At 48.2% G+C, this 110116-nt stretch carries 105 protein-coding genes (1 of these 105 only partly in view); 102 read left to right on the forward strand and 3 right to left on the reverse strand.

Annotation, left to right across the window (positions count from 1 at the left end):
• A protein-coding gene (locus tag WH37_RS11535) for a YifB family Mg chelatase-like AAA ATPase (RefSeq protein WP_046230699.1) crosses the window boundary here: on the reverse strand, window positions 1–1558 show its 5' portion. Its footprint begins 14 nt before the window's first position; only the first 1558 of its 1572 coding nucleotides appear in the window; its start codon is at window positions 1556–1558; its stop codon lies beyond the left edge, outside the window.
• A gap of 367 nt (window positions 1559–1925) precedes the next feature.
• Between WH37_RS11535 and sucC the strand changes: the two genes are divergently transcribed.
• The 76 genes from sucC (at window position 1926) to WH37_RS11915 (ending at window position 78501) form a co-directional block, all read left to right on the forward strand.
• Window positions 1926–3086 (forward strand): ADP-forming succinate--CoA ligase subunit beta, encoded by a 1161-nt coding sequence (gene sucC / locus WH37_RS11540; protein ID WP_046230700.1) that lies wholly within the window; start codon window positions 1926–1928, stop codon window positions 3084–3086.
• Between the two features lie 38 nt (window positions 3087–3124).
• A complete protein-coding gene (sucD, locus tag WH37_RS11545; RefSeq protein WP_046230701.1) occupies window positions 3125–4060 on the forward strand; it encodes a succinate--CoA ligase subunit alpha in 936 nt (311 codons plus the stop codon).
• Window positions 4061–4222: 162 nt separating this feature from the next.
• Entirely contained in the window at window positions 4223–5344 is a 1122-nt protein-coding gene (gene dprA / locus WH37_RS11550) for a DNA-processing protein DprA (protein WP_046230702.1), read from the forward strand.
• A gap of 27 nt (window positions 5345–5371) precedes the next feature.
• Window positions 5372–7471 carry a type I DNA topoisomerase gene (gene topA / locus WH37_RS11555; protein ID WP_046230703.1) on the forward strand — a complete coding sequence of 700 codons (2100 nt, stop codon included), beginning with the start codon at window positions 5372–5374 and terminating at the stop codon, window positions 7469–7471.
• 163 nt (window positions 7472–7634) lie between these two features.
• On the forward strand, window positions 7635–8975 hold the full coding sequence (trmFO, locus tag WH37_RS11560) for an FADH(2)-oxidizing methylenetetrahydrofolate--tRNA-(uracil(54)-C(5))-methyltransferase TrmFO (protein WP_046230704.1): 1341 nt from the start codon (window positions 7635–7637) through the stop codon (window positions 8973–8975).
• A gap of 68 nt (window positions 8976–9043) precedes the next feature.
• Complete coding sequence (gene hslV / locus WH37_RS11565) at window positions 9044–9592, forward strand: ATP-dependent protease subunit HslV (RefSeq protein WP_046230705.1); 549 nt, start codon at window positions 9044–9046, stop codon at window positions 9590–9592.
• Window positions 9593–9607: 15 nt separating this feature from the next.
• Window positions 9608–11011, forward strand: coding sequence for an ATP-dependent protease ATPase subunit HslU (gene hslU, locus WH37_RS11570; protein WP_046230706.1), 1404 nt, complete (start codon window positions 9608–9610; stop codon window positions 11009–11011).
• A gap of 27 nt (window positions 11012–11038) precedes the next feature.
• Window positions 11039–11809 (forward strand): GTP-sensing pleiotropic transcriptional regulator CodY, encoded by a 771-nt coding sequence (gene codY, locus WH37_RS11575; RefSeq protein WP_046230707.1) that lies wholly within the window; start codon window positions 11039–11041, stop codon window positions 11807–11809.
• 224 nt (window positions 11810–12033) lie between these two features.
• Complete coding sequence (gene flgB, locus WH37_RS11580) at window positions 12034–12441, forward strand: flagellar basal body rod protein FlgB (protein WP_046230708.1); 408 nt, start codon at window positions 12034–12036, stop codon at window positions 12439–12441.
• Window positions 12442–12444: 3 nt separating this feature from the next.
• Entirely contained in the window at window positions 12445–12894 is a 450-nt protein-coding gene (gene flgC / locus WH37_RS11585; RefSeq protein WP_046230709.1) for a flagellar basal body rod protein FlgC, read from the forward strand.
• A gap of 35 nt (window positions 12895–12929) precedes the next feature.
• Window positions 12930–13235 carry a flagellar hook-basal body complex protein FliE gene (gene fliE / locus WH37_RS11590; RefSeq protein ID WP_046230710.1) on the forward strand — a complete coding sequence of 102 codons (306 nt, stop codon included), beginning with the start codon at window positions 12930–12932 and terminating at the stop codon, window positions 13233–13235.
• A 44-nt stretch (window positions 13236–13279) separates the two neighbouring features.
• Window positions 13280–14863 (forward strand): flagellar basal-body MS-ring/collar protein FliF, encoded by a 1584-nt coding sequence (gene fliF / locus WH37_RS11595; RefSeq protein ID WP_046230711.1) that lies wholly within the window; start codon window positions 13280–13282, stop codon window positions 14861–14863.
• Between the two features lie 11 nt (window positions 14864–14874).
• Window positions 14875–15888: a flagellar motor switch protein FliG gene (fliG, locus tag WH37_RS11600; RefSeq protein ID WP_046230712.1), complete on the forward strand. Its 1014-nt coding sequence runs from the start codon at window positions 14875–14877 to the stop codon at window positions 15886–15888.
• Window positions 15872–16717, forward strand: a complete 846-nt coding sequence (locus tag WH37_RS11605; RefSeq protein ID WP_414811833.1) for a FliH/SctL family protein — start codon at window positions 15872–15874, stop codon at window positions 16715–16717. The genes fliG and WH37_RS11605 overlap by 17 nt, the downstream gene beginning before the upstream one ends.
• Window positions 16707–18032, forward strand: coding sequence for a flagellar protein export ATPase FliI (gene fliI, locus WH37_RS11610; RefSeq protein ID WP_046230714.1), 1326 nt, complete (start codon window positions 16707–16709; stop codon window positions 18030–18032). Before WH37_RS11605 ends, fliI begins: the two co-directional genes overlap by 11 nt.
• An 8-nt stretch (window positions 18033–18040) precedes the next feature.
• The gene (fliJ, locus tag WH37_RS11615) at window positions 18041–18487 is read left to right on the forward strand and encodes a flagellar export protein FliJ (protein ID WP_046230715.1); all 447 of its coding nucleotides are present in this window, start codon (window positions 18041–18043) and stop codon (window positions 18485–18487) included.
• A gap of 39 nt (window positions 18488–18526) precedes the next feature.
• Window positions 18527–19438, forward strand: a complete 912-nt coding sequence (locus WH37_RS11620; protein WP_046230716.1) for a MotE family protein — start codon at window positions 18527–18529, stop codon at window positions 19436–19438.
• A gap of 17 nt (window positions 19439–19455) precedes the next feature.
• Window positions 19456–20856, forward strand: a complete 1401-nt coding sequence (locus WH37_RS33520; protein ID WP_052736929.1) for a flagellar hook-length control protein FliK — start codon at window positions 19456–19458, stop codon at window positions 20854–20856.
• Between the two features lie 49 nt (window positions 20857–20905).
• Window positions 20906–21454, forward strand: a complete 549-nt coding sequence (locus WH37_RS11630) for a flagellar hook capping FlgD N-terminal domain-containing protein (RefSeq protein WP_231594196.1) — start codon at window positions 20906–20908, stop codon at window positions 21452–21454.
• Window positions 21451–21828, forward strand: coding sequence for a TIGR02530 family flagellar biosynthesis protein (locus WH37_RS11635; RefSeq protein ID WP_046230718.1), 378 nt, complete (start codon window positions 21451–21453; stop codon window positions 21826–21828). The genes WH37_RS11630 and WH37_RS11635 overlap by 4 nt, the downstream gene beginning before the upstream one ends.
• Window positions 21829–21922: 94 nt before the next feature.
• Entirely contained in the window at window positions 21923–22741 is an 819-nt protein-coding gene (gene flgG, locus WH37_RS11640; protein WP_046230719.1) for a flagellar basal body rod protein FlgG, read from the forward strand.
• 62 nt (window positions 22742–22803) lie between these two features.
• Window positions 22804–23025 (forward strand): flagellar FlbD family protein, encoded by a 222-nt coding sequence (locus tag WH37_RS11645; protein ID WP_046230720.1) that lies wholly within the window; start codon window positions 22804–22806, stop codon window positions 23023–23025.
• Window positions 23026–23027: 2 nt separating this feature from the next.
• A complete protein-coding gene (locus WH37_RS11650; RefSeq protein ID WP_046230721.1) occupies window positions 23028–23492 on the forward strand; it encodes a flagellar basal body-associated FliL family protein in 465 nt (154 codons plus the stop codon).
• A gap of 38 nt (window positions 23493–23530) precedes the next feature.
• Window positions 23531–24532 carry a flagellar motor switch protein FliM gene (gene fliM / locus WH37_RS11655; protein WP_046230722.1) on the forward strand — a complete coding sequence of 334 codons (1002 nt, stop codon included), beginning with the start codon at window positions 23531–23533 and terminating at the stop codon, window positions 24530–24532.
• Window positions 24522–25742 (forward strand): flagellar motor switch phosphatase FliY, encoded by a 1221-nt coding sequence (gene fliY, locus WH37_RS11660; RefSeq protein WP_046230723.1) that lies wholly within the window; start codon window positions 24522–24524, stop codon window positions 25740–25742. Before fliM ends, fliY begins: the two co-directional genes overlap by 11 nt.
• A 22-nt stretch (window positions 25743–25764) precedes the next feature.
• Window positions 25765–26127: a response regulator gene (locus WH37_RS11665; protein WP_046230724.1), complete on the forward strand. Its 363-nt coding sequence runs from the start codon at window positions 25765–25767 to the stop codon at window positions 26125–26127.
• A gap of 12 nt (window positions 26128–26139) precedes the next feature.
• A complete protein-coding gene (locus tag WH37_RS11670) occupies window positions 26140–26772 on the forward strand; it encodes a flagellar biosynthetic protein FliO (RefSeq protein WP_052736930.1) in 633 nt (210 codons plus the stop codon).
• Complete coding sequence (gene fliP, locus WH37_RS11675) at window positions 26762–27517, forward strand: flagellar type III secretion system pore protein FliP (RefSeq protein WP_046230725.1); 756 nt, start codon at window positions 26762–26764, stop codon at window positions 27515–27517. The genes WH37_RS11670 and fliP overlap by 11 nt, the downstream gene beginning before the upstream one ends.
• Before the next feature lie 23 nt (window positions 27518–27540).
• Complete coding sequence (fliQ, locus tag WH37_RS11680) at window positions 27541–27810, forward strand: flagellar biosynthesis protein FliQ (RefSeq protein WP_046230726.1); 270 nt, start codon at window positions 27541–27543, stop codon at window positions 27808–27810.
• Window positions 27811–27825: 15 nt separating this feature from the next.
• Entirely contained in the window at window positions 27826–28614 is a 789-nt protein-coding gene (gene fliR, locus WH37_RS11685; protein ID WP_046230727.1) for a flagellar biosynthetic protein FliR, read from the forward strand.
• Window positions 28615–28634: 20 nt separating this feature from the next.
• Window positions 28635–29726, forward strand: a complete 1092-nt coding sequence (flhB, locus tag WH37_RS11690) for a flagellar biosynthesis protein FlhB (RefSeq protein WP_046230844.1) — start codon at window positions 28635–28637, stop codon at window positions 29724–29726.
• Window positions 29727–29747: 21 nt separating this feature from the next.
• The gene (gene flhA / locus WH37_RS11695) at window positions 29748–31781 is read left to right on the forward strand and encodes a flagellar biosynthesis protein FlhA (RefSeq protein ID WP_046230728.1); all 2034 of its coding nucleotides are present in this window, start codon (window positions 29748–29750) and stop codon (window positions 31779–31781) included.
• Entirely contained in the window at window positions 31778–33004 is a 1227-nt protein-coding gene (gene flhF / locus WH37_RS11700) for a flagellar biosynthesis GTPase FlhF (RefSeq protein ID WP_046230729.1), read from the forward strand. Before flhA ends, flhF begins: the two co-directional genes overlap by 4 nt.
• Window positions 32997–33869, forward strand: coding sequence for a MinD/ParA family protein (locus WH37_RS11705; protein WP_046230730.1), 873 nt, complete (start codon window positions 32997–32999; stop codon window positions 33867–33869). The genes flhF and WH37_RS11705 overlap by 8 nt, the downstream gene beginning before the upstream one ends.
• 25 nt (window positions 33870–33894) lie before the next feature.
• Window positions 33895–35184 carry a protein-glutamate methylesterase/protein-glutamine glutaminase gene (locus WH37_RS11710; RefSeq protein ID WP_046230731.1) on the forward strand — a complete coding sequence of 430 codons (1290 nt, stop codon included), beginning with the start codon at window positions 33895–33897 and terminating at the stop codon, window positions 35182–35184.
• 40 nt (window positions 35185–35224) lie between these two features.
• Entirely contained in the window at window positions 35225–37321 is a 2097-nt protein-coding gene (locus tag WH37_RS11715; protein ID WP_046230732.1) for a chemotaxis protein CheA, read from the forward strand.
• Between the two features lie 12 nt (window positions 37322–37333).
• Window positions 37334–37795 (forward strand): chemotaxis protein CheW, encoded by a 462-nt coding sequence (locus WH37_RS11720; protein WP_046230733.1) that lies wholly within the window; start codon window positions 37334–37336, stop codon window positions 37793–37795.
• A 2-nt stretch (window positions 37796–37797) separates the two neighbouring features.
• Window positions 37798–38418, forward strand: coding sequence for a chemotaxis protein CheC (locus tag WH37_RS11725; RefSeq protein WP_046230734.1), 621 nt, complete (start codon window positions 37798–37800; stop codon window positions 38416–38418).
• On the forward strand, window positions 38415–38909 hold the full coding sequence (locus WH37_RS11730; RefSeq protein ID WP_046230735.1) for a chemotaxis protein CheD: 495 nt from the start codon (window positions 38415–38417) through the stop codon (window positions 38907–38909). Before WH37_RS11725 ends, WH37_RS11730 begins: the two co-directional genes overlap by 4 nt.
• Before the next feature lie 6 nt (window positions 38910–38915).
• On the forward strand, window positions 38916–39362 hold the full coding sequence (locus tag WH37_RS11735; protein ID WP_046230736.1) for a hypothetical protein: 447 nt from the start codon (window positions 38916–38918) through the stop codon (window positions 39360–39362).
• Between the two features lie 5 nt (window positions 39363–39367).
• Window positions 39368–40138 carry a FliA/WhiG family RNA polymerase sigma factor gene (locus tag WH37_RS11740; protein WP_046230737.1) on the forward strand — a complete coding sequence of 257 codons (771 nt, stop codon included), beginning with the start codon at window positions 39368–39370 and terminating at the stop codon, window positions 40136–40138.
• A 14-nt stretch (window positions 40139–40152) separates the two neighbouring features.
• Window positions 40153–41559 carry a DUF342 domain-containing protein gene (locus WH37_RS11745; protein WP_046230738.1) on the forward strand — a complete coding sequence of 469 codons (1407 nt, stop codon included), beginning with the start codon at window positions 40153–40155 and terminating at the stop codon, window positions 41557–41559.
• Between the two features lie 38 nt (window positions 41560–41597).
• A complete protein-coding gene (locus WH37_RS11750) occupies window positions 41598–41921 on the forward strand; it encodes a hypothetical protein (RefSeq protein WP_046230739.1) in 324 nt (107 codons plus the stop codon).
• An 18-nt stretch (window positions 41922–41939) separates the two neighbouring features.
• The gene (locus tag WH37_RS11755) at window positions 41940–42497 is read left to right on the forward strand and encodes a hypothetical protein (protein ID WP_046230740.1); all 558 of its coding nucleotides are present in this window, start codon (window positions 41940–41942) and stop codon (window positions 42495–42497) included.
• The gene (locus WH37_RS11760; protein ID WP_046230741.1) at window positions 42490–43095 is read left to right on the forward strand and encodes a hypothetical protein; all 606 of its coding nucleotides are present in this window, start codon (window positions 42490–42492) and stop codon (window positions 43093–43095) included. The genes WH37_RS11755 and WH37_RS11760 overlap by 8 nt, the downstream gene beginning before the upstream one ends.
• A 194-nt stretch (window positions 43096–43289) precedes the next feature.
• Window positions 43290–43988 (forward strand): 30S ribosomal protein S2, encoded by a 699-nt coding sequence (gene rpsB, locus WH37_RS11765; RefSeq protein WP_046230742.1) that lies wholly within the window; start codon window positions 43290–43292, stop codon window positions 43986–43988.
• A gap of 120 nt (window positions 43989–44108) precedes the next feature.
• Window positions 44109–44759 (forward strand): translation elongation factor Ts, encoded by a 651-nt coding sequence (gene tsf, locus WH37_RS11770; RefSeq protein ID WP_046230743.1) that lies wholly within the window; start codon window positions 44109–44111, stop codon window positions 44757–44759.
• A 121-nt stretch (window positions 44760–44880) separates the two neighbouring features.
• Window positions 44881–45609 (forward strand): UMP kinase, encoded by a 729-nt coding sequence (gene pyrH / locus WH37_RS11775; RefSeq protein WP_046230744.1) that lies wholly within the window; start codon window positions 44881–44883, stop codon window positions 45607–45609.
• On the forward strand, window positions 45609–46163 hold the full coding sequence (gene frr / locus WH37_RS11780; protein WP_046230745.1) for a ribosome recycling factor: 555 nt from the start codon (window positions 45609–45611) through the stop codon (window positions 46161–46163). Before pyrH ends, frr begins: the two co-directional genes overlap by 1 nt.
• 156 nt (window positions 46164–46319) lie before the next feature.
• Window positions 46320–47084 (forward strand): isoprenyl transferase, encoded by a 765-nt coding sequence (locus WH37_RS11785; RefSeq protein WP_046230746.1) that lies wholly within the window; start codon window positions 46320–46322, stop codon window positions 47082–47084.
• 28 nt (window positions 47085–47112) lie between these two features.
• Complete coding sequence (locus WH37_RS11790) at window positions 47113–47907, forward strand: phosphatidate cytidylyltransferase (RefSeq protein ID WP_046230747.1); 795 nt, start codon at window positions 47113–47115, stop codon at window positions 47905–47907.
• 54 nt (window positions 47908–47961) lie between these two features.
• On the forward strand, window positions 47962–49101 hold the full coding sequence (locus WH37_RS11795; protein ID WP_046230748.1) for a 1-deoxy-D-xylulose-5-phosphate reductoisomerase: 1140 nt from the start codon (window positions 47962–47964) through the stop codon (window positions 49099–49101).
• Window positions 49102–49187: 86 nt separating this feature from the next.
• Window positions 49188–50453 (forward strand): RIP metalloprotease RseP, encoded by a 1266-nt coding sequence (rseP, locus tag WH37_RS11800; protein WP_046230749.1) that lies wholly within the window; start codon window positions 49188–49190, stop codon window positions 50451–50453.
• Window positions 50454–50459: 6 nt separating this feature from the next.
• Entirely contained in the window at window positions 50460–51908 is a 1449-nt protein-coding gene (gene proS / locus WH37_RS11805) for a proline--tRNA ligase (RefSeq protein WP_046230750.1), read from the forward strand.
• A 506-nt stretch (window positions 51909–52414) separates the two neighbouring features.
• On the forward strand, window positions 52415–56725 hold the full coding sequence (locus tag WH37_RS11810; protein ID WP_046230751.1) for a PolC-type DNA polymerase III: 4311 nt from the start codon (window positions 52415–52417) through the stop codon (window positions 56723–56725).
• Between the two features lie 212 nt (window positions 56726–56937).
• Window positions 56938–57399: a ribosome maturation factor RimP gene (rimP, locus tag WH37_RS11815; RefSeq protein ID WP_046230752.1), complete on the forward strand. Its 462-nt coding sequence runs from the start codon at window positions 56938–56940 to the stop codon at window positions 57397–57399.
• A gap of 338 nt (window positions 57400–57737) precedes the next feature.
• Window positions 57738–58841, forward strand: coding sequence for a transcription termination factor NusA (nusA, locus tag WH37_RS11820; protein ID WP_046230753.1), 1104 nt, complete (start codon window positions 57738–57740; stop codon window positions 58839–58841).
• Window positions 58842–58887: 46 nt separating this feature from the next.
• Complete coding sequence (rnpM, locus tag WH37_RS11825) at window positions 58888–59202, forward strand: RNase P modulator RnpM (RefSeq protein WP_046230754.1); 315 nt, start codon at window positions 58888–58890, stop codon at window positions 59200–59202.
• The gene (locus tag WH37_RS11830) at window positions 59195–59542 is read left to right on the forward strand and encodes a L7Ae/L30e/S12e/Gadd45 family ribosomal protein (RefSeq protein WP_046230845.1); all 348 of its coding nucleotides are present in this window, start codon (window positions 59195–59197) and stop codon (window positions 59540–59542) included. Before rnpM ends, WH37_RS11830 begins: the two co-directional genes overlap by 8 nt.
• Window positions 59543–59582: 40 nt before the next feature.
• On the forward strand, window positions 59583–62147 hold the full coding sequence (gene infB / locus WH37_RS11835) for a translation initiation factor IF-2 (RefSeq protein WP_231594202.1): 2565 nt from the start codon (window positions 59583–59585) through the stop codon (window positions 62145–62147).
• A gap of 7 nt (window positions 62148–62154) precedes the next feature.
• A complete protein-coding gene (rbfA, locus tag WH37_RS11840) occupies window positions 62155–62511 on the forward strand; it encodes a 30S ribosome-binding factor RbfA (RefSeq protein ID WP_046230756.1) in 357 nt (118 codons plus the stop codon).
• The gene (locus WH37_RS11845; protein ID WP_046230757.1) at window positions 62508–63497 is read left to right on the forward strand and encodes a DHH family phosphoesterase; all 990 of its coding nucleotides are present in this window, start codon (window positions 62508–62510) and stop codon (window positions 63495–63497) included. Before rbfA ends, WH37_RS11845 begins: the two co-directional genes overlap by 4 nt.
• 3 nt (window positions 63498–63500) lie before the next feature.
• Window positions 63501–64400 carry a tRNA pseudouridine(55) synthase TruB gene (gene truB / locus WH37_RS11850; protein ID WP_046230758.1) on the forward strand — a complete coding sequence of 300 codons (900 nt, stop codon included), beginning with the start codon at window positions 63501–63503 and terminating at the stop codon, window positions 64398–64400.
• A gap of 61 nt (window positions 64401–64461) precedes the next feature.
• Window positions 64462–65403, forward strand: a complete 942-nt coding sequence (locus WH37_RS11855; RefSeq protein ID WP_231594203.1) for a bifunctional riboflavin kinase/FAD synthetase — start codon at window positions 64462–64464, stop codon at window positions 65401–65403.
• Window positions 65404–65580: 177 nt separating this feature from the next.
• A complete protein-coding gene (gene rpsO, locus WH37_RS11860; RefSeq protein WP_046230760.1) occupies window positions 65581–65850 on the forward strand; it encodes a 30S ribosomal protein S15 in 270 nt (89 codons plus the stop codon).
• 188 nt (window positions 65851–66038) lie between these two features.
• Window positions 66039–68120 carry a polyribonucleotide nucleotidyltransferase gene (gene pnp, locus WH37_RS11865; RefSeq protein WP_046230846.1) on the forward strand — a complete coding sequence of 694 codons (2082 nt, stop codon included), beginning with the start codon at window positions 66039–66041 and terminating at the stop codon, window positions 68118–68120.
• A 330-nt stretch (window positions 68121–68450) separates the two neighbouring features.
• Window positions 68451–69416: a polysaccharide deacetylase family protein gene (locus tag WH37_RS11870; RefSeq protein WP_046230761.1), complete on the forward strand. Its 966-nt coding sequence runs from the start codon at window positions 68451–68453 to the stop codon at window positions 69414–69416.
• Between the two features lie 43 nt (window positions 69417–69459).
• The gene (locus WH37_RS11875) at window positions 69460–70725 is read left to right on the forward strand and encodes a M16 family metallopeptidase (RefSeq protein ID WP_046230762.1); all 1266 of its coding nucleotides are present in this window, start codon (window positions 69460–69462) and stop codon (window positions 70723–70725) included.
• Window positions 70706–71149, forward strand: coding sequence for a dUTP diphosphatase (gene dut, locus WH37_RS11880; RefSeq protein WP_046230763.1), 444 nt, complete (start codon window positions 70706–70708; stop codon window positions 71147–71149). The genes WH37_RS11875 and dut overlap by 20 nt, the downstream gene beginning before the upstream one ends.
• A 107-nt stretch (window positions 71150–71256) precedes the next feature.
• Window positions 71257–72156 (forward strand): dipicolinate synthase subunit DpsA, encoded by a 900-nt coding sequence (gene dpsA, locus WH37_RS11885; RefSeq protein WP_046230764.1) that lies wholly within the window; start codon window positions 71257–71259, stop codon window positions 72154–72156.
• Complete coding sequence (locus WH37_RS11890) at window positions 72153–72746, forward strand: dipicolinate synthase subunit B (RefSeq protein ID WP_046230765.1); 594 nt, start codon at window positions 72153–72155, stop codon at window positions 72744–72746. The genes dpsA and WH37_RS11890 overlap by 4 nt, the downstream gene beginning before the upstream one ends.
• 47 nt (window positions 72747–72793) lie before the next feature.
• A complete protein-coding gene (locus tag WH37_RS11895; RefSeq protein ID WP_046230766.1) occupies window positions 72794–73828 on the forward strand; it encodes an aspartate-semialdehyde dehydrogenase in 1035 nt (344 codons plus the stop codon).
• Window positions 73829–73895: 67 nt separating this feature from the next.
• On the forward strand, window positions 73896–75107 hold the full coding sequence (gene dapG / locus WH37_RS11900) for an aspartate kinase (protein ID WP_046230767.1): 1212 nt from the start codon (window positions 73896–73898) through the stop codon (window positions 75105–75107).
• A 101-nt stretch (window positions 75108–75208) separates the two neighbouring features.
• Window positions 75209–75403: a hypothetical protein gene (locus WH37_RS11905; protein ID WP_156182303.1), complete on the forward strand. Its 195-nt coding sequence runs from the start codon at window positions 75209–75211 to the stop codon at window positions 75401–75403.
• An 11-nt stretch (window positions 75404–75414) separates the two neighbouring features.
• Window positions 75415–76305, forward strand: coding sequence for a 4-hydroxy-tetrahydrodipicolinate synthase (dapA, locus tag WH37_RS11910; RefSeq protein ID WP_046230769.1), 891 nt, complete (start codon window positions 75415–75417; stop codon window positions 76303–76305).
• A gap of 516 nt (window positions 76306–76821) precedes the next feature.
• A complete protein-coding gene (locus WH37_RS11915; RefSeq protein ID WP_046230770.1) occupies window positions 76822–78501 on the forward strand; it encodes a ribonuclease J in 1680 nt (559 codons plus the stop codon).
• Window positions 78502–78594: 93 nt separating this feature from the next.
• Here the strand turns inward: WH37_RS11915 and WH37_RS11920 are convergent, their stop codons facing one another.
• Complete coding sequence (locus tag WH37_RS11920; RefSeq protein ID WP_046230771.1) at window positions 78595–79830, reverse strand: nitrate/nitrite transporter; 1236 nt, start codon at window positions 79828–79830, stop codon at window positions 78595–78597.
• Window positions 79831–80293: 463 nt separating this feature from the next.
• Between WH37_RS11920 and WH37_RS11925 the strand changes: the two genes are divergently transcribed.
• From WH37_RS11925 to WH37_RS12040, 24 genes are all read left to right on the forward strand, one after another.
• Window positions 80294–81604 carry a molybdopterin molybdotransferase MoeA gene (locus WH37_RS11925; RefSeq protein ID WP_046230772.1) on the forward strand — a complete coding sequence of 437 codons (1311 nt, stop codon included), beginning with the start codon at window positions 80294–80296 and terminating at the stop codon, window positions 81602–81604.
• Between the two features lie 53 nt (window positions 81605–81657).
• Window positions 81658–83802, forward strand: coding sequence for an FAD-dependent oxidoreductase (locus WH37_RS11930; RefSeq protein WP_046230773.1), 2145 nt, complete (start codon window positions 81658–81660; stop codon window positions 83800–83802).
• A 13-nt stretch (window positions 83803–83815) separates the two neighbouring features.
• The gene (nasC, locus tag WH37_RS11935) at window positions 83816–85963 is read left to right on the forward strand and encodes an assimilatory nitrate reductase catalytic subunit NasC (protein ID WP_082110755.1); all 2148 of its coding nucleotides are present in this window, start codon (window positions 83816–83818) and stop codon (window positions 85961–85963) included.
• Window positions 85964–86042: 79 nt separating this feature from the next.
• Entirely contained in the window at window positions 86043–86789 is a 747-nt protein-coding gene (locus tag WH37_RS11940) for a ClpP family protease (protein WP_046230775.1), read from the forward strand.
• A complete protein-coding gene (locus WH37_RS11945; RefSeq protein ID WP_046230776.1) occupies window positions 86789–87007 on the forward strand; it encodes a YlzJ-like family protein in 219 nt (72 codons plus the stop codon). The genes WH37_RS11940 and WH37_RS11945 overlap by 1 nt, the downstream gene beginning before the upstream one ends.
• An 87-nt stretch (window positions 87008–87094) precedes the next feature.
• Entirely contained in the window at window positions 87095–89917 is a 2823-nt protein-coding gene (locus WH37_RS11950) for an FtsK/SpoIIIE family DNA translocase (protein WP_046230777.1), read from the forward strand.
• A 110-nt stretch (window positions 89918–90027) separates the two neighbouring features.
• Window positions 90028–90810, forward strand: coding sequence for a spore cortex-lytic enzyme (gene sleB / locus WH37_RS11955; protein WP_046230778.1), 783 nt, complete (start codon window positions 90028–90030; stop codon window positions 90808–90810).
• A 166-nt stretch (window positions 90811–90976) separates the two neighbouring features.
• Entirely contained in the window at window positions 90977–92251 is a 1275-nt protein-coding gene (gene yfmF, locus WH37_RS11960; protein ID WP_046230779.1) for an EF-P 5-aminopentanol modification-associated protein YfmF, read from the forward strand.
• Between the two features lie 5 nt (window positions 92252–92256).
• Window positions 92257–93543 (forward strand): EF-P 5-aminopentanol modification-associated protein YfmH, encoded by a 1287-nt coding sequence (gene yfmH / locus WH37_RS11965; RefSeq protein WP_046230780.1) that lies wholly within the window; start codon window positions 92257–92259, stop codon window positions 93541–93543.
• Window positions 93544–93557: 14 nt separating this feature from the next.
• Window positions 93558–94286 carry an elongation factor P 5-aminopentanone reductase gene (ymfI, locus tag WH37_RS11970; protein ID WP_046230847.1) on the forward strand — a complete coding sequence of 243 codons (729 nt, stop codon included), beginning with the start codon at window positions 93558–93560 and terminating at the stop codon, window positions 94284–94286.
• 107 nt (window positions 94287–94393) lie between these two features.
• On the forward strand, window positions 94394–94645 hold the full coding sequence (locus WH37_RS11975; protein ID WP_046230781.1) for a DUF3243 domain-containing protein: 252 nt from the start codon (window positions 94394–94396) through the stop codon (window positions 94643–94645).
• Between the two features lie 197 nt (window positions 94646–94842).
• The gene (locus tag WH37_RS11980) at window positions 94843–95610 is read left to right on the forward strand and encodes a DUF3388 domain-containing protein (RefSeq protein WP_046230848.1); all 768 of its coding nucleotides are present in this window, start codon (window positions 94843–94845) and stop codon (window positions 95608–95610) included.
• Between the two features lie 20 nt (window positions 95611–95630).
• Window positions 95631–96530, forward strand: a complete 900-nt coding sequence (locus tag WH37_RS11985) for a helix-turn-helix domain-containing protein (RefSeq protein ID WP_046230782.1) — start codon at window positions 95631–95633, stop codon at window positions 96528–96530.
• Window positions 96531–96567: 37 nt separating this feature from the next.
• Complete coding sequence (locus WH37_RS11990; RefSeq protein ID WP_046230783.1) at window positions 96568–97059, forward strand: YajQ family cyclic di-GMP-binding protein; 492 nt, start codon at window positions 96568–96570, stop codon at window positions 97057–97059.
• A 221-nt stretch (window positions 97060–97280) separates the two neighbouring features.
• The gene (pgsA, locus tag WH37_RS11995) at window positions 97281–97856 is read left to right on the forward strand and encodes a CDP-diacylglycerol--glycerol-3-phosphate 3-phosphatidyltransferase (RefSeq protein ID WP_046230784.1); all 576 of its coding nucleotides are present in this window, start codon (window positions 97281–97283) and stop codon (window positions 97854–97856) included.
• A gap of 110 nt (window positions 97857–97966) precedes the next feature.
• Entirely contained in the window at window positions 97967–99214 is a 1248-nt protein-coding gene (locus WH37_RS12000) for a competence/damage-inducible protein A (RefSeq protein ID WP_046230785.1), read from the forward strand.
• Between the two features lie 257 nt (window positions 99215–99471).
• Window positions 99472–100533 carry a recombinase RecA gene (gene recA, locus WH37_RS12005; RefSeq protein WP_046230786.1) on the forward strand — a complete coding sequence of 354 codons (1062 nt, stop codon included), beginning with the start codon at window positions 99472–99474 and terminating at the stop codon, window positions 100531–100533.
• Window positions 100534–100651: 118 nt separating this feature from the next.
• Window positions 100652–101281: a RecX family transcriptional regulator gene (locus tag WH37_RS12010; RefSeq protein WP_046230787.1), complete on the forward strand. Its 630-nt coding sequence runs from the start codon at window positions 100652–100654 to the stop codon at window positions 101279–101281.
• Between the two features lie 231 nt (window positions 101282–101512).
• Window positions 101513–103054, forward strand: a complete 1542-nt coding sequence (gene rny, locus WH37_RS12015) for a ribonuclease Y (RefSeq protein ID WP_046230788.1) — start codon at window positions 101513–101515, stop codon at window positions 103052–103054.
• Window positions 103055–103131: 77 nt separating this feature from the next.
• The gene (locus WH37_RS12020; protein WP_046230789.1) at window positions 103132–103926 is read left to right on the forward strand and encodes a TIGR00282 family metallophosphoesterase; all 795 of its coding nucleotides are present in this window, start codon (window positions 103132–103134) and stop codon (window positions 103924–103926) included.
• Window positions 103927–104065: 139 nt separating this feature from the next.
• Entirely contained in the window at window positions 104066–104326 is a 261-nt protein-coding gene (locus WH37_RS12025; RefSeq protein WP_025335291.1) for a stage V sporulation protein S, read from the forward strand.
• Window positions 104327–104546: 220 nt separating this feature from the next.
• A complete protein-coding gene (locus tag WH37_RS12030) occupies window positions 104547–105122 on the forward strand; it encodes a phosphate propanoyltransferase (RefSeq protein ID WP_046230790.1) in 576 nt (191 codons plus the stop codon).
• A gap of 254 nt (window positions 105123–105376) precedes the next feature.
• Window positions 105377–106966 carry a tRNA (N6-isopentenyl adenosine(37)-C2)-methylthiotransferase MiaB gene (miaB, locus tag WH37_RS12035; protein ID WP_046230791.1) on the forward strand — a complete coding sequence of 530 codons (1590 nt, stop codon included), beginning with the start codon at window positions 105377–105379 and terminating at the stop codon, window positions 106964–106966.
• A 67-nt stretch (window positions 106967–107033) separates the two neighbouring features.
• Window positions 107034–107525, forward strand: coding sequence for a YlbF/YmcA family competence regulator (locus tag WH37_RS12040; protein WP_046230792.1), 492 nt, complete (start codon window positions 107034–107036; stop codon window positions 107523–107525).
• A gap of 140 nt (window positions 107526–107665) precedes the next feature.
• Here the strand turns inward: WH37_RS12040 and WH37_RS12045 are convergent, their stop codons facing one another.
• Entirely contained in the window at window positions 107666–108295 is a 630-nt protein-coding gene (locus WH37_RS12045; protein WP_231594199.1) for a biotin transporter BioY, read from the reverse strand.
• 124 nt (window positions 108296–108419) lie between these two features.
• Here WH37_RS12045 and WH37_RS12050 point away from each other — a divergent pair, with 124 nt between their 5' ends.
• Both WH37_RS12050 and WH37_RS12055 read left to right on the forward strand, forming a co-directional pair.
• Entirely contained in the window at window positions 108420–109289 is an 870-nt protein-coding gene (locus tag WH37_RS12050; protein WP_052736931.1) for an energy-coupling factor ABC transporter ATP-binding protein, read from the forward strand.
• Window positions 109286–110116: ABC transporter ATP-binding protein (locus WH37_RS12055; RefSeq protein ID WP_156182305.1), on the forward strand; the 831-nt coding region annotated here is incomplete at its 3' end. The genes WH37_RS12050 and WH37_RS12055, both read left to right, overlap by 4 nt.

Consider the following 110116-nt stretch of genomic DNA (forward strand, 5'->3'; position numbering starts at 1 on the left):
TGCGATATTGGATAGCTTCTGCTACATGCTCGACCTCAATATATGAGCTGCCTTCAACATCAGCTACAGTTCGCGAAAGGCGCATAATGCGGTCATGGGCACGCATACTAATATGGAGCGTTTGGAGGGCGTGTCCTAGCAGCTCCGCAGCATCCTGACGAATCAGCATCGCCCGGTGAAGGGCTGCGCCGGACAAGCTTATATCCGTCGTAATTTTCAGCTTTGCATAACGTGCTTTCTGCCGTTCTCGTGCCGTTTCAACCTGACGGCGCATCGCTTCAGAAGACAGACTATTTCGGCTGTTATCCGTTATAGAGCTGCCAAGATCAATGGGCTGCGGAACCTCAAGCTGGATATCGATTCGATCGAGAAGCGGGCCGGACAGCTTGGATTTATAGCGGGCAATTAGAGCGTCTGTGCAGGTACATCGTTTATCTAAGGTTTCATGCCCTGAAAATCCGCAAGGGCACGGATTAAAGGACACGGCTAAAATCATTCGCGCTGGAAAATGAAAAACGGCTCTAGAACGGGCAATCGTCACGATTCCGTCTTCCAACGGCTGCCTTAGCACCTCAAGAGTTTGCCGGGAAAACTCAGGCAATTCGTCCAAATACAGCACCCCATGGTGGGCGAGTGTCACTTCGCCGGGCTTTGGCACAGAGCCGCCGCCTACAAGCCCGCCCGCAGAAATCGTATGATGCGGGGCGCGGAAAGGAGCGGCAGCGATCAGCCCTTGATTGTCAGTGGACAGCTTACCGGCAGCGCTATATATTTTGGTCACTTCAATCGCTTCCTGCTCGGATAGAGGCGGGAGAATGCTTGGCAGCCTGCGAATCATCATCGTTTTCCCAGTGCCTGGAGGGCCTGAAAACAGCACATTATGCCGACCAGCAGCAGCAATAACAAGCGCACGCTTGGCTAACTGCTGTCCAATAACATCGCTGTAGTCGCCATAGCCAGACGCAAGCATAGGTTTATTTTCACCCAACAGCCCTGAATAGCTCTTGCTGCCATTCTGTTGTGCGGGGATATAGCGAATCGCCTCCAGTCCCTCGCTATCCTGTGGACGCAGATCCATTAAATGCGTGATCCCGAAAAGCTCCATACCCGCTATCCAGGCGGCCTCTGGAGCATTGGCGAGCGGCAGCAGCACGCGGCTGATGCCTGATTTTTTGGCCTGCTCGATCATCGCAAGCACACCAGTAACTGGCCTAATAGAGCCGTTAAGCGACAGCTCGCCAAGCATCATCGTGTTATGAAAGGGGGCGGCATTTAATTGTCCGCTAGCCGCCAAAATACCAGCAGCTATTGCAAGGTCAAACGCCGTGCCTTCCTTACGCAAATCGGCTGGGGCGAGGTTAACGGTAATACGCTCCATCGGGAATGTGAAGCCGCTATTTTTAATAGCAGCCCGTACCCGTTCGACGGATTCCCGCACAGCGGGATCGGGCAGCCCGACTACCGCAATTTGCGGCAGGCCGCTTGCGATATCGACCTCAACTGCAATTTCTTTGCCTTCGACGCCATAAACGGTCGCGCTCTGCATTAAGCTGAACATAACAAAAAGCACCTCCAAATAGTGGGATGAAGGTGCTTCCTTACGTCCTGTATGTCACGGTTATGATTTTAAATGAAATGCCATATTAAATGCACTTATGGAGTAGCAAACGTCTGCTTGGTACAAACTAATCATAATGGGCGCTGTCCATTTTTGTCAAATATTGAATGAAAGGGCGGTGGAGACGAGCAAAAGTCCGTAAATTAGCGGATTGTGGCGTTTAATCTCAAATTGAGATTGAATCCATATCAAAAAAGCCGAAGTATTCTTGCACGAATATAAGGTAACACCAGAGGAAAAATGCTATGATAATAGATGTTTGTGTACATACGACTGATTTCGGTCTATGAAATGGAGGATTTCAACAATGAATATCCATGAGTATCAAGGCAAAGCGTTATTGAAACAGTATGGTGTAGTTGTGCCTGAGGGCAAAGTTGCGTTCACCGTTGATGAAGCGGTTGCAGCAGCAGAAGAGCTTGGTACGAAAGTTGTTGTTGTAAAAGCACAAATCCATGCGGGAGGCCGCGGTAAGGCTGGCGGCGTTAAAGTCGCAAAAAGCTTGGATGAAGTTCGCGCATATGCAGGAGAAATCCTTGGTAAAGTGCTCGTTACGCATCAAACAGGTCCAGAAGGCAAAGAAGTTAAGCGCCTTCTTATTGAGCAGGGCTGTGACATCAAGAAAGAATATTATATCGGTGCTGTTCTTGACCGTGGTACAGGCCGCGTCGTCATTATGGCTTCAGAGGAAGGCGGCACGGAAATTGAAGAAGTAGCCGAGCATTCCCCTGAGAAAATTTTCAAGGAAATCGTTGATCCGGCTGTGGGCCTGCAAGTGTTCCAGGCGCGTAAGCTTGCTTATGCAATCAACATTCCAACTGAGCTCGTTAACAAGGCGGTTAAGTTCATGATTTCCTTGTACACAGCTTTCGTAGAAAAAGATTGTTCTATTGCCGAGATCAATCCGCTTGTCGTAACGGGCGATGGTGAAGTAATGGCACTGGATGCGAAGCTGAATTTTGACTCCAATGCGCTATACCGCCACAAGGATATTGTCGCATTGCGCGATCTGGAAGAGGAAGATGCGAAAGAAATCGAAGCTTCCAAATACGATCTCAGCTACATTGCTCTGGACGGCAACATCGGCTGCATGGTTAATGGTGCAGGCCTTGCTATGGCGACAATGGACATTATCAAATATTATGGCGGCGACCCTGCGAACTTCCTGGACGTAGGCGGCGGTGCAACGAAAGAGAAAGTAACAGAAGCGTTCAAAATCATTTTGTCCGATGAAAATGTTAAAGGTATTTTCGTTAATATTTTTGGGGGCATTATGCGTTGTGACGTTATTGCGGATGGCGTTATTTCAGCAGCGAAGGAAATTGGCCTCGATCGTCCGCTTGTCGTAAGATTGGAAGGCACAAATGTTGATTTGGGTAAAAAAATGCTGAACGAGTCGGGACTGAACATCGTAGCAGCGGACTCTATGTCAGACGGCGCACAAAAAATTGTCGCTCTCGTGAAATAAATACGCGTATGAATTCATGGACGGGGATGTGAGATTCGATGAGCATTTTGGTAAACAAAGATACTAAAGTTATTACGCAGGGGATTACAGGCGCAACAGGCTTGTTCCATGCTAAAGGCGCACTCGATTACGGTACGCAAATGGTAGGCGGAGTAACGCCGGGTAAAGGCGGAACTAACGTTGACATTACTCTTGAAAACGGTTCAACGGTATCGCTTCCAGTGTTTAACACAGTTGAACAGGCGGTAAAAGCGACAGGCGCTACAGCTTCGGTTATTTATGTGCCGCCGGCATTTGCTGCTGATTCCATTCTTGAAGCGGTTGACGCTGGCCTTGATCTTGTAATTTGTATTACGGAAGGTATTCCGGTACTGGACATGGTCAAAGTTAAGCGCTACATGGAAGGCAGCAAAACGACGTTGATCGGACCTAACTGCCCAGGTGTTATTACACCAGACGAATGTAAAATCGGCATTATGCCAGGCTATATTCACACTAAAGGCCATGTAGGCGTTGTTTCCCGCTCGGGAACATTGACTTACGAAGCGGTTCACCAACTGACGACTCGCGGCATTGGACAGTCCTCTGCAGTCGGTATTGGTGGCGACCCAGTGAAAGGCTCCGAGTTTATCGACATTTTGAGCCGTTTCAATGACGACCCTGATACTTACGCGGTTATTATGATCGGTGAAATCGGCGGTACAGCAGAAGAAGAAGCGGCAGAATGGGTTAAAGCCAATATGAAAAAGCCAGTCGTTGGCTTTATTGGCGGCGCAACAGCACCTCCAGGCAAACGGATGGGCCATGCTGGTGCGATCATTTCCGGAGGCAAAGGAACGGCTGCTGAAAAAATCGCTACGCTTGAAGCATGCGGAATTAAAGTAGCACCTACACCTTCGGATATGGGTTCCACGCTTGTATCGGTGCTTGAAGAGCAAGGCCTGTTAGAAAAATGTAAAACTGTTGCAAAATAATAAAGTTTAAAAAAGGTAAGCAACCTTTCGATTCCCGTTCACGGGAGCTGAAAGGTTGCTTTTTTTTATGAAGATGAGAGGGCGACTTGCATTCTTCAGCCATGTAACGCACAATAGGAAGGAATGTAAGGGCGTGCCTCATTATAATGGAGGCCGAATGATATGGAACGTGATCATGACGAATGCAGGCAAATCATAATTATGCTGAGCGAAGTGCCAGGCATTGGCTGGCGCACGATTCAGAAGGCAGTAGCGAGCGGCGCGTGGCGAGAGAGCAGTGGTCAGGATGAAGCAGCCTATGTTAAGGCCGGCTTTAGCATCGAGCAGGCACGATCGGCCGTAAAGCGAATAGGGCAAGGACTTGTTGCTCCAGGCTCTTCCTATGAAAAGGCGGCTGAGCTTGGAGCAGCAGTGATTACACCGCTTGATGCGGCCTATCCAAAATATTTGCTGCAAATTCCGCAGCCGCCATGGGTGTTGTATGCTCTTGGCCGTCTGGAGCTGTTGAAGCGTCCAATTGTAGCAGTCGTCGGAACGCGCAATCCTACTGCATATGGCCGCCATACTGCTTCTATGCTCACTGAGCAGCTTTCGGCAGGCGGGATGACTATTGCGAGCGGTTTAGCTCGTGGAATCGATAGTAAAGCGCATGAAGCGGCTCTGCGTGGGGCTGGAAGTACGATAGCCGTGCTTGCATGCGCCGTAGATTGTTGTTATCCTTCAGAGAATAGAACTTTGTACCGCGATATAGCGGAAAAGGGGCTATTGCTGTCGGAAACGCCGATCGGTACGCCGCTGCATCCTGGAATGTTTCCGCTGCGCAACCGGATTATTGCAGGGCTTTCACTTGGTACTCTCGTTATAGAGGGTGCGATTGGTAGCGGTTCTTTGATTACAGCTGCGCAAGCGCTGGATATGAACCGTGATTTATTCGCTGTGCCGGGCCCGATTTCTTCTCCTAAAAGCGAAGGGCCTAATTCGCTTATTCGCCAAGGCGCAAAGCTGGTTAGCGCGGCCGAGCATATTTTCGAAGAATACACATGGCTTGGCGATGAATTGCTTAAACATTCGCATTCTTCTGCCTTTTCACAGCGCCAATCGGACAAGGAATTGTCCGCTGATGAACGAAAAATTATCGCACTGCTGCGAGAGCGTCCATTATCCATCAATGAATTACACCAGCTGATTGCCGTTCCTTTTGGACATTTAAGCGCTCTTCTGATAAATTTATGTATAAAACGTAGGATCGAGCAGCAGTCTGGATCGCTATATATAGCATTGTAGTAAGCAGTAGAGAGGGGGGCGCCTAACGTGGCAGACTCATTAGTTATCGTCGAATCACCAGCCAAAGCGAAAACAATAGGGAAGTATTTAGGCAGCAAATATATTGTTAAGGCTTCCATGGGCCATATTCGCGATTTGCCGAAAAGTCAGATTGGCGTCGAAGTTGAAAATGATTTCAATCCAAAATATATTACGATTCGCGGCAAAGGCAGCGTACTGAAAGAACTCAAAAGCGCCAGCAAAAAAGTGAAGCATGTTTATCTGGCGGCTGACCCGGATCGCGAAGGGGAAGCTATTGCCTGGCATTTGGCACATTATTTGGAGCTGGATGCCTCGGATACATGCCGCGTTGTATTTAATGAAATAACAAAGCAAGCGGTTAAGGATGCTTTTAAGACGCCGCGCAAAATCAATATGGATTTGGTTAATGCGCAGCAGGCCAGACGTATTCTGGACCGGCTTGTCGGCTACAAAATTAGTCCGCTCTTGTGGAAAAAGGTCAAGAAGGGCCTTTCCGCTGGACGCGTGCAATCTGTATGCGTCAAGCTGATTATTGACCGCGAGAACGAAATTGATGAATTTGTGCCGGAAGAATATTGGTCGATTACCGCAAAGGTATCGCAAAACGGTGTTCCATTTGAGGCCAAATACCATTCTATCGGCGGCGAGAAGCGCGAGCTCGGCAACGAGCAGGAAATGCAAGCTGTGCTGGATGCGATGGAAAGCGGCTCCGATTTTAAAGTGGCGGAAGTGAAAGAAAAGGAGCGTTTGCGCAATCCTGCACCTCCTTTCATAACGAGCTCCCTGCAGCAGGAAGCTGCCCGGAAGCTTGGTTTCAGGGCGTCTAAGACGATGTCGGTTGCCCAGCAGCTTTATGAAGGTGTAGAGCTAGGCAAGGAAGGCACGGTCGGTCTAATTACATATATGAGAACGGACTCCACTCGTATATCTCCGATTGCGCAGGAAGAAGCGAAGGAATATATTACGGAACGCTACGGTGCTCCTTATATGCCGGAGCAGCTTCGCATTTATGCGAAAAAGAACAGCAATGCCCAGGATGCGCATGAAGCGATCAGGCCGACGGCTATCATGCGTGATCCGGATACGATGAAGCCGTTCCTCAGCCGTGATCAATTCCGGTTGTATAAATTGGTATGGGAACGTTTCGTATCCAGCCAAATGTCTTCGGCTGTTCTCGATACGATGACCGTTGATATGATATCTGGCGATGTGAAGTTCCGTGCGAATGGATCGAAGGTCAAGTTTGCCGGATTCATGAAAGTATATGTGGAAGGCAATGATGATGGGGCAGAGGAAGAGCATAAATTCCTCCCGCCCATTGAAGTGGGAGATATGATCCCTGCGGAAGCCATTGAGCCTAAACAGCATTTTACCCAGCCGCCGCCGCGTTTTACGGAGGCCAGACTCGTGAAAACGCTTGAGGAGCTCGGCATAGGGCGCCCAAGTACGTATGCGCCAACGCTGGAAACGATTCAGAAGCGCGGATATGTGGCGATAGAAGAGAAGAAATTTATGCCGACCGAGCTTGGCGACCTTGTTATTCAGCTGATGGAAGAGTTTTTCCCGGAAATTCTCAATGCTGAATTTACAGCCAACATGGAAGGGAATCTCGACCATGTTGAGGAAGGCACGCAGGATTGGGTCAAAGTGCTCGCGACCTTCTACGACTCATTCGAGAAGCGTCTGGAAGTAGCGGAAGAGGAAATGAAGGAAATTGAAATTCAAGATGAGGTTTCTGATGAAATTTGCGAAAAATGCGGCCGTCATTTGGTTTATAAAATGGGACGCTTCGGCAAATTCCTCGCATGTTCCGGCTTTCCGGATTGTCGCAATACGAAGCCGATCGTTAAGGACATCGGCGTGCCTTGTCCGAAATGTGAAGAAGGCAAAATTATTGAACGGCGCAGTAAAAAAGGCCGGATTTTCTACGGCTGTGATACGTATCCAGCTTGCGATTATGTTTCGTGGGATAAGCCTTCAGGCAAACCATGTCCGAAATGCGAAAGCATGCTCGTAGAAAAACGCAATCGCAGCGGAGCAAAGCTGCAATGCCCTTCATGCGATTATTCAGAAGAGCTGCAGGATGAAGAACAGGAAGAAGCATAGAGCAGCATCTACGATGCTGTGCACAGCTCCACGTGTTAGTGGACCCGGTCCTCCCTGCATAGGGAGGACAGCTGTGTTTTATCCGTCCTGTATAAGCTCAAACATTTAAAAAAAATGATATTTATTTGCGCGAAGCGCGTATTATGATTTGGAGGTAAGTTCATTGTCATCATCAACCTATCCAAAAGTCACTGTTATCGGAGCTGGCCTGGCCGGCAGCGAAGCTGCTTGGCAAATCGCATCCCAAGGCGTTCCGGTCGTACTCTATGAAATGCGTCCTGAGACGAAAACGCCAGCCCATCATACGAACCAGTTTGCTGAGCTGGTATGCAGCAACAGCTTGCGTGCCAATGGACTCGCAAATGCCGTAGGCGTGTTGAAAGAGGAAATGCGCCAGCTGGATTCGCTCATTCTTGGCTGCGCTGATCGTCATGCGGTTCCAGCAGGCGGAGCGCTTGCTGTTGACCGGGATGGTTTTTCCGGCGAAGTAACGCGCCTTCTGCATGAGCATCCGCTCGTTGAAGTGCGCAATGAGGAAGTCACGGAAATTCCAACGGACGGAATCGTCATTATTGCGACAGGCCCGCTCACAGCTCCAGCCTTGTCCGCGCAAGTCCGCGAGCTGCTGGGCGAGGAATATTTCTATTTCTATGATGCTGCTGCACCGATTGTGGAGAAGGATTCTATCGATATGAGCAAAGTGTATCTCGCTTCCCGCTATGATAAAGGCGAAGCCGCTTATTTGAACTGCCCAATGACGGAAGAGGAGTTCGAAATTTTCCATGATGCGCTTGTTAATGCCGAGAAAGCGGAAATAAAAGATTTTGAAAAGGAAGTTTATTTTGAAGGCTGCATGCCAATTGAAGTTATTGCAAGCCGCGGCAAGCAAACGGTGCTGTTTGGGCCGATGAAGCCAGTTGGACTGGTGAACCCGCATACGGGCAAGCTGCCTCATGCCGTTATTCAATTGCGTCAGGACAATGCTGCTGGTACACTGTATAACCTGGTTGGGTTTCAAACGCATTTGAAATGGGGCGAGCAGAAGCGGGTGTTCTCACTTATTCCAGGACTTGAAAATGCTGAGTTCGTTCGTTTTGGTGTCATGCACCGCAATACGTTCATCAATTCGCCACGTTTGCTGGAGCCAACCTATCAGCTTAAAAATCGCCCTACATTATTTTTTGCTGGTCAGATGACAGGTGTTGAAGGTTATGTGGAATCAGCAGCTTCCGGATTAATCGCCGGATTCAACGCGGCTCGTCTCGCACGCGATCTCGAGCCGCTCGTGCTTCCTGGAGACACAACGCTTGGCAGTATGGCGCAGTATATTACGACGGCGGATTTCAAACATTTTCAGCCCATGAATGCGAATTTCGGGCTATTCCCGCCGCTTGAGAAACGATTGAAGAGCAAGAAGGAAAAGAATGAAGCGATCGCAAACCGTGCGCTTGCTGGCATTGAGCAATTTAAGCAAGAGCATTTCACGCATTTGGTAAACAACTAATCGTGCGATACAGCCATTTTTGAAAGCTTGGATGAGAACAGGCACATTTGCCTAGAGGAGGCGAAGAGATGGAAATGGAATTTCATGCAACGACGATTTGCGCTGTCCGTCACGAGGGAAAAGGCGCGATTGCAGGGGATGGTCAAGTTACGTTCGGCAACAGCATGGTGATGAAAAATAAAGCGAAAAAGGTACGCCGTTTGTATCGCGGGCAAGTCGTCGCAGGTTTTGCTGGCTCGGTTGCTGATGCAATTACGCTTTTCGAGAAATTCGAGGCGAAGCTTGAGGAGCATCATGGCAATTTGCAGCGCTCGGCTGTAGAGCTGGCAAAAGAATGGCGCTCGGATCGTGTGCTGCGTAAATTGGAAGCGATGATGCTGGTCATGGATCAGACGGGACTTTTACTGATTTCAGGAAACGGCGAAATTATAGAGCCGGATGATGGCATTTTGGCCATTGGCTCGGGCGGCAGCTTTGCCTTGTCGGCAGCTAGAGCACTCAAGCGTCATGCCACTCATCTGGATGCGAAGGAAATGGCGCGTTCGGCGCTGGAAATCGCAGCAGATATTTGCGTTTACACGAATCACAATATTATTGTCGAAGAAATCGGCTCTTAAGCGGAGGAGATTAATATGGCAAATGCAGCGTTAACACCAAGAGAGATCGTAGCGGAGCTGGATAAGTATATTGTCGGTCAAAAGCCTGCGAAACGTTCGGTCGCAATCGCCTTGCGCAATCGTTATCGCAGAAGTCAGCTTGATGAATCGTTGCGTGATGAGGTCGTGCCGAAAAATATTTTAATGATTGGCCCTACAGGCGTTGGTAAAACAGAAATTGCCCGCAGATTGGCAAAGCTTGTTAAAGCGCCTTTCGTAAAGCTGGAAGCAACTAAATTCACCGAGGTAGGTTATGTAGGTCGTGACGTTGAATCAATGGTTCGTGATTTGGTCGAAACAGCGATCCGCATGGTGAAGTCGGAAAAAACCGAGCAGGTAAAAGATAAAGCGGAGAAGCTGGCAAACGAACTGCTTGTCACGCTGCTTGTCCCTTCGAAGGTTAAGGAAAAGACGCAAAAAAATCCGTTCGAGATGTTGTTTGGCAACCAGCAAAACGATAATCTGCAAGCTGAAGAGCCGGAGCAGGATCAGACGATTGTGCAAAGGCGGGCTCAGGTGCAGGCAGATCTTGCTGCTGGCAAGCTTGAAAATGAAATGGTTGAGGTTGAAGTTGAAGATGCTGCGCCGAATATGCTGGACATGCTCGCAGGTGGCCAAGGCCCCGAAGGCATGGGCATGAATATGCAGGAGCTGTTCGGACAGCTGATGCCAAAAAAAACGAAGCGGCGCAAGCTGCCGGTTAAGGAAGCGCGTAAAGTGCTTATTCAGGAAGAAGCAAACAAGCTGATCAATATGGATGATGTTATTTCGGAATCGGTTACACGTGCTGAACAGTCAGGCATTATTTTTATCGATGAAATTGACAAAATTGCGAGTTCCTCGCGTGGCAATGGCCCAGACGTTTCGCGTGAAGGCGTGCAGCGTGATATTTTGCCAATCGTAGAGGGCTCGACGGTTATGACAAAATATGGTCCAGTAAAAACGGATTATGTGCTCTTTATTGCGGCAGGTGCTTTCCATATCGCGAAACCATCCGATTTGATTCCCGAGCTGCAAGGCCGTTTTCCGATTCGGGTGGAGCTAACATCGCTTACGCTTGACGATTTTGTGAGCATTTTGAAGGAGCCAAAAAACGCGCTGACTAAGCAGTACACAGCATTGCTGCAAACCGAAGGCATTGAAATCGAATTTTCGGATGAGGCTATTCATGAGCTGGCATCTATTGCCGCAGAAGTGAATCGGAATACCGAAAATATTGGAGCGAGAAGGCTGCATACGATTTTGGAAAAGCTGCTGGAGGATCTATCCTTCGAAGCGCCTGATATTACGCTGGAACATATGCTGATCACACCGGAATATGTTCGTGAAAAGCTGGGAAGCATTGCGCAAAATAAAGATTTGAGTCAATATATATTGTAGTTGGTATGAGTTTTAGGAGGCAATGGCATGACGCTATTAACAAAAACAAGGACGCTAAACCGCCTGCTGCAGCGGGCGGCTGGCAAGCCGCTTATTTTCAGAGAAATGGCGGAAGTGCTGACGAGCACAATTCAAACGAGTGTATTTGTCGTAAGCCGCAAGGGAAAGGTGCTTGGTTGTGCGGCTGTGAACCCGCATGATCATGACTCGCTGCGTTCTATGTCGGCGGAAGAGCTGCGTTTCCCGCAGGAAAGCAACGAGCAATTTCTTGAGATGACAGAATCGGTTACGAATGTGGCGCCGGATGCTGGTGTTTATGAGACTTTCCCTTCGCTGGGGCAGCAGGAAATTATGACGGTTGTACCGATAACAGGTGGCGGTGATCGCTTAGGTACGTTGATTTTGACCCGGCATCAAGGTGCTTTCGATGATGATGACCTAGTGCTTGCAGAATATGGATCTACCATCGTCGGCATGGAGATTTTGCGTGAGCGTTCGGTAGAAATTGAGCATGAGGCGCGCAGTCGTGCAGTCGTGTCAGTTGCTATTGGTTCCTTATCGTTCAGCGAGCTTGAGGCAGTCGAGCATATTTTTGAGCAGCTGGAAGGCAAAGAGGGGCTGCTTGTAGCCTCCAAAATTGCTGACAGGGTCGGAATTACTAGGTCTGTAATCGTAAATGCCCTAAGAAAATTAGAAAGTGCGGGGGTCATTGAGACTAGATCACTCGGAATGAAGGGTACTTACATTAAGATATTAAATCACCAACTTCTTCAAGAGTTGGAAAATATTAAATCGTAAAATATGAGTCTAAACGACTAAAAAAGCCCTATCTTTTTTTAAAGATAGGGCTTTTTTCTTATTGTAATAATTTGGAGAATTGTTGAATATAAACATGTCGGCAAATATCGACAGCGTGATCTCATTTTTTTAATAATTTAATGTCGAACGAAGCAGGAATGCTACGAAGTGTGTTGAATACCTTATATTAGGATCTTTTAATTATCGAAAGTGGTGATAATAAAGTGAACTTATTAAGCGGATCTTCATTCCAAAGGCTAGAGGGGGCAGTTCATGCAGCAGAAATGCGGCAAAATGTCATTTCGAATAACATAGCCAATGGGGAGACCCCGCACTTTAAACGGTCAGAGGTTGAATTCGAGCAGCTTTTGGAACAACAAATGGGTAATAGCTCACCTAAGCTGAAAGGAAAGCTCACGAATGCAAGGCATATTCCTATAGGTGGGTCGGTCAATCCTACGCCTCAAGTCATAAGCGATAATGAAACCGCCATGAACAATAATGAGAATAATGTGGATATTGATCGGGAAATGTCGTTACTTGCGAAAAATCAGCTGAGCTATAACGCTTATGTGCAGCAAGTCAATCATGAAATCAAAATGATGCGAACAGCAATAGAAGGGAGAGGCTAAAGAGTGAAAATTTCCAGCGGATTTGACGCGAGCGCCTCTGCTCTAACCGCACAGCGCTTACGGATGGATGTTATTTCTTCAAATATTGCGAATGCGGAAACGACGCGAGCCGGTTATGAGAACGGACAATTCGTTCCTTATAAACGGAAAATGGTCGTTTTGGAGCCGTTGAAACCAAGCTTTTCCAATGCGTTGAATGCCAAAATGGGAAAAAGTACAACTACTGGTGGGGTAAAGGTTGCAAAAATCATTGATGACACAGCCCCAACGAAGCTTGTATATAATCCTACCCATCCTGATGCCGATTCAAACGGCTATGTAAATATGCCGAATGTAGACGTCGCGAAGGAGATGGTTGATATGATTTCGGCATCGCGCTCTTATGAAGCCAATGTCACAGCCATTAATTCTTCTAAAGCGATGTTTGTAAAAGCATTGGAAATTGGGAAATAGCAACAACCATTAAACAATAGCCGAGGAGGAATATAGTGATTCAAGCCATTTCAATGAACCAGGTGCAGCCTTTAAAGACGATGTCAGCTGCACCTGCTGAGCAAGCTACTCCGGCAGAACTTACAAAAACATTTAGCCAGTTTTTAAATAACGCAATTGAGGGTGTAAGTGCCCAGGAACAAAATGTACATACGCTTAACGATAAGTTTTTAATTGGTGAAGTTGATGTTTCTCAGGTCATGATTGCTGGCGAAAGAGCGCAGCTTAGTCTTCAACTAACCTCACAAATCCGCAACAAGGTTGTAGAGGCATATCAAGAAATTATGCGGATGCAGGTGTAATGAATTATAAAAAACCTGGCAAAGAATTTGGGTGAGGTGACAAGGTGAACGAGAAAATCGCCCAATTTAGACTGAGAATTTCGCGATTCTGGAGTCAAATGGGAAAAAAACAGAAAATAGGCTTGGGGGCTTCTGTAGGCGTACTGTTGTTATCAATCGTTCTTTTAACTTTTATTTTTACGAGAACGGATTATGAATTGGCTTTTCAAAATCTGGATACGACAGACTCAGCAGCCATTATGAACTACCTGGATAGCAATGGTATCCCTTATGAGCTAGGGAGTGGTGGAACTAGTATTTCAGTACCAAGCGCTGTAGCGGAACGCACTAAGGTAACGATCGGATCTCTTGGTCTTGTGCAAAACGGTTCAATCGGCTTTGAAGCTTTTACACAGAGCTCCTCGACCTTCGGCACAACAGAAAATGAATTTAATGTAAAATATTTAAGTGCCTTAAATGGCGAAATTCAACAATTGCTGAATCGCATGCAAGGCGTGAAAAGTTCTAAAGTGCTTGTGAATTTGCCAGAAGAAAGCGTGTTTCTAACTCCCGAAGAAAAGGATAAAGCATCGGCTTCCATCTCCATGGAGTTTATGGCTGGCTATCGTCCAACTCAAAAGGAAATTGACGGTTATTACAATCTAGTAAAAACGGCAATTCCAGGAACGACAGTGGATAGCATCACCATCTCTGGTCCGCAGGGCGAGCTTTTATCCTCCGAAGCGGGGGGCACGATTGCAGGCACAGCGGAAGCAGTTGACAGCCAATTCCAAATCCAACGCAAATACGAAGCAGAATTGAAAAAGAATATTCAACAGTTTCTGGGACCGATTGTAGGTTCTGAAAATCTAGTCATTAGCATCGGAAGCAGCTTGAACTTCGATAATAAGAAGACAGAAGAACAGCAGGTTGTGCCACTGGCTGACAATAATAATAACGGAATTATTGTAAGTCAGACTGAACAAACCAGTTCTTCTACAGGTGGCTCCAGTGCAGGCGGTGTAGCAGGAACGGGAGAAACGGATGTGCCAGGCTATACAGCAACGGATGGCTCTGGAAATTCTACCTCGGAAGAAAGTTCTTCTACTGTTAATTACGATTTTGGAAAAATCAATCGTACCACGATTTCAGGGCCTTTCGTAATTAAAGATCTATCGATTAGCATCGGTGTTGAAGCAAGTCGTCTCACTCCAGAATCTCGTACAGAGATTACGACATTTTTGACAGGTTTGGTTCGTGCACAGCTTGCCGATTCAGGTCAAGATGTAAATAATGACGATTTGATCAACAAAAAGGTTTCACTTATTGGGCAAACATTTGCTGAAAGCACCGCTACAAACACGATTGGCGGCTTATCAATGGGATGGGCAATCGGAATTGGAGCAGCAGCACTTGCGATTATTGCCGGTTTGATCATTTTGCTCGTTCGCAGACGCAGACAGCAAGCGGCAGAAGCAGCAGCTGAAGCACAGGAAGCTGTTGTAGCATCAACGGCTGTAGAATATCCTACCCTTGATTTTGATAGCTTAAGCAATGACAGCCAAGCACGTAAAAATCTTGAGACACTCGCCAAACGCAAGCCGGATGAATTTGTTAATTTACTTCGGACTTGGCTTGTCGATGAATAGAGGTCGTTTGCATGAGTAAATCCATGAATGGGCTAACCGGAAGGCAAAAAGCGGCAATATTGCTGATTACACTTGGTCCCGAAGTGTCAGCTCAAATTTTTAAACATTTAAGAGAAGATGAAATTGAGCAGTTAACTCTTGAAATTGCGAATGTACGCAAAGTAGACAGCTCAGAGCGTGAAACGATTTTAGGAGAGTTCAATCAAATCTGTGTAGCTCAGGAATATATTTCGCAAGGTGGTATTACGTACGCCAGAGATATTTTGGAGAAGGCGCTGGGCGAGAGCAAAGCGGCGGAAGTCATAAATCGGTTGACTGCTACTTTGCAGGTGCGGCCGTTCGATTTTGCCCGCAAAGCAGAGCCGATGCAAATACTCAATTTTATTCAAAACGAGAACTCCCAAACGATTGCGCTCGTGTTGTCCTATCTCCAATCTGAGCAATCATCACACATTTTGTCCTCTCTCCCACAAGAGAAGCAGGCCGAAGTTGCGAGAAGGATTGCGCTTATGGACAGCACTTCACCGGAAGTTATTTCTCAGGTGGAGCGCGTGCTGGAGCAGAAGCTTTCAGCTACCGTTACTCAGGATTACACGAATGCAGGCGGTATCGACTCTATCGTTCAAATTTTGAATGGTGTTGACCGCGGTACGGAACGTACCATTCTCGATTCTCTGGAAATTCAAGATCCTGAACTTGCAGAAGAAATCAAGAAACGGATGTTCGTCTTCGAAGATATCGTCAATATCGACAATCGTTCGATTCAGCGGATTATCCGCGATATCGAAAATGCCGATTTGCAGCTTGCGCTTAAAGTCGCTAGTGAAGAAGTGCGAGATGCCATTTTCCAAAATATGTCGAAACGTATGGCGGAAACATTCAAGGAAGAGATGGAGTTTATGGGTCCTGTCCGATTGCGTGATGTAGAGGAGGCGCAGACCCGTATTGTCGCAACGATTCGCAGGTTAGAGGAATCAGGTGAAATCATTATCGCCCGTGGCGGAGGAGATGATATCATTGTCTAATTTGATTAAATCCACAAGTGTTGTTTCTATCGATCAACTAAGGGAGCTTTACTGGAAGAACAAGCATGCTGCACTCGTAGATGAGAATGGCGAAGCTGAAGCTCCAGAGGAAGAACAGCCTGATGAAGAAACGATTACGCTGCGGGATCAAATTATTGCTGATGCCCAACAGTTTGCAGAAGAACGATTGCGGGAGACGGGAGCTCAATGCGAGCAAATGCTGACCGAGGCCGAAACGAATGTGGAAGCCTGGTGGCTGGAAAAAAGGCTCGAAGATGAAGCGACGAAAGAAGCTGCCCGCAGCGAAGGCTATGAACGTGGTTTTGCGGAAGGTATCGAGCAAGCGAATATGCTGGCCAAGCAGGAATGGGAGCAAAAGCTGTTCGAAGCGAACGCGATTTTATCTTCCGCTTACACGATGCGTGAGCAGATTATTCAGGAAGCAGAACCATTTCTGGTCGAGTTAAGCTGTGCAGTAGCGGAAAAGGTAATCGGTCAGCAGCTTGAGCAAGCTCCGGAAATGGTCATTGAGCTGATTAAAAAATCGCTTGCAAGAAGACGCGAGCAGGGCGTTATTACGCTGTGCGTCGCACCTGGTCAGTTAGCTTTCGTTCAGGCCGCGCAAGAAGAGCTGAATTTGGCGGTCGACTCTCAAGCCGAATTGCAAATTTTGCCGGATGCGACAGTTAAAGATTTTGGCTGCGTTATTCGTTCCGCATACGGAAGCATCGATGCTCGCATCGATACACAGCTGTCAGAATTAAAACGCGAGCTGGTCCAGTTCGCTCATCAATCAAGAGACGAGCGAGGACAGGACGATGAGCAATAGTTCATTACAGGCAGGCAAATATGTCGAACATTTGCAGGCAATTGATCCAATAAGAGTGAATGGAAAGGTCACCCAGGTCATCGGACTAACCGTTGAATCGGAAGGGCCTGATGCAAGTATCGGTGATGTGTGCTACATCTATCCGAATAAAGCGGCAAAGCCGATTAAGGCTGAGGTTGTAGGCTTTCGGAACAATAAAGTTATTTTGATGCCGCTTGGCGATCTGCATTCCATCAGCTCAGGCTGTGATGTTGTAGGAACAGGCAAGCCGCTCAGTGTGCAGGTTGGCTCCGAGCTGCTTGGAAAAGTGCTGGATGGCCTCGGTCAGCCGCTCGATGGTTCTTTTTTACCAAGCCGAATGCAGCATTATTCTACTCATAATGAACCAAGCAATCCGCTTATGCGTCCTCGTGTTTTGGAGCCGCTGGGCATTGGCGTTAGAGCTATCGATGGCTTGCTGACTGTTGGCCGAGGCCAGCGTGTAGGTATATTTGCCGGCTCTGGTGTAGGAAAAAGTACCCTGCTTGGCATGATTGCCAGAAACACCTCGGCCGATGTCAACGTTATTGCACTAATCGGTGAGCGTGGTCGTGAAGTCCTAGAGTTTATTGAGAAGGACCTGGGACCTGAAGGCTTAGCCCGTTCAGTCGTCATTGTCGCTACCTCGGACCAACCAGCGCTCATTCGGATGAAAGGGGCATTGATTGCCACCTCCATTGCTGAATATTTTCGCGATCGTGGTCTGAACGTCATGCTTATGATGGATTCCGTCACGCGTTACGCCATGGCACTTCGTGAAGTAGGTCTTGCGATCGGCGAGCCACCCGCAACGAGAGGATATACGCCTTCGGTATTTGCGAATTTGCCTAAATTGCTGGAACGAGCGGGAACAGGTCCAAAAGGCTCTATCACCGCTTTCTACACCGTTTTAGTAGATGGGGATGATATGAACGAGCCGATCGCGGATGCGGTCCGGGGGATTTTGGATGGCCATATCGTTCTGAGTCGGCATCTTGCGCATAAAGGACATTTTCCAGCTATTGATGTCCTGCAATCCGTAAGCCGGGTTATGAAAGAAATTATTACTGAGGAGCAGCAGGATGCGGCTAATCAGTTGAAGCGCCTGTTAGCTATTTATAAGGATTCGGAAGACCTTATAAATATTGGGGCGTACCAACGCGGTTCTAATGAAGAAATTGACTTGGCGATGCAATATATTGATTCGATTCATCAGTTCACGAGACAGAAGACAAATGAAAAAGTCACCTTGGAAGAGGCTCAGGAGCGGCTAATAATTGATTTTTACAGGAGATGAAGCGTTGAATGGGAGCATTTCGTTATTCCTACCAAAAAATCGTTGATCTGAAGACAAGTGAAAAAACGCAGGCAGAATGGATCTTGTCCTCTTCTATTGGAGAGTTGCAGGCTGCCGAGCTAACCGTCGAGCAATTGCGTGAAAGCCGTGAGGAATGGGAGCAAAAGCAGCATCAGTCTTCGCAATCCGGCGTTTCATTGGCTGAGCTTCAGACCATTCAACAATATGTGGATTATTTGGATTCATGTATTGAAGCTAAACTGCTTGAAGTGAAACGGGCGCAAAAGGTCGTCGAGCAAAATCGGATCAAGCTTTCGGATAAAATGCAGGATGAGAAAGTATGGTTGAAGGCTAAGGATAACGAGAAGGAACGTTTCCGGTATGCGATGCAGCTTAAGGAGCAGAACGAGTTGGATGAAATGGCAACTGTCCGTTTCATGGTAAGCGTGCCGTAAATATCCGGCTGCAGCGCAAGGCTAGAGGGAGTGAAATCAGTGGCAGATACAGATGTGGAGAAACAAGGATATAGTGGATTTGAGCGGGCCATGTTTTTTATGACCCCGGTGTTGTTTACGATTGTTGTGCTCGGTATATTGCTGATACTTCTTAATAGTGATATGCGAAATCAGGCGCTAACGATCGGAAATTCGATTCCATTGCTCAAAGATGTTCTGCCGAACCCGCAGTCGGCTAGCGGTGAAAGCACAGATGAAACGCTCAAGGCAGAAAATATGACTCGTAAAATTGCCGAGCTGCAAGCTCAACTGACGGAGAAAGAGGGCCAGCTGACGGAGACGTCCACTCTTAAAACGGATCAGGAAAAAGAAATTGCCAGCTTGAAAAGTCAAATTGAGCAGTTGAAGCAGTCAAATGCAACACAGGCGCTTGAGGAAGAGGCGTACACGGCCAAAATTAAAGAGCTTGCCAGCATGTACGCGCGAATTGCGCCGAATAAGGCGGCACCTATTTTAGAAAGCATGTCGCTTGATGAAATGGTGCTCGTGCTCGATGCGATGGCTCCTAATGATCGTGTGAAAGTTTTGGAGAAAATGACGCCGAAAACAGCGGCTGATGCGACGCTGAAGCTGAAGGACACCGTTTCGGCAAAAGATTTGCAAATTGCAGCACTGCAATCGCAGCTTAAAAATGCCCAGTCGACTACAGCAACAACGACTACCACGTCTTCTACACTGGATTCGACGCAGCTAGGTGCAACGTTTGCGGCTATGGATGCGAAAAGCGCCGCCAAACTGCTGATGACGATGTCGGACGTAAGTGCCAGCAAGGTGCTGCGTATTTTGAATGCGGTAGATGACACAACAAGATCCAATATTGTTGGCGAGATGTCGACGTTGAATGATAAAGTAACAGCTCAAATCGTTTCGAAGCTGATGGCAGGTAAATAGAGGGGAGGTGAAAATAAATGGATGTTTTATCATCACCAGCAGCTTCGCAGCCGGCGGCTCCTTCCACTGGCGGGAATACCCAAGCGAAGGGAACAGGAGATGCGGCTTTTGCTCAAACGTTGAATGGCCAATTGAATAATGGCCAAGCGGGAGCAGGAACAGCGGTTGCTGCAAACACTACGGATGCAGCAGCACTCGGAACGATTCGGATGACGACGCTAAATGCAACTGGCTTGCTTGGAGAAACGAACAATCAGGATTTGCTTGCAGCTATTGATGGGCTGCTAGAGCAAATTGATGAGTTGGATACTGCTGACACGGATGAGGCTGCACAAGCCCAATTGGCAGATTTGCAAGCGATGCTGGAGCAGATGCAGGCGTTGCTAGCGTTGCTAGGTTCCCCGCTTGTCACTTTGAAGCAGCCTGATGAGCAGCTTTCCTCAGAGGAGCTCGTTCAAGCAGCGGATGCAGGGAATGGTCATGAAGCAGTAAAAGCACAGATTGCGCTTGTGAAGCATGATTTGGAAAATGCGCTGATTCAGCTGGCTAATGTGCTTGAGCAGGGAACTGCGAAACGCGTTCAGCAGCAAGAGCCATCGCAGTTGATTGCGCAGCAGCTGGAAGCTTTGCAGAAACTGCTGCAAAAGCAGAAGGAAGCAGGCACAGCCGATCGCAATAACAGCAATGTTCAGGCCATATTCGAACCAGCCGCAGCAGACGAGGCTGCTCCACAGCAAACAGCTGCGTGGCTTCAGCGTTTGAACCAGCAAGCACAGCATACAATCGCGTTGAAAAGTGCAGTAGCGGAAGCTCTATCAGCCGATACATTGGTTGAAGAAACGACAGATACAGCTGATGATGAGACCGTTCTGGCAGGCAATTTAAATGCAAACTTTGCTCATTCGCTTAAGCAGGCAACGACTAGCGCGGCAACGAGAGCAGTCGCCCAGCCTTACGTATTAGCGGACGAATTTGCAGAATCCATGACGGGGCTTATCGTGCAGAAGTTTGATATTTCTTCATTAAATGGCAAGCACGAAGCTAAAATCATGCTGTTCCCGGAACAGCTGGGCCAGGTCGATGTTCGGATCACGATGCAAAATGGTCAATTGACGGCGCTTTTCCATACGGATACGGTTATGGCAAAAGATATGCTGGACAACCAGATGTCGCAATTGAGACAGGCACTGCAATCCCAAGGCTTAACGATTGACAAGCTCGAAGTGACGCAGGGACAAGCTGCATCAGAGCTGTCTAACGGCCAACAGGGACAAGGCTCCAATCAACAATTTACGAATCGGAACAACAACGGCAAAGGCGGAAGCAGAGCGGATGAAGCTGCTTTTGAAGCAGATGTAATCGAGCAAATCGCCATTCAGGATATGGGCTACGGACGGGCGGTTAACGCTACAGTCTAAAGAGATGTTATGGACATAAGCAACCATTTGCGGGATGGAGGTGATGGAATTGGCAGTCGTTACGAATAAAGTGATCTGGCCGAATTATGATCAGACCAACGTTAAAATAGCAGGTAAGACCGAGGATGATAAAACATCGCTAAGTAAGGATGCATTTCTCGAATTGCTCGTCACACAGCTTAAAAATCAGGATCCATTAAGCCCGCAGAGCAACACAGAGTTTATTGCCCAAATGGCGCAGTTCACCTCAGTCGAGCAGCTGATGAATATGAATAAGCAGCTTACGCAGCTAAACTCGGACATCGGCAGTGCATCTACAATGATTGGCAAAAGCGTGACATGGCAGGAGCTTGATGATAAAGGAAGCACCGTCATGTATACGGATGTTGTAAAGTCGATTGTAGCAACAGACGGGGTATTGTATGCCAAGTTTGAAGATAACACGATGATTAAAGTAAGTGATATCGTTACGATTTCTGATCAGACTCCGGTAGAGACGGAGGAGCCTGAAACGGATGCTTCAGCTGAAAGTGCTGAGGATGCTGAAACGCCTGATAGCGAAGCCGCTGCTGACAGCGGGGAGGAACAAACCTCATGAGCGACAGCGTAAAGATTGGTCATTATTTTCCGCTTAAATCTTCGCCATTAAACAATGTGAAGACGGCAGGGCCAAAATCCCAGCAGCCTAGCGAATTTCAGGATTTGCTGGATTCGAAAGTATTGAAATTCAGTCATCATGCTGAAGTTAGGATGAAGCAGCGTGGCATTCAGCTTCAAGCAGATTCATTAACGAAAATTGTGAATGCTGTTGACGAAGCCGCATCTAAAGGCGCGATTGACTCTTTAATCGTATTTAAGGATATTGCGATGATCGTGAATGTGCCTAGTCGTACAGTGGTTACTGCAATGGATGGCAAGCAAATGCAAAGCAATGTATTCACGCAAATAGACAGCGCCGTTATTTTAAGCTAGAGCCGGACCAATACGGAGGCTCTTCAGGCTGCTGACCGACAGAGGCAGCCAACTAACCACAAGGATAAACCTAAATTAGGAGGGCTTAAATACTATGCTAAGATCAATGTACTCGGGTGTGTCAGGTATGCGCGGCTTCCAAACGAAGCTGGATGTCATCGGCAACAATATTGCGAACGTTAATACGGTGGGCTTTAAAGGCGGCCGCGTGATGTTCAGCGATATTTTGAGCCAAACAACAGCAGGTATTACTGCTTCGGCAGAAGGCGAGCAAGGTGGTGTGAATGCGAAGCAAATCGGACTTGGTGTCAGCATTGCTTCTATTGATACCATTCATACGCCAGGAAGCGCGATGACGACAAACCAACCGACAGATCTTCGCATTGATGGCGATGGATTTTTTGCGGTTACCGCAGCAGATGGTGGAGAAACATTTTTGACAAGAGCCGGCAACTTTACGCTTGATGCGAACAGACAGCTTGTCAATGCAAACGGGATGTTTGTAATGGCTGCGGATGATGGCGGTATTATTCCTCCGCTGGATCCTGCCATCACATCATTCACCATTGGTCAAGATGGCATGATTCTAGGTGTAACGGCCGATGGCATTGTTGAAGCAGGACAAATTGGAGTTGTCAAAGTAGTGAACCCGAGCGGTTTGCTGAAGATGGGTGGAAACTTGTATCGTATGACAGCTAACGCCAATCCAGACAGTGAGCTTGTAACTTCACCGGCGAATGATGAAGAAGTTGGAACAGGCGCAATCGTAGCTGGACAGCTTGAAATGTCAAACGTTGACCTGACAGGCGAGTTTACAGAAATGATCGTGGCTCAGCGCGGTTTCCAAGCGAATTCGCGTATCATCACGACTTCCGATGAAATTTTGCAAGAGGTTGTTAACCTGAAACGATAATCGCTAGGCATGACGCAGGCGGGGGGCCATAGCGCCTCCCCCGCGATGTGAGGGGGCAGTTTATGATTACAGTGACTCGTATTAATGGTACTAAGCTCATGATCAATGCTCTGTTGATTGAAGTGGTGGAGGAAGTGCCCGATACCATTATTACCTTGACCACTGGTAAGAAATTTATAGTGGTGGAAAGCTCGGACGAGCTTTTGCTGCTGATCCAGAATTATCTTCGTACGATCGGCGTATATGCGGCGGCCCAGAAGAGTGAACAGACGGAGGGTCCATAGAGATGAAAAAAATGATGCCATGGTTAGTAACTATACTGCTGTCGGTTGTATTAATTGCCGTTGTGGCTTGGTTTATGTGGCCCACAATAATGGGAAGTACAAAAGATGGTTCAGCAAACAAAGAGGTTGAAGTCAAGCATCTTAGCGCCGATGAGCGTGTCGAAGTAACGTCTGAGCTTAAAGACTTCAAGCGCAACTTGAAAGATTCGAACAAAGTCGTTGTCGTTAGCTTTGCTTTCCAACTGGACAGCAAGAAGACGAAGGAAGATTTTGATAAAGTGATCGAAATCGAAGTTAAGCCTATTATTAACCGGGCGCTTGCAGATATGACGGCTGAAGAGCTGAATGGCTCTAAAGGCGAGGATTTGCTGGAATCGAAGCTGCTCAATGAAATTAATCCAATTTTGGATAAAGAGCAGAAGCTGGTCAAGGTAGAAATAACAGCTTTTATCATGACCAACATTTAATGCTGGTTGGCGACATTCCTTGAAGGGGGTGAGAAAATTTGGTTGATGTTTTATCGCAAAATGAGATAGATGCGCTGCTGGCGGCCCTCAATTCCGGCGAGATGGATGCCGAGGATTTAAAAAAGGAAGAAGTAACGAAAAAAGTCAGAGTTTATGATTTCAAACGCGCAGTTCGATTTTCGAAGGATCATATTCGCAGCTTGACTCGCATACACGAGAACTTCGCGCGATATTTGACAACCTATTTCTCAGCGCAGCTTCGTACTTTCGTTCAAATCAGTGTAGTTCAAGTCGAGCAGCTTCCTTATGATGAGTTTATTCGTTCGATTCCGAAGATGACGATATTGAATATTTTTGAGGCGGAGCCGCTTGAAGGACGCATGGTGATGGAGGTACATCCGAATATCGCTTACGCGATGCTGGATCGTATGCTTGGCGGGCAAGGCGTTGCGCCTTCCAAAATCAATAACTTGACTGAAATCGAAACGATTATTATGGAAAAGATTTTTAGCCGGACGTTTGAGAGTTTGCAAGAGGCGTGGAAAACAATCATTGATATATCGCCACGGCTGGAAGCGCTTGAGACGAATCCTCAATTTATGCAAATCGTATCACCGAATGAAACGATCGCGCTTATTTCCTTAAGTACGAAAATCGGTGAAACGACGGGGATGATCAATCTTTGTATTCCCCATGTTGTCATTGAGCCGGTTATGCCTCGTTTGTCGGCGCATCATTGGTTCGTTTCGCAGAAAAAGGAGCGTATTCCAGAGGAAGTTGAAATGCTGGAGCAGCGCGTAAGCAAAGCGAAGCTGCCGATTGTTGCCGAGCTTGGTGAATCTTCCATTACGATTCAAGAGTTTCTGGGTCTTAATGTAGGAGATGTCATTTCGCTCAGCAAGCCGGTAGGGGAAGGCCTGCATATTAAGGTAGGCGATAAATTGAAGTTCATCGGCAGTCCAGGCTCCGTGAAAGATCGGTTGGCTATTCAGCTTGATGAAGTTGTGAACGAAGGAGCGGGAGAAGAATATGACGAGTAAAGATTATTTGTCGCAGGAGGAAATTGATGCGTTACTAAATCAATCTTCTGGCAGTACGGATGCTGAACAGCCATCTGCCGATGATGTTCAGTTATCAGATTTCCTCTCAGCTATGGAACAGGATGCGCTTGGTGAAATTGGGAACATTACGTTCGGAAGCGCAGCAACTGCCTTGTCCACATTGTTAGGTGTGAAGGTGGATATTACAACGCCGGAAGTTACCTTTATTCGCAGAGATCAGCTGTCAGATGAATTTCCAAAGCCTCATGTTGCTGTAAGTGTTCAATATGTGGACGGCTTCCAAGGAATAAATTCGCTTGTCATTAAGACGAGAGACGCGCAAATTATTGCTGATTTGATGCTTGGCGGCTCAGGTAATCCTACAGATGAAGAGCTCAATGAGATTCATATCAGCGCCGTCCAGGAAGCGATGAATCAAATGATGGGGTCATCTGCAACGTCGATGTCTACCATTTTCAATCGTTTCGTTAATATTTCGCCGCCAGGCATCGATATTCTCGATGTAGACAACGGTGGAGGAATGGGCCATCTGCCTCCGGTAGATATATTCATCAAAATTTCGTTCCGGCTTAAAATTGGAGATTTGATAGATTCGACAATTATGCAGCTACTGCCTGTTTCTTTTGCAAAGCAAATGGTTGCTATTCTTATGGGTGAAGAGACGGGCGAAGAGACCGCTGCAGCAGTTGAAGCGCCACCAGTAGTAGAAGCGCCGCCAGTGGCTCCGCAAGCGCCACAAAGTGCTCCTGCGCAGCCTACGGCTCCATCGTTGCAGAAGCAAGAACAACAACCGCCAGCGGGATATTATGAAGCGCCGATGATGCAGCCGCCTGGCCCGAATACATATGGCCATGCAGCCAATCGCAATGTGAATGTTCAGCCTGTGCAGTTTGCTAATTTCAATAATGCGCCATATATTCAAGGTGAAGAGACGAACCTCAATTTACTGCTCGACATACCACTTAAGGTTACCGTAGAATTAGGAAGGACCCAGAAGCAAATTAAAGATATTTTGGAATTGTCGCAAGGGTCTATTATCGAGCTGGACAAGCTTGCTGGTGAGCCTGTAGACATTCTGGTTAACAACAAGCTGATCGCAAAAGGCGAAGTTGTCGTTATCGATGAGAACTTCGGCGTACGTGTAACCGATATCGTAAGCCAATGGGACCGAATTCAAAAATTACAATAGCATCCTAGGAGGAAGAAAAAAGATGGCAAACCGTATTCTAATCGTAGACGACGCAGCATTTATGCGCATGATGATCCGCGATATTTTATCCAAAAACGGCTACGAAGTAGTTGGTGAAGCACCAGATGGCGCACAAGCGGTAGAGAAATTCAAGGAGCTTAAGCCAGACCTGATCACGATGGATATCACGATGCCTGAGATGGACGGCATTGCAGCACTGAAAGAAGTTAAAAAAATCGACCCGAATGCAAAAGTCATTATGTGCTCTGCAATGGGACAGCAAGCAATGGTTATTGATGCTATTCAAGCCGGAGCGAAAGATTTTATCGTTAAGCCTTTCCAAGCGGACCGTGTTATTGAAGCGATCAAGAAAACGCTGGGCTAACGGTTGTATGCGATGGTCAAACTTAAAGCTCGTGTAACGTTTTTATTGTTTTCGGGAATGGCCGTTCTGCCTGCCGCCGCTTTAGCGGAAGCAGTTCAGACGAGCCAGCCTGAATTGCCATATACTAGTCCGTCCAACATGGCAGGCAGTGTAGTATGGGTTATTTTTTCTTTGCTACTTATTATTGGACTAATCATTGTTGTTATTAAATGGCTATCGCGGCGCAACCGGGCGTTCGGAGGAACAAATCGTTCGCTTCGTTCGCTCGGGGGCATTTCCTTAGGTCAAAATCATTCGCTTCAAGTTGTGGAGCTGTCAGGCCGTCTATATGTTGTAGGGGTTGGCGAAAGCATTACCCTGCTGGACAAGATTGATGATGCAAAAGAAGCTGAGGCGATTATTGAGGCAATGGAGAGGCAAGTGCAAGGTGGCTGGTCGCCGAGTGCTTTGACGGGCTTAATCTCACGCTTTCGTCAAGGCTCTGGCGAGCAGGAACCGCAGGATGAACAGTGGAACGACGCTTCTTCGTTTCAGAATGTGCTCAAGGACAAGATGAATCGTCAAGCGGATCGCAAGCAGCAGCTCGAAGCACTCCTCAAAGACCCTAACCCTAATGAACGGTTGAATGATGATCATGAAAAATAAATGGTGGATAGCTCTTGTTGCGGTACAGTTAGCTGGTCTCATATTTCAATCGCATGCTTTTGCTGAACCGCTACCGAACGTAGAAATTAACTTTGGCAACACGGGCAGCGATCAGCCGAACCCGAGCGCGTTATCGATTTTGCTGCTGATTACCGTACTAAGCATAGCGCCTGCTATTCTAGTATTGATGACCAGCTTTACACGCATCATTATCGTGCTTAGCTTCGTTCGGACATCCCTCGGTACGCAGATGATGCCGCCGAACCAGGTATTAATCGGACTTGCTATGTTTTTAACCTTTTTTATTATGGCCCCTACCTTTTCTCAAGTAAATGAGGTAGCGTTGCAGCCATATTTGAAAGGGGAAATTTCCCAAACAGCAGCTTTCGAGAAGGCGTCTGTACCGATGAAGGCGTTTATGTTCAAGCAGACGAGAGAGAAGGATTTAAAGCTGTTTATGGACTACACGAAGACGGAAAAGCCGGAAACTTTCGAGGATATTCCTTTGACGGTTCTCATTCCGGCATATGCGATTAGCGAAATTAAGACAGCCTTTCAAATGGGCTTCCTTATATTCATACCTTTTCTCGTTATTGATATGATTGTATCAAGTACGTTAATGGCGATGGGGATGATGATGCTTCCGCCAGTAATGATTTCATTGCCGTTCAAGCTCTTGCTGTTCGTCATGGTAGATGGCTGGTATTTGATAGTCAAATCCTTGTTATTAAGCTTTAATACCTGACGACTGTATAGGGGGGATGTTCAATGAGTGCCGATTTTATTATCGGTCTGGCCAGCGAGGCTGTATTTACTGTACTAAAAAGCAGCGCGCCAATGCTTGTTATTGCTCTCGTTGTTGGGCTCTTGGTCAGTATTTTTCAGGCGACTACCCAGATACAAGAGCAAACCTTAGCATTTGTTCCGAAAATTGTAGCGGTTTTTGCATCCGTTGTTTTGTTCGGGCCGTGGATTCTAAATACGATCGTTGATTTCACTTATAATCTGCTGAACAACCTGCATAAATATATCGGATAGGCGTGAATCGCAGCGATGGAGCTTATCGAGCAAGGTTTTCCTATTTTTTTGTTGATTTTTTGTCGAATTACATCATTTTTCGTCGTAGCTCCGATGTTTTCAGGGAAAATGATGCCGAATATTGCGAAAATCGGATTAAGTTTTTTTATATCCTTTATCGTGTATCTCACTTATGGCATTAATCAGACGGTAGCGACAGATGCGAGCTATGTGCTTTATGTTGTACAGGAAATATTGATTGGCCTGCTATTTGGCTTCGTGGTGTATTTGTTTTTCGTAGTCGTGCAGACTGCAGGAGCATTAATGGATTTGCAGATTGGTTTTGCGATGGCGAACGTCGTCAACCCACTAACGGGTACTTCCGTTCCATTGCTAGGAAATTTTAAATACATGATGCTTATTCTTATTTTTTTCTCCTTGAACGGCCATCACTACTTGCTTAGAGGGTTAATGGACAGTTATAAATGGATGCCGCTTGCTGGAGACTTTTTTGCGAGAATCAGCAGTGGCAGCATTAGCGAGTTTTTAACGAACGCAGTTGGAAATACGTTTTTGCTAGCTCTGCAGGTTGCAGCTCCGCTAGTAATTGCGATGTTTTTGACGGATGTCGGACTGGCATTTTTAGCAAAAACAGCGCCTCAATACAATGTTTTCGTTATAGGGATACCGCTTAAGCTTATTATCGGGATGGTTTTGCTCGTGCTGCTTATGCCGGGACTAAGTGGTCTGTATGAGCGGCTTATTGCCATCATGTTTGACAACTTGGAGCAGCTTTTCGCTATTTTTAAAGGGCCGGATGGGTAAAGGAGGCTGTAATCGTGCAAATGTACCGCTTAAAGCTCGACCTGCAGCTGTTCAGCCAAGAAAAAACGGAGAAAGCGACGCCCAAAAAACGTGCAGATTCGCGTAAAAAAGGACAGGTCTCCAAATCGGCAGACTTTCCCAGCTCCTTGATCTTGTTGTTTACGTTTGCCGGGTTTGCCATGTTTGGCGGCTTTTACAAGCAGCGAATTATGAATATGTTCGATGATATTTTCGAAAATTGGCTGCTTATGGAGCTTACGTCTGAAAATGTTTTTAACTTGTTCGGTACGCTCGTAACTGAAATGCTCATTTTTTTACTACCCATATTTTCGGTAGCTATTTTAGTAGGCATTATCGGCAACGTTGCGCAATTTGGATTCCTGCTTACAGGAGAGCCGCTCAAGATGAAGATCGAAAAGCTGAATCCGCTCCAAGGATTGAAACAGCTATTCTCCATGCGTTCTATTGTTGAAATGCTTAAAAGCCTACTCAAGCTACTGATTATTGGAGTGCTCGTATACCAGACGATTGCAAGCGATTGGAGCCGACTGCTTTCTCTTTCCGACTTGTCTGTCGAGCAAATTTTCGCCTTTGCAGCTGGTCTGACAGTCAGTATGGGGATCAAAATCGGTGTTGCACTTGTGATACTCGCCTTTGCGGATTATTTGTATCAGAAGTATGAGCAGGAGAAAAGCATGCGGATGTCCAAGCAGGACATTAAGGACGAGCATAAGAAATCAGAGGGTGATCCGCTTGTTAAAGGCCGCATCCGAGAAAAGCAGCGGAGAATGGCCATCCAGCGGATGATGCAGCAGATTCCGAATGCAGATGTCGTCATTACAAACCCGACGCACTTTGCAATCGCCTTGAAATATGATTCCTCTAATATGGAGGCGCCCGTTATTATTGCCAAAGGCATGGATCATGTGGCGCTGCGCATTAGGGAAATCGCCAAAGAGCACGGCGTTATTACGATGGAAAATAAGCCGCTTGCCAGAGCATTATACGAACGCGCCGAAATCGGAGATGCCATACCGGCAGATTTGTTCCAGGCTGTGGCGGAGGTGCTCGCATACGTTTACAAGCTTAAAGGCCGTGTCAAATCATCGTAATTTAAGGGAGGAGGAAGCGTCATGAAACCAAAAGATCTTATCGTTTTAATCGGGATCATAGGCATCGTGCTCATGATGGTTATTCCCATCCCTATTCTTTTGCTGGATATTTTGCTTATTCTGAATATTTCAGTTGCTTTAATGATATTGCTTATTGCGATGAATACGAAGGAAGCGCTGGAGTTTTCTATCTTTCCCGCAGTTTTGCTTGTTACGACCTTATTCCGATTAGCACTCAACATTTCTACTACCCGGAACATTTTGCAGCATGCAGAGGCGGGGGAAGTTGTCGCAACATTCGGTAGATGGGTTGGAGGCGGGCAAATAGCAATCGGGTTTATCGTCTTTCTGATTCTCGTTGTTGTTCAGTTCATCGTTATTACGAAAGGTTCTGAGCGGGTCGCCGAGGTTGCAGCAAGATTTACGCTCGATGCGATGCCCGGCAAGCAGATGAGTATTGATGCCGACTTAAACGCGGGGCTCATTAATGAGCAGCAGGCGCGGGCCCGTCGTTCCAAGATTGAAAGAGAAGCAGATTTCTACGGAGCTATGGATGGTGCCAGCAAGTTTGTAAAAGGGGATGCGATCGCATCCATTATCATTCTCATTATTAATCTGGTTGGCGGATTTATAATCGGGATGGCGATACATGGTTTTGGTTTTGCCGAAGCACTTGAAACCTATTCCATTTTAACCATCGGGGATGGTCTCGTCAGTCAGATTCCAGCATTGCTTATTTCGGTAGCATCAGGCCTAATCGTTACACGGGCAGCATCGGATGGCAACCTGGCGCAGGATTTAACAGCACAGTTATTTAAATACCCTAATCTTTTATACATAGTTGCAGGAACAATTGCTCTGCTTGGTTTAGTTTCGCCAATCGGCGTTATGCGCACGCTCCCCTTTGCGGCACTGCTCGCATTTGGAGCATGGAGAATGAAGAAGCTGCAGGAGAAACAAGTGGAGCAAGAGGAGATGCTTGTGGAAGAGCAGCAAATTGAAGAGGTTCGTAATCCGGAGAGCGTCATTGGCTTGCTGCAGGTGGATCCAATCGAATTCGAATTTGGCTACGGTCTGATTCCATTGGCAGATACGCAGCAGGGCGGGGACTTGCTGGATCGTATCATTATGATCAGAAGGCAATGCGCGCTTGAGCTAGGGCTTGTCGTTCCCGTTATTCGAATTCGCGACAATATTCAACTGCGGCCAAATGAATACGTCGTTAAGATTAAAGGGAATACGGTTGCGAAAGGCGAGCTACTGCTCAATCATTATTTGGCGATGAGTCCAGGTTTTGATGATGATTCGGTACTCGGTATTGAAACAACAGAACCGGCATTCGGGCTTCCAGCTATTTGGATTGACGAGCAGATGAAAGAAAGAGCGGAAATGTCGGGATACACCGTCGTAGATCCGCCTTCGGTTGTCGCCACGCATTTGACAGAAATTATTAAGCGCCATGCACATGAGCTGCTTGGCCGTCAAGAGACGAAGGCGCTTATTGAAAATGTAAAGGAATCTTATCCAGCGCTTATCGACGATCTCATCCCTGCAGTTCTATCGATTGGCGATTTGCAAAAAGTGCTTGCCAAGCTGCTTCGTGAGAAAGTTTCGATCCGCGATTTGGTAACGATTTTTGAAACATTAGCCGATCACGGTCATTACACGAAAGATCCCGATGTGCTGACGGAATATGTCAGACAAGCGCTGTCGAGACAAATTACCCAGCAGTTTGCGGCAACGGGAGATAAGCTTAAAGTCATTACGGTCGGTCCGGCGATGGAGAAGAAAATCGCTGAGTCGGTGCAGCAAACCGATCAGGGAAGTTACATTGCGCTTGATCCGATCGTCACTCAACAAATTTATTCCAAGCTGAATGAGCAGGTTACCCGGCAAATTCAGTCTGGACAGCAGCCTGTTGTGTTGACTTCCCCTACAATCCGCATGTATTTGCGTCAGATTGTGGAGCGGACGATGCAGGAGGTTCCGGTCATTTCTTACAGTGAGCTTGAACCTAACGTTGAAGTTCAGAGCGTAGGGGTGGTGAATTTATGAGAGTGAAACGTTATGTGGTAAATGCCCTTCCCGAGGCGCTGCCGATGATCCGAAGCGATCTTGGCAAAGATGCCGTTATATTGAATACGAAAGAAGTCAAAGTTGGCGGCTTCATGGGCATGTTCCGCAAAAAGAAGATGGAAGTTATTGCCGCTATTGAGTCGAACGCAGCGGTTCCGGACAATCCGCCGCAGAAGCGCAAGGCGCCGGATGATGTCAGTGCCGTAATGGCTGCCATAACGGAGACGATGCAGAAGCAGCAGCGTGCCGCGGCGGCAACCGCAGCTATTACAGCTACGGTTGAGCCGCCGGCAAGGCCGGCACCAGTTGCGGCGGCTTCTCCAGTTAACGATCAGCTCATGGATGAAATTAAAGGGATTAAGCAATCCCTCTTGCAGCTTTCTTCACAAAAAGCAGGAAATGCATTTTCGGAAGCTGCAAAAGCACTCCGTGACCGCCTTCAAGAGCAGGAGCTGGATGTGGAGTGGATCGACCAACTAATGGCGATCATCTCTGAGCAGGAAGGGCAGCATAAAGAGCCTTTGACACGCACGCAAGTATGGGAGCTTGCCAAACGGCAGCTGCTCGAATGGATGGCGCCGTACGCTGCGGGCATGCTCGATGAGCAGGCTAGAATCGTTCATTTTGTGGGTCCGACTGGCGTAGGCAAAACGACAACGATCGCTAAGCTTGCGGCTAATCAAACGATTAAGCATAACAAAAAGGTAGGTTTCATTACATCGGATACGTACCGAATTGCAGCCGTTGATCAGCTTAGAACGTATGCGAATATTTTAAATATTCCATTAGAGGTTGTTTTTTCTCCTATGGATTTGCCGAAGGCATTCAAGCAGCTTGAAGACCGAGAGCTCATATACATGGATACGGCTGGCCGTAACTTCCGCAATGAGCTGAATGTATCAGAGGTAAACAGCTTGCTTCAATCGCATGACCGCAATGAAACGGTGCTTGTGCTGAGTCTTACCGGCAAAACAAAGGATATGACATCAGTAGCCGGAAACTTTGTGAAATATGGCATTGAGAAGGTACTGTTTACGAAGCAGGATGAAACTGCGGTGTTCGGCTCTATTTTTAACCTTGTAATGAAGTTTGGTTTAACGCCCACTTATGTGGCAAGGGGCCAGACGGTGCCGGATGACATCGATCGTTTTGATGCTGCTGCTTATATGAATGACTTGCTGGGGGAAGCGGACGATGAATGATCAAGCCGAAGCGCTGCGACATATGGTAAAGGCAAGCAGCAGCGAAGGCGGCAAGCGCGAAACGCGCATATTGGCTGTCACCAGCGGCAAGGGCGGTGTTGGCAAGTCCAACTTTAGTCTTAATTTTGCGCTAATGCTTCAGAAGCTGGGTCAGAAGGTTCTCGTTTTTGATGTCGATATTGGAATGGCGAATATCGATATACTGATGGGCGTACGCTCTTCCTACCATTTATACCATTTGTTCAAGCAGGACAAAACGATCTGGGATGTCGTTCAGGAAGGGCCCGAGGGACTTCATTTTATTGCAGGCGGCTCAGGAATTAAGGAATTGCTGGAGCTGTCGGAGAAAGAGATGTCCTTGTTTACGGAGCAGGTTTCAAAGCTTCAAGGGCTGTACGACGTTATTGTGTTCGACACTGGAGCGGGACTTTCCAAGGAAACGGCGAGATTTATCGCCGCAGCGCAGGAAACCATCGTTGTAACGACGCCAGAGCCGACTTCCATAACCGATGCTTATGCATTGATCAAAATGGTGAAAGCGATGGGCATCCATCCTGAATTCAGACTTATCGTTAATCGGGCTGACAGCAAGCGGGAAGGCCGATTGACAGCAGATAAAATCAATTTGGCCGCCGAGCGCTTCTTGGAAGCATCCTTGCCGTTTCTCGGGCTCGTTCCCGATGATGCTCATGTAGGCAAGGCGGTAAAACGTCAGATTCCCTTCACACTTGCTTATCCGGGCAGTGAAGCATCGAAAGCTATGCATGAAATTGCAGTTCGTTTTCTAGAAATAAAGAGACCGGAATCTGAAGCTAAAAACGGTGTAAAGGGATTTCTGCATAAATTATTCAAGCTAACGAGATAGTCCTTTTAATAGGGGAGGGGAAAAGATGGCTCCTTATCGTGTACTCATTGTAGATGATTCTGCATTTATGAGAAAAATTTTTAGTGACTTAATTTTAAAGGATTCAATGTTTTCTATAATAGCAACTGCAACCAATGGGGCCGAAGCTGTTAAAGCGGTGGAAAAATGGAAGCCCGATGTTGTCACGCTCGATCTGGAAATGCCTGAAATGAATGGACTTGAGGCTTTGCAAAAGATTATGAAACATAACCCGACACCCGTTATTATGCTGTCTGGTATTAGTGAGGATAATACGAGGGATACGATAAAAGCATTGCAATTTGGAGCTTTTGACTTTATACGCAAGCCGTCAGGCATTGCAACGAATGATATTATCCAGGTAGGCGAGCAATTGATTGAGAAGCTAAAAACAGCCGTACAGGCGAGGAAGCCTTCATACATTGAGGAGAAGATGGAGCCGCCGGTTAAAGTGAAGGAGCTAGATACGAAAAAGCCCCTAATAACCGAAACAAAAACAAATGCAGCTTCACGGCTTGCTGCACCTTCTACGGCGAAGAAGAAACCGGAAATTACGCCACCAATAAAGCCGCCTAGTATTAGCAAAAAACCGGAACAACCAGCGGCAAGTAAAGCGGTGGCACCTTCCTCTACATATAAACCAGCTGCTCCGCCGATTATAGCGAGCAAAAAACCGGAAGAGGCTGCTCCGCCGAAAAAAGAGCTGCCGAGGTCTACTTCGTTCCAGCATATTGTTGCAATCGGCGCTTCAACAGGAGGGCCGCGTGCCTTGCATACGGTCATTAGCGCTTTGCCGGGCGATCTAGGCGCACCTGTCCTAGTTGTCCAGCATATGCCGCCGAAATTTACGAAATCGCTGGCACAGCGCCTCGACAGCTTCAGTGCGCTCCATGTCGTTGAAGCGGCTCAAGGCGACCGGGTTCATCCCGGCGTTGTCTATGTTGCTCCCGGAGGCTATCATCTAGAGCTTAGTAAGGATAGTTCCGGTTATTATATTCACTTAACAGAGCAGCCGCAGCGCAATGGACATCGTCCATCTGTAGATGTGATGTACGAATCCTTGGTTCCTTTCAAGGAGCTTAAGCGTCACGCGGTCATCCTGACCGGAATGGGCAGCGATGGTACGAAAGGTCTTAAACAGCTTGTTGAGAGCGGTGCAGTAACCTCTATAGGCGAGGCAGAGGAAACTTGTATCGTTTACGGCATGCCGCGCAGCGCCTACGAAAGCGGAGCAGTCAAGACTGTACTCCCGCTGCAACAAATCGCTGCACGTATTGAAAGCTGTGTACTTAAATAACGATTGAAGCAATCACAAGTCTAGCAGGAGGTGCGATACAATGGATATGAATGCCTATCTGTCGATGTTCATCGACGAATCTAACGACCATCTTCAAACCTTGAATGAAAACTTATTGCGACTGGAAGGCGAGCCGGAAGATCTATCAATTGTTCAAAATATATTCCGTTCGGCTCATACTCTGAAAGGCATGTCGGCTACGATGGGGTATGAGGATCTGGCTGCCTTGACACATGAAATGGAAAATGTGCTTGATCTTGTTCGCAATAGCAAGCTCAAGATGGACAGCTTTATATTTGATACGCTTTTCAAGGGTCTTGATGCGCTGGAGGCGATGGTGCAGGATATCGTTAACGGTGGTACTGGTAAAGCGGATGTGACGTCGATTGTGACTGCCTTGCAGTCGATTTTCAATGGAGAGCATAAAAAATCGGAGCCGGATCAAAAGGCCGCAGCTGCAAGCGATTCGTCCAATGCGGACAAGCCTATTTTGCTGCTGGATGAGTACCAGACTTCGGTGCTTAAGCAATCCATTGATAGCGGACATCAGGCTTATCATATTCATGTAACGATTCGCGAGGACTGTTTGCTGAAGGCGGTTCGTGCCTATATGGTATTTAACCTGCTGGAAGCACACGGAGAGATTGTGAAATCGGAGCCTTCTGTACAGGATTTGGAACAGGAAAAATTCGATCGTTCCTTCACTGTATTTACAATTACACAGACGAAGCTGGAAGATTTGCATACGCAAATTATGAATGTATCCGAAGTAGAGTCGGCAGTTGTGACTTTGCTTGATGAGGAATCGCTTCATCTGCTCAGCACGCCAACAGCGAATCAGCAAGCTGAGGCTGAGGTGAAGAAAGCGAAGGAAGAGATTGCAGCGGCTATCGCTGTCGTCGAGAAAAAAGAGGAAGAAGTAACCAAGGCTCCTGCTGCGGTTGCGCCTCGTAAGGAAGCGCCTGCCCAAGCTGCGCCAGCAGCGGTTAACCGGACGATTCGCGTTGATATCGACCGTCTGGATACGCTGATGAATTTGTTCAGCGAGCTGCTAATTGATCGCGTTCGACTAGAGCAGCTTTCAAGCGAAATTAAACGCAATGACTTGACTGAGACTGTCGAGCATATGACGCGCGTCAGCACGGATTTGCAAAATATCGTACTTAAGCTGCGCATGGTACCCGTCGATTCGGTATTCAACCGTTTCCCTCGCATGATTCGCGATTTAGCGAAGTCGCTTGATAAAAAAATCGATTTGGTCATTACTGGGGCGGATACAGAGCTTGACCGTACCGTCATTGATGAAATTGGCGATCCACTCGTTCACTTGCTCCGCAACTCAGTCGATCATGGCATCGAGACGGTGGAAGAACGAATTGCAGCTGGCAAGTCGGAAGTAGGAACCATTTTCCTGCGCGCTTACCATAGCGGCAACCATGTGTTCATTGAGGTGGAAGAGGATGGACGCGGCATTAACCAGGAGCGCGTGCTGAAGACGGCGATCAAAAACGGTGTCGTTACTGAAGATGAGGCGAAAAAGCTGTCCAGCGACGAAATCAATATGCTGATTTTTGCAGCAGGCTTTAGTACAGCAGAGAAAATATCGGATATTTCTGGACGCGGTGTTGGACTGGACGTTGTACGTTCCAAAATTACGTCGCTCGGCGGAAATGTCACCATTGACTCGGCGTTTGGCAGAGGAACGAAATTCTCGGTTCAGCTTCCGCTGACGTTGTCGATTATTTCGGCGATGCTGATCAAGCTGGGCTCGGAAAAATATGCGATTCCGCTGTCCTCCATTGTGGAGACAAGCATTATCCGCAGATCGCAAATTTTGAACGTCCATGGCAATTTGATGATTGAATTCCGCAATACCGTTATTCCTCTTGTATCGCTGAGCCGTGTGCTTGAGACACCTGACTTTAATGATAGCGCCGAGGAAGAAACCGAAATTGTAGTGGTGCGCAAGGGAGAAAAATGGGCGGCAGTTACCGTTGATGAGTTTATCGGCCAAAACGAAATCGTGCTCAAAACGCTTGGCAAATATTTGACCAATATCGAGGCGATTTCTGGAGCGACGATTTTAGGTGATGGCCAGGTCGCATTAATTATTGATCCTAACGCATTAATCAAATAGGAGGTTTTCACAATGGGAGAAGAATTGAAGGTCATTGTTTTCGCGCTAGCTGAAGAGGAATACGGAATTGAAGTAGATAAAGTCAGAACAATAGAGCGGATGTCACCGATTACCCGCGTGCCTAAAACAGCCGCTTTTATTAAAGGCGTTATGAATTTGCGCGGTGTTGTTGTGCCGGTTGTAGATCTTCGTGGGCGTTTTGGCCTACCTGAGCAGGAACCGACAGATAATTCGCGAATTATAGTAGTAGCGGTAGATGATCTTGAAGTAGGATTTATTGTCGATTCCGCGAATGATGTCATAGATATCGATACGGATAACATCGATACTCCACCAGAAATCGTAGGCGGCGTTAAAGCTAAATACTTGCATGGTATTGCCAAGCTCGGGGACAGCAGACTGCTTATTATGCTAAATCTAGTTGAGGTGCTGAATAAAAACGAGATCGAACAGCTGATGCAACTGGAGGGATAAACGTGGCACAATTTAGCAAGTTTGAAGCTTTTGAGCTTGACGTACTAAAGGAAGTCGGCAATATTGGCGCGGGCAATGCAGCTACTGCATTGTCCCGCCTCCTCAATAAGCCAGTCGATATGGGTGTTCCGAAGGTCAGCTTGCTGCCCTTCGAAGAAATAGCCGATCGCGTTGGCGGTATGGAACAGGTCGTCATCGCGGTGTTTTTAAGAGTGGAAGGCGAAGCGCCGGGCAATATGTTTTTCATCATTCAGGAGGACGCAGCGAAGCGTTTGCTTACTCAGCTGCTGTCATTGCCTCATGATGATGAGAACGGCTATTCCGAAATGGAGCTGTCAGCTTTATGTGAAATCGGAAATATATTGACGGGCTCATATTTGTCTTCGTTGGCTGATTTCACCCATTTGGCGATGGCTCCATCGGTTCCATCCGTTGCACTGGACATGGCAGGAGCTATTCTAAGCTATGGCTTGCTGCAATACGGGGAGATGGGCGATTCCGCGTTGTTGATTGAAACGACATTTCTAGAAGACTGCCAAGACCTGGAAGGCCATTTTTTTCTCATACCCGACCCTGAATCATTCACGAAAATTTTCCGCGCTCTGGGAGTAAATGTCGAATGATACAGCAAAATTTGATTAAGGTTGGAATGGCTGATTTAAATATTGCAACTGAGGGTTCCGTCCTCAAAACAACAGGGCTTGGTTCTTGTGTAGGACTTACGCTTTATGATCCGGTTAATAAAGTAGCCGGAATGGCGCATGTTATGCTGCCTTCCTCTGAAATTGCAAGAGAGTCGACGATTAACTTGGCGAAATATGCGGATACGGCCATTCCTGAGCTTCTTGATCGGATGAAGCATGTGGGCGCACAGCAAAATCGCCTTGTAGCGAAAATGGCTGGCGGCGCTCAAATGTTCGCCTTCTCAGGTCAGTCGGACTCTATGCGCATTGGTCCAAGAAATGTCGAATCTTGCCTGGAGATCATCAACAAGTTCAAGATTCCTGTTTTTGCACAGGATACAGGCGGCAATTATGGTCGCACCATTGAGTTTGACAGCGGAAGCGGCCTGCTTCTGATTCGCAGCGTACAGCTTGGAATAAAGGAGATTTGAATCAATATGATCGGAAATTGGCGATGGAATGTCGGATTAGGACTAACGGGTGTTATATTAACGATTCTTTTCTCACTCGGTAAAAATGCGGTCACAGTCATACTGCTGCGCAGTGTATATGCATTCATCGCCTTTGTTGTCATTGCGTTTATACTGCGTGCGGTGCTTACGTTTATTTTGAAGCCGCCAGCACTGCTGGATAACGGCGCTACAGATGAAGATGGAGTAGGAACACAGCTCGATTTGACTACGCCTGACGAAAGCGAAGATTTAAATCAGCTGTTGAAAGACGGACTGGATACGCGCCCTTCACAAAAAGAGGCAGATAGCAAGCAGCAACTGGAACAAGAGCAAGAGCCGTTTCGGCCATTAGCGCCGCCGCAGCTCGTGTCTGCACAAAAAAAAGAACCGGAAGAACTGGCTAAAGTAGTACGTCACCTGACAGGAGGGTGAAAAATATGATTGCTTCTTTAAACATTCCGATGTGGCAAGCTTGGAAAGAAGAAGGGGATATTGAAGCGAAGAAGCGGCTTATTGAGCAATATTTGCCGCTTGTTGATTATGTGACCAATCGTATGGCTATTGGCCTACCTAAAAATGTATCGAAGGATGACCTGGCCAGCAATGGCGTTATGGGGTTAATTGATGCGATAGAGAAGTTTGACTATTGTCGGGGGCTGCAATTCGAGACTTATGCTTCCTGGCGCATTCGCGGCGCAATTATTGACGGTCTCCGTCAAGGCGACTGGGTACCGCGATCCGTGAGAGAGAAAGCGAAAAAAGTGGAAGAGGCTTATCAAAAGCTGGAACAACAGTATTTACGCTCGGTTTCCGATGCTGAAATTAGCAATTATCTGAACATAACGGAAAAGGAGTTTACAACGATGCTCCAAGAGATTGCGGTAACGACTGTATGTTCGCTTGAGGATCCTCTTCGCGAGGAAGAATCGGAAACAAGACTTTCTCTACTCGTGGATGAACGGGCAAAAAATCCTGACCACAAAGTCCATGAAGTATATTTGAAAGATTCATTAGTTAATGGAATAGAGAAGCTGACGGAGAAGGAACGTATCGTCGTTTCCCTTTTTTATTATGAAGAGCTGTCTTTAAGTGAAATTGCAGACGTGATGTCGCTCTCGCCGTCGCGAATTTCTCAGCTCCATTCCAAAGCCATCTTACGTCTTAGAGGAGCTTTATCCAAGCATAAAGATCAACTAATGCAGTACTAGAGTGGAGGGGTGTAATGGAAGGTCAATTATTAGATACCATTATGAGCGTTCAAATATCCGCAGACAAAATGTCAGCATTTTTGACATTTAAACGATTGACGGATGATTTCGAATGCACGGTTGAACAATTAGAGCAGTTTGTGCAAAGTAGTGGAGTGAGTGTCGGAATTGTGCCCGGCGTCCTTCAAAACATTTGTAACAATCCGCTCGCTTTTTATAAAGAGCAAACTTTAATTGCTGAAGGAAAGTCTGCTGGAGTTGGCAAGGATGGCTTTATTCAATTCATTTACGATATGAAGAGCAAAGAGCGACGCCCGGCTGAAAATGAGGATGGCACCGTAGATTTCAAGGAAATGACGCAGTTGAAAAATGTGACGCGCGGCCAGCTGATTGCTGAACTGGTCGATCCTGAAGCGGGTGAGCCGGGCAAGACGGTAACCGGGGAAGAGGTTGCTTCGAAAGAAGGCAAGGCAGCGCGTTTTAAAATAGGAAAAAATGTCGTACTGAACAATGAGCAAACTGCGATGTATGCGGCATTGGACGGACTCATTACGATGACGGATAAGGATAAAATCAATGTATTTCCTATTTACGAAGTAAATGGCGACGTAGATTATAAAATAGGAAATATTGATTTTGTCGGTACCGTAGTCATCCGTGGGAATGTGCTAAGCGGCTTCCGCATCAAATCTGCCGGGGATATTCGCATCATTGGCGGTGTTGAGGGCGCTGATTTGGACGCTGAAGGCTCTATTGAAATAACGGGCGGCATAATGGCTGGCAACAAAGGTTTTGTCAAAGCCGGCAAAAACGTGAAATGCTCCTTTATCCAGGACGGCAATGTTATTGCGGGCGATGATGTGCTCGTATCGCAAAGCATTATGCATTCGAATGTTCGGGCTGGTAAAAACGTCATTTGTTCCGGAACCAAAGGACTAATTGTTGGTGGTAGTATTCAAGCGGGTGAGCGGGTTAAAGCTCGTACAATCGGCAATACAATGTCTACCGCGACAGTAGTTGAAGTAGGTGTAAAGCCGGAGCATCGTTCGGAGCTGCTGGAATTGCGCACAAAACTCAAGCAGCATAACGAGAGCATGGATAAGGCGGATAAAGCGCTTGTGATTTTGGATCAATTGGCTGCGTTTGGGCAGCTGACCGATGACAAAATGGCCATGCGCATTAAGCTAAGTGCGACTAAACGGCAGTCGATAACGGAAGTCGAGCAGTTCCGTGAACGGATTTTGGACATTGAGCGTACGCTGGAAGATAGCGATCAAGCTGGAGTTGACGTCAATAACACGATTTATGGCGGAATCAAAATCGTAATCGGCCGATATACGAAATATATTAAGGACCCGTTGCAGCGTGTTTCCTTTCAGTATTTAGATGGAGACATCTCGCAGGTTAATTACCGTTCGTAAAAACTTGTGCAAGCTGACCCAATAGGGAGGTAATCAAGATGGCTTTCAAACCTATTGATTTGCAAATATCGGTTCCTCGTACACCGGAGTCTAGCGGTCTTCAAGGCCAGATGAACCATAAGCCGATGTCGGACCAGACGAAGCTTGCCGAGCAGCAAGCTGCACAGACCGAGCTTGTTCGCCACAAAAATACGGAAGTAGAGCATTCTGCTGGCTTGAACGTTCGTCAGGATCAAGAAACAAGCAAGCAATCTGATGAACGCAAGGGCAAACGCAAAAAACAGGATGAACAGGACAAGCATGAAGAAAACCATCCCCCTGTGCATCCCTATAAGGGACATCATGTAGATATTTCGCTTTAAAGGCAGGTGGGAGCAATTATGTCTAACTGGCAATACATAGTTTTGCTTGGCGCAGTGGTCGTTGTTTTTGGGTTGCTTTTGCCCAGAAGGAAACAACCCGTAGCCGCTCAAGCCGTTAATAATATGGAAGTTTCGCTGGAACAGTTTATGGAAAACATGGAGCAGGACAATCGGGAGCTTACTGCACTTATTGTGCAGTCGCAAGAGGAAGCACGTGCTAAAGCACGGCGCGGCGAGGAGCGCTTAGCTGAACTGGAGCGGAAATATAGCGCAATGGAGCAGCTTTTTGAGCAGCAGAAAACTACCGCAGTGCTGGTGCCAGCAGCTCAGGTGCCGCTAGTCAAGGTTGATGCTCCCATTACGCCTGCTTCTGCTGTGTTCCAGAAAGAGCCTGAGGAGCTAGAAGAGCCAGCTCCGCCAGCGAAGCAAACGATTCAGCAGCGTTATCCAGATTTGTTTGACTTTCATCAGCAAGGCAAGTCTATTGAGGCTATTGCTAAAAAAATGAACATGAACAAGGGCGAGGTTCAGCTTATCCTTCAGCTTGCGAAACAGGAGGAGAGTGCCCGTGTTTAAAAATCGCTTTTTTTTAACCGGGCTTGGCATTGGCATTATTATCGGCGCATTATTGCTCCAAATGATGATCATTGGCGAATCCAGCCAGCAAAAGCTAAGTAATCGCGACAGTGCGGGTGCTGAGCAAGAGGAAAAGATATATTCGCAAAGTGAAGTCGATGCGATTCTCGAAGCGCAGCGGGCAACGAGCAGCATAAAGGAAGAAAGCGAAGCAACAGTTTCGCCTTCACCAGCGGTAACACCTGAACAAACGCCATCTCAAAGCTCTGCTCCGCAAGCATCCGCCACTGCCTCCCCAAAGCCAACAGCAGCGCCAGCAGATAATTCTTCAGCTACTGCGGACACGGGCGGGAATACCATTCGCAAAATGGTTCGCATTCAGGCAGGAACGAATTTGACTGCGGCGTCTGAGCTGCTGGCCAAGGAGCAGCTTATTAGTGATAAAGCGGCATTTATCCGCAAAATGAAGCAAGAAAAGAAACTGGTTCGCGCCGGTTATTTTTTGTTTTCTGGGAATCCTTCGCTTACGGAAGTTATTACAACTATTACGACGCAGCCGATGACGCCAGAGGAAGTAAAAGCTTTTAATTCACAATAAAATGGCGGAAAGCGGTAATTTTCGCCCAGAGATTGTTGCGTACGGCATGCAGTTATGGTATATTAATTGACGGTGTTAAAAACACACGCTGATTAATTTCGTTAACGGTGCTTCTGCTTAAGTGGAAGTTTTAGCGAAAGATGACGTCGGCGGAGGGCACTACAAAAAAACCATTATCAGGAGGTGTTGAAGAAATGGCGGTTATTTCCATGAAACAGCTACTTGAAGCTGGGGTACACTTCGGTCATCAGACTCGTCGTTGGAACCCGAAGATGGATCGTTATATCTTCACTGAAAGAAACGGAATTTACATTATCGATTTGCAAAAAACAGTTAAAAAAGTTGACGAGGCTTATAACTTCGTTCGCTCGATCGCTGCAGAGGGCGGCACTATGCTGTTCGTCGGCACGAAGAAGCAAGCTCAAGATTCCGTTAAGGAAGAAGCTGAGCGTTGCGGAAACTTCTACATCAACCAACGTTGGCTCGGCGGTACGCTGACTAACTTCCAAACGATTCAAAAACGTATTGACCGTTTGAAAACTTTGGAGAAATGGGAAGAGGACGGCACTTTCGAAGTTCTTCCTAAGAAAGAAGTTATTATTCTTCGCAAAGAAAAAGACCGTTTGGAAAAATTCCTTGGCGGTATCAAAGGCATGAAATCGTTGCCTAGCGCTTTGTTCATCATCGATCCTCGTAAAGAGCGTATCGCTGTTGCTGAAGCACGCAAACTTGGAATTCCTATCGTAGGTATCGTTGATACAAACTGCGATCCAGATGAAATTGACTATGTCATTCCTGGTAATGATGATGCAATTCGTGCGGTTAAATTGCTTACGTCCAAGATGGCTGATGCAATTGTTGAAGCTAACCAAGGTGAGCAAACAACTGCTTAATTCAATAAACGTAAGCTATTAGGCGAAGGGCGGTCAGAAGGTGAAAGCCTCTCACCGTCCTTTTTTTACGAATACCTAAATAAGTAAATAAATAAATCGAAACCTTCAGGAGGGCTCAAAATGGCAGTTAGTGCGAGTGCAGTAAAAGAACTTCGCGAAAGAACAGGGGCAGGAATGCTCGATTGTAAAAAAGCTTTGGATCATACAGATGGTGATATCACGAAAGCGATTGAATTCCTTCGTGAGAAAGGCCTTGCTGCAGCAGCAAACAAAGCTGGCCGCATCGCTACAGAAGGCGTTGTTGAATCCTACATTCACGCTGGCGGCCGTATTGGCGTTCTAGTTGAAGTTAACTGTGAAACAGACTTCGTTGCTAAAACAGACCAATTCCGTGAGTTTGCAAGAGATATCGCGATGCAAATCGCTGCTGCAAACCCTAAATTCGTTCGCCGCGAAGAAGTTCCTGGCGATGAGCTTGAAAAAGAACGCGAAATTTTGCGTGCACAAGCACTTAACGAAGGCAAGCCTGAGAAAATCGTTGATAAAATGGTTGAAGGCCGTATTTCCAAATACTATGAAGAATATTGCTTGCTTGAGCAATCGTTCATCAAAAACCCAGACCAAACGATTTCCGAGCTTCTTAACGAGAAGATCAACAAAATTGGTGAAAACATTTCAATCCGTCGTTTCGTTCGTTATGAGCTGGGCGAAGGTCTTGAGAAAAAAGTTGATAACTTTGTAGAAGAAGTTATGTCGCAAGCTAAACTGTAAACCGATCGCAAAGGCGGGGCGGGGCGTCCGCCTCGCCTGCTTTCGTAAGCGGAGAAACTTTATATTTTGATAACCGGATGCAATCTAAGCGCTTTAGATTCATTCATGGAGGTAAGCAACGTTGGAAAAACCCGTGTTTAAACGTATAGTATTAAAAGTGAGCGGCGAATCGTTAGCAGGAAATAACGGCTACGGTATTGAGGCTTCGACTATTGCTTCAATTGCAGAGCAAGTAAAGGAAGTCGTAGCATTCGGTGTTGAAGTTGCCATTGTTGTAGGCGGCGGAAATATTTGGCGTGGAATTGCAGGAACTGCTAAAGGGATTGATCGCGCAACGGCGGATTACATGGGTATGCTGGCTACAGTTATGAATTCTCTTGCTCTTCAGGATGCATTGGAACAAATTGAAGTGCCAACCCGCGTACAATCCTCGATTGCTATGCAGCAAATCGCTGAGCCGTACATTAGACGTCGTGCTATTCGCCACCTGGAAAAAGGACGCGTTGTTATTTTCGCTGCTGGCACAGGTAATCCATTTTTCTCAACAGATACGACAGCTGCTTTGCGTGCTGCTGAGATTGAAGCAGAAGTTATTTTGATGGCTAAAAATAAAGTGGATGGCGTATATTCGGCTGATCCATTCAAAGATCCAACTGCGGTTAAGTTTGAAGAGCTTACTTACATGGAAGTATTAAATAAAAATCTTGGTGTTATGGATGCGACAGCATCTTCGCTATGCATGGACAACAATATTCCGCTCGTTGTATTTGCAATTACAGAGCAGGATAATATTAAGAGGGTTGTGCTGGGCGAGAAAATTGGCACCATTGTGAGAGGAAGTGCGAAATAATGCCTCAAGCTATTAAGAAAAATGCCGAAGAGCGTATGGAGAAAGCGATCGGTGCGCTGCGCCGCGATTTGGCCAGCCTGCGTGCAGGCCGTGCATCAGCGTCTTTGCTTGATCGTGTACAAGTTGAATATTACGGTGCAATGACACCAGTTGCACAACTGGCTAACGTAAACACGCCGGATTCCCGTACGCTGATGATTCAGCCGTGGGACAAAACATCTCTTGCAGCTATTGAAAAAGCGATTATGAAATCGGATCTTGGTTTAACGCCAGCTAATGACGGCTCAATGATTCGCATTTCGATTCCGCCACTGACCGAAGAGCGTCGTACCGATCTTGTCAAAATGACAAAAAGATTCGGTGAAGAAGCGAAGGTAGCTGTCCGCAACATCCGTCGCGATGCGAATGACGATGTGAAAAAGCTGGAGAAAACGGACATTTCCGAAGATGAGTCCCGTCGTCATCAAGATGACATTCAAAAGTTGACGGACCGTTTTATCGTAGAAGTGGATAAAGTATTGGTAGCTAAAGAAAAAGAAATTATGGAAGTATAATTTCACTAAAGCCCCTCCGTTAGGTGGGGTTTGGTTTAAATATAAGGCTTTTATTTTATAAAAGTGCCTTATATATCATCGCGAAACACAAGCTGCCTTTTATTTGGTACGGTGGCAGCCGTTTACGCTTGTTAAATCCGGGTTGGAGGAACGAAGATGATCAGTCGACTTTGGGCTAAATTTAGCAAATCGTCCCCACGTCCGGCAGCGCAGCCACAATCGGGCAACGTGCCTAAGCATGTCGCCGTTATTATGGATGGAAACGGGCGTTGGGCCAAAGACCGTGGATTACCGCGAATAGCGGGTCATCATTCCGGCATGAAAGCGGTCAAACGCATTACGATGGCAGCAGACCGGCTCGGCGTTGAATATTTAACGCTTTATGCTTTTTCGACGGAAAATTGGAAAAGGCCTAAAGATGAAGTTGATTTTTTGATGAAGCTCCCTCAGCAATTTTTGGAAATTGAAATAGACGATTTAATGGAGAAAAATGTTCAGGTTCGCGTCATGGGGCACAGGGAGGATCTCCCTTCCTTTACGATTAAAGCGTTGGACGAAGCAATGAGCAAGACGGCAAATAATACGGGACTCGTGCTTACTTTTGCGCTAAACTATGGCAGCCGCAAGGAAATGCTTGAAGCGATCAAGGAGATCGCAGCGGATGTGCAAGAAGGACGGCTCACCTGTGACCAAATAGATGATCATGTGATGAGTTCGCATTTGCTGACCCGCGACCTTCCAGATCCTGATCTGCTGATTCGTACAAGCGGAGAATTGCGCTTAAGCAATTTTATGCTTTGGCAGCTTGCCTACAGCGAAATGTGGTTTACGGACGTCTATTGGCCTGAATTTTCGGAAACCCATTTCGAAGAAGCGGTTCAGGAGTATCAACGGCGCGCACGGCGATATGGCGGACTATAAGCTTCGATAACGGAGTGTGACCTATACATTGAAACAGCGAATAGTGACGGGAGTAGTAGCAGGCGCATTTTTTATTGCGCTTGCAGTAGCGGGAAGCTGGCTATATGCCGGCCTGCTCGTATTGCTCGCGATGGTAGGCTTTACTGAATATGTCAAGATGAACGGCCAAGCTTGGGCTCATCCGGCTTCATTGCTCGGATACGCGGGTGTGCTGTTTTTTGTGCTACCATGGAACTTGATTGGGGTAGAGACGCCATCCTTCATGTTTATTACCTGGGTGCTGGCATTCCTGCTGCTCGCTTTAACAGTCTTGACCAAAAACAAAACAACGATAGACCATGCGGCGCTTATGCTGCTTGGTGCACTGTACGTTGGCATGGGCTTTGGAGCGATGAATACGGTTAGACAGATGGATGATCATGGCTTGTTTTGGACGTTTTTGCTTCTTGGCTGCATATGGTCCTCAGACATTGGCGCCTATTTTGCTGGGAAGGCTTTTGGCAAAAACAAGCTCTGGCCGTCGATTAGTCCAAATAAAACGATTGAGGGGGCGCTCGGAGGCGTTGTGCTGTCGCTTGTTGTGGCGGCTATCGGAGCTTTTTTCTTCCCCGACGTCATTGTACTTGGCGAAGCTCTCCTGATTGGGCTCCTTGCCGCTGTAGCTGGACAATTTGGTGATTTAATTCAATCTGCTTACAAACGAGTACGTGATATAAAAGATACAGGCCGCATTTTGCCTGGGCATGGCGGCATTCTGGATCGTTGCGACAGCTGGATTATCGTGTTTCCGTTGATCGTGCTCTCCGGTCTGCTCCCTATGTAATTTGTAAAATATGCAAAAAGCACATGTCTAATCCGAGTGTCAGAGGAGATTGAGATGAAAAAAATAACGATTCTTGGCTCAACAGGCTCCATTGGCACGCAAACGCTGGATGTTATTGCAAACGACCCGGAGCGTTTTCAGGTTGTCGGCTTATCGGCGGGCAGCAATACGGACCTGCTTATTCAGCAGGCGATCCGCTTCAAGCCATCCATCGTTTGCTTGTCAACGAAGGAAGCGGCTGAAGCGGTTGCCTCTTCGCTGCCTGCGGGAACTCGGGTCATTTATGGCGAGCAGGGCTTGATTGAGCTTGCTGGAGAGACGGAAGCCGATATTGTCGTTACGGCGATTATGGGCAGCAGAGGGCTCCCAGCGACGCTTGCCGCAATTGAAGCGGGCAAAATGATTGGCCTTGCAAATAAAGAAACGCTCGTAACAGCGGGCCATATTGTGATGGAACGGGCAAAGCAGAAGGGCGTCTCGATTATACCGATTGATAGCGAGCATTCGGCTATTTTTCAATGCTTGAACGGAGAAGATCGCAGATCGCTTAACCAGCTTACGCTGACTGCCTCAGGCGGCTCATTCCGCGATCGCACGCGCGAGCAATTGAAGGGCGTTACTGTGGCGGAAGCACTGAATCATCCTAACTGGTCCATGGGGGCTAAAATCACAATCGATTCTGCCACAATGGCCAATAAAGGGCTGGAAGTCATTGAAGCCCACTGGCTGTTTGATGTTACATACGATCAAATCCATGTTCTTGTTCATCCAGAGAGCATTATTCATTCCTATGTGGAGTTTACTGACCATAGCGTAATTGCGCAGCTGGGGCTTCCTGATATGCGCGTGCCGATTCAATACGCGCTGACGTATCCGCATCGCTATCCAACACCAACAGGCCGGCTTGATTTGGCCGCGATTGGCAAGCTTCATTTTCGAGAAATGGACTTTGAACGGTATCCGTGCCTTCGTCTCGCTTTCGAATGCGGCAAGGCGGGACAATCAGCACCAACGGTATATAATGCGGCAAATGAAGTAGCGGTGGCCCGGTTTCTTGCTGGCGAAATTGAATTTTTGGATATTGAGCGTACGATTGAGGAAGTGCTCTCTCGCCATCCTGTAACGGTGGTCGATACTCTGGAAGCTATCGCTGAAGTCGACAGCTGGGCACGTCAAATGGCTGCTACTGTGTAACTTGTGCGCTGCCTCGCGGTTCTCTTGTAACGGGTAGGAGAATAATGATAATCTATGTACAGGCCGTTACGAACAGGAGGCTCTATATGGAGACGATTCAGATTGTTTTATTAACCGTGCTCGTGTTTTTTGTAATCGTGACTATCCACGAATGGGGCCACTATTATTTTGCCAAACGAGCAGGGATATTGGTTAGGGAATTTGCCATCGGTTTTGGACCTAAGCTCATTTCCATTAAGCGCGGTGAAACGCGATTTACCATTCGCCTCGTTCCGGCAGGTGGCTTCGTCCGTATGGCAGGCGAGGATCCGGAAATTGTGGACGTTGCCTCGGGACAGACGATTGCCATCAAGCTTAAAGACGATAAGGTGACGAGATTGTACCTGGACCGTCTGGATGAGCGCAGCGGCGTCATTCGTGGCGAAGTGACTCAGATAGACTTGGAGAGGGATTTGTTCGTTACGCTCGACATTGAGGGCGAGAAGGAACGTTTTTCGCTGCATCCACAAGCTTTGATGATTACCAAAGGCAAAGAAACGCAAATTGCGCCGCTGGACAGACAGTTCGGCAGCAAATCGGTAGCTGCGAGAGCACGTGCTATTTTTGCTGGTCCGTTTATGAATTTTGTGCTGGCGTTTGTATTGTGTGGCGCTTATATTCAACTCGCGGGTACACCGGAAAATTTGCTTGTTGATTCGATTAGCAAGGGGATGCCGGCTGAAAAGGCCCAATTGCAAAGCGGCGACATGATTCAGGCAATTAATGGTACGCCGATTGGTACGGATTATGATAAAATGATTGAGATTATTGGCAGCTCGCCTGGGGTGCCGATTCAAATGGACATTGTGCGAGGTGGCGTAGCGCAGAAGATAGAGCTGACGCCAGCTTCGGATGACAAAGGAGTCGGTAAAGTCGGCATCACTGCTACTTACAAGACGCGCACGGCAACCATTACAGAAACGGTAACTGGCGCGGGTAAGCTGATGAAGCAGATGACCGTTATTATTTTCGAAGGCTTTAAGAAGCTCGTAACCGGGGATTTTAAACTGGATGATTTGGGCGGGCCTGTGCGTACTGCAGAGGTGACCAGCCAAATTGCCAAGCAGGGAATCGCTGAATTGACGCGATGGACCGCCATGCTGAGCTTGTATTTGGGGATTTTCAACCTGCTGCCGATTCCAGCACTGGATGGAAGCAGACTTATTTTTCTCGGGCTGGAGGCGCTGCGCGGCAGACCAATTGATCCGAACCGGGAAAGCATGGTTCATTTCGTCGGGTTTGCGCTCATTATGCTGCTGATGCTGGTAGTAACCTATAACGATATTTTGCGATTGGTGCGAGGGGAGTCTTAACCTTTTATGTCTAAGGATAAAAAATTTGTTTCGGAAATTACGCCGCAAAGCGAGGATTTCTCGAAATGGTATATTGATGTCATCAAAAAAGCCGAGCTTATGGATTATTCACCGGTGCGCGGATGTATTATTTTTCGCCCGGAAGGCTATGAGCTATGGGAAAATATTCAACGCGATTTGGACCGCCGCTTTAAAGAAACCGGACATCGCAACGCGTATTTCCCACTCTTTATTCCAGAAAGCTTTTTCCAGAAGGAAAAGGAGCATGTCGAGGGCTTTAATCCTGAGCTTCCTTGGGTAACGGAAGCAGCGGGTGAGAAGCTTGAGGAGCGCCTTGCTATTCGCCCAACCTCGGAGACGATGTTCGGGCATATGTATGCGAAATGGATTCAATCGTACCGCGACCTGCCGCTGCTCATTAACCAATGGGCGAATGTCGTCCGCTGGGAGAAACGCACACTGCCTTTCCTGCGGACAAGCGAATTTCTATGGCAGGAAGGCCACACGGCGCATGAAAACGAAGAGGAAGCGCGTCAGGAAACGATGCAAATGCTGGGCATTTACCGTGACTTCGTCGAGGAGTTTTTGGCCATTCCGGTTATCGTAGGACAAAAGACGCCTTCAGAGCGTTTTGCGGGCGCTGTAGATACGTATTCGATTGAAGCAATGATGAAGGATGGCCGTGCCGTACAGGCGGGAACTTCTCATTACTTGGGAACGAAATTTGCCGTAGCTTTTGATATTAAATATTTGGATCGTGAAAATCAGCTGCAATTTGCCCACACGACCTCATGGGGTGTGAGTACTCGTCTCATTGGTGCTATGATTATGGTGCATGGTGACGATCGTGGTCTTGCTTTGCCGCCTAAAGTCGCACCAACACAAGTTATTATGATCCCAATTGGCCCCGCGAAAACACGCGACCAAGTCGTTGGCCGGGTAGACGAGCTGTATGCCGAGCTTAAAAACGCGGGTGTTCGCGTCAAGGTAGATGACCGTTCCGACGTTAGCCCAGGCTGGAAGTTCAATGAATATGAAATGCGCGGTATTCCGCTTCGTCTGGAGCTGGGGCCACGTGATATGGAAAATGGACAAGTTGTACTCGTATCCCGCATTAGCGGCGAGAAGAAGGTAGTCGAGCAGGCTAATCTTGTCGCTGAAGTGGAAGCGATGCTTGTACAAATCCATAATGAGATGTTTGAGAAAGCGAAGCAGTTCCGCGAGGATCATTTCTATTCGGTAGATACGCTGGATGAAATGAAGGCATCGCAAGAGGAGCAGCGCGGCTTTGTGCTTGCAGGCTGGTGTGGTTCGGAAGCATGCGAGAAGCAGGTCAAGGAAGAGACGGGCGCAACAAGCCGCAACATTCCATTCGAGCCTGCCGAGAAAAAGAGTACATGCCTCGTTTGCGGCGACGCCGCCGAGCATACAGTCGTTTTCGCTCGCGCTTACTAGAAGGAGCTCGCCTATAGCAAAAGACCGTCTTCGTTCTAATGTTTGAAGTGCATTGTACGCAACAGAATCTTTCGCTTTTTCTTTCATTTTAATTTGTATTTTATTGTTCTGTATTGTGTTTTGATGTGTTATGCTGATTTCAAAGCAATTTCAAGGCAGGGAAATGGAATCAACCATTTCCCTGCTTCTATGAGAAGTGCTGGCTTAGCGAGCGCTTATACGACGGTTTTTGCAGGGGGAGAGCGAGGTTAAGGGGGCAAGCGGAGTGAAAGGTTTGAGCTGGAGAAGCGTTAGCGTTAGAGTTTTCCGAAGGAAAGCAGCTTCGTAAGCATAAGCTTTGCTTTTGGATTTCAACCGCTGATGCGGCTTGATTATTGAAGAAATCCGAAAGCAATGGCGATCGTAAGCCAAACCTTTCACGCAGCGCCGATTCCCCTCAACCGAGCCGATCCGTACCCATTGCAACAGCGAAAATAAGCCAGCGAGCGTTAGGAGTGGATAAAATCATGAGCCAAACCGACAACAAGAGGCAGCGCTTTGAGCTGCTGCTGCAGCAGTCGGAATTACCGCAGGAAATGATACAATCCTATTTTCAGGATGGTTATATAGATCAGGTTGTAGTCGCCAAAAACAACCGCAAGTGGACGTTTTGCATTCGCAAAACGTCTTTGGTTCCTTATAAGGCCTATAGTGGATTATGCCAGGCGGTCAAGCAAAAGTTTGCTCATATTGCCGATACGTCGTTCCAATTTATATACGATGAGCAGCTTTCTTCAGAAGAGCTTGCGGACGAATATTGGCCGCTTTTCAAAGAGTGGGCGCAGCAGGAAATTGCATCGGTTAACGGTTGGCTTCTCAAAGCAACGATCACGACGGAAGGCGATGTTATTACGCTGCTGATGCTGGATGAAATGGGACTGGAGCTGGCACGCAAAAAGCGGATGGATGAAGAAATTACTCGCTTTTACGAGCGGCAATTTAGTCGAAGCTATAAAGTAAAGCTTGCCGTTGGCGAAGCTAAAGCGGAGGTTTACGAAGAGTTCGAGCAGCGCCGGGTAGCTGAGGAACGCGAGGTCATTCAGCAAATTATGGCCAGCGCGGCAGCTGAGGAATTGGGCGATGATGGCGAGCCGCCAGCCAGACTAGCGGTCGGATATGACATACGTGAAGAGCCGGTTCCGTTGATGAACATTCGCGAAGAAGAGAAGAAAGTAACGGTGCAAGGAGCCGTTTTCGGACTCGATAAGAAGGAGCTGCGCAACGGAAGCACGCTTTTTACATTCAACCTGACCGATTTCTCCGATTCCCTGTCGCTAAAAATGTTCGCCAAAACAAAAGATGATGTTAAAGTGCTGGATCTATTGTCCAACGGCAAATGGGTGAAGGCGCGAGGCAGAGTTGAATATGACCGCTTTATGCAGGAGCCGGAGCTTGTCATGATGCCGAATGATTTGCATGAGGTTCATGCCCCGGCGGAGCGCAAAGACAACGCAGAGGAGAAGCGGGTAGAGTTTCATCTGCATACGACGATGAGCGCAATGGATGCGGTGGCTCCTATTGATGCTTATGTAAAGATGGCAGCCAAATGGGGACATAAAGCAATGGCGGTCACTGATCACAGCAACGTGCAATGTTACCCAGAAGCAGCCAAAGCTGCGAAAAAGAACGGCATTCAGCTATTATTCGGCCTGGAGGCTAATGTGGTAAATGATGCGGTCCCGATGGTTCTTAATCCGCGGGAGCAGCCGCTTGCTGGCTCCGAATATATTGTTTTTGATATCGAGACGACGGGACTTTCGGTCATTAACAACAAAATTATCGAGCTTGCCGGCGTGAAAATGAAAGATGGCAAAGAAGTGGCGACATTCGCCACCTTCATTAATCCGCATGAGAAAATCCCTTATCATATTCAGCAATTGACGAATATTAACGATGAGATGGTACAGGATGCGCCGGAGCTCGAGCCGAAGCTGCGAGAATTTATTGAATTTATTGGCGATACCGTACTCGTTGCCCATAACGCTCGCTTTGATATCGGGTTTTTGCAAGCAAACTGCAAATCGCTTGGCCTGCCGGAAATTAAAAACCCGGTCCTTGATACGTTGGAGTTGGCAAGATTTTTGCATCCAAGCTTGAAAAACCATCGTCTCAATACGTTGTCGGCAAAATACAAAATCAGTTTGGAAAACCATCACCGGGCGATTGACGACTCCATCGCCTTGGGCGGCGTATTGTTCGGCTTGATTGGCGATGCGGCAGAACGAAATGTGACAGGCCTTCATCAATTAAATGATTATGTGGGTATCGATTTATCGAACAGTCGCCCGTTTCACTGCTGTATTTATGCACTGAACGCGGTCGGCAAGAAAAATTTATATAAGCTTGTGTCGCTTTCCCATACGCAGCATTTTAAACGGGTAGCAAGCATTCCGAGGACGAAGCTGGTGGAGCTGCGCGAAGGGCTGCTCGTCATATCCGGATGTGAAAAAGGCGAGTTTTACGAAACGGTGCTGAATAAATCCTACGAGGAAGCTGTAGAAGTCGCGCGCTTTTATGATGTGCTGGAAATTCAGCCGATTGATTTTTACATGCACTTAGTGGACAAAGGGCTCGTCGGCAGCCGTGCTGAAATTGAGCAAGCACATCGCCGTGTGTGCCAAATTGCTGATGAGCTGGGCAAGCCGGTTATTGCAACAGGCAATGTCCATTACTTGAATCCGCGGGATAAGCTGTTCCGCGACATTGCAATCCATGGCATAACGGGCTTTAGCCCGCTCAAAGATATGCGCAAGCCGGATGCCCACTTCCGCACGACCGATGAAATGCTTAAGGAATTTGCGTTCCTTGGAGAAGCGCGGGCGTATGAGGTCGTTGTGACCAATACGGTACAGCTCGCTGAACGCTTTGAGCCGTTTGACCTGTTCCCGCCGGAATTGTTCACGCCGATTATGGAGGGAGCGGAAGAGGAGATCCGCACCACCTGCTACAATACAGCAAAAGGCTTTTATGGCGAGGACCTGCCGCAAGTCGTCATAGACCGTCTGGAGAAAGAACTTGTGCCGATTATTAAATTTGGATTCGCCGCCAACTATTTAATTTCCGAGCGTCTGGTGAAAAAATCGAATGAGGATGGTTATTTGGTCGGCTCCAGGGGTTCGGTTGGTTCCTCCGTCGTAGCTACGTTTCTCGGCATATCCGAGGTTAACCCGCTGCCAGCGCATTATATGTGCCAAAATTCAGCTTGCAAGCATAGCGAATGGTTTCTCGATGGCAGCATACCGAGCGGCTTTGACCTTCCCGACAAATCTTGTCCAAAATGCGGTGAGCCGCTAAAGGGCGAAGGTCAGGACATTCCGTTTGAAACGTTCCTTGGCTTCAAAGGCGATAAAGTTCCCGATATCGATCTCAACTTCTCTGGCGAATACCAGCCGATTGCCCATAATTACACGAAGGTGATGTTCGGGGAAAAAGCGGTATTCCGGGCAGGGACGATTGGTACAGTAGCGGAGAAAACGGGCTTCGGCTTTGCCAAGAAATATGAAGAAGCGAACGGTAAAAAATGGCGCGGCGCCGAGCTGTCCAGACTGGCAGCTGGTGTCACGGGCGTCAAGCGCAGCACAGGCCAGCATCCGGGCGGTATCGTCGTTGTGCCGGATTATATCGAGGTAGAGGATGTAACACCTGTCCAATATCCGGCCGATGACGTAAATGCAGAATGGAAGACGACCCATTTTGACTATCATGCTTTTGAGACGAATTTGCTTAAGCTCGATATACTCGGGCATGATGATCCGACGATGATGCGGATGCTTCAGGATTTGACTGATGTTGATCCAACGACGATCCCGATGAACGATCCTAAAGTAATGAGCATGTTCAATTCGACCAAAGCGCTTGATGTTTCTCCTGAGAAAATTCGCACGCCTGTAGCCACGTACGGTGTTCCAGAGATGGGTACGAAGTTCGTTCGGCAAATGCTGCAGGAGACGCAGCCGTCTTCTTTTGCCGATTTGCTGCAAATTTCCGGCTTGTCCCACGGAACTGGCGTTTGGCTCGGCAATGCACAGGAGCTCATTAAGAAGGGAACCTGCAACATCAAAACCGTTATCGGCTGCCGGGATGACATTATGCTCTATTTAATCTACAAGGCGGGTATGGATGCGGGTCTGGCCTTTAAAATTACCGAGAGCGTGCGTAAGGGCAAGGGGCTTTCCGACGAATGGATCGAAGAGATGAAGCGCTGCAAAGTGCCGCAGTGGTACATTGACTCCTGCTTGCGCATTGAGTATATGTTTCCGAAGGCGCATGCCGCGGCCTATGTTATTTCGGCGGTGCGGACAGCCTACTTCAAGCTGTATTATCCGATTGCTTATTATGCGACCTATTTTACCGTTCGCGCGGAGGATTTTGACCTTGAAATTTTGTGCCAAGGCTACGATGCAATCAAACGCAAGCTGATTGAAATTGAAGAAAAAGGCTTTGCGGCGCTACCTAAAGAGAAAGCGAGCATCTCGCTGCTCGAGATGGCGCTTGAGATGACAGCGCGCGGCTTCTCTTTTAAACCGATTGATTTGTACCGTTCGGATGCGACAAAATTCCAGGTCGATGGCGATTCGCTCGTGCCTCCGTTTGCGGCGATTCCGGGCATTGGAGAAAATGCCGCACGCAATATAGCGGCTTCCCGCAACGACGGCGAGTACCTGTCGATTGAGGATTTTCAGCAAAGATCGAAGGCAAGTAAAACGATTGTTGAGGTGCTGAACGGGATGGGCTGCTTCCGTGGATTACCGGAATCAAACCAGCTGTCGCTGTTTTAAAACGTGGTATATCGGCATTTGTACAGCATTTCAACTTGAAAAGTTTTCTTGTCACTACTTATGCGGTTATGTTATAATTTTCGTGGCAATGATGTTGATAAGCGTTTGATGCAGAAGAGTGGGGAAACCCACTCTTTACGTTTTGTTTTCGGGTCTTTAAGGGTCTGAAAGGCCAAATCAATCGTTTGGACCGAACGGGAGGTAGCAGCAATTTGAGCATTTCCAAAATCAAAACCGTCGTGGAAGAAATGGTCACACCGTTTCTAAGCGAAAATGGATTTGAACTTGTTGATATTGAGTACGTCAAGGAAGGAAGCAACTTCTTCCTCCGGGTTTCAGTAGACAAGGAAGGCGGCATTGATATTGACGAATGCGGCCGTATTAGCGAATTTTTAAGTGAACAGCTGGACAAGAACGATCCGGTAACGGATGCTTATTTTCTTGAAGTGTCGTCGCCTGGCGCCGAAAGGCCGCTTAAGAAAGCCGAAGATGTGCGTAAAGCCGTCGGCAAGCACGTATACATTACGACCTATGAGCCGATTAACGCATCCAAGGAATTTGAAGGCGACCTGATTTCATTCGATGGAGAAGAGCTTGTAGTCAAAGTCGGCAAGAAAGAGCATGCCATTCCTTATGCTAAAGTGGCGGGAGCACGCCTTGCTATCGTTTTTTAAAATATAAGCATTTATAAGTATCACACTTATAATGGCTTATATTTCACCCTTGAAACGGTAGCTTTGCCGTCAGAGGACGGCTTCAGCCGTTTACGCTTGACGTATAGGAAAGTATATGAAATTGCTCATACTTTCTCTATACGTTTCGCCGAAACGATGGCATCTATAGAAAGGACGCCGTCAGGCGTTTCTTCTTAAAATATAGGAAAGGATATCCTAACGTAATCCTTTCTCTATATTTCTCGGACTGAAACGCGCCGCGCCGCCAAAGAACGGCGACAGCCGTTTCACCTTAAACAACAACGTTTGTTATTATTGAAGGGGGGACCAGAGTTCCAATGAGCATGGATTTTATTGAAGCATTATCGGAAATAGAGAGGGATAAAGGGATAGCCAAAGAAGTGCTGATTGATGCGATCGAAGCAGCGCTGATTTCAAGCTACAAGCGGAACTTTAACGCTGCGCAAAATGTGCGTGTCGATATTAACCGCTACACGGGCGTTATTAAAGTATATGCCCGCAAGACGGTGACGGACGAGGTGCTTGATCCCCGTTTGGAAATTACAGTAGAAGCGGCGCGCGAAGTGAATCCGCATTACCAGCTTGATGATGTGGCGGATATTGAAGTGACGCCTCGTGATTTTGGCCGTATTGCAGCACAAACCGCGAAGCAGGTCGTGACGCAGCGCATTCGCGAGGCAGAGCGAGGCTTGATCTACAATGCTTTTATCGACAAAGAAGAGGATATTGTGAATGGTATCGTGCAGCGTCAGGACGTTCGCAACCTGTTTATCGATTTGGGTAAAGTAGAAGCGGTTATGCCGCTTACAGAGCTGATGCCGACCGATAAATTCAAGCACGGAGACCGTGTCAAATCGTATATTACGAAAGTGGAAAATACGACTAAGGGTCCGCAAATTATTTTATCGCGTACGCATCCAGGTCTGCTTAAACGTTTATTTGAGCTAGAAGTTCCGGAAATTTACGACGGAGTCGTTGAAATTCGCTCGGTTGCGCGCGAGGCTGGCTTCCGTTCGAAAATTGCCGTTTTCTCGCGCAATGACGAGGTTGACGCTGTAGGCTCATGCGTAGGTCCGAAGGGCATGCGTGTACAAACGATTGTTAGCGAGCTGAAAGGCGAGAAGATCGATATCGTTTGCTGGTCTGAAAATGTCGAAGAATACGTTGCGAACGCGCTGAGCCCATCTAAAGTGCTTGAAGTTATCGTTTTTGAGCAGGAAAAAATGGCCCGTGTCATTGTACCGGATTATCAGCTGTCGCTTGCAATCGGGATTAAAGGGCAAAACGCGCGTCTAGCGGCGAAGCTGACTGGCTGGAAAATCGACATTAAAAGTGAATCGCAAGCTGAGCAGGAGTACGGTCGTCCGAAAACGATGACGGCAGTTATGCCGCAAGATTCGGTTTCCATTGATCTGGCTTAACTAATATATCGGCTGCGTTCATCAACGGGTAAAGGGGGGATGTGCGATGAGACCGAGAAAAGTGCCGCTGCGCAAATGCGTAGCCTGCCAGGAAATGAAACCGAAGAAAGAGCTTATTCGGGTCGTTCGAACGCCTGATGAGGAGATTCTAATTGATCTTACTGGCAAAAAAGCCGGTCGGGGCGCCTATTTGTGCGGGAAAGTCAGCTGCTTTAAGCTGGCCAAAAAGACAAAAGCACTGGATCGAGCTTTGAAGCAACCTGTTGGCGTAGCCATTTACGACCAGCTTGAACAGGATTTCATTGCGGTAGAGGAAGAGTTTCTGGCAGAAAAGGAGCGGGTAAGCGATGAAGATGAATAAAGGCTTGTCCTCGCTCGGCATGGCCATGCGAGCTGGAAAATTGGTTACTGGCGATGAAATCGTGCTCAAGGCGGTACGTAAGGGAGAGGCGCATCTCGTCATTATTGCGGGTGACGCATCTCCAAATACGAAGAAAAAGTTTCAAGATAAATGCAACACCTACGGGGTAGAGCTCGCCGAAGCGTTCGACCGCGATCAACTTGGAAAAGCTATAGGAAAACTGGAACGAGTCGTACTGGCGGTAACTGACGCAAAGTTCGGAAAAATGATTGCGGGTCATCTGAATCAAAATTCGGAGGTGGATCATATTGAACAAACCACAGGACAGCAAGGACAATAAAGATAAGCTGCGTGTATACGAATATGCGAAATCCCTCAGCATGAGCAGTAAAGAAATTATAACGATTCTTAAACGGCTGGATATGCCCGTTAACAACCATATGAGTGTGATGGAAAACGAAATGGTTAATAAAGTGGAAGGCTTCTTCCGCGATATTAAAGCTAACGCAGCAGCGAAGCGGGCGAAAGAGTCAAGCGGAGCAACCGTGTCTTCCACATCGCAAGCGCCATCTAAGCCTGCTCAGCCGAAGCAACAACCTGTATCACAGCAAGTATCCATTAAACCGGAGCTCGAAGCTTCCGGGTTAAACAATAAAAAAATTACGCAAGATAGACAGGAGCCTATGAATTCTATTAAAACGACAACGCAAAACAACCAACAGCAACGTCCGTCCCAATCGTCCCCAAGCAGCAACAGATCCGCAGCGCCTAGCGGCAACCGTCCAGCGCAAGGTTCTGGTCAATCGCAAGGCAGCAGCCGTCCTAGCCAAGGCGGTCAAACGCAAAATAGCCGTCCAAGTCAAGGTGGCCAATCGCAAAACAGCCGTCCTAGCCAAGGATCAGGCCAAGGCAACCGTCCAAGCAGTGGCGGCCCATCGCGTCCACCAGCTTCACAAGGAGCTAATCGTCCATCTGGAACAGGTCCGTCCCGTCCGGCAGGCGATGCTTCCAGAAGCACAAACGGCAATTCGAATAATAAGCCAGGTGCAAGAAAACCAGGTGCAAACCAAGGGCAAAAACGGTTTGAAGATGGCAGACCAGGCGGTTTTGGCCGCAACAACAACAATAATCGCGGTGGCAGAGGACGCAACCAGCGCAATCAGCCGCAAGTATTCCGTGAGAAAATCGACAATACGCCGAAAAAAATCATCGTACGCGGTACGTTGACAGTTGGCGAATTGGCAAAATTGCTTCATAAAGATGCTTCCGAAGTTATTAAAAAGCTGATCGTTCTTGGCGTGATGGCTACCATTAACCAAGAAATCGACATGGATGCAATCCTTCTGCTTGCTGGTGAATATGGCGTAGAAGTAGAAGTGAAAATTCCGGTTGAAGAGGATACGTTCGAAACGGTAGAAGAAACGGATGAGGAAGCTGATCTGTTGCCTCGCCCTCCGGTTGTAACGATCATGGGTCACGTTGACCATGGTAAAACAACTTTGCTCGATGCGATTCGCAAAACGAATGTAACGGGCGGAGAAGCTGGCGGTATTACCCAGCATATCGGTGCTTACCAAATCGAAGCGAATCATAAAAAAATTACGTTCCTCGATACACCTGGTCACGAAGCGTTTACGCTGATGCGTGCCCGTGGTGCGCAAGTAACGGATATTACAATTATCGTTGTTGCAGCGGATGACGGCGTTATGCCGCAAACGGTAGAGGCAGTCAACCATGCGAAGGCAGCGGGCGTTCCGATTATCGTTGCAGTTAACAAAATCGATAAGCCAGATGCCGACGCGGATAAAATCAAGCAAGCATTGACAGAGTATGAGCTGGTTCCGGAAGAGTGGGGCGGCGATACAATCTTCGTTAACGTGTCAGCTAAACAGCGTATTGGTCTGGAAGAACTGCTTGATATGATTTTGCTTGTAGCGGAAGTAAATGATTTCAAAGCTAACCCTGACAAGCGTGCACGCGGTACAGTTATTGAGGCTGAGCTGGATAAAGGTAAAGGTCCGGTTGCTCGAGTACTCGTACAGCATGGTACGCTCAAAATCGGAGATGCTTTCGTTGCGGGCAACTGCTTCGGTCGTATCCGGGCTATGGTTAATGACAAGGGCCGTCGCTTAAAAGAAGCTGGACCTTCCACACCAGTCGAAATTACTGGTTTGACAGAGGTTCCACTTGCTGGCGATCCGTTCATGGTGTTTGAAGACGAACGTAAAGCGAGAGCAATCGCTGATCGCCGTGCGATTAAGCACCGTCAATCCGAGCTTGGCGCGAACTCCCGCGTAACGCTTGACGATTTGTATAAGCATATTAAAGATGGAGAGATCAAGGATCTCAACGTTATTATTAAATCCGACGTTCAAGGTTCGGCAGAGGCGCTTAAAGGCTCGCTCGCGAAAATTGACATCGAAGGTGTACGTGTCAAAATCATTCATAGCGGTGTAGGTGCGATTACCGAATCGGATATCAACCTGGCTTCTGCTTCGAATGCGATCGTAGTCGGCTTTAACGTTCGTCCTGAGCCGCAGGCTGATCTGGCTGCGCAGCAGGAGAAAGTTGATGTTCGTATGCACCGCGTTATTTATAACGTAATTGAAGAGATTGAGCAAGCGATGAAAGGGATGCTTGATCCAATCTTCAAAGAGGTAATTATCGGTCATGCTGAAGTCCGCAACGTATTTAAAGTAAGCAAAGTCGGAGCAATCGCTGGTTCCATGATTACTTCAGGTAAAATCACTCGTTCTTCAGAAGCACGGATCGTTCGTGGCGGCATCGTTGTTTTCGAAGGTAAAATCGATACGCTCAAACGCTTCAAGGACGATGTCAAGGAAGTTGCTCAAGGCTACGAGTGCGGGATTACGCTTGAGCGGTTTAGCGACTTCAAAGAAGGGGATATTATTGAAGCCTTCGTAATGGAGTCAGTAGAGAGGTGAATAAAGCATGGCTAAAATTCGTGTAGGTCGGGTAGGCGAGCAGATTAAAAAAGAGCTCAGCCAAATTATCCAGACAGAAATTAAAGATCCACGCGTCGGTTTTATTACAGTGACTGGCGTGGAGACCAGTAATGATTTGTCCCAAGCCAAAGTATATTTGAGCGTGCTGGGCAGCGAAGAGCAAAAGGAAGAAACGCTCAAAGCAATCGGCCGCGCAACAGGCTTTATCCGTTCTGAGCTTGGCAAACGGATGCGTTTGCGCCATACGCCAGTGCTGATCTTTAAATTCGACAGCAGCATTGAGTATGGAAGCCGGATCGAAGGAATCCTCGAGGAAATTAACGGGGAGAACAAAGGATCATGACGGCTGCTGCGACCTATTTGCAGCAGTTGGATGATGCACTTGCATTTATGAGCGGTGGAGACGACTTTTTGGTCGTCTCCCACGTTCAACCAGATGGCGATGCCATTAGTTCGACGGTCGTCGTCGGTTGGCTGCTGGAGAAGCTTGGGAAAAAATCCAAGCTGATTAACGAAAGTGAGTTGCCTTCAAGGCTTGCTCATTTGCGATCATTTGATACGATTATTAAATTTGCGGAAGTACAGCCAACAGAATCGTATGCTCGCGTTATTGCGGTTGATTGCGCTGATTATCGCCGGATGGGCAAAGTGGAAAGTTTATTTGCTTCAGGGGTGGAACTGCTTAATATCGATCATCATCCGACTAATGATGGTTTTGGTACGGTTCAACTGATCCGTCCGAATGCAGCAGCTACGGTTGAGATTTTATATGATTTAATTGAACGTGCGGGCATTTCGATTGATTTGGAATGTGCGACGGCTATATATACAGGACTCATTACAGATACTGGCGGTTTCCGCTACTCAAATACGACACCGCATGTGATGAATATTGCTTCCCGCATGCTGTCGATTGGTGTACCGGGTCACAAATTAGCCGATCTGCTGCTCGAAAAGATGACGATGTCCAAGCTGAAGCTTCTGCAGCGCTGTCTCAGCAGGCTTACTTTTAGCGATAATCAGCAAATTGGCTGGCTTTATGTCAATAAGGATGATTTTGCTGAGACAGGTGCAGTTTCGGAAGATATGGAAGGCATCGTCAATTATGCACTGAATATTGACGGCGTGGAAGTCGGCATTATGTTTAAAGAGACGGAAGATGGCGGAGTGAAAGCCAGCTTAAGATCAGCAGGGACGGCGGATGTTGCCGCAATTGCCCAAGCCTTTAGCGGCGGTGGACATGTCCGCGCTGCTGGCTGCCGTATTGATGCGCCGCTTCAAGAAGCAATCGCCCAATTGGTCGATGCGGTCAGAAAGGCGTTGAGCTAACAGATGGACGGTATTATCGCAGTATGGAAGCCTGCCGGCTGGACCTCGCATGATGTCGTAGCCAAGGTGCGAAGACTGCTGAAGATGAAGCGTATCGGCCACACGGGGACGCTAGACCCGATGGTGACAGGTGTTCTGCCCCTATGTCTCGGCCGAGCTACTCGTGTAGTTGAATATGTACAGGAGCGTCCCAAGGCGTATGAAGCTGTTATCCAGCTTGGCGTTGCAACGGATACAGAGGATTTGACAGGTTCGGTCACGCAGGAGCAAACAGGTGTGCAGGTAACGCGTGAAGATATTATTCGCGTGCTGCGCCGCTTCGTTGGCGAAATTGAACAAGTTCCGCCGATGTTCTCCGCTGTAAAGATAGATGGAAAACGGTTGTATGAACTGGCACGTGAAGGCAAGACGGTAGAGCGCAAATCGCGGAAAGTAACGATTCATCAAATTGAGCTGCTCGATCTAGAGCTTGATTTGGGGTTTCCGCGTTTCTCGTTTTCTGTTGTCTGCTCCAAAGGAACGTATATCCGCACATTATGTGTAGATATCGGTCAGGCGCTAGGAGTGCCAGCGGCGATGGCGGAGCTGACCCGGACGATGTCCGGCGGTTTTACGAAGGAGCAATGCGTAAGCCTGGAGCAGATTGAAGCTCTTGGCACAGAGGGAATTGGGCCGTTTATTTTGCCCGCTGAGCTGGGTATCCAGCATTTGCCTCGCGTTCAGGTCGATGCTCATTCGGCCTCGCTTGCCCTCAAAGGACAGAAGCTCCCGCTTCGCTTGCTTGCTGAAGAGCTTGAAACCGAGCAGCCGATACGTCTTTTTGATGAAAATGATTTGTTTATTGGTATTTTCGAGGCCGATCATGCTTTATCGGTGTTGAAGCCTATCAAGGTGTTCTCGTAACCGGGTCTATACTTGGTTATCGGAAAGTCATATAGGAATTGCAGGTGCATCAGCGTTGGAAATGATTTCATTGGAATATCCGGCAATTGAGCTGCCGGAACAACTGCGAAATAGATCGCTTTCTATTGCAATTGGACATTTTGACGGTGTACATCGCGGACACCGCAATGTCATTGAGCAAGTCGTTGCAACTGCCAAGAGAACCGGAGGATTGTCGGCGGTTATGACGTTTAACCCGCATCCGAAGGAAGTGCTTGGCCGTGGCGATCAATATTACAACTGTTTGACGCCGCTTGCGGTGAAGCAGTCGCTTTTTGCTGAGTTAGGCGTCGATTTGGTGCTAGTCGTCAAATTTGACCATGATTTTGCAGCGATTATGCCAGAACAGTTTGTTGATGAAGTGCTTCGCCGTTTAGGAGCTGCACAAATTGTAGTTGGTTTTGACTTCAATTTTGGCTACAAGGGCCAAGGAAATGCTGCTACAATGAAGGCTTTATGCGAGCCGGACATTCAGGTCGAAATTGTTGAGCCATTGTACGATAACGGCTTGAAGGTGAGCAGCACTTACATTAGGCAGGCGCTTAGCGACGGTGATATTGAGCTTGCGACGAAGCTGCTTGGGCGACCCTATGAGCTAGCAGGGACGGTCGTGCATGGCGATGGCAGAGGCAGCAGCATTGGCTTCCCGACAGCAAATGTTGATGTTTCCTTGCCTTATGTTATGCCGCGCCTCGGCGTTTTCGGCATATCAGCGGTCGTACTGGGAAAGTCGTATTATGGTGTATTAAATCATGGGATGAAGCCTACCTTTAATAAGGAAGATATTCGTCCGGTGCTGGAAGCCCATTTATTTGACTTTCATCAAGCTATATATGACGAGCCAATTAGACTGCAATTTCATTCTTTTATTCGGCCCGAGCAGCGGTTTAGTGGTGTGGATGAGCTTATTCGTCAAATCCATGCGGATGCTCAGCAGGCGAAGCGGCAGTTTGGCGTCGAATAAATGATTGCGGGCATTTACTTTTGCTATAGGCTTGTGATATACTGAAACACGTTGCGATTCTACTTTTTGTCAGAATACGCAGCTGCAATTGGAACCTTAGCTTGGATGTTCGCTCTCACCGACGGCGCCTCGGCTAATGGCGATTATTGAATATAAGTTCAAGGAGGTGACTTTAGGATGGCAATTACACAAGAGCGTAAACAAGAATTGATTGATACGCACAAAACGCATGCGAGCGATACGGGTTCACCGGAAGTTCAAGTAGCTATCCTAACGGAAAACATCGTTAACTTGACGCAACATTTCCGGGAGCACAAGAAAGACCACCACTCCCGTCGTGGTTTGCTCAAGATGGTAGGTCAACGTCGTAAGCTGTTGAGATACCTTAAAAACAAAGATGTTAGCCGTTATAGCGCATTGATCGAAAAACTCGGCCTTCGCCGCTAAAACATGTTTCAAGAGAAGCAACCTGGTTGTTTTGCTGTCCGGCATTACGGACTTGGCAAAATCGGGTTGCTTTTTGTAATATGCGAGAGTTAAGCAGGATATAGAGGTCCTGCTGGCGAATGTTAAGTTTGTCAATCGTTTGATTTTATTTTTGATATACAGGAGGGATACGTTTGCAACAGGTTGAAATGATTTTGGGTGGACGGAAGCTTGTTCTAGAAACAGGCAGACTTGCGAAGCAAGCGAATGCTGCTGTAACCGTACGTTATGGCGATACCGTTGTACTTTGTACAGTGACTGCTTCCAAAGGTCCGAAGGATTTAGATTTTTTCCCGCTTACCGTGAACTATGAAGAACGTCTTTATGCAGTTGGTAAAATCCCTGGTGGATTTATTAAACGTGAAGGACGTCCAAGCGAGAAAGCGATTTTGTCAAGCCGTCTGACGGACCGTCCGATTCGTCCGTTGTTCCCAGAAGGCTTCCGTAATGATATACAAATCGCGAACATCGTCATGAGCGTGGATCAAGATTGCTCGCCTGAAATGGCTGCAATGATTGGTACATCCGCAGCGCTAGCCATTTCTGATGTGCCATTTAACGGGCCAATCGGCGGCGTGAGCGTAGGTCGTGTTGATGGTCAATTTGTGATCATTCCAACCGTTGAGCAAGAGCAGAAAACCGATATTTTCGTTGTAGTTGCTGGTACGAAAGATGCCATTATGATGGTAGAAGCAGAAGCAAATGAAGTTCCTGAGGACGTTATGCTGGAAGCGATTATGTTCGGGCATGATGAAATCAAGAAAATTGTTGCTACAATCGAGCAATTGCAGGCTATTGCCGGCAAAGAAAAAATGGAAGTTACGCTTCATGCAGTCAACGAAGAAGTCAATGCAGCTGTTCGCGCATTTGCATCGGCTCGTTTGGTAGAAGCGATTCGCATTCCCGAGAAGCATGAGCGTCAAGATGCCATTGATGCCGTTAACGCGGACACGGTTGCGCATTTCGAAGAAGTGTATGCGGAGACGCCTGAACGGCTTGGCGATGTCAAGGAAGTGCTTTATGATATCGTTAAAGAAGAAGTTCGCCGCCTGATTACACATGAAAAAATTCGTCCTGATGGCCGTGCGCCAGAAGAAATTCGTCCAATCGAATGTGATGTGGCGATATTGCCGCGTACACACGGATCTGGACTATTCACACGTGGACAAACACAAGCACTCAGCATTTGTACGCTTGGACCGCTTGGCGATGTGCAAATTCTTGACGGCATCAGCCCGGAAGAAACGAAACGTTTTATGCATCACTATAATTTCCCGCCATTCAGCGTAGGTGAAGCAAGACCGCTTCGTCCTCCAGGCCGTCGTGAAATTGGACATGGTGCACTCGGTGAGCGCGCTTTGTCGAAAGTTATTCCATCTGAGGCTGATTTCCCGTACACGATTCGTCTTGTATCCGAGGTGTTGGAATCGAATGGATCGACTTCGCAAGCTAGTATTTGTGCAAGCACACTGGCTATGATGGATGCGGGCGTTCCGATTAAAGCTCCGGTTGCAGGTATTGCAATGGGTCTGATTAAAGACGGCGACCATTTCTCCATTTTGTCCGACATTCAAGGGATGGAAGATCATCTCGGCGATATGGACTTTAAAGTAGCGGGTACAGCAGAAGGTGTAACTGCCATTCAAATGGATATCAAAATTGACGGTATCGATCGTTCGATTTTGGAGCAGGCGCTTGAGCAAGCACGTGAAGGACGCATGCATATTCTAGGTAAAATGACAGCGATTATGTCTGAAGCTCGTCCTAACCTTTCTAAGTACGCGCCTAAAATTCTCACGCTTCGCATTAATCCGGACAAAATCCGTGATGTTATCGGCTCCGGCGGTAAAATCATCAACAAGATTATTGAAGAAACTGGCGTGAAAATCGATATCGAGCAGGATGGCATGGTTTACATTGCTTCTTCGAACGAAGAGATGAACCAAAAAGCCAAAGCGATTATCGAAGGCATCGTGAAGGAAGTTGTAATTGGCGAAATTTATTTGGGTACGGTAAAGCGGATCGAGAAGTTCGGCGCATTCGTTGAAATTTTACCGAACAAAGATGGTCTTGTGCATATTTCCCAGCTGGCGAACGAACGTGTCGCTAAAGTGGAAGATGTCATTGCGATCGGCGACCAAATTACAGTTAAAGTAACGGAAATTGATCAGCAGGGCCGTATTAACTTGTCCCGTAAAGCTGTATTGACGCCAACTGTACCAGCACAATAACGGCTGCAGCGTTACATGGTAGGGGCACCGCAAGGTGCTTTCTCAAAATATAAGAATGCAGAGGTTTTCTCTTATATTTACGCGTCTATTTCTGTCCCAAACGGACTGTTGCCGCAAAAAAACGGCAACGCCGTTTATACTTGTTTTTATACTCGAAGCAAAGAGCCAGATTCCATCTGTCTCTTTTTATTTTGCCGTCAAACATTTCCTGCCAATAAAAGGCGTCCATTTTCTCCCTATCATAATCTCGTCCCATTAATCATACATATGGAGCAATGAGGGGCGGGGTGAATAAAAGTGCTGAGAAAAATAGGAGCAGCCATAGGCTGTATGCTGATTGTGGTGGTGTTCATTCGCGCGAATGCGGGAGGGACGGCCGACTATATCAGCGTAATTAAGCAGGAAAATGGCATGATGACGCAGAGGGAAGAGTCGATTTTGGATGAAAATAAAGCGAGGCTGCGCGCTGCTATTTTAACGGAAGCCGAGAGTCGTTCCATCAAGCCAATCGATGCTCGGATTGATCGCGTATGGAAGGCGATTCCCGGATACAATGGGCTGGAGGTGGATGTCGAGGGCACGGTGGAGAAGACGATTGCCTCGGGTTCACTCTCGCCGATTTTATATGTGTACAAGGAGATGCCTCCTCGTATTAAGCTTGCGGATTTAGGTCCGCTTCCGGTATACAAAGGTAATCCAAACAAAAAAATGATATCGCTAATGATCAATGTTGCGTGGGGCAATGAATACATAACGCCGATCCTTCAAACCTTGAATAAGGAAGAGGTCAAGGCGACTTTTTTTCTCGATGGCTCGTGGCTGAAGAAATATCCGGAAATCGCCAAGCAAATTCAGGCGGAAGGGCATGAAATGTCCAATCATGCGTATACGCATCCGAAGATGAGCGAGCTTAGTCGCAATGCTGCCTCTTTGCAGATTTCCCGCACGGAGGATTTGCTTAAATCGACGCTTGGCGTCACGAACAAGTGGTTTGCCCCGCCTTCAGGCGACTTTAACCAGATGACGGTACAGGTGGCGGCGGAGCAGAGGCTTCGCACGGTGTTATGGACGATTGATACGGTCGATTGGACCAAGCCGGGAGCAGACTGGATCATTCGGCGCATTTCCTCGCGGCTGGAGCCAGGAGCACTTATTTTGATGCATCCGACTGCCTCCTCGCGCGATGCTTTAACCGGAATGATTCGTGAAATCAAACGCCAAGGTTATGTGCTTGGCACCGTTAGCGAGACGCTATCGGAGGCGCGAATTCCTGCTGCTGTTGAGCCGCAACCATAATTTTGATATAGTGTTAACATTCATGCTTACAGGAGGACCCTTCGTGAAAAAATATACGCTTAGCAACGGTTTGAGAGTCGTAGTCGAATATATTCCCACCTGCCGCTCGGTTTCATTTGGCATTTGGGTCAAAACAGGCTCCCGCAATGAGACGCCTGAAAATAACGGGATCTCCCATTTTATCGAACATATGCTTTTCAAAGGGACAGATCAGCGCAGTGCGAAAGACATTGCCGACCTGTTCGATGGTATCGGGGGCAATGTAAATGCGTTTACCTCCAAAGAGTATACCTGCTATTATGCAAAGGTGTTGGATGAGCATTTGCCGCTCGCTGTTGACGCGCTTTCGGATATGTTTTTCAATTCCAAGTTGGACGAGACGGATTTGGCGAAAGAACGAAATGTTATTTTAGAAGAAATTTCGATGTATGAGGATACGCCGGATGACAAGGTGCATGATGAAGCATCGCGTGCCGCCTATGGTGATCATCCGCTCGCTTATTCGATTCTCGGCTTGGAGGAGCGTCTTGCCGAAATGACGCCTGATACATTGCGCGCATATATGAACGATTATTATACGATTGACAACACCGTTGTCAGTGTCGCTGGCAATGTGGAAGAGGGCAAGCTGCTCGAGCTGCTTGAGCTGTATTTTGGAAAGTTTGACCGCAAAGGGACGCCACAGTTTGTGGAGGCGCCGGATTTCCGCGGAGATTATATTTTCTATAAAAAGAAAACCGAGCAAAACCATCTTTGCCTATCCTTCCAAGGCTGTTCGATTTCCGATGAAAAGCTGTACGCGATGGTGCTGCTCAACAATGCGCTGGGCGGCGGCATGAGCTCGCGCCTGTTTCAAGAAATTCGCGAAAAACGCGGCCTAGCCTATTCGGTTTATTCTTACCACTCCTCTTATGCGGACAGCGGCTTGTTCACCCTGTATGCGGGCACGGCGCCGAAGCAAACGAAGGAAGTGCTTGATTTGACGATGGAGCAGCTCGAGGAGCTTGCTTCTAAGGGGCTTGAGGATGCTGAGCTTCACCGTGGCAAAGAGCAGCTTAAGGGCAGCCTGATTCTTAGTCTGGAGAGCACAAGCAGCCGAATGACCCGTCTTGGGAAAAATGAGCTGATGCTGGGCCGGCATTACACGCTGGATGAACTGCTCCAGCGCATTGATTCGGTGACGATGGACGATGTGAGAAGCGTAACGGAGCGTTTGCTTGCGGCACCTTTTGCGGTGGCGATGGTAGGTTCGAGCGATAAGGCTGCATCTAAACTTGGGAGGGATCGTTTTGTATCGCGTACTGTTTAAAAGAGTAGAGGGCAACGAAGACATCAAGCTTCCTTGCAAAATGTCCGAATGGGCTGCGGGCTTCGACCTGCAGGCCGCTGTATCAGAGCCTGTTGAGCTTGCTCCGGGTGAGCGCAAGCTCATTCCTACGGGCTTTGCCATGGCTATGCCAGCCGAGCTGGAGGCGCAAATTCGCCCGCGCAGTGGCCTAGCCTACAAGCATGGCATTACATGCTTGAACTCCCCAGGAACGATTGACGCCGATTATCGTGGCGAAGTGAAGGTGCTGCTCGTAAATTTGGGACAGGAGCCGTTCACGATTGCACGCGGCGAGCGCATCGCCCAAATGGTGTTCCAGCAAGTACCGGTTGTCACCATTGAAGAGGCAGCCGAATTGCCGGATACGGTGCGTGGCAGCGGCGGGTTCGGACATACTGGCGTTTAAGGTTTAAAAGAAAGACCGGAGCAGATGCTCCGGTCTTTTTTTTCACCCATTGTGGGCCCAGGCATAAGATAGTCTATATCTACATGCGCGAGAGAGGAGTGAAGCCGATGCTAACAGGCGTTCAGGTGCTGCTGATCGGCGGCGACGCCAGGCAGCTCGAGGTGATCCGCAAACTGACGGAGCTGGATGCGACCGTAGTCATATCGGGCTTTGACGGCCTGCAGTCGACGCCAGAGGGAGCCGTTCAGGCTGATTATGATGAACGGTTGTTTGACGGGGTAGACGCAGTAGTGCTGCCTGCCGTCGGAACCGATGACCAAGGCGTTATCAGCGCTGTATTCAGCGACAGCGAGATCAGGCTGGAAGAGCGCCATATGGCTCGCTTGCCTAAGCACTGCAAAATATATGCCGGTATGGCAAAACCATATTTGAGCGATCTGTGCAAGCAGCATCAGCTGGAATTGGTAGAGTTATTTGAGCGCGACGATGTCGCGATTTACAACTCCATACCGACAGCTGAAGGTGCGGTAATGATGGCGATTCAACATACCGATATTACGATTCATGGCTCCACCTGTATGGTGCTCGGATTCGGAAGAACGGGGTTTACATTGGCGCGGACGTTAAAAGGTTTAGGAGCGAATGTGCTTGTCGGGGTACGCCGGGAAGAGCATTTTGCAAGAGCGCTTGAAATGGGCTTCGAGCCTTTCTACACCAGCAATTTGCGGCAATATACGGGCAATATTGACTTGCTTTTTAACACAATTCCGACTATGATAGTCACAGCGCAAATTATAGCAAATCTTCCTTCGCGAAGCGTCATCATTGATCTGGCTTCGAAGCCTGGCGGAACTGATTTCCGCTTTGCTGAGAAACGGGCCATTAAAGCGATGCTCGCGCCCGGACTCCCCGGTATCGTCGCACCCAGAACTGCTGGACGAATCATAGCCGATTGTTTAACACAATTGATTATGGACGACTTGATAAATCGGGGGAATGGGGAATGAATTGGTCCGGACTTACAGTAGGGTATGCATTGTCAGGGTCTCACTGCACGTTTGCCGAGGTTATGCCGCAAATCCAGCGGTTTGTAGACGCAGGCGCGAACGTTGTACCTATAGTATCGCAGACGATTATGACGACGGATACGAGATTCGGAACGTCGGAGCAGTGGCAGACACAGCTCAAAGCGATTACGGGCAATGAAATTATTTCGACGATTGTGCAGGCGGAGCCGCTTGGCCCATCGAAGCTCATTGATGTGCTGCTCATTGCGCCATGCACAGGCAACACGACAAGCAGGCTGGCTAATGCGCAGACTGACAGTGCAGTGCTTATGGCATCCAAATCGCAAATGCGCAATGGAAGGCCAATCGTCATTGCAATTTCTACGAATGACGGCCTTGGCCTTAATTTGGCGAATATTGCGAAGCTGATCGTTACGAAAAATATTTATTTTGTGCCGTTCGGCCAGGATAATCCGGTACAGAAGCCCAATTCGCTAGTAGCGAGAATGGATTTGGCACTGGAAACATGCGAGGCGGCACTGCAAGGCAAACAGTTACAACCGCTCATTATTGAGCGTTTTAATTATTAAGCTTTTTATTCTGAGTTTTTATAAGACCGAGGGGAGCATTACGGCAAATGTCAAATCAAAAATTGTTTAACGTTGCAGTAGTTGGCGCAACAGGCGCAGTAGGGGAACAAATACTAAACTTGCTCGATAAGAGAAACTTCCCTATTAAGGAACTGAAGCTTCTGTCTTCAGCGAGGTCTGCTGGTACGAAAATCACATTCAAAGGCCAGGAAGTGACGGTGGAGGAAGCGAAGCCGGAAAGCTTTAAGGGCATTGACATAGCATTATTCAGCGCTGGTGGAGACGTTACGAAGGCGCTCGCGCCGCATGCTGTTGAATATGGAACGGTATGTATTGACAATACGAATGCGTACCGTATGGACCCAAATACGCCGCTTGTTGTACCTGAAGTGAATATTGACAAGGTAAGCGAGCATAAAGGTATTATTGCCAATCCGAACTGCTCGACGATCCAGATGGTAGCTGCGCTTAAGCCGCTTCAAGACAAGTACGGCATTAATCGCATTATCGTATCCACTTATCAGGCCGTATCTGGAGCAGGTGCGAAAGCGATTGAGGAAATGCTGCGCCAGACGCGCGCATCCCTTGATGGCGAGGCGGTCAATCCGGCTATTTTGCCAGTAGGATCGCTGCCTGTGAAGCATCAAATCGCCTTTAATGCGATTCCGCAAATCGACAAGTTCCAAGAAAACGGCTACACGCTTGAAGAAATGAAGATGGTCAATGAAACGAAGAAAATTTTGGATGACCAAACAATTGAGGTTACCGCAACTTGCGTACGTATTCCAGTTGTTTACGGCCATTCGGAATCGGTTTTTGTTGAGCTGAAAAATAACTACGATCTGGAAGATGTCAAGCAGCTGTTGTCTGACGCCCCGGGTGTCGTGCTGGTTGATGATCCGGCGAATCAGCTTTACCCGCTCGCAACGGAAGCAGCCGGCAAGCCGGAAGTATTTGTCGGACGTTTGAGACGCGATCTTGGCCATGAAAATGGGCTTAACCTATGGATCGTATCGGATAACCTGCTTAAAGGAGCCGCATGGAATGCGGTTCAAATCGCCGAGCACATCGCACAGGCTTAACGAATAAACGGTGTAAGGACTTGATAGCTGGCGGCATCTTGCCTTTCGGTGATGGGGGAAGAGGCTTATGCGCACTCTCGTTCAGAAGTTTGGAGGAACCTCAGTATCATCCGATTTTGCCAGAAATCATTGTTTGGAGCATATTAAGCGTGAACGCGAAAATGGTTTTCAGCTCGTCGTTGTCGTTTCGGCTATGGGTCGCCTAGGCGACCCATATGCTACGGATACGCTGCTTGATTTAGTACGAAGCAATGGAGACTCGCTTCCGCTGCGTGAGCGGGATATGCTGCTGGGCTGTGGTGAGATGATTTCTGCCGCGGTCTTATGCAGCTTGCTTTGTTCAAAGGGGATTCCCGCTACCATCTTAAGCGGCTATCAGGCAGGCATTATAACGGACGGGCATTTCGGCCAAGCGAGAATTACCGATTTGCGTCCGGAGCAGCTTCTAACGAATCTTGGTGAAAATAAAGTCGTCATCGTTACCGGTTTTCAAGGCGGTAACGAAAACGGAGAGCTGACTACGCTCGGCCGCGGCGGGAGCGATACGTCGGCGACTGCACTTGGCGCTTCGTTGCGAGCGGAGCGGGTAGATATTTATACCGATGTCAATGGTATTCTGACAGCTGATCCGCGAATTGTGAATGATGCAAAACCGCTTCTTGTCGTCAGCTATGCAGAAATTTGCAATATGGCTCGTCAAGGGGCTAAGGTCATTCACCCGCGTGCTGTAGAAATTGCCCAGCAAGCCAGAATACCGATTCGTGTTCGCTCGACCTTTTCGCTCGATGAAGGAACATTAGTAACCGATAGTCCGCTCCATGCTACCGGAATGGTAAGTGACCGTCATGTGACAGGCATTGCGCATGTAGCGGGGATTACTCAAATTTCGGTGCAGACGGTGGAAGGCAAGGCGGATGTTCAGCTGCAAGTTTTTCAAACGATGGCTCGTCATCATATTAGCGTTGATTTTATAAATGTGACGCCGAGCGGAGTCGTTTACACCGTATTTGACTACGATGCAGCGAAGGCTGTAGCTCTGCTGACGGACTGTGGTTATGCACCTACTGCGATTAGCGGTTGTGCAAAGGTATCAGTCATTGGCGGCGGTATGAACGGCGTTCCAGGCATTATGGCACGTATTGTAGAGGCGCTTACGCTGCAGGGGATTGCAATTATGCAGGCGGCGGACTCCAATACGACCATCTGGGTACTGGTCAAAGATGTGGACATGGCATCCGCGCTGCGCGCGCTTCATGCCAAGTTCGAGCTTCATTTGTAGCAGGAAACAAATGCAATAGATCCGTTTTGCGAAGCAAAGTTTTGGGCGTGAGCTTTCGAAGAAGCTTTTGCTTTGCGAAATTTAAAGTAGATGCTTACGAGGTGAGTTTTGCTTCGCAAAACTTTAAAGTAGATGCTTACGAAGTGAGTTTTGCTTCGCAAAACTTTAAAGTAGATGCTTACGAAGTGAGTTTTGCTTCGCAAAACTTTAAAGTAGATGCTTACGAAGTGAGTTTTGCTTCGCAAAACTTTAAAGTAGATGCTTACGAAGTGAGTTTTGCTTCGCAAAACTTTTAGGAGGAGTCAGAATGGAATTTGGAAGATTAGTTACGGCGATGGTCACCCCATTCGATACTGCTGGCGAAATTGATTGGGAGACGACTGGACGATTAATCGATTACTTAATTGAAGAACAGCTTAGCGATAGTCTTGTTGTATCCGGAACGACGGGTGAATCGCCTACGCTTACGGATGAGGAGAAAGAAGCGCTATTCCGTTTTGCGGTAGAGCGCGCTGCTGGACGGGCTAAAATTATTGCAGGCACAGGAAGCAATAATACGGCGCATTCCATCCATATGACGAAGGTAGCTGAGGCGAGCGGAGTTGACGGTGTACTTCTAGTTGCGCCTTATTACAACAAACCGAGCCAGGAAGGTCTTTATCAGCATTTTAAAGCGATTGCAGAGTCGACGAAGCTTCCGGTTGTACTATACAACGTTCCAGGCCGGACAGTCGTGAATATTTCGGTTGAAACGACGCTGCGTCTAGCGGCGATTAGCAACATCGTAGCTACAAAAGATTGTGCATCATCCGAGCAGATCATTCAGCTTGTAGCAGGCGCGCCAGAGGGCTTTAAAGTATACAGTGGCGATGACGCCGCGACGCTCCCTACTTTAGCGGTGGGCGGCTATGGCATTATTAGTGTAGCCAGCCATGTTATCGGCAAAAAAATGAAGCAGCTTATCGAAGCTTATGTGAGTGGGGATGTTGCTTTGGCGGCAAAGCTAAACGCCGAATGTTTCCCGGTATTCAAGGGCTTGTTCGAATGTCCGAATCCGGTACCGAATCCGGTTGCTCTGAAGCATGTATTGGGACTGCGCGGCTTCCCGGTTGGCGGAGTAAGACTTCCGTTGGTAGGCGTTAGCGAATCAGAAGCTGCATTTTTGCAAAACTTGGTTGATTCCTCAACCGCATTTTAATTCAAGCTCTTATCAAATCACGAAGCTGGTGCCGAGGCACCAGCTTTTTTTGTTTTCCAAAGTGATGTTCTCAACCTGGCTTTTGCTGATGGCAGTGCCGCTCACTCAAGGGCACAAGCTCCTTTCCTTGCAACCGCAGCTGCATGGGGATGAAATACGGTTTTAAAAGATATTGGTGAAGAGGGAGACAAGCGGAGTGAAAGGTTTGGGAGTGAGAAGCGCAAGCGCTCGCTTTTGCCCTGAGATTTCTACCGCTAAAGTTTTTACAGTTCGGAGAAATCACAGGGGAATGGCGATCGAACCCCAAACCTTTCACGCAGCGCCCCAACCACAAACCATTCTTTTCCACCGGCCAGCGCCTCAGCCTTGTATTCGATCTTTTTCATCATGTATAATGAGTTCAAGTGATCGGGTGCGGAAATGATTTGCAAATTAAGCGAAGAATGGAGCAGCTTCCTTCTTGTTTAACAGGAAAAAAACATGACCTCATCAGGTTGGAAAAAGGAGGGATAGTCATTGTCCAAAAAGAATGTGCAGGATAAACTGTTGATTTTTGCATTAGGCGGTATTGGCGAAATTGGAAAAAATATGTACGTCATTCAATATGACAATGATATTGTGATTGTAGATGCGGGGCTTAAATTTCCGGAAGAGGATATGCTCGGCATAGACATTGTTATTCCGGACATTTCGTATTTGAAGGAAAATCGCGAGAAGGTGCGCGGCATTGTCATTACGCATGGACATGAGGATCATATCGGCGGGCTTTCTTATATGCTGCGCAGTCTTAACGTTCCGGTATATGCCACGAAGCTGACGCTGGGACTGATTGAAGGCAAGCTGAAGGAAGCGGGCCTGCTGGGCGAAACGAAGCGAATACTCATTAATGCGGATTCGGAGATAGAGCTTGGCAGCATAAACGTTTCCTTTTTTAAAACGAACCACAGCATTCCTGATTCCGTAGGCGTATGCTTGGAGACGCCGGAGGGGATCGTCGTACACACGGGCGACTTCAAGTTCGACCATACGCCAGTTAATGAGCAATATGCTGACATTAAGCGCATGGCGGAAATCGGCCAGAAGGGTGTACTTGCGCTGCTGTCCGACAGTACAAACGCGGAGCGTCCAGGCTATACGCCTTCGGAGAAAAATGTAGGGGAAGAGCTCAAAGATATATTCCGCAAATCGCCGCAGCGTGTCGTAGTTGCAACGTTTGCCTCCAATGTTCACCGCATTCAGCAGGTCATCAACGCTGCGATTGCTACGGATCGCTATATTGCTGTCGTAGGACGCAGTATGGTCAATGTGGTGGGAATTGCCGGAGATTTAGGCTATTTGAACATTCCAGACGGCATGATTGTTGAACCGGAAGCTGTGAATAAGCTGGCCGCGGATCGAGTCGTTATTTTATGTACGGGCAGTCAAGGAGAGCCAATGTCAGCTTTGACACGCATGGCGCGTTCAACGCATCGTAAAGTCGATATTTTGCCGGGAGATACGGTCATTATTGCAGCAACGCCAATTCCGGGCAACGAGCGGTATGTAGGGCGGACAGTGGACGAGTTGTTCCGTCTTGGAGCGAATGTCATTTATGGACCAGGCTCAGTATCTGGAGTCCACGTTTCTGGTCACGGCAGCCAGGAAGAGCTGAAGCTGATGCTCAATCTGATTAAGCCCAAATATTTTATCCCGATTCATGGTGAATATCGGATGCTGCGGCAGCATGCATTGCTGGCCGAGGCGGTTGGCATTGAGAAATCCAATATTTTCGTTATGGAAAATGGCGATACGGTAGAGGTGCAGGGCGGCAAGGCGCGCAGAGGCTCGAAGGTTCCAGCAGGCAATGTGCTGATTGATGGCCTTGGCGTTGGCGATGTCGGCAATATTGTGCTGCGGGATCGCAAGCTGCTGTCACAGGACGGTATTCTCGTTGTCGTGGTGACGCTGCGGAAACAGGAGGGCACCATTGTATCTGGGCCGGATATTATATCGCGCGGCTTCGTCTATGTGCGTGAATCCGAAGGGCTGCTGGACGAGGCGAACAAAATTGTGTCCGCAACGCTTCTCAAGCTAATGAACGATAAAGTGAATGAGTGGGCTTCGCTGAAAACGAATGTGAAGGACGCGCTCGGTCGTTTCCTCTATGAGAAAACACGCCGTCGGCCAATGATTTTGCCGATCATTATGGAAGTGTAGTTGATCAAAAATAAAACGGAGTGACTAACGCCCGGATAACCGGACCGTTCCTCACTCCGTTTTTTTCGTGCTGTTCTTCTAACGCTGTAAAATTTAGCTGCCCATGGCCTGGCCGCCTTCAATTTTGGCTTTGCCGCCGCTGCCGACCCAAGTGCGCTTCCATTCCTTTTGAATGAACGCGAGCATGAGCATGCTGAGCAGGGCGATGGCGCTGAGAATGAGGAAGCCTGGTGTGTAGGAGCCTGTCGATTGATAAAGGCTGCCGAGAATAAGCGGCAGGAAGTAACCGCCAACACCGCCCGCTGCGCCGACAATCCCGGTCATAATGCCGATCTCCTTGCCGAAGCGCTGCGGTACGAGCTGGAATACAGCGCCATTGCCTGCGCCGAGACACATCATGCCAAGGAACAGCAAGGTGCTGACCACGTAGAGTGGAGGCAGCAGGGAGATGGAAGCTAGCATAACGCCTGCTCCGACATACAGCGCCATCAGGACGCGAATGCCCCCAAGCTTATCGGAGAGCCAGCCGCCTACTGGACGGAAGAAGCTTCCGGCAATAACGCAAATGGTTGTAAAGTCTGCCGCCTGAATCGCGGAAAGTCCATATTGCGTGTTGAAGAAAATCGTCAAATAGTTGGACATGCCGACGAAGCCGCCGAACGTAACGCCGTATAAAAGACAGAACAGCCATGCATCCTTTTGCTTCAGCACTTGTCCGTATTCGGACAGCTTTTTCGGAGCGGGCTGATTTGGGCTTTCCTTAGCAAAAATCGTGAAGATGACAAATACGATTGCAATGGGAATAAGGGCAAGTCCGAATACCGCTTCCCAGCCGCCAAAATGCTGTGCCAGCCGATTAGCGAAAAGCGTCGTCAGTACGGTACCACTGTTGCCTGCTCCAGCGATCCCCATGGCGAGCCCTTGATATTGCGGGGGATACCATCTGCTTGCAAGCGGCAGTGCTGCTGCGAAAGAAGCTCCAGCTACCCCAAGCAATAGAGCAACGAAATGCAGCTCTGTTAAGGAATCAACAAATTTCCAGCCCCAAATGAGAGGAATCATTGTAACGAGCATACCGATTTGTCCGGTTTTCTTCGGTCCAATATGGTCCGTCATAAAACCTAGCACAAGCCGCAATATCGAGCCGCCTAAAATAGGTAGAGCGACCAGTTTGGCTTTCTGAGCGGCATCCATTGGAAAATCGCTGGCGATAACAACAATGAGCGGTCCCATCAAAATCCAAATCATAAAGCTGATATCGAAATACAAGAAAGAACTGAACAAGGATGGTTTATGTCCACTTTTCCAAAACGCTTTTTTATCTACCATGTCTCTATCTCCTCTATGATTGGTTTTGTCGTGCTCAGTCAGCGTGGGTGATGGCGGTTTTCGCATTCCCGGGGTGCATGGCGCACCGCAATTCCAGCTGTACATATAAAGAAAAGGCCGCAGTCTGCCCCAAGCTAAAGCTCGGACGGATTGCGGCCTCATTGCCGAACGTCAGCACGACTCTGTGCGGACGATAATTGCTCACCTCATTGTGAACTCAAGCTGAATTATAGAATATCGATCATTACATGTCAATAAATATTACATAAAACATTTATATGCTTTAAACGTTTAATTCGCGTCATATATATTGACACTTCTGTCGAATTCTTTTATGCTCATAATAATCCATATAAAGGCCGCACAATGGTGTGCCGCCGCCCACTGGCAATGAAGCCCGCTCCCTGCTGACAGGGAACGGGCTTTTGTGCTTATTTTCAGCTATATGAAGGAGGAAGTGAAAATGACGGTTGCCCGTGTAGATCGTGTTGATATAAAAAAAGGTTTAAGCGTTAACGAAGCGGTTCACTGTCTAATCGAGCGTACGCTGCCGGGTAAGGTGGAGCAAGTGCTTCTGCAGAAAGCAGCTCAGCGAGTGCTTGCCGAGGATTTTTACTCCCCTTTTCCTATGCCGCCTTTTCGTCGGGCAGCGATGGACGGTTATGCGCTCCATGCTGCTTTTACGCAGACGGCTTCACCTGGCAATCCGATTCGCCTTATCGTAACTGGCGAGGTGCAGGCGGGGGCGGGAGAAATAGCTTGGCATACGGGCTCTGGCAAGCGTCCTCTCATTAATGAACAATTGACGGCAGTACGTATTTTTACAGGAGCTCCTGTGCCTGTTGGTTTTGATGCTGTTATTAGGCAGGAGGAAATTCAGTCGCCGAGCTTGCAAGGACAGAAGTTGGACGCTGCGGCGTGGGGAATGTCGCAAATTCAAATTAATCAGCCCGTACAGCCGGGAAAAAATATTGCCGAAGCAGGCGAAGATCTTGCAGAAAACAGCCTCGTCATTAAAAAAGGCACCTTACTTGGCTCGAAGGAAATAGCCATTCTCGCCTCTTATGGGCAGGAACGGGCTTCTGTAGTTGCTAGGCCGATTGTCGCAATCATTCCTGTTGGTGATGAGCTGCTGCTTCCGGGCCAGCTCTTGCAGCCGAATCGGATCTACGATGCCAATGGCTTCGCCGTGGAAGCTTTTCTACAGGAGCAGGGAGCCTCAGTTATTCGTTCCTTACCGATTAAGGATGATGCTGAAGTGATTGCTGACGCGATTAAGCAAGCTGCGGAGCAGGCGGATTTGGTTATTACAACTGGAGGCATTTCGGTAGGTGATTACGATTGCGTGGCGCGTGCGGCGGATCGCCTCGGTTTTGAACCTTTGTTTACTAAAGTGATGATGCGCCCTGGGCCGCATTCGTCCGCATTTATACATCGAGGCAAGCTGTTGATTAGCTTATCTGGCAATCCTGCAGCCTGCTATACAGGGCTCGTCCTGTTGGTGAAGCCATTAACGCAGCATTTGATTGGGCTTAATGGCAGCACGGTGGAGTGGAAGCAGGCTGTATTAATGGACAATGTGGATAAGCCTTCGCCGTATCCCCGTTATATCCGCGCTTTTGTATGGATGGAGGAGGGGGAATGGAGGGTTAGGCCGTTGCCGAACGATAAATCGGGCAATATTGCTGCTTTTGCTGGTGCAAATGCACTGGCGGCGATTCCCGGTGAAGGTCTCCAGGCGGGGAGGCAGGCCGCATTTCTTAGTTTGACTTAACTAGCGTATACCATTTTGACCATTTTACAATAGAACGGAGGGTAACGGCTTTGATGAAGCAAAAACTTGTCGTTATCGGCAACGGTATGGCTGGCGTTAAATGCGTAGAGGAAATATACGAGCTGGCGCCTCAAGCATATGACATTACGATTATAGGCGCAGAGCCGCATCCCAATTATAACCGTGTTCTCCTCTCCAAAGTGCTGCAAGGGAATACAGCGCTATCTGATATTACGTTGAACGATTGGCAATGGTACAGTGAGCGTGGCATTGATCTGCTAACTGGCGAGATGGTTGAGCGTATAAATGCGGAGGAGAAATGGGTGCGTACGGCATCAGGGAAAAAGATTGCCTATGACCGCCTGATTATTGCAACCGGCTCATCAGCGTTTATGCCTGCGCTGCCAGGCATTCAGAAGCCTGGCGTAACGGCTTTCCGCAATATGGAGGACTGTCAGGCGATGATGGAGGCTTCCCAGCGCTTTAAGCGTGCTGCCGTTATTGGTGGCGGGCTGCTCGGGCTCGAAGCAGCAAGAGGACTGCTCAATCTCGGCATGGAGGTTGATGTTGTTCACAACGCGGCCTATTTAATGAATCGCCAGCTTGACCGGATGTCAGCAAACCTGCTTAAGGAAGAGCTGATGAAGCAGGGCATGCGTTTTTGGCTTAACAAGCGAACGGAAAAAATAACAGGTGTCCGCAGGGCGAATGGCTTGCTGTTCTCGGATGGAACAACGCTTGCCGCAGACCTCATCGTCGTAGCGATCGGAATTAGCCCGAATCTAGCTGTTACAGCGGATAGCGGCATTAGGACGAATCGTGCAATCATCGTAAACGATTATATGGAAACGAATATTGCTGGCATATACGCGGTAGGGGAGTGCGCCGAGCATCAGGAGACCGTGTATGGGCTAGTTGCTCCGCTTTATGAACAGGCGAAGGTGCTAGCACGTCATCTGTGCGAGCTAGAAACCGATGGCTATCACGGCTCCATTCCATATGCACAATTAAAGGTGTCAGGCGTGGAGGTGTTTTCCGCGGGCGTTATCCGCGATGAAGAAGCTGAAACCGCGCTGCAGCATTATGATGCGATGAAAGGCACTTATAAAAAAGTAACGATGCAAGGCGGTATTGTAGCTGGAGCTGTACTGTTCGGAGACAGCTCCGAGGGAAGCAAGCTGCTTGGGTATTTGAAGCGCCGTGCTGGAATAGGCGTGCTTAAGGAAAGCGATTCAGGCTCCAAATCAGGCGGAGCTGATGCTGTTGCAGCTGCAATGCCGGACGGTGAAACGGTTTGTGCTTGTAATGGGGTAAGCAAGTCGGCTATCGTAGCTGCGATACAATCTGATGGGCTTGAGTCGGCGGATCAGGTGCGCGACAAGACGAAAGCTTCCGGCTCCTGCGGCGGATGCCGTCCAATGGTGGAGGCGCTCGTTGCTTATGCCTTATCGGGAGTTGGGGGAGCAGTCAAAGCAGCGCCAATTTGCAGCTGTACGGAGCTTGATCCGGCAGGACTTAAAGAAGCCATGCTAGGCGATACGTTCAGTGATGCCGCTTCAGCAAGAAGGGCTCTTGAGTGGAGAAAGCCTGAAGGCTGCTTCATTTGTCAGGCAGCGATGGGCTACTATTTGCGGCTGGCTGTAACAAGCGACGCGGGCGATGTCCTAGGACAGGCGCAGATTCATTACCCCACGCTGCAGTCTGTTCTCGTAGCTGCATCGATGCAGGGGGAATCGTCATCCCAATGCCAGATTTCGCATGCTGATCGTTTCGAAGGCGGCGGGCCGAGCTATATAGCCGCGGAGCTGGAGAAAGCACTCGGAAGCCTAGCATCGCCAAGCATGCTCAAAGCTTCTGTATCTGCCGGGGCCTTATATCCTGCCGGTGTGCTGGTCCATGATGTGGGTATTTCAGCGTCGCCAGCAGGCTGGGAACTTTATATTGGCGGGCATATGGAAAGTCCGGTCAAGCAAGCGCAGCTGCTTATAATAGAGGGCTCTGAGCAGGGGGCAGTAGAAACGGCGATTGCCTGTATGCAGTTGTACCGTCAATCCGCCTTTTATGGAGAAGCCGTGTGGAAATGGCTGGAGCGGACAGGACTTATTGCGATAAGAGAGAAGCTGTTAGACCCTGATTTTCGCGAGGAACTGCTGGACAACTGGCGATTAGAACATAGCCTAGAGACATGCACCGTTTGAGTAGGGAGGAAAAATGATGACAGAATTAAAAGTGGTTGAGCAGAAGCCCCAAGTAACGGCAGTTATGGATACACAGTGTCCTTTTTGCAGCGTGCAGTGCAAAATGCGCGTCGAAGAGGAGCGCTCAGCGGCCGGTCGATTTTCTTATAAGGTGACAGCGATCCCGAATGCCGCATCGGAAGGACGGCTATGTGTGAAAGGGATGAATGCGCATCAGCACACGCTGCATCGCGAGCGGCTCGTTCATCCACTCATTAGACGGGAAGGGAAGCTTGTGCAGGCGACATGGGAAGAGGCGCTGGATCTAGTTTCCAGCCGTTTTCAAGCTTTGCAGGCCGAGCATGGTACGGATTCGGTCGCTTTATATGGCGGCGGCTCATTGACGAATGAAACGTCCTATTTACTGGGTAAATTCGCTCGTGTTGGTTTGCGTACCCGCTATATTGATTATAATGGGCGCTTCTGCATGTCGGCCGCCGCTTCCGCCGGAAGCAAAACGTTCGGCATTGATCGCGGACTAACGAATCAGTTAAAGGAAATTGAACGGTCGGAATGCCTGATTCTTGCCGGAACGAATATAGCGGAATGCCAGCCGACGCTTATGCCTTATTTTACGAAGGCAAAGGAAAACGGGGCGACCTTAATTGTCATTGACCCGCGAATGACGGGAACGGCCGAGCTTGCGGACATTCATTTGCAGGTGAAGCCAGGCATGGATGCTGCGCTTGTGAATGGCATGCTTAAAGTTATTTTTGATGAGGGACTTATTGATCGGGGCTTTATTCGCAGCCGTACGAAGGGATTTGCGGAGCTGGAGCAGCATGTAAGGGCGCTAAATTTAGCTGATATAGCTGAAAGCACGGGTGTTCCTGAGGCGCTCATTCGCCTCGCTGCGCTCGCATTTGGTGAGGCGAAGACGGGGATGGTTTTTACCGCGCGTGGCGTCGAGCAGCATGCCGATGGGCATTTGGCGGTGCGGAATTTTCTCAATATGGTACTGGCAACGGGTAAAATTGGCCGTGAGGGCTGCGGTTATGGAGCGGTCACTGGTCAAGCGAATGGACAGGGAGGGCGAGAGCATGGGCAAAAGGCTGACCAGCTCCCTGGCTATCGACTGATCGAAAATGAGCATGATCGCGCTTATGTGGCAAGCGTCTGGGGCATTCGCCCGGAGGAGCTCCCTGGCAAAGGTGTATCCGCTTATGAAATGATGGAAATGGTGCACCGCGAGGAAATTAAAGCTTTGCTTGTCATGGGATCGAATCCAATCGTATCGAACCCGAATGCGACGCTTGTGGAGGAAGGACTCACCAAGCTTGATTTTACCGTCGTAGCAGATATGTTTCTGTCCGAAACGGCGCTGCTTGCTGATGTTGTGCTGCCGATATCCGCTTATTTGGAAAATACCGGAACGATGACCAATTTAGAAGGCCGCGTTTTGCTGAGGGAAGCGGGTCGTTCTGCACCCGGAGAAGCCCGCCATGACTGGCAAGTATTGTGCGAGCTGGCAAGCAGGCTTGGCCGCGGCGATTATTTTGCCTTTGAAAATTCCGAGCAAATCTTTAATGAGCTGCGTTTGGCGAGCAAGGGCGGGCTTGCAGATTATTACGGCATAACGTATGACAGGCTGCGCAAGGAGGAGGGCATTTATTGGCCTTGCCCATCGCTGGATCATCCGGGTACGAAACGGCTGTTCGAGAAGTCTTTTGCCCATGAGGATGGGTTAGCTGCCTTTCAAACCGTTACGAGCGATTCTCCAGCAGAAAAGGCAGACCATGAGTATCCGCTGCTTATGACGAATGGACGGCAGCTATCCCATTACTTGACAGGGGTACAAACGCACCGCAGTCCTACGCTGGAAGCGAGAAATGTGGAAAATCATTTGGAGATTCACCCTCATACCGCGAGGAAATACCGTATTGAGGATTTTTCACTGGTAGCCGTGCAGTCGAAGCGCGGAGTTGTTATATTACGCTGCAAAGTGACGGACAGCATTCGTGAGGACACGGTATTTATTCCGATGCATTGGGGCGGCGTGCAAAATGTAAACCGGGCGACAAGTCCGCAGCTAGACCCTTTTTGCAAAATGCCGGACTTTAAGACGAGTGCGGTAAGCATTCGGCCATACAGTGAATATTTGCAGGAGCAGAGGCATAAATAAACGAGACCTTCCCATACTATGACGAGCCGTAGGTTCAGTCAAAACGGTATTAGCCTTGTTCAAGAGGGGGAATTCGCCGATGTGGCCGTATTCAATGAGTTTAACAGGAGAGCAGCCTGAGCCGTATGACGAAGAGAAGAAAAAGGCGGCCGGGGCGCTTGACGCTTTGCAGCAGCTGGGCCAAGTGAGCATTCCGCAGGCTGAGTCCAATATTTTTTGTATGACGATTATTGGACAGATTGAAGGCCATATGGTGCTGCCGCCGCAAAACAAAACGACAAAATATGAGCATTTGATTCCACAGCTGGTCGCTGCCGAGCAAAATCAGAAAATCGAAGGTGTGCTGATCGTTCTCAACACGGTTGGCGGCGATGTGGAAGCGGGGCTCGCTATCGCCGAAATGATTTCTTCCTTGTCAAAGCCGACGGTTACACTTGTACTCGGTGGCGGGCATTCGATCGGCGTTCCGATAGCAGTAGCGGGAAATTTGTCATTCATTGCTGCGACAGCAACGATGACGATTCATCCGATTCGCTTGAATGGCACCGTGATTGGCGTTCCTCAAACGTTCGAATATTTGGATAAAATGCAGGAGCGTGTCGTTCGCTTCGTTACGATGCATTCCAAAGTGCCGGAAGCGACTTTCAAGGAGCTAATGTTCAAAACAGGTGAGCTGACGCGCGATATCGGCACAACAGTCGTTGGCGGAGACGCGGTGCGTCATGGCTTGATTGATGCGGTGGGCGGCCTTGGCGAGGCGCTTCGGGAGCTTAGGCGGCTGGTAGAGGAGCGCAGGCAGGCGGGAATGCCGGAGGTGTTTAACTGATGTCTGTTCTATATACGATTGTTCCGCTGGAAGAAGTGCTCGCAGGCTGGCAGGCAGAGGAGAAAATCAATCAAGGTCGCGAAGTTTGGGTGGAAGGCGTTTATATGCAGGTAGAGCCCATTGCGCCAGGGGTGGGTAAAGTCATTCGTCTCATTCATTGCGGGCTCGACGACTACTTAAATCCGCAGCTTTCGCCAGGAGCTGTTGTCAAATATTGATAACGGATCTAACTGTTTAAGGGACTATCGAACGAATAGGAACATTTGTCCACCTATGGTATAATGTTTTACCGGGGGTGACGAACGTTGGCTAAGAAGAGAAGGAGTAAGAAATCGCTCGCAGCAAATTTGAAATATGAGGTTTACGGTATTTTACTCATTACGGTATCGATTATTGCTTTATCGGGAGAGGCGACGGTTGGACGTTCATTGTCCAAACTGTTCGGCCTCTTTCTGGGTAAATTTTACTTTGTGATTGCACTGATTGGCATATATGTCGGGCTGGTCGTGATGGTCAAACGGATGTGGCCGAAAGGCTGGTCTAATCGGAAAACAGGCATGCTTGTGCTCGTACTTGCTTTTACGCTGTGGAGCTCTATTGCGGAAATTGACCGCAAGCTTGGGGATACGACGCTGCTGTCCGGCAAAGTGATTTTGAATCAGCTGGACAGTGACTTAAGGGGAGAGCTGCTAACTTCCAATCCGCAGGATTTGCGGCCGCTTAAGGACAAGGCAATTAGTGGCGGTTACGTTGGAGCACTGCAATATTCCGTACTTTTTACCTTGTTTGGGAAAATTGGAGCGCAGCTTCTCATGCTTGTCATGATTGCCATTTCCATAATGCTCATTACAGGAAAATCGTATGTGGAGCTGTTCAAGACGCTGCGTACCCGTTTTGCCCGTATGCTCAAGCTGCTTGCGGCAAAATGGTCGGATTATGCCGCCGAGCGAGCCGCGACGCAATCATCGAGAAGCGCAAGTACGGTATCGGCAGCAAGCACCGTGCTGACTTCGGACAATACGATTGACGATGATGAAGAAGATTTTGCGCTCCGTCCGGCCAAAAACAAAAAGTCGCTGTTTTTCTCTTGGCGACAATCCGATAAGACGAAAGCTACCGTTAGCCACGACGAATGGGAGCTGGAGGATGAGCCGCTTCATGGTGAGGCTGGTCGTGGCGAAGAGGGCGCGGCAGTACCGCATTGGGCGGAAGAGTGGGATCAGGATTGGGACAATGAGCAGGACGGATTTGCTGCTCAAACAGCGCCTAGCACAGTTTCTTCATCAACAGCTGCCGCAGTTCCACTGCCGGAGACAAGCGCTAGCTTGTGGCCTAGCGAGCAGGAGGATTTGACTGCCAAAGCTGCCCAGACATACGCTCATAACGACCTAACTGATGAGCAGGAGTGGTCAGAGCCATGGAGACCGCAAGAAACGCAGGAGCAGCAAGAGTTGGTACATATAGAAGAAAACGAAGAAGAAAACACGGAGTATGACGCAATTGAGCAGACGAATGAGGAATTTGAGCAGGCTCTTCAACAAAATGACGATGAATATGAAGGACCGGTATTGGATGGCGTGAGAGCGGCAGGTAGCCAGCTGGAAGCTGCTGCTGTTTCTGATTCTAACGCTGGCAGCAATGAGGCGAATTCGCAAGCTGCGGAAAGCAAGCCGGCGATCTCAGCATCAAGCGTCCCGGTGGTCAAGCCGTACGTTTTACCGCCGTTTACGCTGCTTTCCAAACCTAGCCATATGGTCAGAGGTGGCATCGGCTCCAGTTCCATGGAGGCGAAGCTTAAGCTCGAGCGGACGCTGGAAAGCTTTGGCGTGAAGGCGAAGGTGCTTGATCCGGTTATCGGCCCTGCCGTTACCCGTTTTGAAGTTGAACCGGCTTCAGGTGTGAAGGTTAGTAAAATTGTAAGCTTGACTGATGATATTGCACTTGCGCTTGCGGCCAAGGATATTCGAATGGAAGCGCCCATTCCAGGCCGATCGGCAATAGGGATTGAAGTGCCGAATATGGAAGTGTCTATCGTTACAATGCGCGAAGTAATGGAAACCAAGGAATTTTATGATTCCCCTTCGAAGCTGTCTATTGCCTTTGGCCGTGATATTGCAGGCAAACCAATCGTGGGCAATTTGGCGAAAATGCCCCATTTGCTTGTAGCGGGAGCGACGGGCTCCGGAAAATCAGTCTGTATAAACGGTATTATTACTAGTATTTTGTACAAAGCAACGCCAGATGAAGTAAAATTTCTCATGGTCGATCCGAAAATGGTCGAGCTGAACGTATACAATGGTATCCCGCATTTGCTGGCGCCTGTTGTAACCGATCCACGTCGTGCATCACTTGCGCTTAAGAAAATCGTTGTCGAGATGGAAAAACGCTATGAGCTGTTTTCCAAATCAGGAACGCGTAATATTGAGGGCTACAACACCTTAATGGCGGATAACCCTAAAGCAGTTCTGCCTTACATCGTTGTCATTGTCGATGAGCTTGCCGATTTGATGATCGTAGCGGCTAACGATGTCGAGGATGCGATTGCCAGACTCGCACAAATGGCTCGTGCGGCAGGCATTCACCTTATTATCGCGACTCAGCGTCCGTCTGTTGACGTCATTACCGGTGTCATTAAAGCGAATATTCCATCGCGGATTGCTTTTGGTGTTTCTTCTCAGGTCGATTCACGAACAATACTCGACATGGTCGGAGCGGAAAAGCTGCTTGGCCGCGGCGATATGCTTTACTTGCCAATGGGGACCTCCAAGCCAACACGGGTACAGGGCGCATTCCTTTCCGATCAGGAGGTAGAGGCGCTCGTCGGTTATGCCAGAGGACAGGCAGAAGCAGAGTACAAGGAAGATCTTGTACCTGAAATTGAGGAGGAGACGGCTAGCTCTGAAGAGGTCATGGACGAGCTGTACGATCAGGCTGTTCAGATTGTCGTCGAAGCCAAGCAAGCGTCGGTCTCCCTGCTTCAACGCCGCATGCGTATTGGCTACACTAGGGCTGCAAGGCTCATTGACGAGATGGAAGCCCGTCACATCGTGGGACCGTACGAAGGCAGCAAGCCGCGTGAGGTGCTGCTTACAGTGGATCAGCTCGAAGCGGGACGAATCAGCTCTTAAAATGCCAGCAGCGAAAAATTTTGCATAGAAGCTGGACTGATTTCTCATACTAGACTTAGGCAACGCTGCAAATTAGCGTACTAACTTGTAAGAGAAAGGCAGATCCTTCTATGAAAAAGCGACTAATGGTCATAACAGCAGTGCTCGTTATCGTCTTGTTTGGCTCCTACTCTCTCCGGCACATGCATCAAGTCAAGACATCGGAGACATTCAGTAATGCTACGCTCAAGGTTGGTTCCTCGGGCAAAGATGTGTACGAGCTGCAAGGCAGGCTGAAACATCTCGGTTATTTCAGCGGGAAAGTGGATGGCCAGTTTGGGGCAAGCACGAAAAATGCCGTTACTTGGTTCCAATGGAAATTCGGAATGAAGGCGGATGGAGTAGTCGGGGCATCGACAAAGCTGAAGCTTTGGGAAGCGACTAAAGCCTGGAAGCCAACAGCAGCAGATTCGTCATCCGGACAATCTGGTGCTGGGAATACAGCTGCTCCTAGTGGTGGCGGTGGAAGTTCGCTTTCCAAGTCCAACAAACTGGGCCTCAGCGCCAATGATTTAAAGCTGATGGCGAACGCCGTTTATGGCGAGTCGCGCGGTGAACCGTATGTAGGACAAGTAGCAGTTGCTGCTGTCATATTAAATCGGTTGCAATCGACCAGCTTTCCGAATTCGATTTCCGGTGTTATTTTTCAGCCGGGTGCCTTTACCGCTGTGGCGGATGGACAAATTTGGCTGACGCCGAACGAGACCGCAAGCCGCGCAGTAATGGATGCCATTAACGGCTACGATCCGTCGAATGGTTGCTTGTATTATTTTAACCCGGAGACAGCGACCTCGAAATGGATATGGACCAGGCCTCAAGTGAAAACGATAGGCAAGCACATTTTTTGCATGTAGCGCCTGTACAGAAGCAACCGTTCTGCCTTAACGCAGCTCTGGTTGCTTCTTCCTTTTCGCATCGGTTAGAATGGTATAGGATACTCGAAATTGGAATACATTTACTTGAAGCATAGAACTTTATGCTTTTCGCATTAAAAATTTATTTTGGAAGGAGCTAGCGAAAGTGACACTTTTCGAAAGAGGACAATTTGGTCGGATACGGCTGCATGTGCTGCCAACTAAGCGTTTCAAGACGTTCGCGATTTCCTTGTTTGCTGGGCGCGTGCTTGCAGAAGATACGGTTACGGAGACGGCCCTTATTCCTTTTGTGCTGCGCAGAGGGACGGCGGCGACACCTGAGACGAAAGCATTTCGCGAGCGACTCGATGATTTGTACGGTGCCGGCTTCGGCTTTGATGTATATAAGCGTGGCGATTCTCAAATCGTTCAATTCCGCATGGATGTCATTAACGATCAATTCGTATCCTCCAATACGCCGCTGCTTGCTGCGTCATTGGGGCTGCTTGGCGAGGTGCTGACCGAGCCTTTGCTCGAAAATGGCGCATTCAGCCGCAAATACGTCGATGCGGAAAAAGTAACGCTTACGAAACGGCTGGAGTCAATCGTCAATGATAAAATTCGCTATGCCGCTGAGCGCTGCGTTGAAGAAATGTGCGCGAATGAGCCTTATCGGCTGCATCCGCTTGGCAAGCTTGCTGCGATTGAAGGGATAACCCCGCAATCTCTCTTCAAGCAATATAAGACATGGCTTGGCGAAGCGGCGCTCGACTTGTACGTAGTTGGCGATACTACGCTTGAAGAAGTGACGGCTTACGTACGTGACGCATTTAAGCTGGCAGATGGAGCGGCCACAAGTTATCCGGCGGCAGACGTTACCCATCAGGTGCGTGAGGTTCATACGGTTGTAGAACGAATGGATGTTACGCAAGGGAAGCTGAATTTGGGCCTGCGTACGGGTGTTGCTTATGGCGATGATGATTATGCAGCAGCTCTTATGTATAATGGTGTGCTGGGCGGATACCCGCATTCCAAGCTGTTTTTAAATGTGCGTGAGAAGGAAAGCTTGGCTTATTACGCCGCTTCCCGCCTTGATGGGCATAAAGGGATTTGCACGGTGCAGTCAGGCATCGAAATTGAGAACTATGAGAAAGCGGTCAAAATTATTCGCGAGCAGCTTGAGAGTATGCGTCAAGGCGAGCTGTCCGAGCTTGAAATGAGCCAGACGAAAGCGATGATAGCGAACCATTTGCGCGAGCTGCAGGATTCTGCTTATGAAATGATCGCTTACGATTTTAATGCGGTGCTGTCCGGCAAGGAAAGAAGCGCTGAGAAGCTGCTTGAACAGGTGCAGGCAGTTACCGCTGCTGATATTGTCAGAGTCGCACAAAATGTACAGCTCGATACGATTTATTATTTGCGTGATCGGAAGGAGGCGTAACCACCGTGCAACCACTGGAATATAAGGGCGTACAGGAGACGCTTTATCGTGAAGTGCTGGATAATGGGCTTGAAGTCATAGTGCTGCCTAAAGAGGGCTTTCATAAAACCTATGCTACATTTTCGACGAAATATGGCTCTGTAGATAATTGGTTCGCAGTCGGAGATGGGGAAGCGGTCAAAGTGCCCGACGGTATTGCTCATTTTTTGGAGCATAAAATGTTCGAGGAGCCGACAGGCGATATTTTCGCTACGTTTGCCTCCCAAGGCGCTTCTGCGAACGCTTTTACAAGCTTCGACCGCACGGTATATTTGTTTTCGGCGACGGAGCAAATTCCTGCGAACATTGAGACGCTCATTAATTTTGTGCAAAATCCATATTTCACAGATACGAATGTGGACAAGGAAAAAGGCATTATTGAGCAGGAAATCAATATGTATAAGGATAATGCCGACTGGCGTGTTTATTTTGGGCTGATAGATGCACTGTACCACACACATCCGGTTCATATCGATATTGCAGGCACTGTAGAGTCGATTTATCAAATTGACAAGGAAACGCTGTACCGCTGCTATGAAACCTTTTACCATCCATCCAATATGCTGCTATTCGTCGTTGGCGGTGTAGATGCGAAGGAAGTATTCGAGCTGGTAAGGCGCAATCAGGCGGCCAAAAACTTCAAGCCGCAGGGTGAAATACGTCGCTTGTTTGAGGAAGAGCCGACTTCAGTCAAAACGCCGCATAAAGTAACGAAGCTTCCGGTATCGCTGCCGAAATGCATGTTTGGCTTTAAGGAGAAAAACACGGGGCTATCCAGCGAAGAGCTGCTGCGTCAGGAAGTTACTTCCAAGCTGATGCTTGACGTTTTGTTCGGGCCGAGCTCCGCTCTGTATGAGGAGCTTTATGAAAGCCAGCTTATATCCGATTCCTTTGGAACCGAATATAATGCCAATCCGGGCTATGCGTTCTCCGTACTTGGAGGAGATACGCCAAATCCAGAGCAGCTGCTTGCTCGTGTTAAGGCTGCTATTGAGCAGGCGCTTGAGAGCGGACTCGATGAAACCGCCTTTGAACGCTCAAAACGGAAAAAAATTGGCGGTTACTTGCGGATGCTTAACTCCCCTGAATCGATCGCTGGCGAATTTACGCGCTACCGCTTCCGCGACAGTGATATGTTTGATGTACTGCCGCTGTATGAAAGCTGTACACTGGAGCAGGCGAATGCGCGGCTGCTCGAGCATTTTGATTTTAATCAGCTGGCGGTATCGATAGTGGAGAAGCCTGAGGCGTGAAGACGCTGAAGGAGATGACTGTGCTGATTACAGGGGGAAGCCGTGGTATCGGCGCCGCAATCGCGCGGCGCTTCGCGGCAGAAGGCATGAATGTCGTCATCCATTATTTGAATGCCCACGAGGCGGCAAATGAAACCGCAAGGGAATGCTTGCAGCTTGGCGGAGATGCGATGACCATTACCGCTGATTTGCGCTCCAAGGAGCAGCTGCTGCGCATGAGAGACAAGCTTGAGGCGCATAACCGGATGCCGGATATACTGGTCAACAATGGCGGTGTTGCGCATTATGGCATGCTGATGGACGTTTCAGAGGAAGAATGGGACGATTTGATGGCTGTCAATCTCAAGGGAATGTTTTTATGCAGCCAGATTTTTATGCCGCGCATGATCGAAAATCGTTTTGGCAGAATTATTAATGTATCCTCGGTTTGGGGAATATCTGGCGCCTCCTGTGAAGTGCTGTATTCCACATCCAAGGGCGGCATGAACGCTTTTACGAAAGCTTTGGCAAAGGAACTCGCACCATCAGGCGTTACGGTCAATGCGGTTGCCCCAGGTGCGGTCAATACGGAAATGATGGATGGGTTTGATGAGGATGAGAAAACGGCACTGGAGCAGGAAATTCCGCTGGGTCGTCTCGGTCAGCCGGATGAAGTCGCTTCACTCGTTTATTTTCTTTCCCTGCCAGAATCCTCCTACATTACAGGCCAAGTCATCAGCCCAAATGGCGGCTGGCATACGTAAGGCATAATGCTGTTTTTTTGATAGCGAATAGTCCGCATAATCTGCCCGGTATCGAAGCAAAATAATGACTGTTGATGATTCTTCACAAAACAAGGAGGCGAAGAAAAATGTCAACCGTTCTTACAAACTTCGATACGTGGAAACAGTTTTTGGCTGACAAGGTTCAGCATGCAAAGCAAATCGGAATGGACGATGAGGCCATCTCCAGCCTGGCCTTCGAAATTGGTTCTTTTCTTGATCAAAAGGTCGATCCGAAAAATGAGGAGCAGCGCGTATTGAAGGAGCTCTGGGATGCAGGCGATGATTCCGAGCGCAAAGTTCTAGCCCGTCTCATGCTCAAGCTGGTACAAAAGGCGTAATCCGCTACATGTTATTCGCAGAAAAGCCTCCCGAACGGAGGCTTTTCTGCGAATATGAATAATAACCGCAGGCACCGTCCGTTGACCGTTCAATAGTTTTAATGTGAGGTTGCAGGATTGTGGCGAAAATTGTAGAATAAGATTTTGATGGACAACTAGATATGTACGGTCAACAATGTGCTGGGATGGTGATTAGGCTGGAATCAAAACAATGGTATATGGAATATAAGATACATAAGAATAGACCAGGCTTGCTCGGGGATATAGCTTCTTTGCTTGGTATGCTGGAAGTTAATATAATGACGATTAATGGTGTGGAAGACCGGACGCGCGGCATGCTGCTGCAAACCGATGATGAAGAAAAAATCGTGCTGCTCGGCAAAATGCTGAAAAAGGTTGATAATATTACAGTGAACAAGCTGCGTACGCCAACCATTGTAGATATTTTGGCGGTGCGCCACGGAAGATATATCGAACGTGATTCTGACGATCGCAAAACATTCCGGTTCACCCGCGATGAGCTTGGGATCCTTGTTGACTTTCTTGGCGAAGTGTTTAAACGTGAAGGCAATCAGGTAATAGGTTTACGTGGCATGCCGCGCGTAGGAAAAACGGAATCCATCATCGCTGGCAGCGTATGCTCAAATAAACGGTGGGCGTTCGTTTCTTCAACGCTTCTCCGTCAAACGGTAAGAAGCCAGCTGTCGGAAGAGGAAATGAACGAAAATAATATATTTATTATTGACGGTATTGTGAGCACGATTCGTTCCAATGAGCGCCATCATGCCTTGCTGCAGGAAATTATGGCTATGCCTTCGACGAAGGTCATTGAGCATCCCGATATTTTCATTAAAGAGTCTCAATACGACCACAGCCATTTTGATATTATTATAGAGCTGCGCAATACGCCGGATGAGGAAATTACGTACGAATCGTTCACTGCAAATTACTCGGATGATTTTTAAGCTGAAAGGAGGAAGCAGGCATGTCTAATCTTGGAGCGCTGCTCCGCAAGGCGCGTGAAGAACGCGGGCTGACGCTTGACGATATTCAGGAAATGACGAAAATTCGCAAACGCTACCTCGAAGCCATTGAGAGCGGCGATCACAGCGTGCTGCCGGGAAGCTTCTATTTGCGGGCCTTCGTGAAAAATTATTGCGAAGCTGTAGGGCTTGATACCGAAGAGGTGCTGCGCCTGCACGAGAAGGAAGTCCCGAATACCATTACAGAAACGTTAACGGAGCCTGTTACGACAAGGCCGCCCAGACGTGTGCAGTCTGTCGGCTCTGACCGTATTGGCAAGCTTGGCTTTAATGTAATGATGTGGTCGTTTTTGATTTTGATTGTGGCGGTCGTATGGATTTTCGTCATTAATCAAAAAGACAAACCGTCTGATATGGTCGATCAAGGTACGAAAATTACCGATGAATCTGCTCCGCCTACGCCGACACCAGAAGCTGGAGCGACAACGGGCGCAGCTGCGCCTACTGTTACACCATCTCCTACACCGACGATTCAGGAGGATGTGACGGTTACTTTTTCATCGAAAATCGGCAAGGTCGACCATTATGATGTAGGTCCAGGAACAGCCGTTCACAAGCTTGAAATTAAGGTTGCTGGCGGGAAAAGCTGGATGGAAGTTCGCGAAGGCGGATCAAAAGGCAGCGCGCTGCTATCGGAAAATGCAAATGATGGCTCGACGCTGAACTTTGAATTGACGCAGCCGTTATACATTAACGTGGGCCGTGCTGATCTGGTTACGATTTCAGTTGATGGCGTGCTTGTTCCAGACGGGGATCGTGCAGGCTCGAAAAAAATCCAGCTGAATCCGGCGGCATCGGCGAATGCAGGCAGTCCGGAAGCGACTGTTTCGGCTACGCCATAACAGGGATAAAAGCTATTTTATAGGGGAGTGGAGTTACATGTCTTCAGAAAGTTCATTTGATATTGTGTCCAAGGTGGACATGCAGGAGCTAAACAACGCGATTCAGCAGGCGGAGCGTGAAATCGAGACGCGCTTTGATTTTAAAGGAAGCAAGAGCAGCATTAAGCTGGAAAATGAAGAGCTGGTTCTCGTCTCTGACGATGAGTATAGATTGAACAGTGTGATTGATATTTTGCAATCGAAAATGATTAAACGCGGCGTGCCGATCAAAAATATGGATTACGGTAAAATTCAGTCAGCTTCGGCGAATACCGTTCGCCAGCATGTAAAGCTCAAACAGGGCATTGATCAGGAGCATTCCAAAAAAATTAATATTTTGATTCGCGATTCTAAGCTTAAGGTGAAAAGCCTGATTCAAGGCGACCAAATTCGCGTAAGCGGCAAAAGCCGTGACGACTTGCAAGCTGTTATGAATTTGCTGCGCGGTGCTAATTTGCCGATCGAGCTGCAATTTACAAATTATCGTTAACCACATGTGACGGTATAGAGGTCCTCTTTTTTCGCTGTTGGCGGGAGAAGGGGGCTTTGTTAAACCTGTTTTTCTTCGTTTTGACACCAGATTAAGCAATGTATTATACTTGATAAGATAGTTTCGCGGAAGGGATCTGGGGAGACGCAGATGACAGAACAGGTGAGTGTAATGACAGGCAATGGCAGGACGGATTTTGTTTTATTCGGGGAGGAAGAGGCATGAATCTCGCCAATAAAATTACACTGATTAGAATTATTTTAGTGCCGATTATTATGGTTTTCCTACTCGTTAATATGAATGTGGGCTCAGTTGTATTTGATGACTATTCCATTACATATAACCAGATTATTGCGGCGATTATTTTTATTGTGGCAGCGAGTACGGACGGTTTGGACGGGTATATCGCCCGAAAGAACAAAATTGTAACCAATTTGGGCAAGCTTCTCGATCCACTCGCTGACAAGCTGCTTGTTGCCGCGGTACTGATTTCCCTAGTGGAGATGGATAAGCTGGCTGGCTGGATTGCCATCCTGATTATTAGCCGTGAATTCGCCGTTACGGGACTTCGCCAGATTGCGCTGCTTGAGGGCAGTGTTATGGCGGCTAGCAACTGGGGCAAGTGGAAGACGGCCATACAAATCACGATGATCATTTCGCTTTTGCTTAACAATTTTCCGTTCGCTTTCATCTCGTTTCCATTTGATTTGATTGCAAGCTGGGTCGCAGTTGCGATTACGCTTTATTCCGGGATAGATTATTTTGTGAAAAATAAACATTTAATACCGGTAGAATAACGATGAAACGCGCTTTGCCGTTTTTTGAAAAGCATCTTTCCTGTTTCAGGGAGGATGCTTTTGCTTACCGCAATTATGGCGCTGCCATTACCTAGAGGAGGATGAATAGCATGAAAGCAGAAATTATTGCAGTAGGCACAGAATTGCTGCTCGGACAGATTGTAAATACAAATGCACAGTATTTGTCCCAAGAGCTGGCCGCGCTTGGCATTGATGTATACTTTCAAACGGTAGTCGGTGATAACCCAGAGCGTATTCGCAAAGCGATCGTGACAGCGAGAGAACGCGCCGATCTGCTCGTGTTTACGGGCGGTTTGGGACCTACGCTCGATGATTTGACCAAGGATGTGCTGGCTGCTTATTTGAACCGTGGTTTGTCCCTGCACAAGCCATCCATGGATAAAATCGAGGAGTTGTTCAGCTCAAGAGGCGTACATATGGTTGAAAGCAACCGCAGACAGGCATTGTCTATCGATGGCAGCGTGCCGCTGCACAATGCGGCTGGCCTAGCCGTAGGCAACGCTCTGACAGAGGATGGCACGCATTACATGCTGCTGCCGGGACCTCCGCGGGAAATGAAGCCGATGATCGACGGTCCGGGCAAGGAGTGGCTGCGGACGCTTCTCGGACATGAGCAGCCGCTTTATTCGCGATTGCTTAAATTTGCAGGCATAGGGGAATCCAACCTGGAGGCTAAGCTGCTCGATTTAATTGAAGCTCAGGTTGACCCGACGATTGCTCCTTATGCGAAGGAAGGCGAGGTAGCTATTCGCGTTTCAACGAAAGCGGCAACGCAGGCAGAGGCTGACGGCAAGATAGATGCGACAGTGGAGCAAATTATTGAACGCATTGGAGAGCATCTGTACGCCCAAGAGGACATTCCACTGGAGGAGGCGGTCATACAACTGCTTCGTACGAGCAGACGCAAGCTGGCCAGTGCTGAGAGCTGCAGCGGCGGTCTGTTAGCTGAGTTGATTACGAGCGTACCAGGAAGCAGTGGAGAATATACAGGCGGCGTTGTAACGTATACGAATGAAATGAAGCATGCACTGCTTGGCATACCTTTGGCACAGCTAGAGGGCGAAGGGGCCCCTGGCGCGATCAGCGAGTCGACAGCTGCGTTAATGGCTGAGCGGGTTCAGAAGCTCGCAAACAGCGACTTCGGCGTGTCCATAACAGGTGTGGCAGGACCTGCGGAAAGCGAAGGCAAGCCTGTAGGGCTTGTTTATATAGCTATTTCAGAGCGCGGCAAGGAGACGGTGGTATATCCACTGCAATTAAGCGGAAGTCGGACGATTATTCGCGTTCGAGCTGTAAAAACTTTGCTATACCGTTTGTGGCTTGCTATCCAGAACTAATTATTCGGAATTTTTGACCAAAAACAGGCGAAAGATGTTGCTTTTTGCCAAAAACGGGCGTATACTAAGCTCAACTTACGGAAGAACCGTGGCGAAGATAACTTTGCTGCGGTTTTTTTGTGTAGTTACAGAAGTTTAAAAGTTGTATGCCTACCGTCGGCTTCACAAAAAAAACGAATGTATGTTCGAAAAAGTGCTTGGCAAAGGGTCGGAAAAAGGTTATCATTATATTATAAATAACGAAGGATGTGAGTTGATTGGCTGATCGTCGTGCTGCGTTAGATATGGCTATGCGTCAAATTGAGAAACAATTCGGCAAAGGCTCTATCATGAAACTAGGGGAATCAACACATATGCAAGTGGAGGTCGTGCCGAGCGGCTCGCTTGCTTTAGATATCGCACTTGGAATCGGGGGTTTCCCGAGAGGACGTATTATTGAAGTATATGGACCGGAATCTTCTGGTAAAACGACAGTTGCACTTCATGCGATTGCAGAAGTTCAACGCGCAGGTGGACAAGCTGCCTTCATCGATGCGGAGCATGCACTTGATCCGTTATATGCAAGCAAGCTGGGCGTTAATATCGATGAATTGCTGCTTTCCCAGCCAGATACGGGGGAGCAAGGGCTGGAAATCGCGGAAGCGCTCGTTCGTAGTGGCGCGGTTGACATTGTTGTTATTGACTCCGTTGCGGCGCTTGTGCCTAAAGCTGAGATCGAAGGCGACATGGGTGATTCGCACGTTGGTTTGCAGGCTCGTCTGATGTCTCAGGCGCTTCGCAAGCTGTCTGGTGCCATCAGCAAATCGAAGACGATTACGATCTTTATTAACCAACTGCGTGAGAAGGTCGGCGTTATGTTCGGTAACCCTGAGACGACACCAGGTGGACGCGCTTTGAAATTTTATTCCAGCGTACGTCTTGATGTCCGCCGGATTGAGACACTGAAGCAAGGCAATGATATGATTGGTAACCGTACACGTATTAAAGTTGTCAAAAACAAAGTGGCTCCGCCGTTCAAGCAAGCCGAGGTTGACATTATGTATGGTGAGGGCATTTCCAAAGAGGGCACGCTCGTTGATTTGGGCGTTGAACTCGATATTGTACAAAAAAGCGGCGCATGGTTTTCCTACAATGGCGAGCGTCTCGGTCAAGGCCGGGAAAATGCTAAGCAGTTTTTGAAAGACCATGAAGATATTGCCGACATCATTGATAAGCAAATTCGTGATGCCAGCAATTTGGTAGCAACTGCTACTCAAGCGACAGGACTTGGTCAAGAAGAAGAGGACGAAGACGATTTCGACGAGTCTGAATTGGACTAATACGCTCAATTAGTAGCGAAATAGATAAATAATGATGATGACGCCGTTCCTTTTAGGGACGGCGAACTTGTTTTAGTCAACATTTACAACTAGTTGCAAAACGTAACATGGAGGGCCTATGATTGAAATCAGAGCGGTTGAGAAGGACAGCAAGCATCGAAGCCGCTATCTCATATTCGCGGATGGCGAAGAGCCGATTTTATCGGTTCATGAGGATCTGTTGATCCGCCATACGCTGTTTAAAGGACAACTTCTTACAGAGGCGCAAATAGAGGAAATTGGCAGCGAGGACGACCGTTACCGCGCTTACGCGATGGCTATTTATTATTTGGGCTTCAAGCCGCGGACAAGCAAGCAAATTCAGCAGTATTTGCAACGGAAGCTAATTGCTGAGGATCATATTAATTACACCATAGAGCGTTTAGAAAAGGAACATATTGTGGATGATGAACAGTATGCGATGCAATTTGCCGCTCAGCGAATGAAAAGCAGCCAGAAGGGGCGACGTTACATTCAGCAGGAACTGCTGCAGCGAGGTGTGTCGAAAACAGCAGCGCTTGCCGCTACTTCTGCAATTGACAGTGAAATGGAGCTGGAAACAGCGCTTGCTATCGCTTCCAAAAAATGGCGTGCTATAAAAGGCGAGCCGTTTGAGTGCAGACGCAAGCTGGCAGCTTTTTTAATACGAAGGGGCTTTCCTGTAGACATTATTAAAGCCGCAGTAAAATCAGCGGAAGAGAATGCATAATCAATGAAGCAAAAAGATCAACTTGGGCTTTTGCTTGACAAGTGATTTTACCAAAAGATAAAATGAGTTTGTATTCCTTCCACATCAAATCTATTTTCCTTCCAAAAATTGATTTGAGAAGATTATTTTCGGCAAGTTGTTAGAAGATGAAAACGGTATGGAAACCGACTAAAATCAAATATCATTCCAAGCGTTTGCTTTTGTGAATGCAACGAGGAGGTGAACAAGAGGATGAATCCTATTTGGACGATCTTGATCAGTCTCGTTGTTGGCGTTATTTTCTTTGGAGTTGGTTATTTTATTCGAAAGTCGATTGCCGAAGCCAAAATTTCCAGTGCTGAGCAGGCTGCTATCCAAATCGTAGAAAATGCGAAAAAAGAAGCAGAAGCGCAGAAAAAGGAAACGGTGCTGGAAGCGAAAGATGAAGTCCACAAACTTCGTACCGAAGCTGAAAAAGACATTCGTGAACGTCGTAATGAGGTTCAGCGACAGGACAGACGTTTACTCCAGAAAGAGGAGTCGTTGGATAAAAAATTAGAAGCGCTGGAACGCAAAGAAGAATTAGTTGCCAACAAAGAGAAACGGATCGATGAAACCCAAGAACAGATTGATACCATCTATAAGCAGCAGCTTAGCGAGCTGGAGCGAATTTCCGGCTTGACGATGGAAGGTGCGAAATCGATTATTTTGTCTAATGTTGAACAGGAAGTACGACATGAGACAGCGCAGATGATCAAGGAAATCGAGCAGCAGGCTAAAGAAGAAGCAGATAAAAAAGCACGTGATATTATATCGCTCGCTATCCAACGTTGTGCGGCTGATCACGTAGCAGAAACGACTGTATCAGTCGTCTCCTTACCGAATGAGGAAATGAAAGGCCGCATTATCGGACGCGAAGGTCGTAATATCCGCGCTCTGGAAACATTGACCGGTATCGATCTCATTATCGACGATACACCGGAAGCGGTCATCCTGTCCGGCTTCGATCCTATCCGGCGTGAAATTGCCCGAACTTCACTTGAGAAGCTTGTTGCTGACGGACGTATCCATCCTGCTCGTATTGAAGAGATGGTTGAGAAATCACGCAAGGAAGTGGATGAGCGTATCCGTGAATACGGGGAGCAAGCTACTTTTGAGGTGGGTGTACATGGCTTGCATCCTGACTTGATTAAGATTTTGGGAAGACTCAAGTATCGGACAAGCTACGGTCAAAACGTGCTCAAGCACTCCATGGAGGTTGCTTACCTGACTGGACTCATGGCTGCCGAGCTGGGCGAGGATATTACACTCGCGAAGCGTGCAGGCTTGCTGCATGACATCGGTAAAGCACTTGACCATGAGGTTGAAGGCTCGCACGTTGAGATTGGCGTTGAACTAGCCAAGAAATACAAAGAACATCCTGTTGTTATTAACAGTATCGCTTCCCACCATGGCGATTGTGAAGCCACTTCGGTTATCGCAATGCTGGTTGGCGCAGCTGACGCATTGTCGGCAGCACGCCCAGGCGCACGCCGTGAGACGCTCGAAACGTACATCAAGCGTCTGGAGAAGCTGGAGAATATTTCGGAGTCATTCGATGGTGTTGAGAAATCGTATGCCATCCAGGCCGGCCGTGAAGTACGCGTTATGGTACAGCCTGAGAAGATTGACGATACAGAAGCATTCCGACTCGCTCGCGACATTACGAAGAAGATTGAAAGTGAGCTTGATTATCCAGGCCACATTAAAGTCACCGTTATTCGTGAGACACGGGCTGTGGAATACGCGAAGTAAACAGCATAGCAACGCGGAAAAGTGGCTGCCCTGCAGCCACTTTTCCTGTCTGAATAGGTAAAAGGAAGTGAGCAGCAATGAATGTATTATTTATTGGGGATATTGTTGGAAGTGTAGGGCGTGCAGCTGTTAAGCAAGTGCTTCCAGCGCTTAAATCGAAATACAATCCGCATATTATTATCGTAAATGGTGAAAATGCAGCGGCAGGCCGGGGCATTACTAAAAACATTGTCAATGAGCTGTTTGAATGCGGTGTTCATGGGATTACGATGGGTAATCATACATGGGATAACAAGGATATTTTTGACTGGATTGATGATGAGCCCCGTATCGTAAGACCTGCGAACTTCGCGGAAGGAACGCCGGGACAAGGCATGGCGATTATTAAAGCAAACGGCAAGCAGCTTGCGATTATAAATTTGCAGGGAAGAACGTTTTTACCGCCGATTGATTGTCCGTTCCGCAAAGCCGATGAGTTAATCGAGGAGGCGCATGAAACGACGAAAAATATTTTGGTCGATTTTCATGCGGAAGCGACTTCCGAGAAAATTGCAATGGGCTGGCATTTGGCTGGTCATGCATCTGTGGTTGTAGGAACACATACGCATGTTCAGACGAATGACGACACGATTTTGCCAGGCGGCACTGCCTATTTGACGGATGTTGGCATGACGGGGCCGAAGGACGGTGTGCTGGGAATGGAGCGCAATGCCGTGTTACATCGGTTTATGACCCAAATGCCTACACGTTTTGTCGTGGATGAAGGAAAGTGGCATTTGCATGGTGTGTCGATCCAAATCGATGATGCGACAGGCGAAACGACCAAATTCCAAAAAATTAGACTCGTTGAAGAAGATTGGCTGCTCATGTAGCAGTCTTTTTTTGTTTAAAATTTAGACAATTCAGAACAGTTCGTTAATTTCGGTAATAAAAGCAGGAATTTTTCTACCTCTCTCGAATACTATTGCTAGTAGTGGAATCCATCCATCATTCCCGAGGAGGTACATTTTTATGGATGTATTAAAAGTTTCAGCAAAGTCCAATCCAAATTCCGTTGCAGGTGCGCTGGCCGGAGTTTTACGTGAACGCGGCGCCGCTGAATTACAAGCTATCGGGGCGGGTGCACTAAATCAAGCAATTAAGGCAGTTGCGATTGCACGAGGATTTGTTGCTCCCAGCGGGGTGGATTTAATTTGTATACCGGCATTTACAGACATCGTAATCGATGGCGAGGATCGGACGGCGATTAAGCTCATTGTTGAGCCTAGATAAGCGCTTATGCGAACGCCTGAGTCGATATAGAGAAATGTAGAACAATGTTCATATGTAACGCCTGCCTACCCTCGCGTAAGCAGGTTTTTTGCTTTATAGTGACATATGTTGTTGTGGGATAAAACAAATAAATGTTATGATTGTTGAGCATGTTGCAGGTTAGGCCACATGATCCTTGTTGCAAGGAAAGCAGATCAATAAGCGAAGGGAAGTAAATGCAATGACACAAAAACTAGTACCTGTAGGGGTATCGGCACGCCATATTCATTTATCTGAAGAGCATGTCGCGATTTTATTTGGAGAAGGCTACGAGCTGACGGAGGCGAAAGCTCTCTCTCAGCCAGGACAATATGCAGCAAATGAAACGGTTGCCGTTATCGGACCGAAATCTTCTTTTCCTAAAGTAAGAATTCTTGGGCCTGTCCGCAAGGCTACGCAGCTTGAAGTATCCCGTACGGATGCTTTCTCGATTGGCGTAAACCCGCCTGTTCGCGAATCCGGTGATATTAGCGGCTCGACTGGCATTACGCTGAAAGGTCCAGCTGGTGAAGTAACGATCGAGGAAGGTGTTATCGTTGCGGCGCGCCATATTCATTTCCACACGAGCGATGCTGAAAAATGGGGCATTGCCGACAAGCAAAAGCTGAAAGTGCGTTTTGGCGGAGATCGCGGTGTCGTATTTGAAGAAGTGATCGCCCGCGTATCCCCAGATTTCGCGTTGGACATGCATATTGATACGGACGAAGCGAATGCCGCTGGCATTAAAAATGGCGATACCGCTGAAATTGTAGGCTAATCATCCTTTTCTCAAGGTGCAGGCTTATGAGGAAGGACGCCATAGGTTCTACTCATTTTTGAAACGGATAGCAGCGAAGGAGCTGCTGTCCGTTTTTTATTTTTCAAGGCAAATGGGAAGGCGTTTTCAAGATTTGTTGGAAAAAATAGAGCATTAGCAGCATCTGTAATGGATTCAATGGACTTATATGTGTTATAATTTCTTATTGATGTTTAAACACGGGTGAGCACAAGGAATAAGGATGTGACTAAAGCATGACAAAGGGGAATTCAGCGGATTTGAAAGCCGCTAATAAAGATAGGGATTACTCGAAATATTTTGATTTCTCTGATGCGAAGGTGCTTAGCGAGGAAGACGGCAAAATCACCTATCGAATCAAAGGACGCAATATTCAAATCAATGCTGCTCCGAACCACAAGGAAGAGAAAAAACGGGGCAAAGAGGATATAGAGGTTCATTACGATTTTTCCATACCGGAGGAATTCCGGACGCTCGGCAAAGGCAAGTTTTATTTGATACAAACGTACGGCTGCCAAATGAATGAGCATGATACAGAAGTTATGAAGGGCATGTTCGAGGAAATGGGCTATACGGCAACGGAGGATCGGACTGAGGCGGATGTAGTGCTGCTGAATACATGTGCGATCCGGGAAAATGCCGAGGATAAAGTATTCGGGGAGCTTGGGCATCTTAAGGTGCTGAAGCAGCAGAAGCCGGGCTTGCTGCTCGGCGTGTGCGGCTGCATGTCGCAGGAGGAATCGGTCGTTGGGCGTATTTTGCAAAAACATTCCTTCGTGGATATGATTTTCGGTACACACAATATTCACCGCTTGCCGTTCCTGCTGCAAAATGCCTATTTCAGCAAAGAGATGGTTGTCGAGGTATGGTCCAAAGAAGGCGATATTATCGAAAACATGCCGAAGAAACGCGAAGGCATGCGGGCTTGGGTTAACATTATGTATGGGTGCGATAAATTTTGCACTTACTGTATTGTGCCTTACACAAGAGGCAAGGAGCGCAGCCGCAGGCCGGAGGACGTCATTGCCGAAGTAAGGGAGCTGGCAAGACAAGGCTTCAAGGAAGTGACGCTGCTTGGGCAAAACGTGAACGCCTACGGCAAAGATTTTGAAGATATATCGTATCGCTTTGGTGATCTCATGAACGATATGTCTAAAATCGACATTCCGCGCGTTCGTTTTACAACGAGCCATCCTAGAGATTTTGATGATCATCTCATTGAGGTGCTGGCGCAGCGGGGCAATTTGGTAGAGCATATTCATCTGCCTGTTCAATCGGGCAGCACGGAAGTGCTTAAACGGATGAGCCGTAAATACTCACGTGAAATGTATTTAGAGCTTGTGGGTAAAATTAAGGCGGCTATCCCAGATGCTATGCTGACCTCTGATATTATCGTCGGGTTCCCTGGGGAAACGGATGAGCAGTTCGAGGATACGCTCTCGCTCGTTCGCGAGGTTGGCTTTGACTCAGCCTATACATTTATCTATTCGCCGCGTGAAGGTACGCCTGCTGCCGGTATGGAGGATAATGTTCCACTTGATGTCAAGAAACGTCGGCTGCAGCGTCTGAATGATTTGCTGAAGCAGATGAGTCTGGAGAGCCATGAGCGAATGATCGGCACGACAATCGAGGTGCTGATTGAAGGTGAGAGCAAAAATAACGCTAGTGTGCTAGCTGGGCGTACACGTACGAATAAGCTCGTTCATTTGGAAGGTCCGCAGGAATGGATTGGCCAGCTCATTCAAGCGAAAGTGACAGAAGCGAAAACCTGGTATATTAAAGCAGAGCCTACAGAAACACAATTGCGGGAAGCGGTTGTGCTTTAAACGATAAAAGCTTAACAGCAAGGCGATAGTTGATTACACTTGATACCAATAACAGGAGAGATGATAAATGTCTGAGCAACAAACGGTCCAAGGCAATACGGAGCATGGCCATCACCATCATGAGCATGGTGAAGGATGCGGGATTCCAAAGTTTGATACGCGTGATTTGCTAATTCGCGAAGACATTATGAAGAAGGCGAAGGAGCTTGCTGACCTGATTTATACTTCTGAGGAAGTGCAGCATTACCGCCGTGCGGAAAGCCAAATTCAAGGCAATACGAAAATTCAGGAATTGATTGCGACTGTGAAGAAAAAGCAGAAAGAGCTTGTCGCATTTGAAACGACTTTCAAAAACGAAACGATGGTCAAAAAGATCGAGCAGGAAATGGAAGTACTTCAGGATGAGCTGGACGGCATTCCGATCGTAACGGAATTCCAGCAAAGTCAGTCCGACATCAACTATTTGCTGCAGCTCGTTATTTCCATTGTACGGGATACGGTTTCTGAGAAAATCAACGTGGAGGCAGGCTCTGAGGAAGCGCCTGCTGAGTGCGACTAACGATTTGTCTAGGCTGATCTAGTGGAATCCGAGCAAGCGAAAGAAACAGGAAAGGGGCTGCGCAATGGTGGAATACCATTGCTTGCAGCCCCTTTTTTTATAACAAATTAAGGTGGATTGCGTTATGAATTTGAAGGCATTTAAGGTGTTGTCGTGAATGGAACAGCTGGCTCTGTGTTTTTCTTGCCAGCTGAAGCTTGAATCCGCAAAATATAAGGTTTTAACGCCATCGTTATAATGACGGCCAACACGGACTTGGCAGCATCACCTGGCAGGAATGGGTAGCAGCCATTAATCATTGCTTTTTGAAACGAGAGACCTGTTGCTTGCATCAGCCAAGGAATGCCGATTACATAAGCGAAAAAAGAACTAAACAGCTCGAAAATGACAAACAGCAAAATAGCAGTTGCGATGCGGTTTTTTGCTGCAAAAGAGCTATGAAGCAGCTTGGATGTGAAGAAGCCAACAAGCATGGCGCAGAATGGGAAGGCAACCAGAAAACCGCCGGTAGGCCCAGCTATCATGCCGAAGCCGCCATTTCCATTAATAAGCGGAAGCCCGATTGTTGCTAGTACAATGACAATCAAAATGGATAAAAATCCATTGCGTGCGCCAAGGAATAGTCCCGCGAGCGCAACGGCGAGCGTTTGCAGGGTTATCGGTACGGGTGAGGCGGCGAACTTGAATTGAAGGCTGCTCATGACAATAAATAAGGCAGCGAACAAGGCTATGTACACCATGCTGCGAATATTCGTATTGCTTTTGATCAATGAAATCGTCTCCTTTAAAATGATGATTGCTTTTCTAATGTTAACCGTTTATCATTTATTTGTGGTTAACAAATTGGATTGTAGCACAGAGCAGCGCTTTGGGGAAGAGGGTAGGTGAAATTTTTTGAACGAATATTTGATACTGTTCGAGGGGCTATCGGTCAATCCGCGCGTTTTTGACACGGCGACTAAGCAGCCTCCTATTATAAGAGATGTCAGTCTCGTTTTGAAGGAAGGGGATTGGCTGACGCTGCTGGGGAGCAATGGCAGTGGGAAAAGTACGCTCGCTAAGGTCATTGCCGGGTTTCCTGTGGGCGAAAAAAGCGGCGCTTATTTGTTGGGGGGAAAGCTTGCTGCCTACAATAAGCCGATTCCAATTGTGATGCAGCAGCCCGAGGCTTCTATGCTTGGCGCAACGCCCTGGGAGGATGTTGTTTTGATGTTGGAGCAGCATGGGATTGACAGCGATGCAATAGCTGCTTTGGCGGAGGAGTCGCTCAGCTTAACAGGTTTGCTGGAGCGAAAGGACCAATCTGTTGGCACCTTGTCGGGCGGGCAGAAGCAGCTGACAGCTATTGCTGGTTGTTTGGCGGTAAAAGCACCTGTGCTGGTGCTCGATGAAGCAACTGCAATGCTTGATCCTGAAGCAAGTCTTGCCATTGGGGAGCAAGTGCGCGAGCTTCATGCCGCAGGGAGCACGATCATATGGATTACGCAAAAGCTGGCTGAGCTTCGACATGGTGATCGAGTCATCGTGATGGAGCAGGGCCGAATTGTTTTTGACGGGACTACGGAGACGTTTTATGAGCGTAATGGTAATGAAAAGGGTACGGAGAGCACGGGGAGTGAAGAAGGAGGGCGGAGCTGGTGCGAACGGCTTGGTTTTGAGGCTCCTTATGCGGTACAGACAGCCTGGGAGCTGGAGAAGCTGGGCATCGTTTTAAAACCTTTGCCGCTGACCGTAGACAGGCTCGCGGAGGCGCTGCAAAGATGATCGATCGCAGCTGGAGACTGGAAGCGGTACGCGTCTGTGCAGCAGGAGAACGGGACAAAACGCTTCTGACTATAAAAGAAAAGCTCGTGTTTAAAGAAGGCACGATTACACTGCTCATCGGCAGCAATGGTGCAGGAAAATCTACGCTGCTGGAAACAATGGCAGGACTCCGCCGGCTGAACGAGGGACAGATTGCGATTGGCGCTGATTTGCTTTGGGTGGGCAGACGCAGACGTCTCAGCCGCAGCGTCGTGCTGAATACGGGCATAGCGCTCCAGCATTCGGAGTCGCAATGGTTTGCGGCGACCGTGAAGGAGGAGCTCCTCTATTCACTGAAGCCGTACAAGCTGGAGCCGCCGGAGAGGGAGCGGCGGCTGCATCATGCGCTGCAAGCAGCAGGCTTGCCTGCCGAGCTGCTTGCCCGCGATCCTTGGTCGCTCAGCGGCGGACAGCAGCGGAGGCTGGCACTGGCTTGCCTGCTGGCCTGCGAACCGCAATGGCTGCTGCTGGATGAACCGACGGCGGGGCTGGACGCCGAGGGCATCAGCCGCTTGTGCGCCGTATTAGCGGCGCACAAGGCGGCTGGGCGCGGAGCGGTCGTGGCAACGCACGATCCGGGCGCGCTGCTGCCGCTCGCGGACGAAGTCGTCGTGGTCGCCCGCGGCTCGGTCCGCGAAGCGGTCGCTGCATCGGCGTGGGCGAATGCACACGCTGCAGATGCAGCTGCGCCGCAGGCGCTGCGCGCGCTGGCGAAGCTGCGCGGCTTTGCGGCGCAGCCGCCGGGCGGTGGCGCCGCCGTATGGCCGGCGCCGGAGGCACTTGCGGCG

Origin of the sequence: Paenibacillus algorifonticola, assembly GCF_000971975.1 — a bacterium.
GTDB lineage: Bacteria > Bacillota > Bacilli > Paenibacillales > Paenibacillaceae > Pristimantibacillus > Pristimantibacillus algorifonticola.

Excerpts from the sequence above, each read along its gene's own strand:
- WH37_RS33520 (WP_052736929.1), top strand. The coding sequence starts at position 19,456 with ATGGATGTTTTATCATCACCAGCAGCTTCGCAGCCGGCGGCTCCTTCC.
- WH37_RS11810 (WP_046230751.1), top strand. The coding sequence starts at position 52,415 with ATGAGCCAAACCGACAACAAGAGGCAGCGCTTTGAGCTGCTGCTGCAG.
- rbfA (WP_046230756.1), top strand. The coding sequence starts at position 62,155 with ATGGCTAAAATTCGTGTAGGTCGGGTAGGCGAGCAGATTAAAAAAGAG.
- WH37_RS11795 (WP_046230748.1), top strand. The coding sequence starts at position 47,962 with ATGAAAAAAATAACGATTCTTGGCTCAACAGGCTCCATTGGCACGCAA.
- WH37_RS11940 (WP_046230775.1), top strand. The coding sequence starts at position 86,043 with ATGTGGCCGTATTCAATGAGTTTAACAGGAGAGCAGCCTGAGCCGTAT.
- proS (WP_046230750.1), top strand. The coding sequence starts at position 50,460 with ATGTCTAAGGATAAAAAATTTGTTTCGGAAATTACGCCGCAAAGCGAG.
- sucD (WP_046230701.1), top strand. The coding sequence starts at position 3,125 with ATGAGCATTTTGGTAAACAAAGATACTAAAGTTATTACGCAGGGGATT.
- WH37_RS11755 (WP_046230740.1), top strand. The coding sequence starts at position 41,940 with ATGTCTAACTGGCAATACATAGTTTTGCTTGGCGCAGTGGTCGTTGTT.
- WH37_RS12030 (WP_046230790.1), top strand. The coding sequence starts at position 104,547 with ATGACACAAAAACTAGTACCTGTAGGGGTATCGGCACGCCATATTCAT.
- WH37_RS12000 (WP_046230785.1), top strand. The coding sequence starts at position 97,967 with ATGAAAGCAGAAATTATTGCAGTAGGCACAGAATTGCTGCTCGGACAG.
- dapG (WP_046230767.1), top strand. The coding sequence starts at position 73,896 with ATGCGCACTCTCGTTCAGAAGTTTGGAGGAACCTCAGTATCATCCGAT.
- WH37_RS11730 (WP_046230735.1), top strand. The coding sequence starts at position 38,415 with ATGATACAGCAAAATTTGATTAAGGTTGGAATGGCTGATTTAAATATT.
- WH37_RS11870 (WP_046230761.1), top strand. The coding sequence starts at position 68,451 with ATGCTGATTGTGGTGGTGTTCATTCGCGCGAATGCGGGAGGGACGGCC.
- fliI (WP_046230714.1), top strand. The coding sequence starts at position 16,707 with ATGAGCAATAGTTCATTACAGGCAGGCAAATATGTCGAACATTTGCAG.
- rny (WP_046230788.1), top strand. The coding sequence starts at position 101,513 with ATGAATCCTATTTGGACGATCTTGATCAGTCTCGTTGTTGGCGTTATT.
- WH37_RS11750 (WP_046230739.1), top strand. The coding sequence starts at position 41,598 with ATGGCTTTCAAACCTATTGATTTGCAAATATCGGTTCCTCGTACACCG.
- WH37_RS11635 (WP_046230718.1), top strand. The coding sequence starts at position 21,451 with ATGAGCGACAGCGTAAAGATTGGTCATTATTTTCCGCTTAAATCTTCG.
- dpsA (WP_046230764.1), top strand. The coding sequence starts at position 71,257 with ATGCTAACAGGCGTTCAGGTGCTGCTGATCGGCGGCGACGCCAGGCAG.
- rseP (WP_046230749.1), top strand. The coding sequence starts at position 49,188 with ATGGAGACGATTCAGATTGTTTTATTAACCGTGCTCGTGTTTTTTGTA.
- WH37_RS12040 (WP_046230792.1), top strand. The coding sequence starts at position 107,034 with ATGTCTGAGCAACAAACGGTCCAAGGCAATACGGAGCATGGCCATCAC.
- dapA (WP_046230769.1), top strand. The coding sequence starts at position 75,415 with ATGGAATTTGGAAGATTAGTTACGGCGATGGTCACCCCATTCGATACT.
- WH37_RS11665 (WP_046230724.1), top strand. The coding sequence starts at position 25,765 with ATGGCAAACCGTATTCTAATCGTAGACGACGCAGCATTTATGCGCATG.
- WH37_RS11785 (WP_046230746.1), top strand. The coding sequence starts at position 46,320 with ATGATCAGTCGACTTTGGGCTAAATTTAGCAAATCGTCCCCACGTCCG.
- WH37_RS11855 (WP_231594203.1), top strand. The coding sequence starts at position 64,462 with ATGATTTCATTGGAATATCCGGCAATTGAGCTGCCGGAACAACTGCGA.
- rpsO (WP_046230760.1), top strand. The coding sequence starts at position 65,581 with ATGGCAATTACACAAGAGCGTAAACAAGAATTGATTGATACGCACAAA.
- flhA (WP_046230728.1), top strand. The coding sequence starts at position 29,748 with ATGAAACCAAAAGATCTTATCGTTTTAATCGGGATCATAGGCATCGTG.
- fliR (WP_046230727.1), top strand. The coding sequence starts at position 27,826 with ATGGAGCTTATCGAGCAAGGTTTTCCTATTTTTTTGTTGATTTTTTGT.
- WH37_RS11645 (WP_046230720.1), top strand. The coding sequence starts at position 22,804 with ATGATTACAGTGACTCGTATTAATGGTACTAAGCTCATGATCAATGCT.
- WH37_RS11745 (WP_046230738.1), top strand. The coding sequence starts at position 40,153 with ATGGAAGGTCAATTATTAGATACCATTATGAGCGTTCAAATATCCGCA.
- flhF (WP_046230729.1), top strand. The coding sequence starts at position 31,778 with ATGAGAGTGAAACGTTATGTGGTAAATGCCCTTCCCGAGGCGCTGCCG.
- fliJ (WP_046230715.1), top strand. The coding sequence starts at position 18,041 with ATGGGAGCATTTCGTTATTCCTACCAAAAAATCGTTGATCTGAAGACA.
- sleB (WP_046230778.1), top strand. The coding sequence starts at position 90,028 with ATGAAAAAGCGACTAATGGTCATAACAGCAGTGCTCGTTATCGTCTTG.
- WH37_RS11740 (WP_046230737.1), top strand. The coding sequence starts at position 39,368 with ATGATTGCTTCTTTAAACATTCCGATGTGGCAAGCTTGGAAAGAAGAA.
- ymfI (WP_046230847.1), top strand. The coding sequence starts at position 93,558 with ATGACTGTGCTGATTACAGGGGGAAGCCGTGGTATCGGCGCCGCAATC.
- codY (WP_046230707.1), top strand. The coding sequence starts at position 11,039 with ATGACGCTATTAACAAAAACAAGGACGCTAAACCGCCTGCTGCAGCGG.
- rpsB (WP_046230742.1), top strand. The coding sequence starts at position 43,290 with ATGGCGGTTATTTCCATGAAACAGCTACTTGAAGCTGGGGTACACTTC.
- WH37_RS11710 (WP_046230731.1), top strand. The coding sequence starts at position 33,895 with ATGGCTCCTTATCGTGTACTCATTGTAGATGATTCTGCATTTATGAGA.
- fliQ (WP_046230726.1), top strand. The coding sequence starts at position 27,541 with ATGAGTGCCGATTTTATTATCGGTCTGGCCAGCGAGGCTGTATTTACT.
- WH37_RS11735 (WP_046230736.1), top strand. The coding sequence starts at position 38,916 with ATGATCGGAAATTGGCGATGGAATGTCGGATTAGGACTAACGGGTGTT.
- WH37_RS11895 (WP_046230766.1), top strand. The coding sequence starts at position 72,794 with ATGTCAAATCAAAAATTGTTTAACGTTGCAGTAGTTGGCGCAACAGGC.
- nasC (WP_082110755.1), top strand. The coding sequence starts at position 83,816 with ATGATGACAGAATTAAAAGTGGTTGAGCAGAAGCCCCAAGTAACGGCA.
- WH37_RS12025 (WP_025335291.1), top strand. The coding sequence starts at position 104,066 with ATGGATGTATTAAAAGTTTCAGCAAAGTCCAATCCAAATTCCGTTGCA.
- fliP (WP_046230725.1), top strand. The coding sequence starts at position 26,762 with ATGAAAAATAAATGGTGGATAGCTCTTGTTGCGGTACAGTTAGCTGGT.
- WH37_RS11845 (WP_046230757.1), top strand. The coding sequence starts at position 62,508 with ATGACGGCTGCTGCGACCTATTTGCAGCAGTTGGATGATGCACTTGCA.
- hslV (WP_046230705.1), top strand. The coding sequence starts at position 9,044 with ATGGAAATGGAATTTCATGCAACGACGATTTGCGCTGTCCGTCACGAG.
- WH37_RS11930 (WP_046230773.1), top strand. The coding sequence starts at position 81,658 with ATGAAGCAAAAACTTGTCGTTATCGGCAACGGTATGGCTGGCGTTAAA.
- flgG (WP_046230719.1), top strand. The coding sequence starts at position 21,923 with ATGCTAAGATCAATGTACTCGGGTGTGTCAGGTATGCGCGGCTTCCAA.
- WH37_RS11890 (WP_046230765.1), top strand. The coding sequence starts at position 72,153 with ATGAATTGGTCCGGACTTACAGTAGGGTATGCATTGTCAGGGTCTCAC.
- WH37_RS11705 (WP_046230730.1), top strand. The coding sequence starts at position 32,997 with ATGAATGATCAAGCCGAAGCGCTGCGACATATGGTAAAGGCAAGCAGC.
- WH37_RS11830 (WP_046230845.1), top strand. The coding sequence starts at position 59,195 with ATGAATAAAGGCTTGTCCTCGCTCGGCATGGCCATGCGAGCTGGAAAA.
- WH37_RS11920 (WP_046230771.1), bottom strand. The coding sequence starts at position 79,830 with ATGGTAGATAAAAAAGCGTTTTGGAAAAGTGGACATAAACCATCCTTG.
- WH37_RS11715 (WP_046230732.1), top strand. The coding sequence starts at position 35,225 with ATGGATATGAATGCCTATCTGTCGATGTTCATCGACGAATCTAACGAC.
- hslU (WP_046230706.1), top strand. The coding sequence starts at position 9,608 with ATGGCAAATGCAGCGTTAACACCAAGAGAGATCGTAGCGGAGCTGGAT.
- WH37_RS11670 (WP_052736930.1), top strand. The coding sequence starts at position 26,140 with ATGGTCAAACTTAAAGCTCGTGTAACGTTTTTATTGTTTTCGGGAATG.
- WH37_RS11945 (WP_046230776.1), top strand. The coding sequence starts at position 86,789 with ATGTCTGTTCTATATACGATTGTTCCGCTGGAAGAAGTGCTCGCAGGC.
- frr (WP_046230745.1), top strand. The coding sequence starts at position 45,609 with ATGCCTCAAGCTATTAAGAAAAATGCCGAAGAGCGTATGGAGAAAGCG.
- truB (WP_046230758.1), top strand. The coding sequence starts at position 63,501 with ATGGACGGTATTATCGCAGTATGGAAGCCTGCCGGCTGGACCTCGCAT.
- WH37_RS11720 (WP_046230733.1), top strand. The coding sequence starts at position 37,334 with ATGGGAGAAGAATTGAAGGTCATTGTTTTCGCGCTAGCTGAAGAGGAA.
- WH37_RS12010 (WP_046230787.1), top strand. The coding sequence starts at position 100,652 with ATGATTGAAATCAGAGCGGTTGAGAAGGACAGCAAGCATCGAAGCCGC.
- sucC (WP_046230700.1), top strand. The coding sequence starts at position 1,926 with ATGAATATCCATGAGTATCAAGGCAAAGCGTTATTGAAACAGTATGGT.
- WH37_RS11925 (WP_046230772.1), top strand. The coding sequence starts at position 80,294 with ATGACGGTTGCCCGTGTAGATCGTGTTGATATAAAAAAAGGTTTAAGC.
- fliY (WP_046230723.1), top strand. The coding sequence starts at position 24,522 with ATGACGAGTAAAGATTATTTGTCGCAGGAGGAAATTGATGCGTTACTA.
- nusA (WP_046230753.1), top strand. The coding sequence starts at position 57,738 with ATGAGCATGGATTTTATTGAAGCATTATCGGAAATAGAGAGGGATAAA.
- infB (WP_231594202.1), top strand. The coding sequence starts at position 59,583 with ATGAGCAGTAAAGAAATTATAACGATTCTTAAACGGCTGGATATGCCC.
- WH37_RS11650 (WP_046230721.1), top strand. The coding sequence starts at position 23,028 with ATGAAAAAAATGATGCCATGGTTAGTAACTATACTGCTGTCGGTTGTA.
- pgsA (WP_046230784.1), top strand. The coding sequence starts at position 97,281 with ATGAATCTCGCCAATAAAATTACACTGATTAGAATTATTTTAGTGCCG.
- tsf (WP_046230743.1), top strand. The coding sequence starts at position 44,109 with ATGGCAGTTAGTGCGAGTGCAGTAAAAGAACTTCGCGAAAGAACAGGG.
- dprA (WP_046230702.1), top strand. The coding sequence starts at position 4,223 with ATGGAACGTGATCATGACGAATGCAGGCAAATCATAATTATGCTGAGC.
- WH37_RS12020 (WP_046230789.1), top strand. The coding sequence starts at position 103,132 with ATGAATGTATTATTTATTGGGGATATTGTTGGAAGTGTAGGGCGTGCA.
- fliG (WP_046230712.1), top strand. The coding sequence starts at position 14,875 with ATGAGTAAATCCATGAATGGGCTAACCGGAAGGCAAAAAGCGGCAATA.
- pnp (WP_046230846.1), top strand. The coding sequence starts at position 66,039 with ATGATTTTGGGTGGACGGAAGCTTGTTCTAGAAACAGGCAGACTTGCG.
- miaB (WP_046230791.1), top strand. The coding sequence starts at position 105,377 with ATGACAAAGGGGAATTCAGCGGATTTGAAAGCCGCTAATAAAGATAGG.
- WH37_RS11985 (WP_046230782.1), top strand. The coding sequence starts at position 95,631 with ATGTCTAATCTTGGAGCGCTGCTCCGCAAGGCGCGTGAAGAACGCGGG.
- flhB (WP_046230844.1), top strand. The coding sequence starts at position 28,635 with ATGTACCGCTTAAAGCTCGACCTGCAGCTGTTCAGCCAAGAAAAAACG.
- WH37_RS11990 (WP_046230783.1), top strand. The coding sequence starts at position 96,568 with ATGTCTTCAGAAAGTTCATTTGATATTGTGTCCAAGGTGGACATGCAG.
- rnpM (WP_046230754.1), top strand. The coding sequence starts at position 58,888 with ATGAGACCGAGAAAAGTGCCGCTGCGCAAATGCGTAGCCTGCCAGGAA.
- WH37_RS11975 (WP_046230781.1), top strand. The coding sequence starts at position 94,394 with ATGTCAACCGTTCTTACAAACTTCGATACGTGGAAACAGTTTTTGGCT.
- WH37_RS11605 (WP_414811833.1), top strand. The coding sequence starts at position 15,872 with ATGATATCATTGTCTAATTTGATTAAATCCACAAGTGTTGTTTCTATC.